We start from the raw sequence: 114,528 nt of genomic DNA, 5'->3' as shown, positions 1-114,528 counted from the left end.
GGTCATCGCGGACCAGTCCGACGAGCAGCACCTGAACTTCGGGGTCGGCGCCGAAGTGCTCGCCGAGCGCGGCGGCGATGCGGGCACGAATCGCCGGGTCCTGGTCGGAGAGGCGGCGCATCAGTCGCAGTGTCACCGCCATGGAGGCGCTTCCCTGCTCGGTCAGGCAGCAGACCGCGGCGTCGAACACGGTCGAGTCGGTGTCCGACTCGACGCATTCCAGCAGCACGTCGGTCACCACGTCGGGGCTGCCGTACCGGCAGAGCGTCCGCACGGCGGCCAACCGGATGCCGACGTAGCTGTCGCGGCGGGCCCGTCGGCACAGTGTCTCCACCAGGCCCTCGACCTCGCCATGCTCGGCGAGGGCGTCGGCGGCCGCGCGCAGTACGTTCGGGTCGGGATCTCGGCTGACCTGTTCGGCCAGGCACTCCCGCACGGCGGGGTCGGGCGGTTCGGCGAGACGGGCCAGGCTGCGGGTGACCCGTAGCCGCACGAGGGCGTCCCGTTCTTCGAAGGCTCGGTTGATGAGCAGGTCGCGGGTGGTGTGCCCGAACAGTTGTCGGCCGGTGAGCAGGTCAACGGCGGTGAGCCGGACGCTCGCGGTAGGGTCGCGTCGGGCGCTGTCCAGCAGTAGTTCTCCGGTGCGGTGGTCCGAGTGGGCCTCGGCCAGGGCGCGTACCGCGGCCAGGCGGACCGTGGCGTCCTCGTCGGTGCGAGCCGCGTGCGCCACCACCGTCCAGCAGGTGTCGTCGGTGCAGTCCCGGTCGATCAGCGCGGTCACGGCGGCAGCCCGCACGGAGGCGTCCTTGTCCTGTTCGATCCGGTCGATCAGCCGGGTTCGACAGCGTCCGTCCGGGTCCGGCACGAGCGTCAGCCGCTGTACTGCGGTGGCGCGGAGCCGAGCGGACTCGTCCGAGTTGGCCAGCTTGAGCAGCAGATCGGTTTCCTCCGGGCCAGCCCGCCCGGACAGCAGTCTGATCACCAGGCAGCGCCGTACCTCGTCCGGGGACTTGCCGGTGATGCGCTGAAGCGCGCGGCTTCGCGCGGTGTCGGCGTGCTCGGGCAGGCCCAGCAGGGCTGTCAGCGCTTCCTGTACGACTGCGGGATCGGGGTCGGTGGCAAGTAGTCGCTGGAGGGTGCCGGGTGCGTCCGGCAGGTCGGTGCAGCGCGCGGTGAGCACGGCCACGGCGGCTCGTCGTACCGTGGTGGCGCTGTCCTCGGTGGCGTGGAACAGGACGTGGCGGAGGTCGTCGCTGAGTTCCGGGCGACCGTCGAGGGACTGTACGGCCAGTGCGCGGACCGCGGGATCGGGCGAGTCGGCGAGGTCGCACAGCTCGCCGGTGAGGTCGGGATCGGCGCCGAAGTGAGTGATCAGGGCCCGTACGGCGGCCTGCCGGACGGCGGTGGAGACCTTCGCTCGGGCCTGGGTGATCAGGATGTCCCGGTAGCGACGACGGTCCCCGGCGGTGACGTCCAGCCGGCCGGCGGCTTCGGCTAGCCCGGCGACCAGGGTGAGGTGGGCTAGCCGCTCGCGGCCCTGCTGGAGTTCCCGGACCAGCAGTTCCTCCAGGTGTTCCTCCGTGCTGGACAGCGCTGCGGCGATCCGGGTGGCGAAGGTGGAGCCGGAGCGCCAGCTGGTGCGTACTCCGCGGCGGCGGTACCAGTTCAGAAAGGTGTGCCGGCCGGGCCAGCTCGGCCCGAGGGCCCGGATCGAGGAGAGCAGTTCCTGTTCGGTGAGTTCCACCAGGTTGGGGTCGTCGGCGGAGATGCCGTGTTCGACCAGCAGCACCATCTGACGCAGCACGGCGTCGCCCGCAGCGGTCAGTTCGGCGGGTTGTGGGGTTTCGGCCACGCACTGCGCGGCCAGCACGAGGTTCCAGGGCGGGGCGGTCAGGTTCAGCGGCGGCCAGGGTTGGGTGGTCTCGGTGGCGAGTCGGGTGATCAGGTCGTTGGCGATCCGGGCGGGCAGGGCACCGGCGACGAGGCGGAGCACCTCTCGCCAGGACGGGTCGGCCCAGCGTTCGCGAAAGAGCGCACGGAGCCGGTCGAGGTCCCAGGCATCGGGGTCGTTGTCGATCCTGTCCACGATCTCCTCGGCGCAGAAGAATTCCAGGAACGCGCGGTGCACGAACCCGAACAGCCGCAGTCCGTATCGTTCCAGGATGAAGCTTCGGTGGCGCAGTTTGTCGATCATCGAGTAGGCCATACCGAGTGCCCGCTCGTTCTCGAAGCCGTAGAACGCAACGAGATGGTCGCGGAAGATGCGTGCCAGCTCGTCGGAGTCGATGTAGTTGCCGGCCGGCCCCGATTCCCGGAATTGCATGCGGAACGCCAGGTGGCGCAGTAGTCGGCGCTTCGCATCCAGGTCCAGCGAGGGCACGTCGCCGTGGCTCTCCCGCAGTTGTTTGGTCACGTCCCACTCGGAGATGAGGACGTCGGTGACGTGCGCGTACAGTCGGCGTCGGTTGCGGGGCAGGGGGTGGCTGCGACCGACGATGGTCATGAGCATCAGCAGCAGTGGGTTTCCGGCGATCTCGTGCATCGCTCGGGAGTCGCCCAGCATGTCGAGGAGCTGTCGTCGTTGCCGTTGTGCTTCGACAGCCGGAGTGGGCATCACGTAGCGGTACCAGTTGTCGATGAACTGGGTGATCTGTTCGTCGTCGAGGTCTTCGAGGGTGAAGTGGTCGAAGCCGGCGTTGGCGAAGGTCTGCCGCTGGTAGCCGGCCGTCCGTGAGGTGACCACGGACAGCACTCCCGGGTACTCGTTGGCGAAGGTGGCGATCTGCGCGGCCACCTCTTCGCGTTGGACCGGGTCGAACACCTCGTCGAGGCCGTCGAAGAGAAAGAGGGCCTGGCCGCCCTGGCGTAGATATGACCCCAGCACCTCCTGGTTGATTCCGGTCAGTCCCTGTTGGTGGCGATGGCCGATGTAGTCGAGCAAGCCGTCGCAGCGCCCGTCTCCGCGGTGCACGGCGTAGGACCGCAGTTCGATCAGCACGGGCAGGTGCTGGTTCAGCGCCGCGAGTCGGGGTTCGTCGCAGGCTCCGGCCAGTGCCAGTGCCAGGTACCGCGCGGCCGCGGACTTGCCGGAGCCGGGGTCTCCGAGTAGGACGATCGTCCGGCGGCTGGAATCGCAGACCACGTCGAACAGCGAGAGCGCATCCTTGGCCGCGTACTCCTCCCAGAGTCGTTCGAGTTCCTCCGGGTTCACCGCGCCGGGCAGTCCACTGGTGTCACCGTCCGATGTGGCGCTTGCCCACCGCCACCAGGCCAGTGGCATTTCCGGACGAGCCTCCTCGTGTACCCGAGGCTCGACGAACAGTTTCGGCAGCCCGACGGTGAGGTATCCGATGGTGGGACGTGGCGAGACAGCGTCGACCGAGACAACGCGGTATCTGTGCGCCAGTTGCTCGTGGTAGCGGTTGCGTACGGCTTCGGGTAAGTGAGTGTCCGGATCGGCGGGTCCGCGTGCCGGAAACCGTCCACTGCGTACGTCGGCCAGCGCTGCGGTGACCTTGGCGGTGAGGTCGTCGACGCTGGTGAAGAAGGCGCACAGGTGTCGTTCCTTGAGTTCCCGGCGAAGTTCGATGATCCGATCCCCGTCGTCGCCTCGGGCGACCCGGTCGACCGGCCAGGGAGCCTCATCGGCGAGGAGGAAGATCAGGCAGGGTTTTCCGGCCGCGAGTGCCTCGCGATACTCCAGCTCGGTGATGGAGGAATCCTGACCGGGCGGGCGAAATCCGTATCGCCAGGCAAACAGTCCGATGTAGAGGTCGCAACGGCGCACGTCAGCCAGGCAGCGGTCGAGCGGTGGTCGGACGTCGGCGTTGTACGCTTCCATGGCGACGTCCTCGATCTCCAGACGACGTGCCACTGCGTGTACGGCAGCGCGATATTCCCACAGGTCTTCTTGAGTGGCCGAAATGTAGACCTTCATAAACGGCAACTCCAGGGGTAGCTGGCGTCCGCACTATCGAAAATATCATTCGTTGTCACCTTCGTGCGGCCGGCGGCGCTTCACCGCCATGGGATTCCCGCCGATGTCGGGCCTATGATGCCCCCAGGGCAGATGCCGCCCCAGTGGGTCGATTCCCGTTGTCTCGGGGATCCGTGGCCTCACCAGGGTCGGTATCGGCGCGGGTGATTCAGCGGGGGTCGCATTCCGCAGGATGATTGCGGGCGGGCGGCGATGCGGAGGAAGCCATGATCACGTTCGGCGAGGTGCACACCAACCTGCTGCAACACAGCACGGCGCTGGCACAGGAGCAGAGTTCGGAGGTGCTCAGCCTGGTCGAAGGCGAGGCGGTGCTGACCTCCCGCCGTCCGTCGCTCTATGCGGTCTCGCCCGATGTGCGCACCGGCGTGGACTGCTGGCTGCCCAGCGCCAAACGGAAGAGGTTACGGGCAGTGGGCGCGGTGGTCAGCCGGGCCATCATCACCGGTGGCCGAATCGTGCAGGCGTCGTCGGTCATCCAGGTCGTCAGCGGTGACCGTCGTCAACCCTGGTCGCACTACCTGGCCCAGCCGGGCATCCTGGAGACGGTCGGCAAGCTGAACAGCGCCGACCTGACCGCCGGTTTTCTGCACAGCAACGATGCGGACGTACTGAACCTGGAGGCGATCACCGGACGGGTGCTCGACGGGGTACAGATGTCCGACCTGCTGGACCGGCGTCCGCCGCTGCGGGCGGCGCGTACCCGGCTGCGTTGGGCAGCGCAGGTGGGTCCGCAGTCGGACCGGGAGGTCTCGGCCGTCGTCACCGTGGACTCCCCCACCCTGCGTACGGTCGAACTGGTTCTTCCCCCGCAGGACGTGCCGGCCGCCGTGGCCGGTCTCTGCGAGGATCTCGCGTTGCACGACTGGCTGCTGACCATGCTCTCCTCACTGATGGAGGCCGTCGTCACCCGGTCCGGCACCGGGCAGGAACACGTCGAGCGCTTGCGTCCCGTCTTGGAGCACCTGCTGCACCTCTGGTTGCCGGGCGCGCGTGTCGACCCACGGCTGCGGCCGATCTGGGACCGGTTGGAGCAGGTGCCCGGATTCAGCCGGCAGTGGAACTCGTCGGTGACCTGGATCCGGGATCAGGTCAGTGTGGGCAACCTGGCGCTGCTGCGTGACCTGGCGGGGCGGATGTCGATCGACCAACCGTGCGGGCGCAAGCACACTCATCCGCCGATGAACACGTAACTCAGCCGGTCGATGAGCTCGCTGGGCAGATGTAGGCCTTCACCACCCGCGCGCCGGGCGACCTGCTGCGCGACCGCCGTCGGTACCGCCACCTGACCGAGAATGGTCCGTACCGCCAGCTCGACCGGCAGGTACTGGGTGTCCATGAGGGTCAGGGTGCGGTACGCGCAGAACGGCGCGGCGGTCGGGTTGAGCTGGACTACCGCCGGCAGCTCGTCCCAGTCGGCCGGTAGCTCACCGGTTATGCGGGTCGGTTGCATCAGGGTCTGCCCGCGGTGTCGCAACACGCCCAGCCGGGCCATCTGCCAGACCGACGCGAGCAGTGCGCACGCCCACACCCGGGTCTTCGGTTCGTCGGACCACAGCTCTATGTCGACGAAAATGGAGTGCCGGGGATCGCCGGACTGCACCGGCGGAGACCAGGGGCGAGGCAGAGTCATCGCCGGCGCGTCCACGTACCCGGGCGAGCGCATCCCGTTGGACAGCCACCCGGATGCATTGAGCGGGGGCCGACTTCCGGTGGTGTTCCGGGGTGGTTCCATCACGAGGGTGTCGACCACCATCTGGGCGAGTTCGACGCCACCGTGACGGGCGAAGCTGGATTCCCGAGCCACGTAGTCCAGCACCAGGCCCAGCTCTGCTGCGGCACTCTGCACCTGCGGGATCACCTCGCGGGGTGAGCCGAATCGGTGGAAGTAGTCGTCCACCATGAAGCAGGTGCTGATCCGCGGCTGACGGAGGGCCGGCAGCCCGTGGCGGGCCAGGGCCGGAATCGCCGTCGACCAGTCGGCGATCCGCGCGAACTTGCGGCGCAGATCCTGGCAGCCGACGCCGAAGTCCTCCGCGTAGAAGTGCCCCAACTCGACCGACAGATGGGAGTACGCCACGCTCTCTGTCCGACGCACCGCAGCTGCCTCCTGGAACCTGACATCCACGTCGATCACACGGTTTCCCATGCGGTCTCGTCGAAGAGCTTTTCGGTAAGCGTCACGATGGCATCCACCGTCTTCACATTCGCGATTTTGGCTTGTACGTCATGATCGGAGATGAGCTGTTCCCGCCACTGCAACAGCGGGTCCAGCGGCACCACGCCGAGCCGCGTCGTACGCCCGACTCCTCGGCGGCGGGCCAGTTCCGACAGTTCTGTGTCGCACTTGCGCAGGAATGCCTGCTGCGCGAGGTCGAGGTGGCCGACCTCGGGGCCGCGGGAGTCGATCACCGCCGTGCGGATGAAGCGCAGCGACTCCCGCAGCCGCTCCGGCTCGTGACCGTACTCCTTGCCTATGGCGAGGATGCCGCCCGCCTCGAAGGCGAGATCCGCCGCCGCGGTGACGTGCTGGGGAGTCCAGCGATGAAAGACCAACCAGCGCGCGACCACCTTGCGTAGCGCGGGGGTGGCCGTGGCGGCCAGCGCGATATGACTGGCGTACGACCGACCGGCGCTGAGGTCCACGAGAATCAGGTCGAACTCCTCCTCCAGCCGGAGAAAGAGCTCGGCGCAGCGTTTGGCGATGTCGTTGGTGAAAGGGAACTCGCTGCCGTTGCGCTGGCCGGGTAGCAGCACCAGCGGACCTGAGCCGATGGGTCGCTGGCGCAGGCTGGCCCGTTCCGAGGTGCCCCACACATCCAACTGCTTGGGGAATGGGATCTCTCCGCGTAGGTAGCGGTGCAGACCACCCTCGTTCGGCCCTTCGCCCTCCACCCCGTTGACGGCGTCCGGAATCTGGAACGTGATGCCAGCGGTGGGCGAGCCGAAGTCGTAGTCCAGGTAGCAGGTGGGGCGGCCGGCCAGGGCGCTGCGGTAGGCGATGTTCGCGGCGGTCACCGAGCGACCGGTGCCACCCTTGTGCGACGTGACGAAGACCAGCATCAGATCCCCTCGCTGGCCTTCTGTTGCCCGGTGGTGATGTCGTTGAGCAGGAGCAGCAGCGTGTCCGCCAAGGCTGCCGCCGTGCCCGGCCGTTCGTCCACCAGCAGTTGCGCCCGGCGCAGGCTCACCCGGATGCTGCGCATGCTGCGTTGCATCGCCTCTCCGGCGAACGTGCCGCGCATCAGCTCACGGTCGAACAGGTATTCCGCTTCGTCGATGAGGTCCTGCGCATAGGCGACGAGCCGGCCGGCGCGCGGGAAGGGCCGATCCCAGAGCAGCTGACCGGCGTTGACCAGCGCATGCACCACACGCTCGGTGAGGTACCAGCTGGGCGCGTCCGGTTTGGGGGCCAGCCCGGGGAAGGCACCGCCGGCATGGTCCCACAATCCTCGGTGCCGGCCGTCGGGAATCCGGCGCAGCAGCAGGTGATCCCACACCTCGTCGGCCAACTCGAGCAGTTCGCTGCGCCGCCGGGCGTTGCTCAGCAGGCCGGCGACGTGAATCGCCCGCTGTAGCAGCACCGTGGAGAACTCGTTCACGACCCAGGTCATCATCGGCGTGGAATCGGCGTCGTTGAGAGTGACCCGCTTGCCGGGGGTGTGCACGAGCAGCGCCGACTCCCCGGGCGTTGCGCGTCGGGTGACGCGGCCCCGCTGTGCCAGTTCCACCAGCACCGCGGCGATGCGGCCGAGTTCCTCGTCGCCGCCGCGTCCGACCGCGAGCAGTCCCTTGACCGCCAGCGACGTCGCTTGGAGGGTGTAGTAGTCGGTGCGGTCGCCATCGGTCGTGCGCCACGGGATGTCCTCGATGGGCCATCGCCGCCGGTTGCCGAAGGTCGCCACCGTGGCCCAGTAGGTCCGGGTCAGCTCCCAGCGCAGCTGCAGAGCCCGGGACAGCCGCTGTTGTTCCTCGTTGAGCAGGCCGAGCAGGCGGGTACGTTCCGAGTTCAGGTCTTCGATGGCGTCCATCGCGATGACCGTGAAGTAGAGGTAGGGGGCGTTCTCGGCCGAGCCTTCGCGTTGCCGGCCGATCGGCTCGCTGGTGGAGACTTCCTCGGCGCCGGCGATGATGCCCCACGACCAGCCGCATTCGAAAAGCATGTCGCTGTTGTCGAGGTCTTCGGTGACCCGGCCGGACCCGAGGACCACGCTGCGCAGACTGGCCATGGTTTCCCGCAACTGCTCGCGCAGCGCCGCGACGAGTTCCCGGCGCGGTAGCTCGTCCTGGTTGACCATCTCACACAGCCGTTGACCGTTGGAGCTGGTGGAGGTGAAGACAAAGGTGCTGAAGCTGCGCAGCAGGCCCACCATGGCGGCGGTGAGTCGAATGCCGGCCATCGCCTCCAGTTCGTCCAGTTGCACGAGCAGTTCTCGTCGCTGGGTGGCACTGCGGTAGACCTTGACGAAACCGATCGTCGCCAACGTGAGAGTGATGGAGACGGCGAACGAGTCGACGATGTCGAAGGACCGTTGTTCCTCGGTCAGCTCCGGGCCGCCATCGACCGGGGTGAGGTAGCCGCCGCCGCCGAAGATGGGTGTGCCGTCCTCGGCGGTGTACCGCCTGAAGTAGTCGATCATGACGCTGACCAACCGTCGGGGAATCTCGATCGCACCGCCGAGCGAACTGAGGGCCTCGACCACCTCGTCGTCGGCGCGGTCAGGGTCGTCGAGCGACAGCACGGGGATCTTCGCCGCAGGAAGAAGCAGGATCAGCAGCTGCTCGGCATCACTGACGGAATTGCTGCCGCTTCGGCCGCCCCAGTGCCATTCACCTTTTTCCCAACAGCTCCGCACCGTGGCACGCCAGATGTCGAGGATCTCCTGGCGCGGCTGTATCCGCATGATCCACCGCCGTCTGCATGTAGTCGCCGACTCGGAACCGCTGGTGTTGCCGTGCGCACGATGATCCACGATGACCGGCACCGATGTGCAGTGTCATCGTAACGGGCTGGTCGAGTGCCATCGGAACCGCTCTGCTCGCGCGAGTCGGCGAGCCGCAGAACGTGAAGCAGGGTGCCCGCCCACCAGGCGGCGTGCCCATTCGGTGGCACCCCTGATCCGCCTCGGCACTATCCGCGAGCGCGGCCGGTGACCAGCAGCATGCTCAGATATCCGTCACGCAACCGTGGCCGGGGACGCTCCTCGTAGACGGTCACTTCATACGCGCCGGCGGCGATGCCAGCCACCACCTCGGCGCGGTGCAGCGCCACGGCCGGGAAGAAGCGCGGGCCGACGCGGTAGCCGGCGGACCCGAGCATGACGGCCACCGCGAAGGGTGCGCCAGGGCGCAGTGCCCCCAGAAACCGGGCGACGGCGTGATCGGCCTCCGCCCGGTCGGCCGAGATGGAGCAGGCGACGAAGAACATCGTGCCCGCGTCCCAGGTGTGCTGCGGCAGATCGAAGACGCTGGTCCGGCTGACTCTGCCGACCTGCGCCAGGCGCTGTCGTGGATCCGACAGCGCCGCATACGCCGGATGCTCGAGGCAGACCTGCCAGTACGGATCCCAGAGCTTGTCGTAACCGTCGACCTGGGTACGCAGCCAGCGCAGATTCGAGGTGGACCACTCGCACAGCTCGATGGCGCGCGCGAACGGCAGGAGCGTCAGCGCCGGATAGAGGTTGGCACCCGATCCGACGTCGACGCAGCGCGCCTCGGCCAGCCTCGCTCCGGCGAAGAAGTCTCGGGTTCGGCGGAGCAGCTCCCGGTCGTCGGAGCGCAGGTCCGCGTAGTTGTGCGAGACATAGGCGTGCGGGTCGAACCCGTCCCACTCGACCTCGGTGTTCACCGGCCTCGCAGACTCGATCGGCACGGATGACGCGGGTAAATCACCACAACCGCCGGCCTCCGGGGTCAACGCCATGGACGTTCCTCCATCGGTCTCAGCGGATCACACTCAGTTGTCACTCTGGGGCGCTCAGTGCGCCGACCATTGTGTATCGAACTGGTAGCTTGCCCGCAAGTGACAGCACGCCACTCCAGACAAGGAAATGCCAGCCTGACGACGGCCCTGCTCTCTCTATTGGACGGTCCAGACCAGCGAGGGTGGCCCTCTGCTTTGTGCGCGAATCACATCTGCTTCGAGCTGATCTACTTGAGTACGGGCTGCGGACCTACCGCAGTGATCAGTGCCGGCTCTCCTGGCTCAGAAAACCCGACAACAGGTGCCTGAACTCGTGCGGGTGTTCGATCGCCGGGACGTGCCCGCATCGGCTGAACACCTGCAGCCGGACATCGGCGAGGTGTTCGAGCAGGGGCTGAGTTGCCGCCGCCAGCGGGACGACTCGGTCCTCGGCGCCGTGCACGAGCAGCACCGGCGCGCGGATCGCTGCCAGGGTCTGCGGCGAGAGGGTGAGGTCCTCGACCCATCGGGCCCTGGGTGGCGGGAACAGCGACGGGTATGCGGCCGCCCCCGCTCGCATCGCAGCCGCCCGGGCCGCGACGGCCGCATCGGTCACGAGCCTCTGGTCGTAAACCAGGCGGCTCAGCATGTCTCGGGCTCCGGGCGGACCGGCGGGGGCGGCCCAGATCGCCTCGAGATCGGCGGACAGCGGGGCCCCGGGGGCGCCCATGGTCGAGACCGCCACGACCCGGGTGACCTGCTGGGGACGCGCGGCCGCCAACGCCAGCGCCACGGCACCGCCCATGGAGTGACCCACCACGGCGTAGTGCTCGATGCCGAGAGCATCCATGAGGCCGGCGGCCTGCTCCGTCCACAGTCGGAGCCCACCTCTGGCGCCCGCCGGGACAGGGGTACGGCCGAACCCCGCGTGGTCGGGAGCGATCAGGTGCCAGGAGGTGCCCAGCGCCTGCGCCGTCGCTGCCCAGGCTCCGGACCCGGTCGTGCCGGGTCCGGAACCGTGCAGCATCAGCACCGCGGGGCCGGTGCCGCTCTCCATCAGGTGTACGGGAGAGCCCTCGACGGTGATGGTCCGAAGTTCTGTCACCGGGGCAGGCCAGGTGCGTTCACGCCGATGCGGGGTCGACGGACTTCGAGAAGACCTCCATCATCGCCCTGCCGAACTGCGGCATGTCGGGCCAGCCCCGGCAGGAGACGAGGTTGCCGTCCACGACGTCCGGAGCGTCGATGACGGTCGCGCCCGCGTTCTCCATGTCACCGGTGATGGGTGGGAAGCAGGCCGTCTTTCGGCCCTTCAGCAGCCCGTACACCGCCGGCACCTGGGCGCCGTGGCAGACCAGGGCTATGGGGAGGTTGCGGGCGAAGAAGTGCTCGGTGATGCGCCGGACGTCGGCGTCGACCCGGATCCACTCGGGGGCTCGTCCCCCGGGGATGATGAGGGCGTCGTAGCGCTCGACGTCGACCTCGGCCCAGGGCACGTCGACCGGCAGCTTCCGGCCGTTCTTCTCCACGTAGGCGTCGGAGTTGGGGTCGAACTCGTGGATGACCAGTTGCACGTCACGCATCGTCCGGGACGAGACGTCGACGTCCCAACCGCCTTCCTGTACGCGGTAGTAGGGGTACATGGTGTCGAGTTCCTCGGCGGCGTCGCCGGTCAGGAGCAGCGCTCTGGGCACCTGCTTCTCCTCGCATCTGGGGACGGGCGAGATAGATCCAATACGATCCGATCGGTTCAGCATTCCCCGGCCCTGTCCGCCCGTCAAGCCTCTGCCGCGACCGGCTCCGTTTCCTTGAGTTCGTCGAAGAATCGGCGGAATCGCTCGCCGGAGCGCAGGATGTGCCGACGCATCGCGTAGGCGGCGGCGTCGGCGTCCCGCGCGGCGATCGCGGCCACGACGTCCTCGTGCTCGGCCATGGCCAGGTGGGTGACCTGGGCGTCGCGGTGCAGCCGGAACAGGTGTACGTGGCTGTGCAGGCGGGCAAGCGTTTCCCGGATGACCTGGTTCTCCGCGCTGGAGGCGACGAGATCGTGGAAGGCGGCGTCGCGCAGGCCGAAGGCACCGTAGGCCGCCGGCCCGTGGCCCCCCTCCAGCTCGGCCATCTCCCCCAGCATCCGGCGCAGGCCGGCGACCTGCTCCGGAGACGCGCGTTCGGCGGATCTGCGTGCCGCGGCCGGTTCCAGGAGCAGGCGGATCTCGAGCATGTCCTCGAATCGGCTGCGGGTGATCTGGGGCGGGATGCGGTAGCCGGCGTGGGGCACCCGTACGACCAGGCCCTCGGCCTCCATCCGGTTCAGTGCGTCCCGGATCGGTGTCTGCGAGACCCCCAGCTCTCGGGCCAGAACGTCGATCGTGACGCGGGAGCCCGGCTCTATCCGTAACGACATCAGCTGTCCCAGCAGGGTGTCGTACACCTCGTCGGCGAGCCGGCCGCCGGCTCGTCCCGACGGCCCTGCGCCCGTCACGACCCTGCGGGCCGGGGCGATCGTCGCTTCATCGTCCATCGTGACCTGAGGTCCTTCCTCGCGCCCTTCGGGAACCCATTGACATCAGTCACAACGCTGCGGCATGCTGACGCCCCAACCGGATCGTATAGGAAATGTGGCGGATGATCGTCATCCTGCGCCACAGCATCGAACCACCCACCACCGTTCCACTCGATCACCTGAAGCTCCCACGAGCATGCGCGAGGTCCTGCTCGGTTCGGTCACCGGGCTGTGGTTGGACCGAAGGACTTCTCGACGGCGTGCCGGCCCGGGCATCGCGGCGCAGTCGTGACGCCGGGCTGCGGATAGTCCTGCGCGGCAGCCCGGCAGCCCCGCATGAACCATCCGGCAACTGCTCGACGAAGCACCTGGCGAGGTTCTAGAAGTCCGAACCCAGAAAGCAGGCAGGCATATGCGGCATTCACGGCGAACGACACGATTGTCCGCTCCCCGGCGGAAGGTGCAGCTGGCGACGGTGGCCATGCTGCTGGTGGCCACGACCGTGGCGGCCTGTGGCGATGGCGGGGACGACGACGCGACGGCGAGCGCCCCCAAGGCGCCGGCGACCATCCCGGAACTCACCACGGACCCGCTGACCCTCAGCTTCATCTGGTTCGACTGGCCGCCGGCCCAGGCACTGGAGGCCTTCGCGAACGCGGAGTACAAGAAGGAGCGGCCGAACGCCACCATCAAGGTGAACACCGTGCCGAACGCCAATTGGCACGACGCGATGTTCACCCAGTTCGCCGCCCGCAAGACCGACTTCGACATCGCGATCCTGGATTCGCAACACATCGGCGAGGCCGTGACGAACGGCAACATCCTGGACATCACCGACTTCGTCAAGAACAACATCGACGTCGAGGCGTACAACCCGTACCTCCTGGCGGCGTACGGCCAGTTCCCGCAGGCGGAGACCGGCCAGCGGGACGAGAACGCCAGCCTGTACGGGCTGCCGCTGCTCGGCGACACCTGGACGATGATCTACCGCAAGGACCTGATCGGCGACCAGCCGCCGCAGACCTGGGACGAGATGATCTCGGTCGCCGAGAAGTGTCAGGCGGACAACCCTGGCGTCAGCGGGCTGGCTTTCCACCAGGCCAACGGCTCCGACGCCGCGGCCGTCACCTACAACACGGTCAACGGCGTGTACGGCGGCAACCTCTGGGACCCCAAGACCCGCAAGATCGACGGCATTCTCAACGATGCCGCAGGCCATGAGGCGATGGATGTCCTGGTCAACAAGATGAAGCCGCTGACCGCCAGGGGCTCCGGCAACTGGTTCATCGACGAGGTGAACGCGGCGGTCGCCCAGGGCAAGGCCTGCATCGCGTTCAACTGGATCGCCGCGAGCGGCGGCCTGCTCGATCCCAAGGAGTCGACCCTGGGCTCCACCCGGGAGCAGATCCTCGACAAGCTGGGATTCGCCACCCTGCCCAGCCAGAAGACCAACCTGGTCCCCCTCGGCGGGATGGGGATGCACGTGTCGGCCTACTCCGCCGAGGCGAACCAGGTCGAGGCCCTGAACTTCATGAAGTGGTTCCAGCGGGCCGACATCCAGAAGAAGTGGGCGGCCGCCGGTGGGGTGCCATCGCGTACGGACGCCCTGGCCTCGCCCGAGTTCCTCAATGCCGGGCCGTTCAACCAGGTGTATGCCGACTCGGTGCCCCGGATGCGGGACATGTGGAACGTGCCGGAGTACGCACGCCTGGTCGACATCGAGAACACCAACGTCAACGCGGCCCTCAACGGCGCCAAGAGCCCGAAGGCTGCGCTCGACGACATCGCCAAGGAGCAGCAGAGCGTGCTCGACTCCAGCAGCCGCAGGGGCGGCGGCGGACTGTGAGTGACCCCGTACTGACGACCGATGCCGGGCAGGTGGCGGCTGGGCCGCCACCTGCACCGGGTCGGTTCCGCCGGCTGAGCGACCGGGGACTGGCCGTGGCCTTCATCTCCCCCGCGCTGCTGCTGTTGCTAGCGATGTCGGTGTTCCCGCTGCTGTGGGCGCTGTACCTGTCCTTCACGGACTACTCGGCCACCCGTGGGGGGCGCGCCTACTTCGTCGGGTTCGGCAACTACACCGCCATCCTGACCTCGGCGCAGGTCCACCAGCGGGCCCTGACGACGTTGATCTACGTGGTCGGTGCGGTCACCCTGCAGACAGTGCTCGGTTTCACCATCGCGTACCTGATCTCCCGGCGTACCCATGGGCGGGGGTTGCTGACCACGTTGTTCCTGGTCCCGATGATGCTGTCGCCGGTCGTGGTCGGGCTGTTCTGGCGGTTCATGCTCGACGCCCAGTTCGGCGTGATCAACAGCATGCTCGGCTCGCTCGGCCTGGGGCAGGTGGAGTGGCTGACCCGGCAGCGGACGGCGTTGATCTCCCTGATCGTGGTCGACACCTGGCAGTGGACCCCGTTCATCATGCTCATCGCCCTGGCGGGGCTCACCGCGGTGCCCAAGTACCTGTACGAGGCCGCCTCGATCGACCGGGCGTCGGAGTGGTTCCGGTTCCGCACCATCACTCTTCCGCTGGTGTGGCCGCTGCTGCTGATCGCGGTGTTGTTCCGGGCCATCGAGGCCTTCCGGCTGTTCGACCTCGTCTACATCCTGACCAACGGAGGTCCGGGTGTCTCCACCGAGACCCTGTCGTTCCATGTCTACAAGGTCGCCTTCCTGGGCTTCAACACCGGAACCGCCTCGGCGTACGGGATCCTCATGGTCCTCGTCGTCATCGTCCTCTCGCAGATCTACCTGCGTTACCTGAACAGACTCAAGGAGGGCTGATGGCCGTCTCCGTCGACGAGGCCGTGGCCACAGGTCCTACCCCGGATCGCGCGCTCCCCGCGCGTCGCCGAGGCGGCCGGGGCCGCTCCGTGCTGGAGGTCGCGGCGCTGACCGTACTGGCCGTGGTGATGCTCTTCCCGGTGCTGTGGATGATCGAGACCTCCATCAAGGAGAACCGGGACGTCTACGCCGTACCGGCCGAGTTCTTCGGCTTCACGGTCACGATGGACCATTTCAAGGACGTGTTCATCGGCCCCGACGGCGGTCGTTCCGACCTCTCCGTGGCCTTCCTCAACTCCGTGCTGGTCGCCGGGGCCTCCACCGCCCTGGCCACCCTGCTGGGGGTGCCGGCGGCCTGGGCCTACTCCCGCTTCGCGGTGAAGGCCAAGAAGGACCAGTTGTTCTTCATCCTGTCCACCCGCTTCATGCCGCCCGTGGTGGTCGTGATCCCGATCTTCCTCATGTACCGGCAGGTCGGACTCATCGACACCAAGCTCGGCCTGATCCTCATCTATGCCGCGTACAACCTGCCGTTCACGATCTGGATGATGAAGGGGTTCGTCGACGAGGTGCCCTCGGAGTACGAGGATGCCGCCATGCTCGACGGGTACACCCGGCTGCAGGCGTTCCGGCGGTACACCCTTCCCCTGCTCGTGCCCGGCATCGCCGCGACGGCGGTCTTCGCCCTCATCTTCTCGTGGAACGAGTTCGTGTTCGCCATCTTCCTGACCTCCAGCGACAGCGTGCGTACCGCGCCACCCGCCATCGCGGGCCTGATCGGCGGCACCACCGTGGACTGGGGTCTGGTGGCCGCCGCCTCCGTGGTGTTCGCCCTGCCGGTGCTTCTCTTCGCCTACCTGGTCCGCAAGCACCTCATCGCCGGGGTGACCCTCGGGGCGGTGCGACGCTGATGGCCGGCATCGAGGTGACCGCCCTGCACAAGCGCTACCCGGACGGCACGGTAGCGGTCGAGCAGGTGGACCTGTCCATCGGCCACGGCGAGCTGTTCGTGATGCTCGGCCCGTCGGGTTGCGGCAAGACGACCACGCTGCGGGCCATCGCCGGCCTGGAGCGGCAGACGACCGGCGACATCCGCATCGGCGACACCCTGGTCAACGACCTGCCACCGGCCGAGCGGGACATCGCCATGGTGTTCCAGTTCTACGCCCTCTACCCGCATCTGAAGACCCGCGACAACCTGGCGTTCCCGCTGCGGGCCGAGGGGCTGCCCAAGTCGGAGGTGCATCAGCGGGTCGACGAGGCCGCCCGGCTGATGCGGCTGGGTCCACTCATGGACCGGCGACCCCGCCAGCTGTCCGGCGGGGAGCAGCAGCGCGTGGCGCTCGCCCGCGCCCTGGTGCGCCGACCTCGCGCATTCCTGATGGACGAGCCCCTCACCAACCTGGACGCGGAGCTGAGGGCGGACATGCGTACGGAGATCAAGCACCTGCAGGGAGAGTTGGGGGCGACGATGGTCTACGTCACCCACGACCAGGTCGAGGCGATGTCGCTAGGTCACCGGATCGCCATCCTCAACAAGGGCCGCGTCGAGCAGATCGGCACCCCGCTCGAGGTGTACGACCGTCCGGCGAGTCTCTTCTGCGCCGCCTTCATCGGCTCCCCGCCGATGAACCTGATCGAGGTGGAGGTGGCCGACGGGAAGCTGCGCAGCCGAGGCGGGCTGGCCCTCAACCCACCGCCCGGCCTGCCCCGTGACCGTCGCCTGATCGCGGGTGTCCGGCCGGAGGCCCTGGAGGTCACCGCACCGGGGGCGGAGCGTTCGGTCCCGGCCCGGGTGGTCTCGGTGGAGTGGCTGGGCGACGAGATCATCTACGTCGTCGACCACAACAGCCAGCACGAGGTACGGGTGCGGATGCCACCGACCGTCCGCTTCGCCGCTGACGCACCGGTAGGGCTCCGGCACACCGGCGCCACCCCGGCGGTCTACGACCCGCGTACGGAAGAGCTGGTGGCCTGATGGGAACCGTGGCAGCACAGGGGCTGTGCAAGTCCTTCGGCAAGGTCCAGGCCCTGGACGGGGTGACCCTGGACGTGCCGGACGGCGCCTTCTTCGTCGTACTCGGCCCCTCCGGGGCGGGCAAGACGACCACCCTGCGAGCGATCGCCGGCCTGGAGAAGCTCGACGCCGGGTCGGTGCACCTGGACGGCAGGGACGCGACCGGTGACACCCCGGCCGCGCGCGACCTGGCCATGGTCTTCCAGAGCTACGCCCTCTACCCACGACACACCGTGTACGAGAACATCGCCTCGCCGCTGCGGGCCCGCCGCTGTTCCTCCAGCGAGATCGCCGCCGCCGTCGAGCGGATGTCGCGCCTGCTGCACATCGAACGGCTGCTGCAACGTCGTCCCGCGCAGTTGTCCGGCGGTGAGATGCAGCGGGTCGCCCTGGCCCGGGCGCTGGTCCGTAGCCCGCGCGCCTTTCTCATGGACGAGCCGCTGACGAACCTCGACCTCAAACTCCGCGTCGAGATGCGTACCGAGCTAACCCGCATCCACCGCAGCCTCGGGGCGACCTTCGTCTACGTGACCAACGACCAGGTGGAGGCCCTGTCCATGGCCGACCAGGTGGCGGTGCTCAAGGAGGGCAAGGTGCAACAGGTCGGCACACCGACCGAGGTGTACGAGCGTCCCGCCAACCAGTGGGTCGCCGGGTTCGTCGGGAGCCCGCCGATCAGCCTGCTCCCCTGCCACGCCGAGGGAGACCGTCTGGTCGGTGCGGAAGGGTGGACGCTGCCGAGACCCCGGTGGAGCACCGCTAAGGACGGTCAGGCGCTGCTGCTGGGCCTGCGCGCGGAGGACCTGTCCGTCGAGCAACGGGGGGACGCGTCGTTGCCGGGAGAGCTCTACGGGCTTGAGCCGCTCGGTGACCGAACGGTGGTCGACGTCCAGGTGGGGACGACGATCCTCAAGGTCAAGGCACGACCAACCGTCACCGGTACGCCGGGCGAACGACTGTTGGTCACCGTCGACCTGGACCGTGCGCACCTGTTCGACGCGGACACTGGCCTGTCGCTGTCCGAGGCCGGGCGGTAAGCCCGCCGGGCGCGACGGCAACCTGCGCCCACCTCGTCTTTTTTGCCTGCGCCCAGGTGCGGCCCAAGCGTTGATGATCACAGGAGCGACGCGATGAGTGACCCGATGAAGGTTCTGGCCCCCGAGTACCGGCGGCTGCGGATCGGCGACGTCTGGCGCGACGCCGCAAGCGGAGCCACCTTCGCCGTCGAGGACCCGGCCACCGGCAAGACCATCGCCGAGGTGGCGGACGCCGACGTCGCCGACGGACTAGCCGCTCTGGAGGCGGCGAGCAAGGCGGCGGCGCAGTGGGCGGCGACCCCGCCGCGGAAACGGTCGGAGTTGTTGACCGCTACCTACCGGGCCCTGACCGAGCGATCCGAGGAGGTCGCCCGGCTGATAACCCTGGAGATGGGCAAGCCGCTCGCCGAGGCCAGGGCGGAGGTGGGGTACGGCGCCGAGTTCTTCCGATGGTTCGCCGAGGAGGCGGTACGCGTCGAGGGCCGCTACAGCACCGCTCCCGCCGGTGGTTATCGCATCCTCACCGTGCCGAAGCCGGTCGGCCCCTGCGTCTTCGTGACGCCCTGGAACTTTCCGTTGGCCATGGGGGCCCGCAAGATCGCTCCCGCGCTGGCCGCCGGCTGCACGACCATCACCAAGCCGGCAGCCCAGACCCCACTGACCATGCTGTTGCTGGCCCGCATCATGCAGGAGGTAGGCGTTCCGCCGGGGGTCGTCAACGTGGTCACCACCAGGCGTTCCGGCGAGGTGGTCTCCGCACTGCTGGCCGACGCTCGGACCCGCAAGCTGTCGTTCACCGGGTCGACCGAGGTGGGGCGGGTGCTGCTGCGACAGGCGGCGGACAACGTACTGCGTACCTCCATGGAACTGGGCGGCAACGCCGCCCTGATCGTGTGTGCCGACGCTGACCTGGAGGTAGCCCTCGACGGGGCCATGGTGGCCAAGATGCGCAACATCGGGCAGTCCTGCGTCGCCGCCAACCGGATCTACGTCGAGGAGCCGGTACGCGAGGAGTTCACGGCGCGTTTCGCCGAGCGGATGGGCGCGCTGTCGATGGGCCATGGTCTCGACGACGGGGTGGAGGTCGGGGCATTGATCGACGCCCCCTCGGTCACCACGATCGACGAGCTTGTGGCCGACGCCGTCGACCGCGGCGCCCGGGTCCTGGTGGGCGGCGAGCGTCCGGACGGGCCGGGCCATTTCTACCCGCCCACCGTCCTGGTCGACGTGCCCGACGATGCGCGGATGCTGGCGGCCGAGATCTTCGGCCCGGTTGCGCCGATCATCCCCTTCACCTCCGACGAGGAGGTGATAGCCAAGGCCAACGACACCGAGTACGGCCTGGTCGGCTACGTCTTCACCCGCGACCTGCAACGGGCCCTGCGGTTCACCGAAGGGCTGGACACCGGGATGCTCGGCATCAACCGTGGCCTGATCTCGGACCCCTCAGCGCCGTTCGGCGGCGTCAAGCAGTCCGGAATCGGCCGGGAAGGGTCACACGAGGGCATCCTCGAATACCTCGACCTCACCTACGCCGCGATCGACCTGCGGTGACCGACCTCGCCGACGCCGTCCCGGTCTCGCAGGTGGCCTGGAGGTCCGTCCCGCCTATCGCCGCTGACGTTCCGGAGAGGCACTGACATGCTTGAGACCGTCCGCGGACCACGCCAACTGATCGTGGGCGAAGGGGTCGCACAGAACATCCCCCGAGTGGTGGCCGAGAGCGGCTCGCGGGTCCTCGTCGTGACCGACCGGGTGCTGCTGGCGCAGCCGCGCGTGTCCGAGATCGTGGCCGCCGTACGGGAGAGGGTCGAGGTCGTGGAGGTGTTCTCCGACGCCACCGCGGAGGTGCCCCTCGCCGATGTCGCCCTGGCCGGCTCGGTAGCCGCCGAGGTGGAGGCCGAGGTGATCCTCGCCATCGGGGGCGGTTCGGTGATCGACCTGGCCAAGATCGTCGGTGTCATCCGGCGCCACGGTGGGACACCGCGCGACTTCTACGGCGAGTCGAGGGTGCCGGGGCCGACCCTTCCCCTCGTCGCGGTCCCGACGACCTCCGGCACCGGCTCCGAACTCACCCCGGTCTCGGTGTTGACCGACCCGGACCGCGCACTGAAGGTGGGGGTCTCCAGCGTCCACATCGTGCCCGACTTCGCCATCGTCGACCCCGAACTCACCTACACCTGCCCGGCGACGGTCACCGCCCACTCCGGCATCGACGCCTTCTGTCACGCGGTGGAGAGCTACACCGCGCGACCCCGAGCCCACGGACCCCGTGACCTGGTGGAGCAGGTGTTCCTCGGCCGCAACCCGATCACCGACCACTACGCGCTCCTGGCCGCCGAGCGGATCGCCCGTAGCCTGCGGCGGGCGGTCGGCAACGGTGCCGACACCCAGGCCCGCGCGGACATGTCCTACGGGTCCGTGCTGGCCGGGCTGGCCTTCTCCCACGCGGGCAACGCCGCCCCGCACGCCCTCCAGTACCCCATCGGCGCCGCCACGCACACGCCACACGGCCTGGGCGTCGGGCTGCTGCTGCCGTACGCGCTGGACGCGGCCAGGGAAGCCATCGGCGACCGGCTGGCCGTCCTCGCCGGGGTGTGCGGGCTCGACGTGACCGACGCCTCGGATGCCGAGGCCACAGACACGTTCCTCACCTGGCTCGACGGGCTCCTCGCCGACATCGGCATCCCGCCCACCCTGGCGGACATCGGTGTGGCCCGCGCCGACCTCCCCCGCTTCGCGGAGCTGGCCGGCGGGGTCACCCGCCTGATCCAGAACCATCCCGGCCCCACCGACACCGCCAGCCTGACCGCGATCCTCGAAGCAGCCTGGACCGGGGATCGAACCAGACGGTCCTGACCCAGGCACACACATTCGATCGGGCGATAGCACCCCGATAATGAGACCTTTGTCTCCTCGCAGGTGACGGTGCGCCCCCGCAGCAAAGAGCGGCATCCTGGCGTCCGCTCCGCTCCCCGATACACAGAGGCTGATCAAAAGGGTGCCCGATCCCTCGACCTACGACCGCAAGCGCGACCCATACCGCCCTCACTAGAGCAGTGAAGCTGTGACCTGGCTGCGGGGCAATTGCCTAGTCGGCCCGCGGTTGTCTGACCAGGAGGCTCGAATTGCTTTCGACCCTATGTGGAGGCTAGGAAATAAGTGGGGATGCATCGGTGATCATGGAGTAGCGGCGATCCATGACTCCGAAGACAGACCCACCGTCAAACGGCATCTACTCTCATCCCTGAACTGACTGTCGCAGCGTCCGCCTCGACGATGAAGACTCACTGGCCCTCAGAACCGCCCTTTGTTGATGCTCTTCCCCAGACAAGAAGACATCAACAAGGGGGTGTACCTGTAATTCGTCGAACTCTCTCAGGCCCTCAAGAGATTGAAGGTCAACTTGGTGGCGGTGCACACGACGGTGTCCGGGGACACCTGAAATCCCTCTTCTTCGCAGGGAGGGGCGCCCATAGTTCAGGTGAGGTTGGCCATCAGGAGAGCTAGCAGGGCGGCGATCGTCACGACGATCACGGCAGCGTTGAAGACCATCACTGTCGAGAGCCCGGTCGACTTCTGCCCCGGACTGCCTAACGACCCCCGAGCGAAGGTCACCGCCGGCGCCATGTAGGCGACTACGGCAACTTCGCCAGCATTCACCGCGACGTCCGCCTGCGCTCGTCCGGCCTTTCGAGGCAGCAAATACGGCACCCATACCTGCACCCGGTGTCGACCAGCCGTGACTGGCACTCGGTGTTCGCCCCACCGCGCCACTCCGACGTCGACACCATCGACCAACAGGCGCGGCTTCGTGGCCCGGTAAATGATTGCCGTTGGCGGATAGGCAAGGCTGATCGTCAACTTGGCCGTCCTAGCAGAATCACCGACGCCCGATATTGCCTTACCTTGACGATGATTGCCACGCTTCGACAACTGCGATCACCTCCCACGTGGTCCTGCCCGCTCTTGAGGCCAACACTTTCGCTAGCGCCTGACAACATTACACGCTGGATCCGGGGGGTCGACGTTTACCACCGCCGACCCACGCCCGCCCAATCTCGAGCATTTCATCGCCGATTCGATGACCGCCGCCTGCGTCCGTTCTTTATGAGCGCGACGAAAATGCCGACGCACACGACCGAAGACACAGCCATGGCAGCCGCCGCGAACCCACTTTTCCCGTCTACGAGAATCCTGATCGAGGTAATTCCGAAGCCGACGGCAAGAACAGGCAACATAATTTGTGCCACACCGCGATGGTGACGCCGGTTATGTGCGGCATTAATACGAAGCTGCTCGTCACTGAGACCCTTTTCCCCGGGCGTACCGAAGGGCCAGTTGGCCATCCAGATCAATGCGGACAGCCCTGCGACAACGAACAACACTGTGACGATCAACATGTTATTTCCCCAAGAAGCCGGTCAGTCCATGACAGCGCCGACAGCGTTCGTAAATGGGTCGTGATTGGCGGTAATCCATCCACCCACGGTGTACATTGCCTTTTGCGGAACCCAACGCGTCCCCGCTTCGAATCGACCAATTCCGTAATTGATCGCTGTGGCTCCAGTCAACGCTTTCCCCACACGGCCCAGCGGAATCCTACCGACCGACGACGATCCCAGCCGACCGTTTCCGAAGTTGATCGACTTCGCCCCGGTCAACGCTTCTCCCACGCGGCCCAACGGAACTCTAATCGAGTTCTGCGCTAAGAACTTGGTGGTGCCGGAGGCGACACGGGCCCCTGGGATGAACGCCGATCCGAGATCTGTAGCCAGACCGACACCGAGCTTTGCGATGTCTGCCTTGGTCATGTCGCTCCTCGCGAAATCATTCATCCGGTACAAGGCACTGGCGCTGGCTGCTCCGGCGGCCGCAGCGAAGCAGACACCTGCGGTAGCCACGATGCAGACGCCAGCGGCCACGATTGCGGCGCCTGTCAGGATCGCACTTTTGTGCTCGACAAGCCAGTTACCCGCAGCGCTGAGCCCAGACTTGAGCCCTTCCCCGTTGCGGCACCAGAAGCTGGCGCGACATTCGCGTTGTTTGCGTTCTGCTTCGGCGCGTTCGTTGCTGGCTTTTCGGTACGCCTCACGTTGTTGCTGGCAGCTTGACCCACAGGCCGGTGGGACGTGCTTCTTGACGATCCTGGTGACCGTCTCGCCGGAGGGGGTGGTGTCGACGTAGGCGCGGTCACCGGTGTCGTCGTTGTTCTCAGTGAAGTACATTCCGGTGGGGTCGGCGTTGTCGATCGGGTTGTTTCCGCCGTACTGGTACGCGTTGTACTGGGCCGGGCTGTCGGCGACGAGGACCGGGTCGACGGAGATGAACCGGCCCAGCGTCGGGTCGTACTGCCGGGCGCCGATGTTGGTCAGCCCGGTGGGGTCGATGTCCCCGCCGACGAAGCCCTTGTTGTTCACCCAGACCGGGTTCGTACCGCGCGGCGCCCCGTACGGGGTCTGACGGCGAATCGAAACAGCCTGGGTGCCGGCGTTGACCCCGATCTGTTGAGTGCCCTGGTGGTCGTCGAACAGCCAGGTCAGATTCGTGGTCGCCGAGCCTGCCGTGCGGGATGCGCAGACGGTGCCGGCGAAGCTGTAGTAGCGGGTGCCGGTGTTGACGCCACCTTCGCGGCGGATCTCCTGCCCGGGGAGGTAGAGGGTGGTGCCGCTGCTGTCGCGACGGATGATCCTGACGCCGTCGGCGTCGTAGATGTTGGTTTCGATGGTCTGGCCGCCGGCCGCGACGGTGGCGAGCTTGCCTTCGGCGTTCCAACCCAGGGTCTGGCTGTTGGTACCGGTGCCGCAGTTGTTGGCGGCGGTGCCGGTCGGCCGGCAGATCGTGTTCCCGGCGCCGTCGTAGGCGTAGTTGCTGGCCACGGCGCTTTGGCCTGGCGCTTGGGTGGTCATGGCGGTGACGGCGTGCGGTCGCACGACGTTCGGGCCGCCGGTCGGCACCGTGTAGCTGCGGGTGGTGTCGCCGCCGGCGGTGTGGCTGGTTTCGGTCAGTCGGGAACCGGAGGTGTCGAAGGTCCAGTCGTGCCAGTACGGTGCCGGACCGCCCAGGTTCGCCACCGCCGGGTCGGCCTGGCAGTTCACTCCGGCCTTTGGGGTCCAGGCGCTGGTGAGCCGGCCCAGCAGGTCCTGCCGGAAGCACTGGGTGTCGGCCTGACCGATCTGCGGCTTCTCTTCTATGGAGGTGATGTTGCCGCTGTGGTCGTAGGTGTAGTTGCGGTCGGAGACGGTGCCGACGGTGGTTTCCCGCTGCACGGTGGTGCGGTCGATGCGGCGGGTGGCCTCGTCACGGTAGACGGTGTCCTGGGTCCAGACGCCGCCGGGCATTTTGTAGATGGAGCCGCTGCGTTCGCCGTAGGCCGTGTAGGTGGCGGTGGCCATCGTGCCGGCCGCGCCGGTGAGGCTGGTGTCCAACCGGACCGGCATGCCGGTGGTGGCGTCGTAGTCGGTCGTGACTTCCTCGGTGACCAGGCCCCCAGCGGCCGGGTAGGAGACCGATGTCGGTGCGCCGGTCGCCGCCGAGTAGTTGTAGGCGTAGATGTAGGTGCCGTTCAGGCCGGTTTCGCTGGTGGGGATGACGTAGTTGACGCCCTTGGGCTGGTAACGGTCGTCGAAGCTGCGCACCTGCCACCGGTAGGCGTTGCTGCTGCCGGCGGGTTCATAGCGGACCGCCTGGGTGAGTTGGCCCCTGAAGCCGCTCTGACCGGTGTAGAGGGTGTCGTATTTCCATTCCGCGCGCAGCGCTCCGGTGGCGGAATCGTCGCGCAGTTCCTTCCTCCGACCCAACGCGTCATAGACGTACCAGAGCACCTCACCGCGGGCGTCGGTCGTTTTTTCCAACTCGTTGTTGTCGGTGAAGAAGCTGGTCGTCTCGCCCTTGTCGGGGTCGGTCGTGCGCCACAGACGGCCCTTGGCGTCGTACTCGTTGACCCAGCGGTTTCCTGCCGGGTCGACGGTCCTGATCAGCTGGCCCTTGCGGTTGTAGACGTACTGGGTCTCCTGGTAGGCCCCGCCGACGCCGGATGCGGTGGTGTGCTGGCGCAGTTTGACGACGCGGCCTTCGATGTCGGTCACGGTGGTGGTCGCGGTGCCGCCCTGGGGCGGTGTCACCTTGGTGAGGTCGCCCTCGTGGGCGGTGATGGTGCGCCACTTCTCGACCAGGTTGGTGACCCCGTCACCGGCCAGGAAGATCGTGTTCGTGGGGCGGGATGCCCGGTCGAACATGGTCTTGGAGACGGCGGGGAGAGACCACTCCGGTTCCCACCACAACGTGCCGGAGGGGGCCCCGGGTTCGGCATGCGCGCCGTAGGAGACGGACGGCCGGCCGAGGCTGTCGTAGAGCGTGTCGGTGACCACCCGGTTTCCGGTGCCGTCCGCCGCCAGGCTCTGGGTCTGCCGGGTACGCAGCAACCCGTCGAGGATCTCGTACGAGGTGGTGTAGTTGCCGTCCGCGTTCAGTACCTGTGCTCTGACGTACGGATAGGCGTTGCGGCCTGCGGCGAAGGTGTACGTGTACTGCGCGGACGGGGTGCTCGGATTGGCCGCCTTGGTCCAGCCGAGCCCCCACACCTTGCTGACGCGGCCGAGCGCGTCGTGCTCGACCTCCGAGAGCACCCTGTTGTTGGGGTCGGTGGCCTTGACGGTGGCACCCCAGTAGGGGTTCGTTTCCACCGACGAGGTCCAGTTGAACGGCGCCGGACCGGTCGTGGTCACCTTCGTGACCGGGCCTCCGACGGCCGGCGTGTACGCGGTCGTCGTGACGTTGCCCTTGATGTCGGTAGCACTCACCGGCCGACCCGTCGGGTCGTAGCTGCCCTGCGACACGACCTGCCAGACCGTGCCGGTGCCGGCTGCCCAGTCCTTGAGCTGCTCGGTCTTCGTGACCAGACCGAAGGTCGGTGCGGTGTCGACGCTGGTGGCCCCGTCGTAGTAGCTCCGCGCGTCGGAGATCACGTCGTCGATGGTGGTGGGGTTCGTGCCGCAGGCCAGCGCGGTGGTGGTGGTCTGCTTCACCGTCGTGGTGAGGTTCTTGCCGGTGTTGCGGTTGTAGTGGTAGGTGATGCACTTCTCGTCGCCGGTGACGGCGATGTCGCCGTCGTCCTGGGACCAGTTGACCGTGCCGTAGGTGTGGTCCAGGTGCTTGGTGCCGCGTGAGGTGCGCCAGCCCCGGCTGCCGTCGACGCCGAGGGCGGTCGCGGTGTAGGTGGTCTGTGTGTCGACGAAGCGGGCCTCGACGATGTCACCGTTGATCGTCCGGCTCGCGGTCGGGTTGGACCGCCACGGCACGTTCACCGTCTTGGACACCGGCTTGGATTCCACCCCGTTGTAGACGACCTGCTCCCGCACCTGGCCGGCGAACTGGTCATGGTCGTAGACCGTCTCCGAGCCCAGCGAGGCGGGGACTGTCACGCTGCGGGTGCCTCCGCTGGGGCTGGCCTTGTCGCCGTGCATGCCCCGCATGAAGGTCGTCACCGCGAGGGTCCGGGTCGCCGAGTCGTCACCGACGCGGGTCTTGACCTGGGCGTAGCCACGCCACTGCGACCACGTCTTGCGTTCCGGCCTGCTCAGACTGTCGTCGTCGGCGTAGTGCCACGCCGGCGATCCCACGTACTCGTACCAGGTGTGCTTCGACGGCGCCTGGTGGCCGTTGGCCAACTGCACGTCATCCTCGGCCACATGCTCGACCCGGTGCTTGTGCCACCATTCGGTGATCAGTCGCTGACCGGTCGGGTCGGTCGGGTCCGGCACCCGTACCGGGTAGCACCGCTTGGTGTTGGTATGCGGCTGCAACCCTTCCACCATCGCCTCGGTGCACTCCGGCTGCGCGTAGTCGACCTTGATTCGGGACCCGGTCTCCGTGACGATGCTGGATATCCGCAACCAGTTGTCGGTCGTGCCGTGTTCGGTCAGCACCCGGTTCGGCAACGACTCCGCCTCGAAGGTCACCGGCGGTAGGCTGACGGTGCCGCCGACATGCCCCGCGTGGTCGATCCGGTTCAGCCACAGCCCGGTGTGAGTGGAGTCCGCCGTCGCCGCGAAGGTGTGCGACAGGGTCCACGACTCGACGTCCTGCCATGCCGGGGTGGTCTTCGTGGTGTCCCACACCCAGGTGGTGACCTTCTTCAACCGCTTGGTCGTCCAGAAGGTCGGCGAGTACTGCTGCGCACATGACGTCGCCGACGCCTTGCACTCCTGGTCCCAGGGGGTGTCCTTCCACGACGCCTTCACCGGGTTGGACTCGGTGCCGCAGTTCGAGAAGCACCGCATGTCGGTATCGAAGACGATCTTCGCGTACGGAGTGACTTTCCGTTCGGTCACTCCGTGGATGGCCGACGTGCGGTCATAGGTGCCGTAGTCGATCCGCTCCAGATACCCTGCCCGGTCGTAGGACACGTCGTCGGAGTCGGTGTCGTTGCGGGCGTACTTGTTGGTCTCCTTGCCGTACCAGAGCGACATCGTGTTGCCGCGCACGTCGACGACGTAGTCCAGATTCCACCGCCATGCCTGCTGGCAGTCGGAGTTGGCGAAAGCCGTCTGGTGGCACGGTTCTCCGGAGTGGTTGCCGAACACCGGTACGGCCAGGGTCGAGTTGGTCTTCGACGTATGGCCCGGCAGTGAGTGCAGACCGAAGAAGTACTGCGTGCCGTCGGTGGTGGTGACCTTCCAGTGCTCACCGTTGTTGTCACCGTTGCCTGACGCACCGGTCAGCTTCTCGATCTTCGAGCCGTCCTCGGTACGCGCGTGCCAGCCTTTGCCGGTTTCGAAGACCAGCTCGGTGCTGCGGCCGTTCAGGTTCATCGTCGCGTTGTCCGACCGCCAGCACAGGTCGCCGGTGTCCGTCGTGTTGTTCGCGCCGCTCTTCTTCCGGTCCTCCGCACAGGACACGTACCGCCGCTCGATGAACCCCGGCGAATAGTCGAAACCCTCACCGATCCACGACGGCTGGTTGTTGGTCACCTCCGACCGACCATCGACGGAGGCGGACGAGTAGGCCAACCCGACCGACGGTTCCGGTCCAGTCGCCGGAGGCGTACGCAGGGGGTAGTTCCATGAGAAGTCCCCGGAGGACGACCCGGCCGACCACGTCGACGAGGGGGCGAGGCTGGTGGCGGTGAAGTCGCCGTCGGCGCCCGCGCCTGCCGCCGCAAGGGCGAGGAAGGAGCCACTCGCCTGGGTCGTCATCTCCCCCGACAACCGCGCCATTTCCCTAGATGCCGCCGCGGTGGAAACGGCGGTCACCTCCGCGGTCGCCACGCCCTCACCGAGATCGTTCGTGGTGGGAAGCGGTACCGATCGGCAACCCGGTGCATCGGGTGTCGACAGGGCACAGGCCGGTACCTGCCACAGCCGCAGCCGTGACGCCCATGATCCACCCACCGCGTACCGGAAGGAGCTGTAGTCCACCGAAACCTTGGCCGTGCCGGCAGCAGCCCCGATCGGTGCCGTCACCTTGAGCACCAGGCCGTCACGCCAGTTGGCCGACAGTAACTCCCGGTCCACGATCTGCACGTCCACGCTGGTGACGCGCGCGCCGGCTGGGCCGCCACTGCGAGCGACCCATACTGGCAGCGTGCCTGCCCGAACGCCCCGGCCAGGCGTGCTCGGTGCGGCGAGCGTCGCCCGAGCGGTACTTGCTGCCGGCCATACCGGCTTCGGGACGAGAGTCTCCTGCATCAGCTTCTGCGTCCATGCCCGTCCCGACACCGGACCGCCGTGTGGATCGAGTTCCTCAACCGGCGGTCGCACGGGCTCTGCCCTCGCAACGGCGGCCTCCGCCGGCAAAGCGACCAGCAGCGACGCTGTTACGGGGATGACGGTGAGGCCGGCGATCCAACGACGCAGTCGGTGCGCTCGATGAATGCTCCGTGGTGGCCGCGGCGAATCGTGGACGGATCGTGCAGACAACATGCATTTCTCCCCGGTAAGAACAGCCGCACGGAGCAAGGGTGCAGATGGGTCATATCGGCACGAGCAATGGAAGAAAGGGGTCCGACGTGTCCGGTCCGGCCACGCCAAAGCTGGAGGGTGAGCGACTGCTGGGCTGGGTCAGCAGCGTCGAGCACCGGCCGCGGTGCCGACCCAGCCCAGCCGAGGCTACGAGTCGTAGAGCAGGTACACCGCCGCGTCCGTCAGCGCACCCTGGAACACTGCGACATCGTCGATGCCGCCGGTCCACTGGTCCATGAGTTCGCCTCTCCACAGGGTGCGACCCACCAGCAGCGGGCCGGTCGACGCCATCGGGGTGAACCCGATGCTCGTAACCCCTTCGAGCTCACCATTGACATAGAGGCGAAGCTGCTTGCGCCCGGCGTCGTACACCCCGGTCAGGTGGGTCCACACGCCCTCCTCGGCAACCGATGTCGAGGTGACGCTGGCCGTGGACGTGGTGTTGGCATCGGCGGCGCTGACGAGGAACTGCCACTTGCCCAGGGTGGAGTTGAACTTGAGCCAGGTAGCGCTCTCGTGCACTCCTCGCTGGGATACCGCCGTCCGCATGCCGTCGAGCCGATCGAGCATCACCCAGGCCGATATCGTGAACGACTGGTCAGTGCGCAGAACTGGCTTGTCCTGCCACTGGGTGAACTCCAGACCGTCGGCATCCGGTGGCGTGGTGCCCGTCTTCACCGCGCTCCGTGCGTACTCTCCGGTGCTCTCGACGTATCCCTCCTCCGGGAAGTATTCGTAATCGAGCCACAAGCCGGAGCCGTTGTTGGAATAGCCGGCACCCACGCTTGATCCCCGCGTCAATGCCAGCCATCGACCCCAGGCAGTCACCGTGTCGGGTGCCTCGCAGGTGTCCCTCAAGTCGGCCAGGTAGCACGGAGTCGCAGCCTCGAAGTTCCAGTTGCCAACCTGCACCGGCGTCAGCATCCCTGGCTCGTGGAACCAGCTGGCCGTCGGGTCGTGTGCCGGTTTACCGGTGAAGTCGTCTGGCACGATCACCCGGTCGTAGGCTTGGACATCGGCGACGTTGCCGTGGAACCAGTTGTCAGCCACGCCAGAGCTCCACCCTCGGCCCACCGCGAACGTGCCCGTGGCAGTCCACGGTGGCACGCTCCGATCGACCTCGGCGGCCAGTGCCCCGTCGACGTAGAGCCGCACTTTGCCAGCGGGTTTGTCATACACGCCGGTGATATGCGTCCATAGTCCGACATCGGCTGCGGTCAAGGCGATGCTGCTGTATGCCGCGCGGGTGGTACTTGACTGGTTGTCACTGTCCTTCATCAGAAAGGACCAGCGTGGCGTGGCCGGCGAGCCGATCACCCGGGTGCCGAGATGGAAGCCGGCGGTGTTGACCCCCGCTTGGGATGCGACGACGTTGTCGCCGGTCGTCGGCAGCGAGTTGAGCCGAACCCACGCGGCGACGCTGAAGGAATCGCTCGTATCGAGGACACTGCCTGACGTGGTCAGCGCCGAGGAGGCACCGTTCAAACCGACGGTCTTGCCACCGTTCATCCTCACGTCGTCGGTCCAGTTGACGTTCGATGCGATCAGGTCGGTCTGACCGCCCCGGGCCGGCTGCTGGTCGGCGAGCGCCACAGTCTGGTTGATGCCCGGATACTCCTCCAGGCCCCATTTCGCGATCGCCGGTGAGGTGGGCAGAGCATTGAACGTGAGGGACCCGATGTTGCCGAGATTGCCAGTCGCATCGATGCCGCGAACCCAGAAGGTGTTCTGTCCGAAGCTTGGCACGGTGACGCGGGCCGTAGCCGTCTTAAAAATTGTGGTGCCGCTGGCGGCTATCTCGGTCGTCGGCGGGTTGGACCATCCGTAGCGGAACTTGGTCACGTCCGATGAAGCAGTGAAGCTGATCGATACGGCCTCGCCAGGACGACCCATCGGGGGAAACAGGCTGAACCGGGGCGCTTCTGGCACGGTGGTGTCCGCGGCGAATCGGCACCACGACGACCAGGGCCCGGTGATCGAATACGGGGCCTTGTCGGTACCCTTGGCGCGGAATGCGTACGTGGGCCCCTTTGCGATGGTTACTGGGTTGCTCTCCGCCTCGGTGTTGGGAGTGATTCCCGTCTTCGCCGGTGGTGCGCTCTTGCGGGTCGGGTAGGTGTCCGTCACCGCGCCCATGCCCCCGGCTGGGACCTCGATCCATTCGAACCTACCGGTCAAGGAATCGCTGGGGTCGGCGTCGGGAAAGACTGCAGAGAACGTCGGGGTCAGCGTGCCGACCGTCAGCACCCCGGAATTACAGGCCACTCCGGCGACCTGCAGGCTGTGCGGAGCACCGGGCTTGCTGTCGTAGTCGACGATCAGTTTGGCGTCGTTGGGGTAGAACTTCTTCCACCGGCTCTGCGTCGACTCACCCGACCCGTCTGACGCTCGTCCGGTGAACCCCACCGTGATCGAGTTCCACTTTCCGTTTGCGGCTGCCTTTACGTGGTCGGTGGTGTTGTTTCCTTGGAAGTTCATGATCATGTCGGGTTGGATCGAGGAACACCCACCCGCCTCGTTCGCATTCCCGGTGGCCGTGTTCAGGAACGACTTCAGCTTCATCGTCGTCCAACCCGCCTTCGGCGTCGCGTTGATCGACGGGGTCGCGTACATCGACGTGACCGTCTCGTCGCAGGACCAGGAATGGTCCAGCTTCATCTGCACGTAGGCCGACTCGATGTGCTTACCCTTGAGGGACACCCCGTTGGCCGTTGTCGAGAACTCGAAGTACGACCGATACAGAGCGCCGGTGTCCGGGTTCAACCCCACTCGCGCTCTGCTCGTGTCCGAGTTCGATGAGCCGTTGTTCGTTCCGTACGCCCACTTGCTCTTGAAGACCGACCAGGCAGGGTCGACGAAGAGCGGGAACACCGCGTCCGGATCATCAAGGAGCGCCACATCCGGACGCAGCACCAGATCGCCGTCGGAAACCTCGACGCCGACCGCGCCGACCCGCGCCGCGTCTCCGGCCGCCGTCGGCGTCGACGGGTCGCTTTGCTGCGACGCACCTCGCGACGCGACTCCCTCGGGGGCTTGCAGCCGAGAATCCCACATGACCGCCGGTTCCGCCGAGGCGACGACAGCAGTACCTGCCATGGCTCGCAAGCTGCCGCCCGGACCTGGGACGATCTCGGAGTTCCCACCGACCCGGAACCGCGGCGCGCGTACTCCTGGGAGGGCTGCCGCCGCCGGCGTCTTGACCACCAGAACGTGCGTGAAGCCGGTCCGCGTCGCCCGCACCACCAGGTCCACATCGGAAAGCACGTTCGGGTAGATCAACGAGTCACCCGAAGCCGTCGGGGCCGGCAGGGCCTCCGGCCACGAGAGCGTGACCGCGCGCCCGGCTCGCGTCAACGTCACCAGCGCGGCTTGCCCGCCGTCCGAGAACGCCACATCCGCGACGGACGCCCGGGGTCGCCACAAGCCATCCCCGCCTCGGGCCAGGTTGAGGTCGATCTCCTCCCACCGGCCGTCCTTGCGGGTGCGCTGCGGCACCACCGACGACGCGAATTGCAGCCGTCCGTCCGGCAGCGCGGTGACCTCGGCGAATTCCGTTCGCGACCCGTCCACCACGACGGGCTGCCCGCATGACGTAGCCAGCGCGCTCGCCTCGGCCTCGGAAGCGGCTGTATCCACGCACTGCCGTTCTCCCGCAGCAACCCGCTCCGGCGCTGGAACACCGATCACTCCAACAGCCAACACGGCTGTGACTCCAGCCGACAGCCCACGCCGCCACCGAACGCCCAACACACACCCCCGTAAGAGCAAGTAGTGGCAGCGACAGTAGAGGTGCAACCTCCCCGAGGTTGCACCGCCCCAGGGTGGCGGATCCATCACTCACCGCCACTGATCGCTACATGTCGATCAATTGATGGGATGGACCACTCTTGATCACTCAGAGCGATCTCAATCTATTCGATAGTCTTCAATGTTGTGATACAGGTCACTCTCACGCACCGCTCCCGCGTCCGTGGATGCGGTCCGTAATCGCGGATCGTGCTTTCAGCGTGGTCGTCGGGCGAGGACTAGCCGGCACCGTGGGTTGCCGTCACGGCGCTGTCCCAGGGCGGTCAGGGCGACGGTGGTGACGGTGAAGCCGGCCGCTGTCAGGTCGTCGCGCACTGCGGGCAGCGGGTTGGTCCGGTAGTACATGACGAAGGGGGGTCGCCACACGGTGTTGCGTACCCGCATGGCCAGGTCGAAGCCGAGCGCGGCCCAGTGCGCGGTCGAGGTCAGTGGCGGCGGTGCACCGATCGGGAGGGCGAAGATCCCGCCGGGCCGCAGCGCGCGGTGGACGCCCGCGAAGAGGGCCGGTCGCTCGGTGGGCAGGAAGTGCCCGAGCGCTCCGAAGCTGACGGCCAGGCTGAAGCCTCCGGTGAACGGCAGGGCACGCGCATCGGCCTGAACCCAGGTGGCGTCCGGGTGGGCGCTGCGTGCCTGGGCGAGCATGCCGGCGCTGAAGTCCACGCCGGTGATGCCGGCTCGGCACACGGACCTGAGCACCGCCATGCCCGCCCCGGTGCCGCAGCACACGTCCAGGCCCTGGTCGAAGGGGCCGAGTTCGGACAACGCGTCGGCTGTCGCGCGGAGATAGCTGTCCGGCGTACGGAAAGGCGTGTGGTCGAACTTCGGGGCCAGCAGGTCATAGCCGCGCTCGACCGAAGAGAACGCCTGGACGCAGAGTTCCCGCAGAGACGGACCGTGGGGCGAGAACACCGGCCAAGGGTACCTGCCGGAGCCCCTGCACGATGTCGGCTCGCGGTGGCGCAGAACGCGGAGGTCCTCGTTCTGCGCCATGATCCAGCGGCTGCGCCATACCGCCTGCCGGTGGCTGGTCAGGCGCGGGTGCGCTGCCGCAGCCGAGTCGAGACGACCGCGACGACCACCATGCAAACCGCGAGGGCCAGGGACGGCAGGGCGTCGGGCCGGCGCAGCAGTTCCCCCGTTCCGGTGTTACCCAGTTGGTGCAGCGTGCCCAGCAGGAGGGTCGGGGCGACGGCGATCAGCAGTCGCTGGTCGGCTGTCGCCACCCACAGGAAGGCGGCTACGGCGACGATCACCATGGCGGCGGAAATGATCTGCGAACTCATCGCGGCGGGGCGGAAGGCTTCCACCGGGATCAGATGCAGGGCGAGTATGCCGGCGATGACCAGCAGCGCGTTGGCCCGGGGCGCAGGCGGCACGTCCGCCGGTCGCCACAGGCCCGCGATGACCAGTGGCGCGGCGACAACCGGCGCCCAAACCTGCGGCAGGCCGTTGAGGAACAGGTACGGAGAGATCACGATCGGCACCACCGCCGCGGTCACCACCAGGACGGCGGCGGTACGGTCGTGGCCCGCGACGACCGCCACCAGCGCCGTGCTAGCCATGACAATCTGGATGCCCTCGTTCCGCAGGGCGTGCAGGGGGTCTGCGGATCCGCCGAACTGGAACGTCGCGACGATGTCGTTCACGCCGATGAGCACACCCAGCGCCAGCACCGCCATGGCGCCCAGGTGAAGCCCCTGCCAGAGCAGCACGGCGGTGGGCCGGGCCGCAGTGCTGCCGCCGTGCACCCGTAGGCCGCCCCGGATCAGTGCGGCCGCCTGCCGGATGCTGGGCCAGCGGCGGGTGGTCGGTTCGTCGCCGATCAACGTGTCGATCAGTTCGTCGGCACGCTCCCGGCGGTAACCGGCCGGATAGGCCCGCAGCAGCATTCGGTACCGCTTCTCCAGAACATCAGAACTCATGCTGGCCTGGTCCTCACGATAGAAGGTTGATCGGCACTTCCCAGCGGGAAGCCCCGGTGCGGCAGCCGATCCATGACCACCCGGGCGGCCCGGGCGAGCCGGTCGGCCTCCTCGGCGAGTACGCGGTAGCCCTCGTCGGTGAGCCGGTAGTAGCGACGGGCACGCCCGTTGACGATCTCTTCGCCGTCGGCGGTGATGAGTCCCTCGCCGAGCAGCCGGTCGATCACCGAGTACAGCGAACCGGCGGCGAGGGTCACCCGCTCGTCGGACAGCTCGGTCACCCGCTTGATCACGGCATGCCCGTGAAGCGGGCCACCGAGCAGAGCCGCAAGGACGAAGTACGACGGTTCCCGCAGCGCGGGACGCGAGGTCGATCGCATAACCTGAAATACAAGCAAGATGAGTATCTAGCCAAGGTGACCATCCAGCGTGGTCACCTCACCTGATCGTCCTCAGCAGACGGCGTCACGAACGGCTGAGCACCTAGCGAGCCGGCGAAGCGCTGCGCCGAGGGCTCGTGGAGCAGTCCCGCGATGCCCGGCGCGACGCGGACGAAGACACCGAACGGCACCTGGATGACCGGCCCGGACATCACCTCACCGACCCGGTCCGCGAACGTGACCATCGGATCGTCCTGCAACGCCTTCAGCGAAAGCTGTACCTGTCCACGGGTGACGTCGAAGTCGAGCACCTCGCAGGTGACCTGCTGCCCGGCGTGCACCACGTCGCCAGGGTCGAAGAAGTACTCCCAGGTCAGCTCCGGAATCCGAATGAACCCAGTGCCGGGCGAGCCGGCCGGTCCCCCTCGAGAGGCACGAAGACGCCGAAGTTGTGGATCTCGGAGATGATTCCACGCACCACTGTGCCGCGCTGTGGTCGCTCCTCAGACGCGGCAGAACTGTCCTGCCCACTCGAAGATTACGGGATGTCGGCACGCTGACCAGCGGTCCGACCGGTCAGTTTGACGAACGGAGGGGCCTCAGGGATTTCGGTCAAGGACGCTCCGTCGTGCCATGCCTGCGCAGCTCGCACCACCTGGGCGAGTACCACCGTGTCGCCTTCGATCAAGGCCAGACGCTCAGATGAACCACCGTCGCTCCACGCGGCCGGCGGACACCTTCAACGCCTCACGATGCTCGACGATGGTCGGAACGCCGGCGCCATACAACGAATTCGACGCCGTAACCGGCGGCCACCGGTTCGGCGACAGCGGGCCGGCACGCCAGCGGTGTGTCACGATTCTGCCGTGGCAATCATCGAGGTTGTAATGGGTGACATCACGCGAGAGGACGTGGACGCCATCGTCACGGCGGCCAACGAGTCCCTGCTCGGCGGTGGTGGTGTCGACGGCGCGATCCACCGCGCTGCCGGGCCCCGTCTGGCCCGAGCCGGGGGTGCGATCGGCCCCTGCGATCCGGGCGATGCGATGGCTACCCCGGCCTTCGACCTCGACCCACCGGTGCGGCACGTCATCCATGCGGTTGGGCCGATCTGGGAGGGCGGCGGCCACGGTGAGGCCGACGTCCTGGCCTCCTGTTACCGCAGGAGCCTGCAGGTCGCCGACGAACTCGGCGCCCGCAGCGTCGCCTTCCCCGCAATCGCCACCGGCGTGTACGGCTTTCCTGCCGACCAGGCCGCCCGCATCGCCGTAGCAACGATCAGATCAACAGCGACAAACGTCCAACGGGTACGACTCGTCGCGTTCGACGAGGACGCCTGCGAGCATCTGCAAGCCGCGCTGACAGCCACGGGTTGATCCGTCCGGAACTGCCACGGGCAGCGTGACCTGTGCTGTGCTGCAAAGGCTCGCGTAGCCAGCGATCTGGTGTGGGCTCAGATGCCGATTCGGATGCTCAGCTGGGTGCCGAGTTGGCGGAATCCCAGCGACCGTGCCACTCGGCGCGATGGCTCCGGGCGAGCCCGCCACTGCGGTAACAGGCGGTTCGCCAAGCCGTCCGCGGCTGCCGCGGAGGCGACGGCACGCGCCAGTCCGCGCTCGCGATGATCCGGCCTGGTGAGGACGCACAGGTGAGCCGCCATACCCGGCCAGTGCCGGTAACCTGCCGCCGCGACGACGTGGTCGCCGCGGCGCACCACGAACGCCGCAGAGGTGATGTCAGCCAACCCGCACTCGTCGGCGTCGTCCACGGGAACGGAGGCCAGGAGCCTGACAAGATCGTCATGTGCACGAGGAACCACGTCCACGGTGTCGAGCCCGACCGGCTGGAAGTCACCGTCGTCGAGGTAGGCCAGGCTCGCCGGACCCAGCACCTCGGCGACCGGCAGTACGGCGCGGAGCCGGTCCGGGTCGGTCAGTTCCTCGACGGGCACGCTGCGCAGCACCCCACGTACGGTCTCGGCCCGATTGTCTGCCGGCAGGGTGACGATCGCGGCGTCGCCCAAGGCGACGATTCCGACCCAGCCCGGCGGAGACAGCCGCGATTCAGCCGAGACGGCTACGTCGACGCCGCCGTCAGCGGGTAAGGCCATCGGAACACCGGCCAACTCACGCCACACCACCCGAGCCCGAGCGAGCAACACATCAGCGGCCACGAACGCATCCTCACGCCTGGTCCACCGCTCACGCCACCGAGTTCGCAGCTGTCAGCATCTACGATGCTCCACGATGATCCCGGGCGGGTACCTGCGTTGGCTTCCGGTCGTGGCGACTGCGGTGGCTCTCGTCATGGCCGGCCTGGTCGGTACGCGTCACCTCGTGACCTGTTACCGGAGGCGCGGTGTCCCCGCAGGGCTGGCGGTCCGGCGGGCATTGGCCACGACGGTCATGGTGGTCTGGACGCTGCCATGGCTGGTGGTGGTCCTCACCCCACTCGACGCGCCCCGAGAAGTGCGGCTGGTGCCGCTGCGCGACCTGGTGGAGATCCTCGCCGACCATCCGCTGACCGCGTTCTTCCAGATCGTCGGCAATCTGCTGGTGTTCGCGGCGGTGGGGTTCGGTCTGGGTCTGGGGTGGCAGGTCCGGCTCACACATGTGGTCATCGTGGCCGCAGGCATGTCGACCGCAGTGGAAGCACTGCAGTACGCCCTGGCACTCGGACGTGTCTCGTCGATCGACGACGTGCTGTTGAACACGACCGGTGCAGGCCTGGCCGTTCTCGCGGCGTGTCGGCTGCCCACTCCCGATCGCCTGCTGCCCGTACCGCCATCGGAGTAGGCCCCTCCCGGTCACCGGGCCGGTCACCGTACAGCGATCCGCGCGCTGGCGAGCTCACCTGATCGTCCGCGCTTGCGGTGCGGTGCTGAGTTCGTCTCGCGCTTCGATACGGAAGACGGCGCTCACTTATGGTCGAGTGCCTGCCATCCGGGCCACCGCCACCGGTCGACCTCAGGCCAGGTCGCCACGAGAGCGTACCGCGGGGCGACGATCTCGACATCCAGCAGGTAGTCGGCCCCATACTCGCCCAACTCGACTACCCGCGGTCGGCCCAACTCTCGCAGTACTCGGCGAACCTGATCAACGCCGTCGCCCTCCCACATCGACTCCTCAGCCAGCACCAGCACGTCGTGTGGAACCGAACTACCGAGCATCGGGTGCCACCAGCCGTTCTGCACCCCCCATCGCTGCTGCAGTGACGTCCGCCAGGCCGATGACTCCTCGCGCGTGAGCACGCGCCGATACGGGACCGGGTCGGTGCGGAATTCGGGCTGCGCCGCCCAATGCTGCACCTTCGCAGCGAACAGCCGGCGCTCATCGGTCACGGCCTGTGCTTCGACCTCGTCGTAGGGCGGCTCAGTGAGCGGGAAGTCCCCACCGTCGGCAGCCGCCAGCATCATGCTGACCAGTACGTCGACGGCGGGAACCCGATCCGGGTCAATTCGCTCAACCGCCATGAGCATGGCTTCCACGACGTTGTAGCGGGGGAAGATCCGCTTCGCTTCGGTGGTGTAGTGGTACCCATCAGCGCGGCGGCCCCCGTCGGGCAGCCGACCGTACTCGCTCTGAAGTTCCTCGTATCGCGTCATCAGATACCGGCGTGACGCCCAGTGCAAGTTCGTGGGATCCACCCATACATTCTCTCCGGTCACTCCACGTCGCCGACCCTGCCAGCCTTGCTGCGTCGTGGTGCATTGCGATTCGTACGCGATCAACTCGTGTGGTGTCGATGGCCCGCGATGCTGGTCGGCGTGGAGGAGGTCGCGGTCGTCGTCGCCCAAGGCCAGGCACTCGGACACGAGGAATATCTCGACGACCTACTCACCGACTACGGCACCGAGGTCGACCGGGGCGTCCCCTGATGCCGCCGGCAATGCGCGGTTTCCGACGACGCGGCAGTCGGTGCGTGTGTGACGAGTGGTGTGGTCTTCGAGGCGTCGGTCAGCGGGACTTCTTCGTTGCTCGTTTGCGGGGCGGGGTCAACAGGTCGGCGACTGTGGCGATGGCGGACGGCACGAGACGGTAGTACGCCCAGACGCCGCGCTTGTCACGCTCGAGCAGGCCGGCCTCGGTGAGGATCCGCAGGTGATGACTGACGGTCGGCTGGGAGAGCCCGAGAGGCTCGGTGAGGTCACTGACCGAGGCCTCTCCCTCTGGAGCCGACTGGATCAGGCTGAGCAGTCGCAGCCGGGCCGGGTCGGCGAACGCCTTCAGCACCCCCGCGAGGCGTTCGGCATCGGCACGGTCGATCGGCTCGCCGGCGAGGGGCGAGATGGCAGGCGGCGTAGTCTTCACAGTTCCCACGTCTCGCATCGTTGCAGCAAACCCCCCAATCAGCTGATGAACGAGGGCAGGATCACCCGGAGGTCGCGAGGCGGTTGTGCCACCGAAACGGGTCGTCCTCCAGCGCGGAGCGGTCCCAGTGTCCCCGGTCCGCTGCTGCCTTGTAGGTGGTGTGGAGGAACTCGGCGACCGCACGGTCCGGATCCGGTGCGGCGCGGGCGACCTCGTACGGCAGCAGGAACTGCTTGAACTCCGTACTGAAGTACGCGCCGTCGGGACCGATCGGCTGCTCGGAGAACCCGTCGGGTTCGGGATAGGCGTAGGAGTAGAAGGCACCTTCCTCGCCGCCTCCGGGCCAGAATCCGCAGCTGGATAGCTCGCGGGAGTACCCCTCGGCCATGACCCAGTCCGCGCAGTTGGGCATGCCCCCGGGATGCGGCGGGGCCGACCGGCCGGAAAAGCGGGTGCAGGCGAGGTCCATCCCGCCCCAGAAGAAGTGCACCGGGCTGACCTTGCCCACGAAGTAGGACCGGAATTCGCCGATCACTCGGTTCGCCTGGAGCAGTTGTCGCCAGAACAGGGTGACCGCCTCGCCGTCGTAGGAGGCGTGCTCGCAGTCCTCGGCGAAGGGGATCGCCGGGTCGACCTCGTTGGGGCGCGGCCGGATCGGCGCCTCGATCCCGAGCTGATCGAGCAGGTCCAGGAGCTGGGCGTAGAACTCGGCGACCGGCATCGGCCGAAGCGGGAGGCTCCGCGCGTCGCCGCTGCTGGTCCGCACGTCGAGCTGGTGACCGAGGAAATCGAACTCGATCTCGAAGGCACCCGTGCGGTACGGGATGGTCGAGGTCGTCAGCCCGCGCGGGCTGACGTAAAGGGTGACCTGCCACCAGTGGTTGAGCATCGGAGCGTGTGCCATGCGGATCTTGCCCACGATCTGGGTCCACATGTGCAGGGTGTCGCGGGTGTCGGTCCAGTCCGAGACCCGCAGGCTCGGCCAGCTCGTCGGTGCCGGGCTTGTCATCGCTACTCACATCCTTGGCGCTGTAACGCGAGGGTGGCTGGTCGTCGTAATCGTGCCCTGCGGGCCGGCACCTACATAGCACCGTCGATTCACTGACCGGCCGTGTTGCTCCTTCCAGGCCAGACCCCGGGTAGCGGGACTGCAGCCCGGCGCGTCATGCTCGTCCGGTGATCGTCATCGACGCAGCCTCACCGACGCCGCCGTACGAGCAGCTCCGGGCCCAGCTCGCCCGGCAGATCCAGGACCGCTCGCTGGCCGTCGGCACGAAACTGCCGACGATCCGCAGGCTCGCGGCCGATCTGGGCCTGGCCGCGAACACGGTCGCTCGGGCGTACCGGGAACTGGAGGAGGCCGGGTTGATCGAGACCCACGGGCGGGCCGGCTCGTTCGTCTCGGCCGCCGGCGAACAGGCCCTCGACCGGGCCCGCAGCGCCGCCCGCGACTACGCGGCGGTCATCACCAGTGTCGGTATCGACCCCGCCGAGGCCGTCCGGATCGTCGAGGCGGCACTGGGCGTGGGACCGTCTCGTTCCTCGTCACCCCACTAGTTCTTCAGCAGCGAAACCCTCGGTCTCCCGCAGAGCCAGCCCCACTCAGCGGCAGGAGATCACGGGCTTGCATTGCCACAGGTACCTTGTTGTGACAAGGTACCCACATGCAGACCGATCCGAAGCTCGTGGCGTTGCGGCGCGGCCTGCTCGAGCCACTCGTACTAGCTACCGTCGAGTCCCAGCAGCGGTACGCGGCGGAGATCCTCGCCGCGCTACAGGAGGCGGACTTCCCAGCCCAGGAGGGCACGCTCTATCCGCTGCTGAGCAAGCTCCGGCGAGACGGACTCGTACACCACGAGTGGCGTGAGTCGCCGACGGGACCACCCCGGAAGTACTTCTCCCTCACCGACGCCGGCAGAACCCAGCTCACCGCATTCCGGGAGTACTGGAACGAGCTGACCCGCGCGATCAACACCATTGGACGGTGACCCCATGAGCGATCCGGTATCCATCCGCCTCACCGGGCATGCAATGGCCTTTCCCGCCACCGCCGGAGCACGCGACACCCTGCGGCAGTACCTCGATGATGCGCGGCACGCGCTGCGCTCCGACCCGGACGCCGACGAGATCGTCCGAGATCTCGAGTCCGCGATCGGCGACCGGTTGAGCACCCTCGCGGAATCAGGCGACAACCCGGTGACCGGTACGCAGATGGCCGCGATCCTGGCCGACCTCGGGCCGGTCAGCCCGGTACGCCCCGCCCCGCCTCCCGCCGAGGGAGGATCACGCGGGCGGTTCTGGTGCCGGATCCACGAGGGCAAATGGTTCGGCGGTATCTGCGTCGGCGTCGCGGCGTACGGCGAATTCCGCGTCGACTGGGTACGAACGGTCGTGCTGCTGCTGAGCATGGTCACCGGTGGTCTACTCGCCGTGGTGTACCTGGTCCTGCTGCTCGTGCTCCCCGTCGTCCCCACGGTCGCCGACTACGAACGCCAACGGGATACGCCCCGCAATGACGTGCGGCTACGCCGATGAGTCGATGGCGACGGTCGCGAGCGATGTGGGATCTCACCGGCCGTTGCGCAGTGCCTGGGCGATGTCCTGGCGCAGGCGTACCGTCTCCTCGTCCCGGTCACACAGCAGCAGGGTCGTGAACGGGACGACCTTGCCCTCCGGCTGACCGAGCGGACTGACCCAGTGGTGAACTGCCCGGGCGAGGACACGGAAGAGCGTGTGCCGGTCCTGGGTACGGTCCGCCATCAGTCGGGGTGCGTTGTCGACGATCAGCAGGTAGCCGTCCGCGGGCAGCCAGTGCAGGTCCCTGAGGCAGTCGGACAGGGCGTCCCAGTTCCAGCCGAAGTAGCGGGGAAAGCGCAGGGCGTCCGAGAAGTCGTAGAGAACCTGATCGGCGTCTGTCATCCTCGTGCCGTCAAGGCGGGCGACGACGAATCTGCCGGACGACGGCAGCACTGCGGCCAACTCCACCAGAGACCCGCGCGAGCAGACCACGAGCGGATCAGGGGCAGGTCGCCACGCTTCGTCAGTCATCCTGCCCACCTCAATCGACATTCTCCTACCGGCAGCCTTTCCCCTGCCATCCGGCCCGGTGCCGGGTGGCGTCAGTGCGAGGACGGCTCCAGGCAGCCGAACTCGGCAGCCGAGCCGGTGACCTCGACCATCACCCGGTCAGGCCGTACGTCCCCGATCACACAGCCCACGGTTCCGAACCGAACCGCGTACACCGCTCCCTGTGGTGGGGTTTCCTGCCCGATCGGCGGTCGCATGGCGGTGACCTCGATCGCGTCTGCCTGAAGACCCAGATCTAGCAGCGCCTGCCGGGTGGAGGTCGGCGCGAAGTCCCCGGCGGCGCGTAGCGCCTCAAGCGAAGGTCGGATCCGCGCGGCGAGGTCCCGCCCGGCGCGCTCATCCGCAGCGGACAGTTCATGGCGCTGCTTCCAGCCGTTGTTGTCGGCATGGTTCGGAGATGCGTCTGGCTGCCGACCGGTCGGCTCCGCCACCGCTGCGGACGACGACGACACTGCCGGCGACGACGCATCCGTGGGCATTGCCTGCCCGTCGCCGTCCCGGGTGCCCGGGGCCGCGCAGCCGAGCGCCAGCACGGCGAGCGAGACGGCAGCCGCCGACCAGGTGACCATTCCTGCCCGCATACCCGACCCCCGTCGTATTCCGGTATCGAGAAGATTCGATGGTACGAGGTGCGGTCGCTCTCCCGTTGTCACGTGTCACGGTGCGGCCTAGGATCGCCCCACGGTGGGCAGCCGTTTCTTCCTTGCTCAGCGATCGCCGATCATGCCGGTCAGGAGGGTCAGGATGTCGTCGGCGTCGGTGTGCCACTTGTCGGCGGTGAGTTGACCGCTGGCCTCCATCCCGATTATCCCGTGCACGCTGGTGAGTAGCAGCGCCCCGTAGCGATGGGCCTGGTCCTCACCGACCAGCTCGCTCAGGACGGCCACGAACGGGCCTTGGCTTCGCGATGCCGCGCGCAGCACCTCGTCACTGGCGGGCGCCTGGTGCATCAGTCGATACAGATGTGGCTGCTCGCGGCCGACGGCAAGGAGCCCGGTGAGCATTTTCTGTAGCTTCTCCTCCGCCGGGGTCAGCGGATCGGCGGCCCATTCCACGGCCCGATCCGCCAACCGGTCCCATGCCTCGGCCGCGACCGCGGTCAGCAGGTCGCCCTTGTCGGCGAAGTGGCGGTAGGGCGCTCCGCGACTCACGCCGGCCCGCGCACCCACCGCCCGCAGCGTCACCGCCTCCGGTCCACCCTCGTCCAGCAGGCCGGCGGCCACGTCGAGCAGGGAACGACGGGTGGCGGCAGCGGACTCCACGCGACTGATCACCACGCCATGCTATCTAGTTGACAATGTCAACTGTTCGGTTGACATTGTCAGCTCAGCCATCCACACTTCTCTCAGATGACAGCGTCAACAAGATGTGTCTCGATGGTGGAGGGATCTCATGGACGTATTTCTCACAGGTGGCTCCGGTTCTGCCGGCGGTGTGCTCATTCGCAGGCTCGTGGCCGACGGGCACACCGTGCACGCGCTCGCGAGGTCCGCCACTGCGGAGAAGGCGGTCGCGGCCGCCGGTGCGCGACCGGTACGCGGTGACCTGACAGGGGCCCTCCGAAGCCACGCCGGCGCGCCGGCGTGGCTGGACACCCTCCACGGAGTCGACGCGGTGGTCCACGCGGCGGCCTTCATGGAGTTCTGGGGGCCCGACGAACTGTTCGTCGAGCGCAACCTGCTGCCCACCCGCGCCCTGTACCAGGCTGCGGTAGCCGCAGGGGTGAAACGCTTCGTCCTGCTCTCGGCCGCCAGCGTCTCCACCGGCACCAGACACCTGAACATCGTTAACGAAACCTCCGACACCGGCCGGGCGAACATCGCTTACAGCCGAGTCAAGCTGCGCACCGAGCAGGAACTTCTCGCACTCCCCCACGCAGAGACCACGCTGGTGATCCTCCGACCGCCCTTCCTCTGGGGCCACGGCACGGCCGGCAACCTGCAAGGATTCGTCGACTCTGTCGAGGCCGGCCGGTTCGCCTGGATCGACGGCGGGCAGCACACGGTCGACTTCTGCCACTTCGACAACCTTGCCCACGCCGTCGCCTTGGCCATGACACGGGGAAACCACGGCCTCGTCTGCTATGTCACCGACGGCAACCCCCGGCCGGCCCGCACCTTCTTCACCCCGCTGCTCGCCACCCAGGGCCACGACGTGAGCAGCAGCCGCAGCTACCCCCGGGCAATCGCGTCGGCCATCGCCACGATCATGGAGACCGTCGCCAAGGCCCGCCGCAGTACCACGCCGCCACCGCTCACCCAATGGATCGTCACCTTCATGGGCCGCGACCGCGCCTACGACATCACGCGCGCCCGGACCCACCTGGAATACCAGCCGACGATCACCGTCGACGAGGGCCTTCGCCGGATGGCGACTTTTGGACGGTAGCGGGACCGTCATGCCCGCAGAGCTGGGGTGGCCGACCGGCCCTGCCTGGTATTCAGGCAACGCGTGGGGCTGGTCCGGGCATCAGCCGCTCGTTGAAGGCGCCACGTCGCCCTCCCGCCGTCGGCAGCCGATCAGCGCAACCCGGGGCAGTGGATCGGTGGCCTCCCGCAGGAGATCGAACATGAGCCGGGCGGGTGGCTTCAACACGCCCCAGTTCGAGTAGTCCACCTCGCGGAGCAGCAGTTGTCGTTGGCCGGTGCCGATCTCCCGGTCGAGCATCCGCCGCAGCGACCGCTCGACCCGAGCCGTGAGATTGTCTTCCGGCCGGTCGACCAGCAGCGCAAGCGCACGATGCAGAGCGTCCTCGGCGTCTTCAAGGTATAAGTAGTCTGCACCGGTCGGCAGGCGCTGCCTGGTCAGGTCGATGCCGTAGCGGAAGTCCACACCAACCAGGTCGACCCCGGAGAAGTCGTTGCCGTGGAACTTGTTGGACTCTCGCAGGGCAAGCGCGCGATATCCCGGCGGCTCCGCCCGTCCCTGCTTGGCAAGGAACGCCAAGTTGCTCGTAAACCGCTCGGCGGAGCCGGGCGGTGGGGCGCCCCAGAAGGTCGTCGACTGAATCCGCCCTGTAAACACGCATTCAACAAGCTCCAGGTAATCCGCCGTCAAATCGCGGATCTCCGCGTTCCGGAAGGTGCAGCCGATAAACCGCGAATATCCGGCCGTGCCGGTGAGCACCGCGCCGTCGAAGGAGCACTCGACGTACTGCGACAGCTCCATGCCGGAGCCCAGCGCCACATACTGAAACCAGAGCCCGTCGAAGCGGCACCGCACGAAGCGGGCACCAACACCGACCAATCCAGTTAATCCATCGGCGGAATAGTCGACTCCGATGACCTCCTCGTGCTCAATGATCAACCGGTTGCCCTGCTCACCTGCCACGATTCATCCATGCCACTTCATCGGTACGTCGCCGGGGCACGGCGCGGCCGGTCTCGCGTAGGCGCTCGTCGGTCAAGACTCCACCTCGGTTTCGTCCGTGTCAGGGCCGTCGGGGCGTCGCGGTGTGGGTCGCAGGCGTATTCGGGTGATGGCCTGGCCTGTCACCTCGACCACCTCGGCGGTCAGGCCCGGCAGCTCGACCACTTCGCCGGGCGCCTTGGGAATGTGACCGAGGTGTGCCAGGACAAGTCCCGCCACCGTCGTGTAGTCGCCGGACTCGATAGTGTCCTCGTCCAGGTCGACACCCACGTCCGGTAGGTCGTGCAGCGGGAAACCACCCGTCAACAGCAGCGCCCCGTCCACCTCCCGTACGACCGCCTGCACATCCCGGTCGGTTTCGTCGTAGATCTCCCCGACGATCTCCTCGACCAGGTCCTCCATCGTCACGATGCCGTCGATGGCACCACGCTCGTCCACCACAAGGGCGAACTGCTGCCGCTGCGATCGCATCTCCCGAATCGCCTCGGTGACCCGCAACGTCTCCGGCAGATACAGCGGCGCGCTGACGTAGTCGGCGACCGAGCCCTCCTGGTCGAGCAGGTCACGCATGTGCACCACACCGACGGTCTCGTCCAGGCCGGCGCGGCCCACGACCGGCGCGCGGGTCTGCCCCGACCGGCCCAACTCCCGCAACGCCTGCGGCGCGGTCAGTGACTCGGACAGGGTGACCACCTCGCGGCGCGGGACGAGGATCTCCCGCAGGATCCGCTCAGCCACCTCGAACGCCCCAGAGATGATCATGCGGTGTTCCGGGGTGAGGTTACGCTGCGAGGCCACGATGTCCCGCAGTTCCTCGGTGGTGACCTCCTGACGGCGGGCCCGTGGGTCCCCGCCGGTCAACCGCACCACCGCATCGCTGGCCTTACTCAACAGCCACACCGCCGGACGGGAGAACGCCGACAACGCGTCCAACGGACGGGCGACAAACAGAGCCCACCCCTCCGCCCGCTGCATCGCGATCCGCTTAGGCGCCAGCTCACCCAGCACCAAGGTGACGAAGGTCAGCACGATGGTGACCAGCACGATCGCTACCGGCTCCGCCGCCGATCCCAGGAACCCCAGCGGCCCCACCAGCGGCGCCGCCAGTGACACCGCCGCAGCCGCCGAGGCCAGAAACCCGGCCAGGGTGATGCCGATCTGAATGGTGGCCAGAAATCGGTTGGGATCCCGCGCCAGCCTCGCCAACACCCGCCCCGCCCGGGAGGTGCGCTCCAGACGCTGCAGCTGGCTCTCCCGCAGCGACACCAACGCCATCTCGCTACCCGCGAACACCGCGTTCACCAAGACCAACACCAACACCAACACGACCCGTACGCCATAGCCATCCACGGCCCGTTCGACGCCTCCTTGACCGACACCGTCCGGAGCCTCGACCGCGGCGGCGGGTCGATACACGGTGCCGACTCCCCCATGTTGCGGGTTCAGCGGGCAGACTTGCGCCCGTTCTCCCTACGCCACTGCCTCCGGATTGCTATGTCACGGAGAGGACACCTTGCAAGCCGTCCTAGGACAATAGGTCATGACGTGGGGCGACTTCCCTCGGCAGGGAGAGCAATATGCTTCGCCGGCTCGATAAGGCTGCCCAGCTCGCGCAGCAGCTCCACGCCTAGAGGGGGCAGCCGAAAGCCGCTTCGGCCCCGCGTGGACATCGGCCGGACGGCCGCATCGCCGGCGCTACCCTAAGCTGCCGTCCAGGCAAGAATTCCCCCTGGCGGAGGCGCTCACCGCTCTCCGCTGCCGAATGCGCCGGCCTTGATGCCTTCAATAAATCCGATCCACTGACCGGCGCTGAACATGAGCACCGATCCCTGCTGGTCTTTGCTGTCGCGGACCTGCGCAGCGTGGTCTGCGTACCGGGCCTCAACGCATGCGCCGTTGCCACCGCTGCGACTGCTGGTTCGCCACTGGTTGTCGAGCGCCTTCATGGCGTCCCCTCGTCCCGAATCCCCTTGATCATCGCGGTCGAGGCCGTAGGCGACAGGGCTGCTGCTCGAAGACTGCCGAACACCCGCGCACACCTGTCAACGTCCTCACCTTCAGCGTAGAGGTCGCCGGTCAAGCCCTCGATGTACACCACCGCTGGCCCCTCGTCGAAACTGAGGATGTGGAAGCTCGACACCATTGAGGCGTAAGCCCCTTCTCGGAAGGGGATGACCTGGATGCTCACATTCCATCGCTTCTGCGCGTCGAGCAGCGCCGAGAGTTGATCTCGCATCACGTTGGGTCCACCGATCTGCCGACGCAGCACCGCCTCATCGATCACCGCAACCAGACGCAGCTTCTCCTCGGTGAGCAGCTTCTGCCTTTCCACACGCACCGTCACCCGCTCCTCTGTTGCCTGCGGTGTGGGCTGAGATGCGTCAGCGCTGATGATCGCTCGGGCGTAGTCAACCGTCTGCAACAGGCCCGGCACGACCAGAGTTTCAAAGTTCTCGACCACGGACGCTGCGGACTCAAGACCGATGTACTGCCGATAGGAGTTGGGCAGGTCGCCGTACTTCGCCCACCAGCCGCGCTGCTTGCCCGCTTGAGCCATCGATCGCAACGTCTCGCGCAGCTCGTCATCGGCCACCCCGTACCGGTCGAGTAGCGCGTTCAACGCTGGGCCCTTCAAGCCGACCCTGCCCTGCTCGATCCTCCGCAGGGTGCTCGGCGATACCTCGATGAGTGCGGCTGCCTGCTCGGTGGTCACGCCAGCCTTCTCGCGCGCCTGCTTGAGCTGCGCACCGAGCTGGAACCGAACGAAAGTTGGGCTCTCCACGCTCGCGATTCTCCATCTTCCCGTGAGGTTGGCACCGACCATACGCGCCGACGCTTCCTGGCACCATGTCATTGACTCGGTAAATCTGCGCGCGCAAAATGGGTGCGCATACGCTCGATGCCAGCGCGCAGAGCATGGAAAAGCCCTCACATCGGTCATCCGACCAAAGACGCTCCGATGTGAGGGCTTGCCAGAACCCGAAGGGATCTGAGATGCACCGTACTTCCCCCTGCACCGCGTTAAACGACCGGTGCTGGCGGTTACTGCGACACACCGCACGCCCCGCTGTGTCACTGCTGGTCGTCACCCGCCCGCCCGCCGACTCCGCATGGTCACGAGTCCCCGCGGACTCAGACCCGGCTTCGGCCCCAATGGAAGGTGAGCGGCCGTGACTGTGGAGGTGATGATGATGGTGTTCAGCGGAATACTGCTGGGCTTCCTGGCGGGGTTGTTCGCGTTCAAGGTGAAGTCGCGGTGGTGTCCGCGTTGTGGGGAGCACACCCACACCATGCCGCCCGCCGGGGGCAGCCGATGACCTACCGGCGGGATCACAACTCCGTACCCCTCGGGCGACGGGTGGCCGAGTTACGGACGCATCGGGGTATGACCCAGCAGGCCTTCGCCGATCGGCTCGGCAAGTCGAAAAGCTGGGTCGACAAGGTCGAACGCGGCGTACGCCGACTCGACCGGTACTCCGTCATCCGCGACATCGCCGAGGTGCTGCGCCTCGACCCGGAGATGCTGCTCGGCCCTCGCCAGCCGGCAGCCGTCACCCCCACCCAGAACGGCATCGACACGGTACGCGCCGCCCTCGCCCGCTACCACCGGCCCCGATGCACCGTCACCGCGCAGCAGGCCGGCGACCAGGTCGCGTACGCCTGGATGGCTTATCAGCACGCCGCTACCCGCAACTGCTCGGTGCCCTGCCCGACCTGCTGGACGCCGCCAGCGGCACCCCAACCCTGCTCGCCTCCGCCTACCGGCTCACCGCAAACGTGCTGATCAAGCTCGACCACCCCGACCTTGCCTGGCTCGCCGCCGACCGGGCCGTCGCCGCCGACGACGATCCCACCCGTACCGCCGCCGCGACCATCGCGGTCGCCCAGGCGCTGCGTGCTCTCGGCCATCACCATCTGGCGCTCACCGCCGCCCTGGCAACGGCGGACCCCGCAGACGACGACACCGTACGCGGCACTCTCCACCTCCAGGCCGGACTGGCCGCCGCCGAACACGGCGACCGTCGCAACGCCCACGATCTGCTCGACCATGCCGCTGCTCTCGCCGATCGTCACACCGGCGACACCGACCCGCACCACACCGGCTTCGGGGCGGCTGCCGTCCAGACGGCCAGATCCCTGGCCGCCCACCGCCTCGGCGACACCGCCGAGGCGATCCTGCGCCACGAACACGTCATCCGCAGCGACGGCTGGCGACGCCTGCCGCCCGAGCACCGGGCCGCCCACCTGGTCGACGCCACCCGCGCCTACCTCGATACCGGCCGACCCAGTCGGGCCGGGCGTGCGCTGCTCGACGCCGACCGCACCGCGCCCGCCGAGGTCCGCAGCCGCCCGGTCGGTCGTACCCTGCTCACCGAGATCATTCGGGGCGGACCGGCGGCAGCGGACGTGGCCCGACTGGCCACGGTCGTCGGCCTGACCCGCTGATCCGACGCGTCAAGCCTCGGGGTGTCCGGTCAGCGAGGGTGTCGGGAGCGGGCCAGGGCCAGCCCACCGAGGGTCAGGCTGGTCAGCCCCACCACCAGGGCTACGACGCCCCCGACAATTCCGTAGCCGGTGCCGGGCCCGCCCTCGGCGGCGGCCACCACGTATCCACCGAGGATCACGCCGATCAGCCCTGCCACCAGGGCGATGGTGGCCCCGGTACGGCCGGTGCCGGTGCCGATGGGATTGCGGGGGCGGGCCAGGGTCAGCCCACCGACGACGACACCGGCCAGCGCCGCCAGTGCTCCCACGAGGCCCACGAGCCGCCCGGTGGTCAGGCCGTACGCATCGAGTGCGGCCCCTGGTCCGTCGGCGGCTGCCGGTCCGCCGAGCCCGGTCCCGCCCAGCAGTACGACAAGGGCGATGCCTCCGACCAGGACGGCAGCACCGACCGTCAGCACCTGTCGGATTCCTGAAGACTTCATTTCTTCTCCCCTCTTCGCCGACCCTGATGGCGATGATCGTCGCGTCGGTGCCTCGGTGATCGCCTCCGGCGGCGGACGGCAGCGTCTACGCAGTCGGGCGTAGCCGAGCCCGGTGTCGCCACGCCTGTCGTCGTAGGCGGTCGCGCACCTGGACGGAGCGTTGTCGATGCCTCGGAGCGGTAGGTTCACGGAATGGAACGCCGAGCCGGGTCGTGGCCCCTGCGCGTGGTGACCTACGACGTGGTGCTCGCGCTCTTCGTCACCGTGATGCAGGTGCAGGGCACGGTCGCCAAGGTCGCCGTCGAGGGCGCCCTGCGGCCGCTCTCCGACTTCGGGAACCTCGGGTACGCGCTGCTGGTGGTCAGTGGCCTGGTCCTGGTCGTCCGCCGCCGGTGGCCGGTCGCCGTGTTCGTGACCGCCGCGCTCGCCAGCTTGGTGTACTACGGTCTCGACTTCCCGGACGCGCCAGGTTGGCTGGGGTTGTTCGTCGCCCTGTACACCCTCGCCGCCTACGGTGACGGGCGTCGGTCACTGGTGATCGCTGGTGTGGGTATCACGGTGCTCGCCGTGGGGTGGTTGGTCGCGGCGGCGGACATCGAGCCGCGGGCGGCCATCGGTTGGGTGTTCTTCCGCATCGGCGCGTCGGTGATGAGCGCGGCCCTGGGCGAATCCGTCCGGTCCCGACGCGTCATCGCCGCCGATGCTCAGGAGCGGGCAGAGCTGGCCGAACGCAGCCGTGAGGAGGCAGCGCGGGCGCGGGTCGACGCCGAACGGCTCCGGATCGCCCGGGAGGTGCACGACACCGTCGCGCACGCCATCGCCATCATCAACGTCCAGTCCGGAGTGACCGCGCACGTGTTGGACCGGAGACCGGAGCAGGCGCGCGAAGCGTTGCGGGCCATCGAGCTGACAAGTGCCCGGGCGCTGCGGGAGATGCGGACCATTCTCGGCGTGCTCCGGGATGACAACGACGGCCGAGTACCGCAGGCGGGCCTGGCACAGCTCGACGAACTCACCGCCAAGGCCCGTGACACCGGACTGGACGTCACGGTCGAGGCGATGTCGCCCGCTTCGCCGCTGCCGAGCGCGGTGGACACTGCCGCATACCGCATCGTTCAGGAGGCGATCACCAATGTGGTCCGTCACGTCGGTTCGACCCGGGTGACGGTCGCGCTGACCCCGGGGGTCGACGTACTGGAGATCCGGGTGACCGACGACGGCCCCCGCAGCCGGTCCGGCGTCGCGGATCGACCGGCCGGCGACGCCACGGACACCCCCGCCGGACCTGGCTGCGGAATCGTGGGCATGCGCGAACGCTGTCAGCTGCTCGGCGGAGAACTCCGCGCCGGGCCGACCCCGCGCGGAGGTTTCGAGGTCCGGGCCCGGCTGCCCCTAGCGCCGGACGGGGCACGCCGGTGAACCCGGCCGCTGCCGCACCGCCGATCAGGGTGCTGCTCGCCGACGACGAGAAGCTGGTGCGCTCCGGGTTCAGGCTGTTGCTCGACCTGGAAGAGGACATCACCGTGGTCGGTGAGGCATCCGACGGGGCCGAAGCGGTGGAGGGTGCTCGCCGTGCTCGCCCGGACGTCGTCGTCATGGACATCCGGATGCCGAAGGTGGACGGCATCCAGGCCACCACCCAGATCACCCGGATGCGCGGGCTGGAGCGGGTGCGGATCCTCATTCTCACCACCTACGACACCGACGCCAACGTCTTCGACGCGTTGCAGGCCGGTGCCAGTGGCTTTCTGCTCAAGGACGCCGGACCGGCCGAACTCCTGCACGCCATCCGGGTGGTCGCCGCAGGGGAGGCGCTGCTCGCCCCGCGGATCACCCGACGTCTCATCGGCCAGTTCACGGCACAGCGAACGGCCGCCGACGCCGCTCAGGAACGACTCGCGGTGCTCACCGACCGGGAGCGGGAGGTGCTGGCGCTGGTGGGGCGGGGTCTGAACAATGACGAGATCGGCGGCGAGTTGTTCCTCAGCCCGGCGACCGCACGTACCCATGTCAGCCGTGCGATGGCGAAGCTGGGCGCCCGTGACCGGGCACAACTGGTCGTCATCGCCTATCAGACCGGGCTGGTCAGCCCCCACATGTAACCGCGGATCAGCGGCCGGGTGGGGGGCGGACAGCCAGTCGCCGGTCAGGGTGAGCGGGGACGGCTCTTGACAGCTATAGAAGCATCTCAGTACGGCCTGAAATCGGACAGCCAGCATGTCGCAGCGGGTGGTCTTGGCGGTACGGTTCGGGCGCGGATCGGAGGATGCGGTGAGCTGGGTCGCCAACGTGATGCTGTCGGTGAGCCTGGAGGACCGCCTCAACGCGGAGGCGTTCAGCGACTGGCTCAACGACAGGTGTCCCTGTCGTGAACCAGGCCTGGGACCGGGTGGCTGCGGCAGCCTGCGCCGCATCACCGGTGTGGACAATCAGTGGGGCGGACACAAAAACCCCGAATGTCAGGTGTACGCCGGCGCCCTCAACCACGCCGACCTCACTGCTGTTGTGGAGCATTTCGGTTCCGTGGCCTGGCGCAACCCGAATGCCGTGCAGCTGTTCGTGATGGACCAGGAGGAGTTCTTCTTCCGCGTCTGGATGATCCGCGAGGGCTTTCTGCGCCAGTACGCCCCTTCGTCGCCGAACGAGGAGGACGACGAGTTCTGGCCGCCCCTAGCGTAGGCCGATTCGGCAGCGTAGCCGCAGCAGAGCGGTCCTGAACCGTGCGGCTCCACCGCTGTTGATCGGTGTCTGCGTCGTGGGGAGGCGTACCGTGAAGCGGGCTCCCCGGCCCGGATGGCCCTCGGCCTCGATTCCGCCGTGGTGGCTGGTGACGACCTCCTGGAGCAGGGCCAGTCCCAGGCCGAAGCGGCGGTCTCCGGAGCCCGGGCCGCGGTGGAAGCGGTCGAAGATCCGTCGGGCGTCCGCCTGGTCGAACCCTTCCCCGGTGTCGGCGATCACGATCTCGGCGCAGTTCTCGGCGGCCCGCAGGGTCACGTCGATGCGGCCTCCGGCGGGGGTGTGGGCCAGGGCGTTGGCCAGCAGTTCGCTGACGACCCGACGCAGGGCCGACTCGACACCGGGCACCGGCAGTGGGCCGTCGGGGGTGTCCAGGGTGAGGGTGAGCTGGCGTTCGGCGGCGCGTTCGGTCTCGGCGGCGACCGTGGTGGCGACCAGCGAGGTGAGATCGACCGGCGGATCTGGTGCCCGGTTGGTGGGAGCGGCGGCCAGCCGGGCGGAGAGCAGTAGGTCGTCGACGATCTCGCCGAGTCGCCGGGTGGTGCCGATGAGTCGTTCCAGATCCTCCAGGTTGGTGGCGGTGCCGTCGTAGCGGGCCCGTTGGGCGATCAACTGGGCTCGGGTGTGCACCTGGGCGATCGGGGTTCGCAGTTCGTGGCTGGCGTCCGCGACGAAGCGGCGTTGGCGGGTCAGGGCTTCCGCCAGTGGTGCGACGGCTCTACGGCTGACGAGCACACCGGTCAGCACGGCGGCGAGCAGCCCGACCGTGGCCGCCAGGCTGAAGGCGAGCAGCAGGTGCCAGCGGTCGGACAGTTGGAACCGGGCGTCGAAGACCGCCTGGACCACTGTGTCGCCTCGGGCCTCGGTGCGTACGTGGTAGGTCGTGTCGTTGCGCGTCACCGTGGTGACCTCGGTGGTGCGGGTGGCCGCCACGGTTTTCAGCGCGCCGCTGAGGGGGAAGCCCGGGGGCGGCGGGTTGGTGCCGGTGCGCACGGTGGTGCCGTCGTACTGGAAGATCCAACTACAGGCGGGTGGGCCGGCGATCGTGCCGTGTTCCGTGCCCCACTCAAGCTCACGTTGGATCTGCGCCTCCTGGCTACGGACCAGGACGGCGTACGAGATGCCGCCGGCCAGCAGCAGCAGGGCACCGATGACCAGGCCGATGAGCAGGCCGATGCGTAATCGGGCCCGTCGGACGATCGTCTGTTCGGCCGCCTCCATCACAGGGTTCCCAGGCGGTAGCCGAAGCCGTGCACGGTGCGGACCACCGCCCGGCCGAGTTTGCGTCGGAGGTAGTAGACGTAGGTGTCCACGATCGACGCCGAGGCGGTCTCGGCGAAGACCCGGCGGCGTAGCGTGGCCCGTGGATGTACGGTGTTCGGCCGGGCCGCCAGTACCCGCAGCAGCTCGAACTCGCGGGCGGACAACGCCACCCGGGTACGGTCGGCCAGTACGACCTCGCGCGACACCAGGTCGAGTAGCCCGGCGCCGATGCGGAGCACCTCGGTCGACTCGGGGGTACGCCGACACAGGGCCCGGACCCGGGCGCTCAGTTCGTCGAGGTCGAAGGGTTTGACCAGGTAGTCGTCGGCGCCCGCGTCCAGTCCGGTGATCCGGTCGTCGACCGTGCCGAGCGCGGTGAGCATCAGGGTCCGGGCCGGGATCGCCCGGGCCCGTAGCCGGGCGATCAGGTCGAGACCGTCGAGGGCGGGCAGCATCCGGTCGATGAGCATCACGTCGTAGGTACGGGTCAGCCCGAGATGCAGCCCGCGCTGGCCGTCGGAGGCCCGGTCGACGTGGTGGCCTTCGTGGCCCAGTGTCTCGGTGAGTAACTCCGCGAGTTCCTCGTCGTCCTCGACCAGCAGCAGCCGGTTCGACTCTATGCCCTGCATTCGTTCACGATTGCATAGATCTACGTCGATGCGGTGAACGATACTTGTCTTATCAACTATTTGAATTTATCAGGGCAGGCGTACGTGCGGTACCGGGTCGTCGCGCCTCCCGGCGTTCGATCCAGCTCAGGGTCGGGGTCGTCATCAGGGTGGTGACCAGCGCGACTAGGACCAGCACGGTGAACAGGGCCGGGTTCACGATGCCCGCCTCCAGCCCGACGTTCAGCGCAATGAGCTGCATCAGGCCGCGGGCGTTCATCAGCGCGCCGACCCGCAGCGCGACACCCGAGGGCTCCCGGCGGAGCCGGGCCGCCGCCCAGCAGGCACCGAACTTGCCGACGATCGCCGCCGTCACGCAGGCCACCGTGAAGAGCAGCACCGGCAGGGAGGAGAGCAGCCCGAACTCCGTACGCAAACCGGAGTAGGTGAAGAACAGCGGCAGGAACAGGGTCGCCGCGACCGGGGTCAGGGTGTCCACCACCCTGTCGGTGTTCTCGGTGCGGGGCATCACCACGCCGACCGCGAAGGCGCCGAAGACCGCGTACAGCCCGATCTCATCGGTGTACCAGGCGACCAGGAAGAGCAGGGCGACCGTGCCGAGCAGCCGGGCCCGGTCGTTGAGGCCGCGGTGGGTCATCAGCGCGGTGGCGACCCCACGCCCGCCTAGCCAGAGCAGCAGTCCGAAGATCAGCGCTCCGCCGGCGGTGACGATCGCGGGACCGGCCCGGCCGGAGGCGAAGGCCAGCACGACGGCCAGCATGATCCAGGCGACCATGTCGTCGATCGCGCCACTGGCCAGGGAGAGGGTGCCGTGCCGGGTGCCGGCGTCCCCGCGTTCGGTGATGATCCGGGCCAGCATCGGGAAGGCGGTGATGGCCAGGGCGACCCCGACGAACGCGGCCGAGACCCCGAGGGAGGTGCCGTCGGCCCGGATCGGCACGGCGTCGGCTGTCACCAGGACCAGCAGCACCCCCAGCAGCAGCGGCGCGGTGACCCCGGCCAGTGAGATCACCCCGGCGGTGCCGGCGAGCCCGGTGACCCGGTGGGTGCTGAACGCGTACCCGGCCTGGAACATGAACAGCACCAGGCCGACCTGGCCCACGACATAGAGGATCGGCAGCAGGGGGGCCGGGAACAGGGCGTTCTGCACCTCCGGCAGGACCAGCCCGAGCAGCGACGGGCCGAGTAGTACCCCGGCCAGCATCTCGCTGACCACGGCGGGTTGGCCCGCCTTGCCGAGCAGCCAGGCGACCCCTTTGCAGAAGATCAGGATCACGGTGACCGCGATGAAGAACCGTGGCGCCAGCTCCGTTGGGGTCATCGGACCGCCTCCTCGAAGTAGGTGGTGCACAACCGCTTCCGTCGGGCGTCGACGACCATCCAGGTGCCGAACGCCAGTTGCCGGACACTGCGACCCACGTCGGCCCACCGGTCCCGCTGCCGCATGGCGGCCAGCCGAAGCCACCCCGGCCCGGGGAATCCGACCGGGGTCAGATAAGCCGGACCCCGGCTGGGCAGCGACCGGGTGTGTGCGGCCGAGGAGGCCAGGACGTGCCGGCGCAGCACCTCGCGGGTCGCGGCGCGCATCATCACCGGCGCGACACCACGGGCCGGACAGGCCCGGTTGGCGGTGACCCCGTACGGGATGAAATGCACCTCGCCGCGCTTGAGCGTCAGCCACCGGTCGGGGTCGAATCGGTCGTCGCCGGCGGCTCCGCCCCGGTGGAACGCCAGGTAGTTGAAGAGCAGTACCGTTCCGGCGGGCAGCGACACCCCGGTGGGCAGGGTGATCGGTGCCGAGGTGATCCGGTGCGCGATGCCGAAGAGCGGATGCACCCGCAGGGTCTCGTCGATCACCCGGTCCAGGGCGTCGTCATCGTCGAGTCCCCGCTGGATCTCGGGATGGGTGGCCAGGGCCAGCAGCACATGGGCCATCGCCTCGGACATCTGCACGACCGCCGTGGTGAAGAAGGCACCGTGCAGGTACCAGGCCGTTTCCTGGGCGGTGAACGGCGGCGGCAGGGTCACCGGGCAGGTGCCGGCCTGGATCCGGTCGTGCAGATACCTGGTCAGCCGGTCGCGTCGCCGCATGTGCCGCAGGCTGGTGCACTTCAGTGCACTGGCCACATCGGCGGCGTTGGCCACGATCAACGCCCGGGCGTGCGGGGGACATCTCTCGCCGAAGACGAGTTCGTAGTAGACCTCGGCCCAGACCGGCATCATCAGATCACGCAGCCGTACGTGGCTGATCCGGTCGGTCGGTAACCGGTCGAGCACCCGCCGGGTGGCGGCGGTCGCCAGGTCGTCGCAGCGCTGACGGCGTACGGCTAGCACCCGCCGGGTGGTGGCGGCCACGGTGCGGTAGCGCTCGCCCGGCTCCAGATGCTCCTGGTGCATGTGGGGTCCGGGGGCCAGCCAGTACCAGAACAGGTCCGACAACCCGGCCCCCCGGCTGCGGCCGTCCGCCGCCGGATCCGAGTACACCCGCTCGAAATGCTCCATGCCGACGGTAGGGCCCGGCACGGCAACGCCTTCGCCGCCGTTGACTGTGACGAACACCCACTCCCGCAGCCGGACCACCGTGGGGGGCAGCCAGTACGGGATCGTCCAGGCCCCACCGATCCCGGCCAGGAGAGTCAGGGCGGTCCGGACGCTCATCGGCATGCCACCGTGGCGACCAGGTCACTGCTCAGGTCGGCCGGCCCGCTGGCACCGACCAGCGCCAACGCCCGGTCCAGGTCGGCGTGGAGCAGGTCCAGCACGTGGCGTACCCCGGCGGCGCCGCCCACCGCCAGCCCCCAGAGCACCGGGCGGCCGATCAGTACGGCGGTCGCGCCGAGCGCCAGCGCCACCAGGATGTCGGTGCCCCGACGGATGCCGCCGTCGAGCAGCACCGGCAGCCGCCCCGCCACGGCCTCGACGACTGCGGGCAAGGCGTCCAGGGTGGCCAGGGTCCCGTCGAGTTGCCGGCCCCCGTGGTTGGAGACCAGCACACCGTCGACGCCGTGCGAGACGGCCAGGGCCGCATCCGCGGGATGCAGCACTCCCTTCAGCAGGATCGGCAGCGCGGTGACCTCGCGCAGCCAGCCGATCCGTGCCCAGTCCAGCCCGGCGTCCATCTCGATGTCGCGCACCCGGCCGCTGGCGTCGCGCATGTTCTCGCAGGTCAACCCGGGCGGCAGGTCGAGGAAACGGTGCCGCAGGTCGCGATCCCGCCGACCGAACACGGGCGAGTCGACCGTGACGACCAGGGCGGTGCAGCCGGCGGCCTCCGCCCGCCGCACCACGGCGGCGGTGAAGTCGAGGTCCGGCTGCGGGTAGAGCTGGAACCACAGCGGCCCGCCGGCGGCGGCGATCTCCTCGACCGGCCGGGTGGCCGCCATGCTGACCACCATGATCGTGCCGGCCTCGGCGGCGGCGTGTGCGGTGGCCACCTCGCCTGCGGGGTGGGCCAGCCGGTGGAAGGCGGTCGGCGCGATCAGCACCGGCATGGAGATCCGACTGCCGAGCAGCGAGATCCGCAGGTCCCGGCGGCCCACCCCGCGCAGGACGCGGGGCACCACACAGCGCCGGGCGAAGGCCGCCTCGTTGGCGCGGACCGTACGCTCCTGCTCGGCCCCACCGGCGAAGAAGTCCCAGTGCACCGGGTCCAGGCGACGCCGCGCGTCATCGGCCAACTCGGCCAGGTTCAGCGCTGCGCCCTCCAGCAGCGGCATCTCAACCCTCGACACTGCTCAGGCAGCGGTCGAGGAAGGCGACCAGCGGCGCGACGTGAACCTCCGGCCGGTCCCACCGGTTCTCCAGGTTCTCCGCCAGGTGGTGGGTGGCGACGACCTGACCCGCCCGGTGGTGGCGGACGACCGGATGCAGGTACGCGGCGTCGTGGGCCTGGCCGACGACATCCTGCGCGACCCGGCTGACGGTGACGTCGAACGGATCCACCTGGTCATGCTCTGGGCCGTACTCCAGCGTGACGACGAAGGCGTGCGGGTAGTCGTGGTCGGCGGTGCGCAGGCCGGTGTGGGTGACGTATTCGACCGGCACCTCCTCGTGGTAGCGCGCGTCGGATCCGGCCACGGTCACCACATCGGCGAGGAAGCCGAACTGCTGCCACAGGGCGGAGGTGCGGTTGACCCGCCCGATGATGGCGTCCGCGATCAGCTCAGGGGTGGCGTCCAGCTTCTCCGCCGGCCACGGGGTGTCATGGTGGCGGGCGTGGAGAACCCGGTGCAGGGCCCGCACGGCGTACCGGAAACCGTGGATGAACCCGCTGGTGGAGCGTTTGAAGTCCCGCTCCTGGGTGATGGTGCCGGCGAAATAGAGGCCGGGCACGTTCACCGATTCCCACTGCGGGGTCTGCGCCGGAAAGCGGTCCCTGATCGCTAGTGCCGGGCGGCAGGTGTCGTCGAAGATCGAGGCGTCGAAGGCGAACCCGGTGCAGGCCAGCACCCGGTCGTACCACAGCTCCTTGACCACCTCGTCCGCGCGGGAGAACGAGAAGGTCACCTTGAAGCCGGCGCCGTCGCGCTCGATGCGTTTGATGTCGCCGTCCAGGATCGCGTTGGCCGACTTCAGCTGGTACGTGTCCAGGAAGTTGTTGTTCACCGCCCGCAGGTGCCCCACGTAGTGGGTCCGCCAGGCCATCCGGATCGAACTGGGTCCCGCGATGTGGATCAGGGTGGTGGTCTCCATCAGGTTGTCCGCGGTCTCGAAGGCGGAGTTCCCCTTGCCGATGATCAGCACCTTCTGGTCCAGATAGTCGCGCGGGTCCACGGACATCTCCGCGTACTGTTCGGCCAGTTCCAGCCCGGGAATCGGCGGCCGGTACGGCTGGGAGACCCCGGTGGCGACGATGAGCCGGCGCGCCCGGAAGACCTCCTCCCCCGCCCGGACCTCGAACACTGCGTCGGTCTTGCGGACCGAGGTCACCCGGGAGTTGTACCTAACCCGCACCCCCGTCTTCGCGGCGAAGTCCGCCAGATAGCGGACCATCACCTCGGCGTCCGGGAAGTACCGTTCGGTGTAGCTGGTGAACCGCAGCGCCGGGTCGTCGCTGAGCAGCGAGTTCCAGTCCAGCCGCAGGTTGAGCTCGGGGTCCTCCGAGCCGGTGTGCGGCTTGTTGATGGAGATCAGTTGCCGGTGGCGGGGAAAGGTGACGAAGAAGGCCCCGGGGATCTCCGCCTGTTCCAGGACCAGATAGTCACCCCTGCCATCGGCCTCCAGCAGAGCGGCCAGTTGCAGGCCGGCCGGCCCGGCCCCGACGATCAGGTAGTCGAGCGTCATTGCACCCACCCCTCAGGAAAGACGATCGGAGAAATCCGCGACGACCTCGGCGGCGCGCCGCACGTCATCGCTCAACGGCCGGTCCGGATCGATCACCGGTACGGCCGTAGCCAGCGCGGCCAGGATCTCGGCGCAACCGGACGCGGTCGGCGTACGCGCACCGACGTGTGCGGCCTGGCGCAGCCCCACCGCCAGCGACCCGACGATGAGGTGCAGCAGCCGGGCCTGGTCCAGCGCCCGTAACGCGGCCTGGGTGCCGAGCGGAATGACATCCTGGTTGTGCAGGTTGGTCGGCAGGCTCTGCATGCTCGCGGGCATGACGTCCCGGCGGATCTCGGCGATCAGAGCGGTCGCCGCCAGTTGCACGCCCTGAAGCCCGTGCTGCTGGCCCGGACCGGCGGCCAGCATCGGCGGCAGACCACCGTTGCGGTTCGGGTCGACCAGCAGATCCAGTTGCCGTTCGGCCAGGTTGCCCACCTGGGCCACGACCATCGACAGCAGGTCGGCGGCGAACGCCGCCGGCTGTCCGAAGAAGTTCCCGCCGTGTACGACGAGGTCCTCGTCGGGAAAGAACAAGGGATTGTCGGTGACCCCGACTAGGTCGGCCGCGATGACCGAGTCGACGTAGCGCAGGGCGTCCTCGGCCGCGCCGAGCAGCTGCGGTGAACAGCGGATGCTGTACGGCTCCTGAAGTGGGCGTCTGCCGGACGGCACCAGCCCCGCACTGACCCGCCGCATGTGGACGCCCACCCCGATCGCCCCCGGATGGCCGTACGCCTGCAGCAGCCGGGCATCGAGAAACTGCGGGTCACTGCCCAGCAGGTCGGCCAGCAGGCAGGTGAGCACCTGGACACTGCGGTGCGCGGAGCGGACCTCCTCCAGCGCGAGTGCCGTCGCCGCCGTGGTCAGGGAGGTGCCGTTGACCAGGGCCAAGGCGTCCCTGCCGTCCAGCGGCAGCGGTTCCAGACCGGCCCGGGCGAGCGCCTCGGCCGCGGGCAGCCGTACCCCGTCCAGATAGGCGTGACCCCGACCCCGTAACGCCTGGGCGGCCGCCCCGAGCGGGATCAGGTCACCGCTGGCCCCGACCGAACCCAGCCGGGGCACCGCAGGCACGAAGGTGGTCGCCAGCATCGCCGCCAGCGCGTCGATGACGTGCGGGGACACCCCCGACGCGCCCCGGGCCAGCGACCCGGCCCGCAGCAGCAGGGTCGCCCGGACCACCTCGGCATCCAGTTCCGGGCCCTGACCGGCACCGAGGTGGGCGAGGGTGTTGTCGGCCTGGTCCCGCAGGTCGGCGCGGCCCGCGTACCCCACCAGGGCACCGAAACCGGTCGTGGCGCCGTACACCGCGCGGTCGTCGCCGAGCACCTCGGACAGGAAGGTACGGCCGGCCGCGACCCGGTCCCGAAGGTGCGGCCCGACCACGATGGTGATGGGGTCGCGGGCGGCGCGCAGATCGGCGATCCGCAGCGGGACCGCGAGGTCCACCTTTGTCGTCATGCGAACGCACCCTAGAGACGAATTCTCAGAACCCTCTGAAATCGGATCGCTAAATTGCGCCGCATGACGCTCGATTACCTGATCATTGGAGCCGGACCGGCCGGGCTACAGCTCGCTCACCTGCTCGAGCGCGACGGCCGTGACCATCTGGTCCTGGAGGCCGGCCCGGCACCGGGCACCTTCTTCACCACCTATCCCCGGCACCGACAACTCATCTCCATCAACAAGGTCTGGACCGGTTCCGACGATCCGGAGTTCAACCTGCGCGCCGACTGGAACTCCCTCCTCAGCGACGACCCGGCACTGCTGTTCAAGAACTACAGCGGGCGGTACTTCCCGGACGCCGCGGACCTGGTGCGCTACCTGGCCGACTTCGCCCGCGACCTGCCGGTCAGGTACGACACCCGGGTCACCCGGATCGCGCGCGACGGCGACCTGTTCACCGTCGATGCCGGGGACGACACCCTCACCGCCCGCCGGGTGGTCGTCGCCACCGGCGTGTCCCAGCTGTACGTCCCGCCGATCGAGGGCGCCGAGCTCGCCGAACGGTACGACACCGTCAGCGTCGACCCGGAGGACTTCACCAACCAGCGGGTCCTCATCATCGGCAAGGGCAACTCGGCCTTCGAGACCGCCGACGCCCTCATCGAGACGGCCGCGGTCATCCATGTCGCCGGTCCACACTCGATCAAGCTGGCGTGGCAGTCGCACTACGTCGGGCACCTGCGGGCGGTCAACAACAACTTCCTCGACACGTACCAGCTCAAGTCGCAGAACGCGGTCCTCGACGGCACCGTCGAGCGGATCGCCCGACGCGACGACGGCGGCTACCGGATCGACTTCCGGTACGCCCGCAGCGTCGAGGCGATCCGGCAGATCGACTACGACCGGGTCATTCTCTGCACCGGATTCCGCTTCGACGCCAGCATCTTCGACCCCTCCGCCCGGCCACGGCTGGTCATCAACGACCGCTTCCCCGAGCAGACCTCGGCGTACGAGGCGGTCAACGTACCCGGCCTGTACTTCGCCGGCACCCTAACCCAGCAACGCGACTTCAAGCGCTCCACCAGCGGATTCATCCACGGCTTCCGGTACGGGGTGCGGGCCCTGCACCGGATTCTCCACGCCCGCCACCACGACACCCCCTGGCCGGCCGCGACCCTGGAGGCCACCCCGGAGGCGATCGCCGACGCGGTCATCGCCCGGATCAACCGCACCTCCGCGCTGTGGCAGCAGTTCGCCGTCCTCGGCGATGTCGTCGTCATCTCCGACGAGGACACCGCGCGCTATCACGAGGAGGTACCGGTCGGGTACCTGCACGACGGCGGCCTGGGTCCGCAACCCTTCGCGTTCGTGATCACCCTGGAGTACGGACCGGACCATGACCAGGTCGACCCCTTCGACATCACCGTGCCCCGGATCGCCGAGAACGACGCCGCGCACGCCCACGACGCCAGCTACCTGCACCCGGTCGTACGGGTCCACCGCGACGGCAAGATCGTCGCAGTGCACCACCTGGCGGAGAACCTCGAGAACCACTGGAACCTGCCGGAGGTGCACCACCAGCCGCTGGTGCTCTTCATCAAAGGCGTACTCTCCGATGCCGGTTGACCTCTGGCCGCAGCCGGTGTTGGACCTGCTCGCCGTCGGTGACGACCGGCCGGTCTTCGAAGACGGCGACCGGACCGTCACCGCGGCCCAGATGCACCGTCTGGTCCGTCGCATCGCCGCCGGGCTGCGCGCCGCCGGGGCCGGCCCCGGCGTCGGGGTGGCCCTGCGGCTCGGCGTCACCGCGGAGGCCTTCGCGGCGACCATCGCGGCCTTCGCGGTCGGCGCCCGGGTCTCCGGGATCCGCCCCGACCTGACACCGGCCCACCACGCCTGGCACCTCGGCGAGAACACCCTGCTGGTCGACGACGCCCGGGTCGCCACCCTGGCCCGCGCCCCCGACGACGGAACCCCGCTGATCGCCGCCGGACACCCCCACGAGATCGCCCGGATCGTCTGGACCAGCGGCAGCACCGGCAACCCCAAGGGCTGCGCCCAGACGTACGCGGCGATGAGCGCGGCCTGGGCACCGTACCCGGACCGGTGGCCCCCGCCGATCGCCGACCTGGCCCCCCGCCTGGCGCGGTATCTGGTCTTCGGTTCGCTCAGCAGCCAGGTGATGCTGGAGTACGCCATCCTCACCCTGGCCGCGGGCGGCACCCTGGTCGCGGCCCGGCCCCCCGGTTTCCCCGGCATGATCGCCCGACATCGGGCGACCGCGAGCGTGATCACCGTGGGCAAGCTGTATCAACTCGTGCACGACCAGCGCACCGATCCGGTCGACCTGAGCAGCCTGCGGGCCCTGGTGGTCTCCGGCTCCCCACTGGCACCGGGCCGACTCGCCGAGGCCCTCGAGGTACTCGGCCCGGTGATCTTCCACGGCTACGGCCAGACCGAAACCGGCATGATCACGATGGTGACGCCGACCGAGATGCTGGCCTCCCCCGCCGCACTCGCCTCGGTCGGCCGCCCACCCCCGGTCACCGAACTGTCCATCCGGGACCCCGACGGCCAACCCGCCGCCGAGGGAGAACTCTTCGTGCGGACACCCGCCCAGGCCACCGCCTACTGGACGGACCCGGTCGAAACCGCCGAGGTCTTCGTCGACGGCTGGGTGCGCACCCGTGACCTGGCCCGACTGGACAGCGACGGCTACCTGCACCTGCTCGGCCGGACCCGGGAGGTCATCATCGTGCACGCCAACCTGGTGTACGCCGGCCCCATCGAACGAGTGCTCGCCGCTGACCCCACGGTCGCCGAGGCCTACGTCGTCGGCCGTCCCGATGACGCCACCGGAGAAGCGGTACACGCCTACGTGGTGCCGGCCGCCGGTCACACACCGGACGCCGGACGGCTGCGCGCCCTGGTGGCGGCGGCCCTGGGAGAGCCGTCGGCTCCGCAGACGATCCAGTCGATCGATCGAGTCCCGTTGGGACCCAGCGGTAAGCCGGACAAGCGCGCCCTGGCACGCATGACGCTCAGGTGACCGTTCTCCGACTGTCGCCTCGACCTGCTCACGTCCGGTCAGACGAAAGTGAACAAGCGTGCCTGCGACAGCCGCCGCGCGGGCACCGGCGCGGCGACGAGCCGGTGCATGGCCACCCGGAACCCGGCATCGGCGGGCCCGGTGAAAGCCACCGGCAACACGTCACGCCTGTCACCAAGCCATTCCCTCTCCACCCGGCCATCGTGGCGCACCCCCGGCAACACCGTCGACCACGATCTCGGTGGCGCCCGAACAACATCTGCCGTCTCCAGATCCTTGCCAGTGGCCGCCAGACTGGGTGAATGCGCCGCGGCCATGAACCCGAGGAATTTCCGCTCCGCCAGGCTGCACTGGACCTGGTCGAGGACAGCCCCGAGGGGCGCTCTCTCAGAAGGAAACTCGACGCCTTCGACGAACTCGATGAACCGGCGAAGAAGAAGGCTGCCCAGGACATCCGCGAAGACATCGCCGACATCGTCGCCCGTGCGATCACGGAAGAGCACCACCGCACTCTGATGCTGGATGCCCTCGTCACCTTCCGGAACGACCCCAACCTCTCCCCCTCCGATCCTGCGGAGATAGCGGACCGGCACCCAGTTGTGGCCCAGACCCTGGACATCGCGCAGGACATCCTCGTGGAACTGGGGAAGGAGATGTTGATCGAGGCGTTGTTCCCCGGCGCGCATCTGCTCCTCCCACCCCACGACTTCGTCGAAAGCCTCTTCACGGCCGTGGAGATGCTCGAGGTCGCGGAAGACCCGGCGGAGTCGCTGTGGTGGTGAGGTGGCCGCACACGCTAAATCGGTTGCCACCGATGGCGCGTTTTGCGAGGTTGAGGGCGTGATCGCCGACGCCGTACCCGTGCCGGTTCGCCGCCTCGTTGACGCGGCGCTGGTACGGCGGCTGGTGGCGAGCCAGTTCCCGCAGTGGGCCGATCTGCCCGTTCGGCCAGTGCCGCGCGGCTGGGACAACCAGACCTTCCGGTTGGGTGAGCGACTGTCGGTACGACTGCCCACCGCCCAGGAGTACGCCCTGGCGGTCGACAAGGAACACCGATGGCTGCCGGTGCTCGCGCCGCAACTGCCGCTGCCGGTGCCCAGGCCGGTGACGCGCGGAGTCCCCGCCCACGGGTACCGCTTCGACTGGTCGGTCTACGAGTGGATCGACGGGGAACCCGCCAACCTCGACAGCATCGGCGACCTGACCGGGTTCGCGAAAGATCTGGCCGCGTTCCTCGTCGCGCTGCGCCGCGTCGATCCGACCAGGGGGCCGCAGCCCGGACTTCACAACTGGTTTCGTGGCGGGCCGCTGCGCGTCTACGACCCTCAGGTCCGCCGGGCGGTCGAGAAACTGGACCACCGGATACCCCGCGACATCATCACCGAGATCTGGCAGTCGGCACTCACGGCGACCTGGGACGGCCGACCGGTGTGGTTCCACGGCGACGTGGCCCCGGGCAACCTTTTGATCCTCAACGGCGCGCTCGCCGCCGTCATCGACTTCGGCACCTGCGGGGTGGGCGACCCGGCCTGCGATGCGGCGATCGCCTGGACCCTGCTGTCCGGTCCGAGCCGCGAGGCCTTCCGCGCCCGGCTCGATGTCGATGCGGCGACCTGGGCCCGCGGACGGGCCTGGGCCCTGTGGAAGACCCTGATCGCGTACGCCGGCGCACTGCACGACGACCGGGCCGTGACCGCAGCGGCCCACCGCGTCATCGACGACATCGTCTCCGAGTACGCGACGCCAGGGCGCTGACCCGAGCGCCGGTGCAGGTTCTCCCCACCCCACCGGAGGTGCAGACCGCGCACACAGCACCCCCGCAGCGCCGGCGGCTACGGCCCTGGCTGCGGATCCGAACAGTCAGATGAGTCCCTGAACGAGCATGGCTTCGGCGACCCGGAGGAAGCCGTTGATGTTCGCCCCGGCCATGTAGTTGCCGGGCATCCCGTACTCCTCCGCGGTCTCAAAGCAGCGGGCGTGGATGTCCTGCATGATCTGCTGGAGCCGCTGCTCGGAGTAGCTGAACGTCCAGGAGTCGCGGCTGGCATTCTGCTGCATCTCCAAGGCGCTGGCGGCCACGCCGCCGGCATTGGCGGCCTTGCCCGGGGCGAAACGTACTCCGGCCTCGGTGAAGACCCGGATGCCGTCGGGCGTCGTCGGCATGTTCGCGCCCTCCACCACCGCGATGCAGCCGTTAGCGACAAGGGCGGCGGCGTCCGCGCCACTTACCTCGTTCTGCGTGGCGCAGGGTAGGGCGACCTCGCAGGGCACCTCCCACACCCTGCGCCCGGGGACGAAGGTCGCGTGTTGTCGAACCTCGGCGTAGTCGCTGATCCGGCCGCGCTGCACCTCCTTGATCTGCTTGAGCACCTCGACGTCGATGCCCTTCTCGTCCACCACGTAACCGGAGGAGTCCGCGCACGCCACCGCCACACCACCGAGCTGCTGGACCTTCTCGATGGCGTAGATCGCCACATTGCCGGAGCCGGAGACCACCACCCGCTTGCCGTCGAGCCCGCCTCCGGCGGCCCGCAACATCTCCTCGGCGAAGAACACGCAGCCGTACCCGGTGGCCTCCCGACGCACCTGGGCGCCGCCGTACGCGAGCCCCTTGCCGGTCAGCACCCCGGACTCGTACCGGTTGGTGACGCGCTTGTACTGGCCGAACAGGTAACCGATCTCGCGTGCGCCCACCCCGATGTCACCGGCCGGCACGTCGGTGTACTCGCCGATGTGCCGGTACAGCTCGGTCATGAAGCTCTGGCAGAAGCGCATCACCTCGCGATCCGAGCGACCCTTGGGATCGAAGTCCGCGCCGCCCTTGCCCCCACCGATCGGCATACCGGTCAAAGCATTCTTGAAGATCTGCTCGAAGCCGAGGAACTTCACGATGCCCAGATACACCGACGGATGGAACCGCAGGCCACCCTTGTACGGGCCCAGGGCACTGTTGTACTCCACCCGGAACCCGCGGTTGACGTGCACCTCGCCACGGTCGTCCTCCCACGGCACCCGGAAGATCACCTGCCGCTCCGGTTCGCAGATCCGCTCGATGATCTTCGCCTTGGCGTACTCCGGGTGCCGGACGAGCGCTGGACGAATGCTGTCCAGCACCTCGCGGACCGCTTGGTGGAACTCCTCCTCGCCGGGGTTGCGTCGGATCACACCGGTCAGAACGGCCTCGAACTTCTCATGCGTCCACAAATAGCCCTCCAGGCATGCTTCATATACGAATTTCGCGCCAAAGACATCGAACGGGCCAGCGCGGCAGTCGTCCACACGTCGTAGGCCCTGGTCTCGGTGACAGCATATGGGCGTCGAGATCCACAGCGACGCGCATGCCCCTGCATCCTGGCATGTAGAACAGCACCCGACCAGCAGGTCCGCCGGACGATCGAGACACTGGACCACCGAATACCCCGCGACATCATGTGCGGGAAGCGCCCGGCACGACGCAGCAGCAGGCTGACACCGCGGCCGACCCGAGCATGATCACCTCGATCATCAGGACGTCATCGCGGTGTGACGCCGGGGCGTGACCATTGCGCGGTGGGGCGGCCGTTGAGACGCCAGGGGTGCCCGGTGACCCGCGGCCAGTCTTCAGGGGAGTTTTCCCAGTTCTCCTGCCGGCCGTACACCGTGAGGTCCAGGGCGTGGTAGGTGGTCATCAACGCCTCGACGCCCCGCCCGGTGGTCCAGTAGGTCTCGTAGACCTTGTCGCCGTCGCGCAGGTAGCACGCGATGAACCCGGAGCCACGACCGTCGGCCAGTGCCGGGTCGGAGTCTTTCGCCGAATACCAGGGGAACCGGTAGCCCATGAACTCCGCGAACGGGGCACTCTCGTCGTAGGGACCCTCGCAGAACACGGCGTAGGTGACGTCCCGAGCGTGCAGATAGTCCAGCGTCTGCATGTGACAGGTCGAGAAGGTGCACCCCTCACACTGCTGCTCGTACGGTTTGCCGTCGTGCCACATGTGGAAGTAGGCGATGAGCATCCGGCGGCCCTCGAACACCTCCACCAGCGGGGTGTCCCCGCCAGGGCCCCGCACCGTCACCGTCGGCATCAAGGTCATCGGCAGTTGACGACGAGCGGCTGCGATCGCGTCTCCTTCGCGGGTATGGGCCTTCTCCCGGGCCAGCAGTTCGTCGCGCTCGCGCAGCCAGGTCTCCCGGTCGACGACCCGGGGCGCGGCGGCGCTGGACGCGGGGGTTGCCGTCATGGCTGTCTCCCTCGTGCAGTGGGAATCGGTCACAGGTACAGACGACCGAGTCGGCGATCGTCATCGGTGACCGATGACGGATGGGCCCGCGGTCGTCAGTACGGTCGTGCGGACCACTCAGCCCCGGGGAAATCACATGTCCGACTCGCCTGATGAGCAGGCGGTCTGGCTTCAGCGCGCCTTCGACGAGCACCGGCGTGAGCTACATGTGCACTGCTACCGCCTCGCCGGGAACGTCCCCGACGCGGACGACCTGGTGCAGGAGACCTTCCTGCGTGCCTGGCGGGCTCGCGACCGCTTCGAGGGCCGGGCGTCGGCGCGCACCTGGTTCTACCGGATCGCCACGAACGTCTTCCTCGACAGCCGCAAGGCGGCCGGTCACCGGACGGTACCGTACGGTGATCCGCTGGAGTGGTCCACCGAGCTCGGTCCCTATCCCGACGCCCTGCTGGCCGACGATCCGCAGACCGGTCTCGCCGCCCGGGAGACCGTCGAGCTGGCCGTGATCGCAGCGCTCATGTACCTGCCGCCGCGGCAGCGGGCGGCCTTCGTGCTGCGCGACGTCCACGGCTGGACGCCGCAGGAGATCGCCGCCGCGCTCGACACCGCCGTAGCGGCCGTCAACAGCCTCCTCCAGCGGGCCCGCCACACCCTCCGGCGGCACGCTCCGTCGGACCCGAAGGACTGGCGCCGCCCGCAGCTCACCAGTGAGGACGAGGAGATCCTGCGCCGCTACGCCAACGCGAAGGACCCGGAGACGTTCCGGGCACTGCTCGCCGAGGACGTACGGATCACGATGCCGCCCGAGCCGCCGGTCGTCGGGATCGACGCGGCCGCGGAGTTCCTCGCCCGACCGCTCGACTGGCGTACGTTCCCCACCTCGGCCAACGGGCGCCCGGCACTGATCAACTACCTCCGCCGACCCGGCAGCCCACACTACGAGGCGCTGGTCGTCGACGTACTCCGGATCGAGAACGGGAAGATCGTAGCGAGCAACGCCTTCATCGGTGCCCGTCACGTCGCCGCCTTCGGCATGCCCGCCACGCTCGAGCCCTAGACGAGTAGGTCTCAAGCTGAGTGGCCGAGTCTGCGCTGGTAGTGGAATCGTCGGGCGCAGGCTTGGAATGTTCGTCGCCAGATTGACCAGCGCAGGGTGTGCTCTGGCGGTAGCGCCACGGCCGATCTCTGGCCTCTGCCGGTCTGGAACAGCTCCTCGATGCTCCAGGGGGAGCCGGCCACGGTCACGAGGATGTGTAGCGGCCGCCGGTACCCACCGGCGATCACGGCTGGGCATTCAACGTTCGGCTCACTGCCTCGGCCACCGCTTCGCCGTATGTCAGGGCGAGGTCGCGGCACAGGGTAGAGGCCGTCAGGGCGTACTCTTGGCCGCCCGGTTCGGTGATCGCGTACGCCGCGAGCTGGCACCCCAACGCCGCGGCCGTCTGGCTTGGCAGTCCACGCACGACGCCCGCGGCAAATCCGGCCCGGAACGCGTCCCCGCCACCGGTCGGGTCAACCACCCCCGCCACCGAGGCGGCCGGAACGTGTGCCTGAGCGCCGGCTGCCCGTATCAGCACACCGTCAGCGCCGCGGGTCGTCACCACCACGCCGCCCATCCCGTCGAGGTCGGCCTCCTCGATGTCCAGCTTGGTTCTCAGGAGTTCGTATTCGTACTCATTGGTGATCAGGTAGGCCGCCCCGGTCAGGAACTCGGCGATGTCCGTGCCGCTCATGGTGGCGAGTTGCTGCGAGGGATCGGCGATGAACGGGACGCCCCGGTCGCGGCAGGCACTGGCGTGGCGGCGCATGGCGACTGGGTCGTCCGGGCCGACGAGGACTAGGGCGACCGGGGCAGCGCCGAGCACCGCGCGGAGATCGATCGCGGCCGCCTCGGTCATCGCGCCAGGGTAGAAGGAGGCGATCTGGCACAGATCATCGTCGGTGGTACAGACGAACCGGGCTGTGTACGCGCTCTCACTGACCAGCACTGAGCCGCAGTCCACGCCGTGCCGTTCCAGCCACTGGCGGTAGTCGGCGAAGTCCGGGCCAACCGCGCCGACCAGTTCGGGGCGCAGGCCGAGCAGGCCCAATCCGTACGCGATATTGGCGGCCACCCCGCCGCGCCGTACGGTCAGCTCGTCGACGAGGAAGGAGAGTGACACCGTGTGGAGTTGGTCCGCGATGAGCTGGTCGGCGAAGCGACCCGGGAAGCTCATCAGGTGATCGGTGGCGATGGAGCCGGTCACGACGACGCGGGACACGGCGGTCATCCGGCCGCGTTCTTGAGGTCCTGGGCGCGGTCGGTGTTCTCCCACAGCAGCTCCGGCAGTTCGCGGCCGAAGTGGCCGTACGCCGCGGTCTGCTGATAGATCGGACGCAGCAGGTCCAGATCCCGGATGATCGCCGCCGGACGCAGATCGAACACCTCGTGGATGGCCTTCTCGATCCGCTCCACCGGTACGTGCTCCGTACCGAACGTCTCCACGAACAACGACACCGGGTGCGCCTTACCGATCGCATACGCAACCTGCGTTTCACACCGCTCCGCCAACCCCGCCGCGACCACGTTCTTCGCCACCCAACGCATCGCGTACGCCGCTGAGCGGTCGACCTTCGAGGGGTCCTTGCCGGAGAAGGCGCCACCGCCGTGCCGGGCGTACCCGCCGTAGGTGTCGACGATGATCTTCCGACCGGTCAGGCCGGCATCACCCATCGGGCCACCGATCTCGAAACGACCGGTCGGGTTGACCAGCAGCCGGTAGTCCGCAGTGTCGAGATTCAGACCTTCCAGCACCGGATGGATCACGTAGTCGCGCACGTCGGGAGTCAGCAGCGCCTCAAGTGAGACACCAGCGGCGTGCTGCGAGGACACCACCACCGTGTCGAGCCGCACGGGCCGCAGCCCGTCGTACTCGATGGTGACCTGGGTCTTGCCGTCCGGCCGCAGGTACGGAATCGTGCCGTCCTTACGCGCGGTCGACAGCCTCCAGGCCAGCCGGTGCGCCAGCGCGATCGGCAACGGCATCAGCTCCGGGGTCTCCGAGCAGGCGAAGCCGAACATCATGCCCTGGTCGCCGGCACCCTGGGCGTCGAGCGCATGCTCGGAGTTGCCCTCGCGCAGCTCGACCGCATTGTCCACGCCCTGGGCGATGTCGGGCGACTGCGAGCCGATCGAGACGCTGACGCCGCACGAGACGCCGTCGAAGCCCTTCTTGGACGAGTCGTAACCGATGGCCAGGATCGTCTCGCGCACGATGCTCGGAATGTCCGCGTACGCCTTGGTGGTCACCTCACCGGCCACGTGAACCTGGCCGGTCGTGATCAGGGTCTCCACCGCGACGCGGCTACGGGGGTCCTGCGCCAGCAGGGCGTCGAGAATGCCATCGCTGATCTGGTCGGCGATCTTGTCCGGGTGGCCTTCCGTGACCGACTCGGAGGTGAACAGACGTCCCATGGCTTCTCCTCGCTTCAGTCCTGCAGGCATCATCACTCGCACCGCTCGAGCAACGATGGAGCCCCAGGGGCGCCCGGTAGCGGACGTCGAGCGGTCTTCTAGGACCGCTCTTTAGCGTTCGGGACGATCCGCGACGTCGTTACCGAGACGGCCGTGTGCCGGTGCCTGCTGGCCGCGACCACCACCGCAGGGGGCCTGGCATGGAGATTCTGTACACCGCCGAAGCCACCGCGACCGGGGCCGGCAGGGAAGGCGAGGTCCGCACCTCGGACGGCGTCCTGCACGAGCGGCTGGAACTCCCGGTGAGGATGGGCGGCTCTGGTGGGCTGGCCGTCAATCCCGAGCAGCTCTTCGCCGCGGGATACGCGGCCTGCTTCCACAACGCGGTGCTCTGGTCCGCTCGCTCGGAGCGTATAGAGCCGTACGGCTCCTCGGTGACCGCCCGGGTCGGCATCGGCCGTCAGGGGCCAGGCTTCGGCCTGACCGTCGCCCTCCGAGTCGATCTGCCGGGCGTAGCCCGTGCCGTGGCGGAACGGATCGTCGCCGCCGCGCACCGTGGTTGCCCCTACTCCCGCGCGATCCAGGGCAACGTCGACGTCGACCTCGTCCTCATCGAGCACGACCACCAATCACTGTGACAGTCAAGAATCGGGTACGCCTGTGAACGAAGTGACACGCCGCGGGTTCCTCAGCGCCTCAGCGGCGGCCGGTGGGATGGCTGTCGGTGGGTTATGGCAGCCCGGGTCGGCTGCGGCCGGCGGGTGCGCGCCGTCGTTCGGGCCGGTGACGGTCCGGACCCGGGACCCGCGATACCAGGAGCTGACGACCCGTGCGTACAACGGACGCTTCGTGGGCCGCCCGGACGAGGTTCGCCTGGTCGGCTCGGCCGATCAGATCGTGCGGGCCGTCACCGACGCCGTACGGACCGGGAAACGTCTGGCGGTCCGCAGTGGCGGGCACTGCTTCGAGAACATCCCGGACGCCCCGGACGTTCGGATGGTCATCGATCTGTCGGAGATGAACGAGGTCTCGTTCGACCCCGTGCGGCGGGCGTTCGTCGTCGAAGCGGGCGCGACCCTGGGCCAGATCTACCGGAAGCTGTTCCTCGGCTGGGGGGTGACTCTGCCCGGGGGGACCTGCCCGACCGTGGGCGCGGGAGGCCACGTTGTCGGCGGCGGTTACGGCGCCCTGTCACACCGGTACGGCTCCGTCGTAGACCACCTCTACGCCGTCGAGGTGGTCGTGGTCGACCGCTCGGGCCAGGCGCGGAAAGTGGTGGCGACGCGCGAACCGGACGACCCGCACCGCGATCTGTGGTGGGCTCACACCGGTGGCGGTGGCGGTAACTTCGGCATCGTCAGCCGCTACTGGTTCCGTTCACCGCAGGCGCGGGGCAGTGATCCCGCACGCCTGCTGCCGAAGCCTCCGGTGACCCTGCGCCAGGCCAGCGTCTCGTGGCAGTGGGCGGACATCGACGAGGCGGCGTTCGCCCGGCTCATTCACAACTACACGACCTGGCATCGCGAGCATCCCGGCGCGGACCTGCACGCCGGGCTGAGCCTCCTGCACAGGGCAGCGGGCGAGATCCGGCTGGATGTCCAGCTCGATGAGGAGCAGCCGGGCGCCGAGCAGCTGATGGCCGGGTACATCGCCGCCATCGGCGCGGGGGTGCCCGCGACCCCGGCCACACAGGTCTTCACGTGGCCTTGGCTGCGGGCCACCACCTCGCTTTATCCGGGGCTCAGCGGGTACCGGATCAAGTCGAAGTCGGCGCTGCTGCGCCGGCCCTGGACAGACCAGCAGATCGCTGTGGTGCACCGGTACCTGCAGCAGGGCGGCGCCGAGCACTACCCTTCCGGCGCCTACCTCAGCACCTTCGGAGGGCAGATCAACGCGGTGCCGGCGAACGCCACCGCGATGGTCCATCGCGACGCGGCGTTCAGCTCGTTCTTCGAGACTGCCTGGTCGCTGCCGGAGGAGGACGAGCACCACCTCTCCTGGATCCGCGGCCTCTACCGCGACGTACACGCCGACACGGGTGGGGTGCCGGTCCCGGGCCCGGCCTACAGCGGAACGTTCGTCAACTACCTGGACGCGGACCTCGCGGATCCGGTCTGGAACACCTCCGGCACTCCTTGGCACGCGCTCTACTACCGCGAAAACTACCCGCGCCTGCAGCAGGTGAAGGCACGGTGGGATCCCCGCGGCGTCTTCCGGCACCTGCTGTCCGTCCGGCCGGCATGACGCGGCCTCAATCACTCAGCGAGGGACCTTCCATGGCCAGTGACACCACGCTCTATCTCGATCTCTTGAAGAAGGTCCTGACCAACGTCATCTACCGAGACGCCGCGCAGGAGGCCTCCTGGTTCTACCAGGGCCCCGGGTACCACGAGCACAGTCGGGTCAACGGCGAGGACTGGCCGTCCGTGGCGCACACCATGATCGGGCTCAAGCGGCTGGACAACCTCCAGTCCTGCATCGAACGGGTGCTGGCCGACGGCGTCGCCGGCGACCTGATCGAGACCGGGGTGTGGCGCGGCGGCGCCTCCATCTTCGCGCGTGCGGTGCTGCACGCTCACGAGGTCAAGGATCGCCGGGTGTGGGTGGCCGACTCCTTCGAGGGCATGCCGGTCACCGATGAGAGCAGCCATCCCGACGACCGCGACCTGGCGCTGCATCAGTACAACAGCCAGCTCGCCGTCTCGCTCGACGAGGTGAAGCGCAACTTCGAGAGTTACGGGCTGCTCGACGAGCAGGTCGTGTTCCTGAAGGGCTGGTTCCGCGACACCCTGCCGACGGCGCCGATCGACCAACTCGCGGTGCTGAGGCTCGACGGCGACCTGTACGAGTCCACCCGGGACGCCCTGGTGAACCTATACCCGAAGCTGTCGCCCGGCGGCTTCGTCATCATCGACGACTACGTCATCCCCGCCTGCCGGCTCGCGACGACGGAGTTCCGCGACCAGCACGGCATCACCGCCGAGCTGGTGACCATCGACGACAGCAGCGTGTACTGGCGCCGGGAAAGCTGAGACACCGGCGGCTCCGGCCGTGGTCGTCCGGATCGAAGAGCCGCACGTGCACGGCGCCGTTGCCCATCGACGCCTTCAGCCCGCCCGGCGTCCCCTCAACACTCCTCCGCATCGGGGCCACCATCACCCATCCGGCCTGTGGCTTCGCGGTCAGCGTCACGACAGCATGGCGGTACGTCCGAGAAGCCATCGACCTGCTCGCCGCGCACGCCGACGACCTGAACTCAGCGATGCGACGCATCAGCCGACTCGCGTACGCGATCCTCGACGGCACCCTGATCCCAATCGACCGGGTCGCAGACCAACGCCCGCGCTACTCCGGTAAGCACAAGCGCCACGGGGTGAACGTGCAGATCATCACGGGCTGCGAAGGGCGCCTGGTCTGGACTTCGCCTGCCCTACCCGGCGCGGTTCACAACGCGCCGTCGCCCACCCTCAAGGACTGGAAAGCCCTAGCCGAGCTCCGCTGCTGCCCCCGACGCGCCGCCGCGATCCTCCAGGCCATCCTCGTCCTGCACCACGTTCAGAGCGACTGAAGCCCACGATGAAAAGGGGCTCATTCTTCGCCAGCGGAACGTGCATGGAAAATTGGTCCTCTCCGACGCTTGACAGAACGCAAGGAATGCTGTCAAGCGTTCGATCACTCCGCAGGTCAGACGAGGAGCGAGCAACTGCCTTCGCTATTGACGCAGACATACCGTGAATAGCGAGAGATCATGAAGACCGGGACAGGTCGCGACGCTACCGACCCGGTTCCGACGCGAGCGTTGCCGGACGTCCGCCACACGATCGGCCGCCCACCGAGCGAACGTGCGTCCGGGTCGACCGGTTACCGCGCGTACCGCCGCGAATAAGGTCCGCGGTGATCTCCGGCCACCCTCGCGCAACATGTTCGCCCGCAGCTGTGCCGGGCAGTTCCTCGATCCGGTCTGCCTGCCGATGGCGTCACCGATCGCCCGGACCTGGTTCCGCTGGACCGCCTTCTCCACCGTGACGTACGGCCGGCCCGACAACGACAGCACCCCGGCCCTCTTCGCCAGGTCGGCGACCTCCTCGGTGACGGCGCACAACTCGGGCTGCGGATCGGCCACGGGTGTGCGGATCGCAGGCGTCGAGGAGGTGGCCCCGCGCATGGCTTCAGCGACGCGAAAGCGTGCCACGAACTTAAGAACCGGACACGACCACCGCATTTGACAAATCAGCGTTCATGCTGTCAGCGATTTGCACCCCAGAAGCAGTCAGCCGACCTACATGAACGCGATATCCACTCCGCATTAGAAGAACGGGTATCATTGCCACGACTCCCGTATATTTGGTAGCGTTTCTCCGCATCGACACCAACCCTGATGGGGATGCTTGCTGTGTTTCGCCTGGAGGGAGCGCCCGAGCGGACTGAACCATCGACATCGGCACCAGCGGCGGTGATCAGGGCGGCAGGTTGATCGGGACGGGCACTTCGGAGCAGATCACGACCGGCCGAAGCCACACGGCCACTACCTACGTACCGCGCTCACCCGCTGATGCGGGCGGCGAGCACATTATTCCGAGATCCTGGGAGGAATTGTGACGATTCTAGTGACCGGCGCCACCGGCAACGTCGGCAAGGAGGTGGTCAAGCACCTCCTTGCGGCCGGGGCTCAGGTCCGCGCGCTGACCCGCGATCCGGACAAGGCTTCGTTCCCGCCGGAAGTCGAAGTCGTACAAGGTGATCTGTTGGAGCCGGAAACCATCCGGCCGGCGTTGGCCGGTGTCACGGCAATGCACCTGTTCTCCGTGCCGGAGACTGCGGCACAGGTCGTCGAGTTGGCGAAACAAGCCGGTGTCCGGCGGATCGTGGTGCTGTCCTCGGACGCTGTGACCGACAAGCACGATGACGGGTACCACCTGGTCGTCGAGAAGGCGGTGGAGAACTCCGGCCTGGAATGGACTCACGTGCGGCCTGGCGAGTTCGCGTTGAACAAGCGTGACAGCTGGTCGGAGCCGATCCGCCAGGGCCACGTCCGGCTGGCCTTCCCGGACGCCAAGGGCATGCCGGTACACGAGACCGACATCGGCGCGGTGGCCGCGGCGGCGCTGGTAAACGACGGTCACGCCGGCAAGATCTACCGGCCGACCGCGCCCGAGGCCACCACCCAACGCGAGCAGGTCATGGCGATCGCCAACGCCGTCGGCAAAGAAGTCACGATCGAGGTGATCACCCCCGAGCAGGAGAAGGAGGAGATGCTGCAGGTCGGCTGGCCGGTCGAGGTGATCGACTACCTTCACTCGTACTTCAAGACGTGGACGGATCACCCGCCTGAGGCGCGGCCGGACGTGGCCGAGGCGACCGGCAAGCGGGCGCACACACTCGCCGAGTGGGCTGCTGACCACGCCGACGACTTCAGGTAGGACAGCCTCGGTTATCGGGCCAGGTCCTCGAGTGTGTTGACCAGTTCCGCCATGGACGGCCGCTGCCGGCTCTCGGTCCGCAGTACGGCGGCACTCTCCCGGTAGCCGGCCACGTTCACCAGTCCCTCGACCATTGTCAGGAGGACGTCCCGCTCGGCCTCGTCGCCGGGCAGGTGGACGGCCGCTCCCGTGGCAGCCAGCCGGGATCCGGTCGTCGCCTGCTCGGTGGCGAAGGTGACCGCCAGTTGCGGCACGCCGGCCGCGACGGCTGTCATCGCGCTGCCAGATCCGCCATGGTGCACGACTGCGGCACAGCTCGGCAGCAGGGCGTGCAGCGGAAGGCGTTGGGCCACCCGCACATTGGATGGCGTCGCGCCGACCGTGGCCGCGTCCTGGGCGGTGGCCGTGACGACGACGTCGAAGCCGGTGCCGGCGAGCGCGTCGACCAGGTTCGGCAGCAGGTGGGTCGCCGGGCCGCAGACCGTGGACAACGCGGTCGACCACGTGATGCACACTCGAGGAGCGGGCGGCGGCTCCAGCAACCACGCCGGGGCCATCGCACTCCCGTTGTAGGGCACGAACCGTACGGGCAGGCGCTTGGCCCGAGTCGGCGGTTCGAGCGATGACGGGCACGGGTCGATAACGTACTCGATCATATCCGGCCCGAAGTCGACACCGTAACGCTCGAACGAGCCACTGAAGTCGGCCGGCAGCGGACGGACGTGCGCGGGCTCCTCGGTGCCGATCGGCCCCCACAGGCAGACGGCTGCGGGAATGTCGAGCACCCGGCCGATGAGTAGGGCCTCCAGGCTGGCGGGGTCCTGCAGCACGACGTCGGGACGCCACCGGCGTGCGTAGTCGACAGCAGCGTCGAAGCTGAGTGCCGTCCGCCTCGCCAACTCCGGCTCGACACGCCGCCGGTAGTCCGCGACGTCGAAGCCGGCGAGGCTGTCCAGCGGCTCGCCGGTGAGTGGGTGCAGCGGCAACCACGGATAGCGCCACGGTCCGTCGACCGCCTCCTGGTAGTGCTGGAGCCGATTGCGTACCTCGACGGTCATTCCGTCGAGAACAGGGACCGGGGTGAGCCCTGCTCTGCACAGCGGATCCACCTGGGACTGTGCGCACAAGACTCGAACGTCGTGCCCGAGCGCCTGCAGGGCCCAGCCGATCGGAACCATCGCTGCGTACTGAGTGGGCCACGACGATACCGCAAAAAGCACGCGCATCGATTGCTCACATTCCTGGTAGGTCAGTACGTCCTTTTACCCCAAGGCTCTTCGCTGCGTCGGCCAGTGCGGACCGGTCGAGATCACCCGGCCCCGGGCGGCCCGGCAACAGCGACACCACCGTGCTGCGGCCGGCCCGTACCGCCGGATGACGTCTGGCCAGCTGAGCCAGTCCCTGGCCGGGTCCGGTCTCCACGAGGACGACGTCGCGTTCGGCCAGCATCGCGTTCAGCGCGGGCCAGAACCAGATCGCTGCGGCCGGTTGGCGGGCCCAGTAGTTCGGGTCGGCCACGTCCTCATGCGTCAACGGAACCGCTGTGTAACAGGAATAGAGGGTGATCCGCGGCGGGGAGACCGGCAACTTGGCGATCGCTTCGGCCGCTCCCGCGGTGGCCGGCTCGAGCACCGGACTGTGGAACGGACTGAGCGAAGGAACCCGTCGACACGTGAAGTTCTGCGCCACCAGGGACTTCTCCACCAACGCGAGTGCCGGGTCCGGGCCGGCGAGCACGATCTGCCTCGGCGCGTTGACAGCACCGATGACGACGTCGCCGTCGAGGAAGGCCGTGACGTCCTCCCGCCGCGCAGCGACAGCGAGCATGCCGCCCGGCGGGCCGTCGGCCAGCCGGTGTATCCGGTCGAGCACGAGCCGGACCGCGTCACTCAGGCTGAACACGCCGGCCAGCGTGGCCCCGGCCACTTCACCGATGCTGTGCCCCAACAACGCTTCCGGCCGTAGACCCCAGTCGAGTACGACCTGCCCCAACGCGTAGTCGATAGCGAACAACAGGGGCTGTGAGCGGGTGACGTGGTCGAGGTCGACGAGTGGGTGCGGCGCGAGCCAGTCGGCCAGCAGGCGGGCGCCTTCCTCTCCCATCTCGGCGAACACCTCGTCCATAGCCGCGGTGAACACCGGGTCAGTCCGATACAGGCCGGTGGCCATGCCGGCGTGCTGGGATCCCTGGCCCGGCAACAACAACGCGATCGGTCGGCCCATCGGCCTCCTTCCCTTCCTCACCCGGCCCACGCCGGGCGGTCGAGTACCTCGACCACTGCGCACGAGAAGCTGTACCCGGCACCGACGCTCACCAGCATGCACGTGTGGCCCGTATCGAGCACGCCGCTGGTCACCAGATGGTCGAGGCCGGCGATAGGGTCGCCCGCGCCGAGGTGGCCGACAGCACGACTCCACGGCCAGGTGGTCCTCGCTGGGTCGATGCCGAAACTGCTGAAGAACGCTACCTTCAGCCGCCTGCGACCCACGTGCGGCAACACGATCCGGTCGATGTCGCCGAGTTCGAGATCTGCGGCGGCCAGGGCTTGCTTGATCACGCGTTCCTGAGCGGAACTCACCAACGAGACCGCGTAGGACACGCTGGTCCTGGCGAGAAAGGCACGCTTGCACACCTCGTAGTCGACCTGTGGCCGGTGCTCGAACGGCGTTCGCCCGAAGGGGTCGTCACCGCGGTTCATACCTTCCAGCTCCGGCACGGACAGGGTGACCAGGCTGCGTAGCCGCGCGAACCCGCCACGGCGGGACAGCACCAACGCCGTTCCGCCATCGGCGTACACGGTGCCGGGATCGCTGTGCCAGCGGTCGAAACCGGGCTGGCAGAACTTGTCTCCCGTGGTGATCAGGGCCGAGGAGCGCCCAGGATCGACGGCGAGGTAGGCGGAAGCCAGCTCCATCGCGGCCATCCCGCCGTTGGACATTTGGCGGACCTCCATGGCCGGGCAGTTGTTCCCCACCGCCTCCCGTTGCACGTAGGATGCTGGCGCCCACAGATCGTGGCCCTGGTAGAAAAAGCTGGCGTGCAATACCAGGTCGATGTCGGCGGCCGTTGAGCGGGCACGGGCCAACGCCGTCCTAGCCGCGCGGACGGCCATCTCCGGCGCGGACTCCTCGCCGGCCACCGCGACCGAGACCACGTCGGTGACCCGAGCCAGCGCTGCATCGAACCTGCCGGCGGCGACCACCTGCCCGGTGGGCACCCTCGGCGGCAACCACGTCCCCGTGCTGTCGATGTAGGGGAGTTCCACCGTCAGCTGCGGCCGACTTGCTGAACCGCGGCCACGAACTGGTTGAGCGTGCGCACCTCGGACAGTGCGTCGTCGGACAGTTCGACGCGGTACGTGCGCTTCACGATTGCGGCGGCCTCCATCAGTGCCAGGGAGTCGTACCCGAGGAGTTGGAGGTCCACATCCCCGATGTCGTCGCCGACGTCGACCGACGCCTCCTCGCCAGCGCATTCACGCATGATTTCGATCATTTCGGACAACGTGAGCTCGCTCATCCGTCTTCCCTTCTCCGGTTGCTGACGACCAGTGCGCTATTGAACCCCCCGTGCCCCCTGGCGAGTACTAGTGCGGCCGAGCCGGCGAACGGCCTCGGTCTTTCCCCGAGGACGACGTCGATGTCGTAGCAAGGTGTGACTCTCGTGGTCGGCGGGATGACTCCGTCACGCAGCGCCAGCAACGCCAGCACGACGTCGAGTGGGGCACCGCCGGAGTAGAGGCGACCGATCATGGTCTTGGGCGCGGTCACCGGCACGCCGTGTGGACCGAACATCTCGACGAGCACCTCCGCCTCGACACGGTCGAGCGGGGCGACGCCAGCCGCGTCGGCGAAAACCACCGCGATGTCGGCGGTGTCCAGCCCAGCGTCATCGAGCGCGACCTCGATCGCACGCCGGAGGTTGGGCGGCCGCCCAGAACCCGGCCGAGGGTCGAAGGTTGAGCCGTAGCCGGCTATCTCACCGTATATCCGCGCGTCACGCGCCCGTGCCCGCCGCTCGTCCTCGACCACGAGGATCGCTCCACCCTCACCCGGCACCTGTCCGTTGGCGTCCTTGTCGAACGGGAGGTACACACGGGCCGGCTCCTCCCGCGTGGACAGCTGGCCGCCGGCAACCTGAGCGGTCAGGCCGTACGGGCACAGCGTGGAGTCCATGCCACCGGTGAGCACCAGCGGGGTCCCGCTGCGGACCACCCGCCTGGCGTGGGCGATGGCGACGAGGCCACCCGCCTGTTCCGCCACGAACACCCCGGTGGGACCACGCATGTCGTGCCGGATAGAGATCTGACCGGTGTTGACCGCGTAGAACCACGCGAAGGACAAGTAGGCACTCACGTGGTCCGGCCCGTCACGCCACAGGTTCTGCAGCTCGCGCTGGCCGAGTTCGAGGCCGCCTGCCGCGCTGGCCGTGATCACCCCCATCTCCAGCGGGGACAACCGTGTGGTGTCGACGGCGGAGTCGGCGATCGCCCAGTCGGCGGCGGCGAGGGCGAACTGAGTCATCCGGTCGGTCTGCGGGATCAGCCTGCTCGGAATGTGCTTGCTCACGTCGAAGTCGAGTACCTCACCAGCCAGCTTGCTGGGATACGAGCCGGGGTCGAAGCGCCTGAACGGCCGGATCGCGTCCTCGCCACGCAGGGTCGCCGACCAGAAGGCTTCCGTGCCGAGCCCGTTGGGTGCCACGACCCCCAAACCGGTGACCACCGCTGCGGTCATCGAACTCTCGCATCCGTCAGCACCATCGCGCTCTGGAACCCGCCGAACCCGCTGGCCACCGTCAGCACGGTGGCCAGGTCCTGTTCGCGGCTGACCAACGGCACGTAGTCCAGGTCCAGCTCGGGGTCGGGATGGTGCAGGTTGGCGGTCGGCGGCACCACGCCGTGCTCGATCGCCAGCGCGCACGCGGCCACCTCGATCGCACCGACGGCGCCGAGCGAGTGGCCGATCACCGACTTGATCGAGCTCACCGGCACGGCATAAGCGTGCTCGCCGAGGCTGCGTTTGAAGGCAGCGGTTTCGTGCACGTCGTTCTGCCGGGTGGCCGTACCGTGCGCGTTGACGTAGTCGACGGCGGTCGGGTCGAGTTTGGCTCTGTCCAGCGCCGAGGTGATCGCGGCCGCCATCTCTCGCCCGTCCGGGCGCAGGCCGGTCATGTGGTGAGCGTTCCCGTGACAGGCGTAACCGCTGACCTCGCCGTAGACGTGTGCGCCACGTGCGCGCGCGTGCTCGAGCTCCTCCAGCACGAGGACGGCAGCCCCTTCGCCGAGCACGAACCCGTTGCGGGTCCGGTCGAATGGACGCGAGGCACTCCCCGCGTCGTCGTTGCGTGGCGACGTCGCCTTGATCGCGTCGAAACAGGCGACTGTGATGGGGGTGATCGGCGCCTCCGCACCGCCGGTGACCATGACGTCGACCGTGCCCTCCCGGATCAGCTGCCAGGCGTAACCGACGGCGTCGACTCCGGACGTGCACCCCGCCGAGACGATCGAGTTGGGTCCTTCCGCACCGACCAGCCACGCGACCTCGGCCGCCAGCGAGCTGGGGACGTAGTAGTCGTAGAGGTTGGGTGACGCGCGGCGGTGGTCGACCAACCACTGCCTTCCTTCGTCGCTGACCGCGCGATACTCCTGCTCGAGGCGCTGCGAACAGCCCACCGCGTTGCCGATGCTTACCCCGACCCGGTGCGCGTTGTCTGGCACGCACTCGAAGTTGCTGTCCGCCAGTGCCTCCCTGGTCGCGACGACAGCCAACTGGCCCACTCGGTCCAGCCGCTCGATGTCGTCCTCGGTGAGGCCTTCCTTACGCGGGTCGAAGTCACACTCTGCCGCGACCCTCGAGCGGAACGGCGTGGAGTCGAACGCCGTGATCAGCCTGGTCGCAGGCACACCGGACACGATGCGCTCCCACATCGCCTTTGTCCCGACATCGCCGGGGGCGACAACACCTATCCCGGTGATGGCGACACGACGTTCTCCCATGGCTGGCTCCCAGATCGTGCGCATCGATTGCTGAACTCACGATGGGCCGTCGCTCTAGAAATGGGCTAGAGGGATAACCGGACATCTGGTCGCCCTTGACCGTGGTCTGCGGTGATCGTGTCCGGCACGGTCCGGAAACCGTTGAAGTGCCGCTGTCAGAGCGTCTCTGGAGCGGACCCCGGTTGCTTTCCGAGCACGCCGGCCGACCATCTGGAAAGCCGATACTCACCGGCTAACGGAGGTAGCTGTGACCCGGGTGGCAGATCTCTCTGCATGTGGTGTCCCCGGAGGCGCTCTCCCCCGCGCTTCTACTCCACTGGTACCGCATCCGCATGACCGTCAGTAGGAACGGTTCGCGACCGGTCTGGGCCATGTCGACCGGTCCATGACCTGTGCTACCTCATCGGGCCCATCCCGGGCGAAATCGCTGGAGGGAAACATGCTAAGACGAATGCTCGTTGCCACAGCCGTAGCGCTCGGGGCCGCGCTGGTTGTGCCGGCGCCGGCAGTCGCCGCCGCTGAACAAGACAACAAGACGCCGCTCTCACTGTACGAGATCGTCGAAAAGCGCTCCGCTGACGCCCGCGCGATGCGCGCCTCAGTGGCTGTCAGCGAGAACACCCTGTACGCGTTGACGCCCAAACGTGACGCGATCTGGATGTTCGACGGTCAGAGCTGGTCGCAGATCGGCGGCCCAGCGGCCGAAATCCACGCCGGCGGCGGTTACGTCTACGCGACGAGCCCGACGACCGGCAAACTCTCCTGGTACGACCACGCGACGGCCACGTGGCTCGAGATCGGGGGCCCCTACGATCAGTACGCCGTGGACGACGTCGGAATCATCCAGGGGCTCGACAGCACCGGCATCTTCGAGTGGTGGGGCGGCGACGACTGGCGCAAGATCGGTGGCCCGGCGTCCTCGATCAGGTCCGGCGGCGTCGGCCTGCTCATCGCAACGAGCCTCACGACCAATGAACCCTACATCTACACGGGCCTGCCCTTCCTACCCTGGAACAGGATCGGTGGCCCCGGCGACGACTTCGTCATCACCAACGTCGGTTACGTCTACGGACAGAACAAGAGCGGGATCTACGCGTGGCGCGGCAACCTCGACTGGATCAAGGTGGGCGGCCCCGCCAAGAAGATGTACACCGGTGGGTACATGGTCGCCACGAGTCCGCACAACGGTGACGTCTACCGCTTCTTCGACGCCGAACTCCACTGGGAATACGCGGGAGGCCCTGGCGATCTGTTCTCCGTCGCCAACGACGGCACCCTGTACGGCCTGAACAAGAGCGGCATCTGGCGCAAGGTCCCTGGAGGCAGCGGCTGGACCAAGGTGGGCGGCCCTGCCGCCACCTTCGCCGTATAAGTCTCCGGCGATCCGAAGCCCCGGTGGTAGCCAACCGCCGGGGCTTCCCCATCAGCCCTACTCGATGAAATGCCCGATCACGAGGCAGCGAGACGGTGCCGGCGGCCCCGGGAAGACGGGCATCGGCAGCACACCGAGCGAGCCCCGGTCCATCACGTGGACGCTGCCGCCGGTACAGCCGCCGCACGAGAAGCTGCACACCGAACCGAACTCGTAGCGACCGCCGGACGGTCAGGAGCGCGAACTCTCGATCGGCACGGAGGCGGCGCCCTCGCGCCGCAACGCCTCGATCCGCGCCGTGGAGTAGCCCAGCTCACGCAACACAGCTTCCGTGTGCTCCCCCAGCTCGGGCACCGGGCCCATAGGCAGCTCAACTCCCGCGACCGTGAACGGCGGGAGCAACCCGCGCACGGCCCCTGAGGGCGTGTCCACCTGCCGCCAGCGGTCCCGCGCGGCCAGCTGCGGATGCGCCAGCACGTCCCCGATGTCGTTGACCCGACCGGTCGCGACTCCGACGGCGTCAAGGCACGCGACGAGCCGGTCGGCGGGCAGCCGCACGGTGTGCGCGGCGACCAGGGCGTCCACCGTCTCGCGGTGGTGCACACGCGCGACGTTCGTCGCCCACTCCGGATCGGTTGCCAGGTCGGGCCTGCCGAGAAAGTCCTCGGCGAACCGCGCCCACTCCCGGTCGTTCTGAACCCCGATCACGACGTCGACACCGTCCTGAGCGGGAAACGCGCCGTAGGGCACCACGCTGGGATGGGCAAGGCCCATCCTGGGCGGGGACTGCCCGGTCCCCTGGGTGTGGTAGAGCTGGTAGCCCATCCACTCGACGGTCGCCTCAAGCATCGAGATCTCGATGCCGGCGCCCTGCCCACTCACCGCCCGGCCCACCAGCGCGGCCAGGGTCGCGGTGAGTGCGTACATGCCCGCCGCGATGTCGGAGGCCGGCAGCCCCGCCTTCGTCCTGCTGTTCTCGGCGCCGGTGGCGGAGACCAGCCCGGCCTCGCACTGGATGAGCATGTCGTAGGCGCGCCGGGTGCGGTAGGGGCCGCTGACGCCGTACCCGGACATGTCGACCGTCACCAGTCGGGAGTGCCTGGCCCGCAGGTCGGCGGCGCCGAGGCCGAGCCGGCTGGCCGAACCCGGCGCGAGGTTCTGCAGGAACACGTCGGCCGTGGCGACGAGATCTGCGACGACCTGGCGGCCGCCGGGTGACTTCAGGTCCAGCGCCACCGACTCCTTGCCCCGGTTGAGCCAGACGAAGTGACTCGCCATTCCGTTGACGCTGGTGTCGTAGCCACGCGCGAAGTCACCGCCGTCCGGCCGCTCCACCTTGAGCACGCGGGCACCGAGGTCGGCGAGATGGCGCGTTGCGAGCGGCGCGGCCACCGCCTGTTCCAGCGCAACGACCGTGACGCCGGACAGTGGCAGGTCCACGCTGCCGGGTCGTTCGCTCTTCGGCACGGCAGGTCACCTCGTCTCTGGATCGAGCGCGACCGGGAGCGTGCTCATCCCGTACTTGTTGGGGTGGCGGTCCACGGTGAACCGGTCCGAGTCGGCTGAGACGGCCGGATCGCGGTTGCCGTCCACCTCGACGTCCTCGGTCGCTATCCGGCTTCCGTGCGGCGACGGGTCGGTCCAGCGCAGCGCCTCGTCGGCCGCGGTCGGCGGATCAGTCTCGCCCGCCTTGAGCGCCCGCCCAGGCACGGGGTGCTCGATCAACGTGGGAAGGCCACTGGCGATCGCGTGCCTGCCCGTCTCGTCGCCGCCGATGATCAGGCCGCAGCAGTTGGCCGGTACGTCGCGGTCGGTGAGCGGCGCGCCGCCGACCTGGCAGTTGGTGAAGCGGTCCTTGTCGCGGTAGACAACCATCGCCTCGGCATTGCGTGTGATCAGCCAGGACCCGGGCTGGTCTGTACGCTCCGGTCGCCGATGCAGTGCGGGCCGCGCACGCAGGTGGGGCCACAACGGTGCCGAGTCCCGCTTGGCGTGCAGCCGGGGGTCGGCGGGGTCTGACGAGTCGAGCTCTTCGGAGCTGACGGCGGTGCGGGTCATGGTCCGGGCCTTTCGCGACGGTAAGTGGGACAGCGCGGTGTAGATGTCGCCCGGCGGTCGCGGCCAGCACGGGTTCCCGAGCGGTGCCCACGCGGTCAACCCGATCTCGGTCGCGCGCCGCGGGCCGCGTTCGGCCAGGGCGGCAGCACCGGCGTGTTCCCCGACGACAATCACGACCTCCGCACCGACCACACCCTCTCTCTCCCGAGCATCGTGATCGCCAGGCTGGCCCACCGATTACCCATCCCCCAAGCTCTGGGCTCGAGCCGCCGTTTCAATCTCGTGAGGCCGCCGCCAGGCCATGTAACGGGCAGCGGTGGTGCGGGCATCCCCACCTTGACAGTCGCACCCCTTGCCCGAAAGAGAGATCGTTACGAGTGGCGAGCGCGATCCTGGCGGCCGCACCGAGCCGTAGGGACACCGATCCAATGGTCAGGACTTGCGCTGCGCGACCCAGAGGCCGTCCCGGACCGGCACGATCACACCGGCGAAGTCGGGGTCGTGGGCCAGTACGTCGTTCATGCGCCGCACGCCTGCCAGCTCGTTGGAGGGCTCGTCGACGTCGCCCGCGACGACACCGCCACCGCAGAAGGCGTTGTCGATCATGAGAATGCCGTTCACCTCGAGGTGCGACTTGGTGAGCCGCAGCAGCTCGGTCGCGAGCTTGGGGTCATTGCCAAAGTACCGGTGCTTCATGACGTCCTGGAAGATCAGGTCGTAGACGCCGAGGCTCGGCAGCAGCTCGAACAGGTCGCCGACGATGATCTCGACCCGGTCGGCGAACCCGGCGCGGTCGATGAATTCCGCCGCGCGTGCCGCACGCTCCGGGTCCAGCTCAATGCTGGTGACCTTGCCGCCTTCAGGCAGTGCGTGCGCGAGCCACAGTGCCGAGTAGCCGATCGCCGTGCCCAACTCGAGCACCCTCATAGCCCGCTCGCCGCACAGCGTGGCGAGCATCTGGACGATCGTGCCCTCCAGCCGGCCGATGATCGGGATGCCCTCACTCTCCGCAATTGTCTCGATTTCCGTCATGACGGCCTCGAGGCGTGGGGGCAGCTTCGCCGCACGCACCAGAGTGGTGGCGAAGACCTCCCTTGGGTCGGTGCTGTCCTGCGGGACGATGGGCAGCGAAGTGTCAATCATGGGCTCATCTCTTCCTACTAGTGCGTGTCGTCGTCTTTGGAATCAGTGGAAACGTACGAGTCAGTGATTCGGCCCCGCGCTCTCCGGGAGTTGGCGCACCTGGAGCTTGTCCAGCACGGCAGGCAAGGCCTCGGGAACCAGGGACGCGGTCCGCCAGGCGACGATCCCGTCAGGCCGGATGAGGCTGGCCCCGGACTCACCGATCCCGTAGCGGGTAACGAGATGCCTGTCAGGGTCGGTTTCCTCGAAGTCGGTGCCGACCACGACGGTGTCGACCCGGGCGTCCGCCCCCCGCCATCTCTCGTCCGCGGCGATCAACATCCACTCACCGAACATGTCTACTGTGGACATTCGGGATCCAGCGCGGGTGATCCAGACGTGGGGCGCCCGGAATCCCGGACGCCCACTGGGGCGCAACGGATCCTCGACGGTGGCTGGATCCGTGTCGTCGATCAGGACGGCTCCCGACCGGTACCGGAACCCGAGAAGCACCTCGGAGTAACCGACCCCGGCTGGAGTCTTGTCGATCAGGTGCGGCGCCATCCGGTTCGCGTAAACAGACATCGACTCGTCAACCACCAGGTGCGCCACCAACTTGCGTTCCGGTTCGTAGCTGTCCAACAACCCGGGGTCCGCCGTGCCCTTCACCACCGCGGCCAGCTTCCAGGCGATGTCGTAGCCGTCGCCGATCGCGGTGTTGCCGCCGAGCCCGCCGGTCGGAGGCGTGACCTTCGCGGCGTCCCCGACGAGGAAGACGCGGCCGTCCCGCCAGCGGTCAGCGATGTAGGCGGCCATCTCCCACTGCTGGATGTTCAGCAGCTTCGGCTCAAGGTCCGGCATGTTGACCGCGAGCCGGATCAGCTCGACACAGCGGGCCGGCGGGAAGTCCTCGGGCGACTCGCTCCGGTCGGGCGAGTACTCGACAAAAAACGTGTGCCGGTTCGGTTTGTCAGTCGGACCGAAGGTCCCGGTGAACGCCGGGTTCTGCAGGTAGTACCACCCGACCGAGCCCGGCGGCAGCACGGCGGACAGATCGGCCTCGAAAATGACCCCGACGAAGTGCGACAACACCCCCTGCCCATACCGGGAGATGCCGAGTCGCTCACGAACGGGGCTGTCCGGACCGTCCGCGGCAACCAGGTAATCCGCGTGCACGACGGACTCCTTGCCGGTCGTCACGTCACACACCACAGCGTTGACACCCGACGGGCCCTGCTCGAACGACACCAGCTCCGTGCGGTACCGGGCGACAGCGCCGTACTTCTCCGCCTGGGCCAGCAGAATCGGCTCCAGCTGGTCCTGTGCGAGAAAACCCCAGCCCTGCGGTGTACACGGCGCGGTCGCGGCAATCATGTCGTCGACGCTCTCGGCAAAGGTGTGCAACACCTTGCCGCCGACGCTTTCTGCGACCCTGATAGTGAAGTCGCCGTGCTGGCCGCGAAGGTCATTGGCCTGCTTGACCTGGTCGAGCACACCGCCGATTCGCAGCAGCTCCATGGTGCGCGGGTTCTGTCCGGCCGCCTTCGGATAGATCGAGGTGCCCGGGTGCTTCTCTACGATCAGGGTGCGAACCCCTCGCTTCGCGAGGAACATCGCCGCCGACAGCCCACCGAGTCCCGCACCGACGACGAGAACCTCCGCCGTGTCCGTCATGTCTCCTCCTGGCTAGTCAGTACGCCGACGAACAGTCCGCGGCCCGCGTGAAGTCCCTCGATGTAGTCGACAGTGAAACCAGCGGCGGCGAAGGCGGTCTCGTACTGCTGGCGGGTGAACAGGGTGATCCGGTGGTTCTCGACGAAGTGCCGGGCACCTGCCGCCGCGTCCGCCACGACGTAGTGCACGTTCATCCGGGACGCGCTGCCTTCCAACTTCGAGTGCGACACCCGGGAGATCGTCGTGCCGTCCACCTCGATCACCGTGCCGGAGACGTAGCCGTCGACGTAGTTCTCCAAGAACCACCATGGATCGACGGCGACGACGCCGCCAGGGGCCAGGTGCTTGGCGAACTGGGTCAGCGTGGTGCTCAGCTCCCCGGTGTCGGCCAGGTAGCCGATCGATCCGAACATGCAGCTGATCGCATCGAAAGTCCTGCCGAGCGCGAACTCACGCATGTCGCCGAGGTGCAGCACCGCCTGCGGCACGGCGGCCTTGGCGATTCGCAAGAACGGCTCGGAGATCTCCAATCCCTCGACATGGTCGAAGAGGGTGGCGAACGCCCGCAGATGTGACCCGGTGCCACAGGCGATGTCCAGTAGCGACGAGGCGGCCGGTTTGCGAGCCCTTACCTGCCTCGCCACCTCCTCCGCCTCCGCGAGGTAATTCTTGCCTCGGCCACGGTGGATGAGTTCGAACACCTCGGCGAGCTCGGCTCCGTACATAGGAAATCCTCCTACCGGAAGTACGATGCGTGGTCGGCCACCCACTCGGCGAAGGTGCGCGCGGGTACGCCGGTGACCTGTTGGACCGCCGTGGTGACGGGATCGGGGTTGGTGACGGCGATGGCGAAGTAGCCGAGGATCATCCGCACCGAGTCCTCCGGCAGGTACTGGATCATCTCTGCGTGCTTTTCCTCCGGCGTCATCTCCTCGAACCGGATGTCGCGACCGATCTGGTCCGCGATGGTGCGTACCTGCTCGACCTGGGTGATCGCCTCCGGCCCGGTGATGGTGTACCGGCCGCCGGCGTGCCCGTCCTCCAGCAGGGCGGTGACGGCGACGGCGGCGATGTCCGCTTCGTGGACAAGGGCCTGCGCCGCATTCGGATACGCGGCCCTGACCACCCCCTCGGTCGTGATGGAATGCGCCCAGAACAACGTGTTACTCGCGAACGCGACGGGTCGCAGGAACGTCCATTCGACGTCGCTCTCCGCCACGGCGTTCTCCACCGCCAGGTGGTCGTCGATGCTGTCTCCGGCGATCTCGTACCGCGTGTTGACCGCGTCGGAAGACAGCACGACGATCCTCCGTACCCCGGCACGCACCGCGATGTCGACGCACTCCTTGGCAGTGTCGGGCACCGGGAACAGATACATCCGGTCCACGCCGGTCAGTGCGGGCCGCAGCGAGTCCGGCCTCAGCAGATCACCGTTGACCACCTCGACGTCGGCCGGAAGACTGGCTGCGGGATTCCGGGACAGCGCCCGGACATTCGCGCCTCTGGCCAGCAACTGGTCGACGACGTGCCGGCCAACCGTTCCGGTCGCCCCGGTCACCAGGATCGTCACTTCATGCCCTCCTCGGAAGTGGCCGGCGGGTACATCCATGTCATCGGATGGATGTCACGGGGAATCCAGGCTGCAGAGGCCTGCTCGGCGTTCACGCTCTTCTCGACGAAGGCGATGTTGTGGTAGAAGTGCAGGCCGCCGATCATCCTGTCCTTTGCGGATGAGGTGCCGCCGGTGTACTCCTGGTGATGCAGCGAGTCCACCAGCGTCTTGAGGAATCCCAGCGACGTGCCGGGATCGTCGAGGTCGGTGGTGCCGCCGTTCCAGCCCGGCCAGTACGAGGTCTGCAGGTCTTCGATCACGTACAGGCCCCCGGGACGCAACAGCGGGAACAGGGTCTGAAAGGAGAGGATCACGTCGGCGCTGAGGTGGCTGCCGTCGTCGATGACGATGTCGAGTGGGCCGATCCGGCCGGCGAGCTCGGTGAGGAACCCCGCGTCCGCCTGGGATCCCTTGATCGTCCGTAATCGCGGCTCGTCAAGGCTCGACTTGTCGAAGAGGTCGAGGCCGTGGATCAGGCCACGGCGGAAGTAGTACTTCCACATCCGCAGCGACTCGCCGCCCTGGTCCGGGGCGTCGTACCCGCCGACACCGATTTCAAGCAGCCGTACCCTGCGGTTTCGGTACTGCTCGAAATGCCGGCCGTAGTGCGGGGTGTACCAGTGATCGGCCCACTTGTCCGACCCAAAGCGCAGGGCCAACGTGTCCAGGTCTAGCCGTTCCGGCGAGCACGCCTTGAGCACTTGGTGCAGGGCCACGGCCGCTGCCCGCCGCTCCGCCAGCACGGCACCCGGGTCGATGGTCTGCGGCGCTGGGCCGTCCATCAGCTCGACCTCACGGGTGGCGTGTTCACCGCCGTCCGGTCCGAACACGGCCCTGACGAGCTCGCTGAGTTCCTGACGTACCGTGGCGGGAGGGTCCGGTAACCACCCTGGTTCCACTGTGGGAATGCCGGGGCCGAGGGTGACCAGGTAGCCGAGCCGCTCGTCCGCCATTCCGAGGTCGAACTGGACGGTGACCCGGGAGTCCGGACCGTCGAACAGCGCAGCTCGCGACACCACCTCGGTCAGCACGGACAGGGCGTCCGCGGCGCTGACCGCAGCCCTCGTGTCCTCCTCGACCCCGTCCGCGAACCTCAGCAGCTTCTCCACCGTTCTCCCCTCCGAGGTCGTACGGCCGATGTTTGCCGGGTTGACTCGGAAACCATTTGAGAACCGGTAGGTGCGGCTGTTGCGAGCGGGATTCGATCCGGGCGGAGAAGGGTGGGGTGCCGACGGTGTTCGACCAGTGGCAAGCAATCAGGAGGAAAAATGACGATCTTGGTGACCGGTGCGACCGGGAGCGTCGGCCGCAAGGTAATCGACCAGCTGATGGCGGCGAACGAACACGTGCGGGCTTCCAGCCGTAACCCCGCCACCGCGGGACTGCCTGCCGGCGTCGAGGTGGTTGCGGGTGATCTCGGCCGGCTGGAGACGTTGCCCGCCCTGTTCGACGGCGTCGAGAAGATGTACCTGATCTCGATCAACGGTGACCGCGTGCTGGACGCTCCCGATGAGGTGATCGACCTCGCCAAGCAGGCAGGGGTGCGGCGGGTCGTGTCGCTGTCGTCCTCCGGCCGGCCGTACTTTTCGGTGGAGCAGGCGATCGAGGCATCCGGTCTGGAGTGGACCCATGTGCGGCCCGGTGAGTTCGCCACGACAAAGATCGACGTGTGGGCGCCGACCATTCGTGCGGAAGGCGTTGCGCGCAGTGCCTACCTCGACGTGCCCACCGTCCCCATCCACGAGGCGGACATCGCCAGCGTGGTGGTCACCTCGCTGATCGAGGACGGCCACGCCGGCCGGATCTACGAGCTGACGGGCCCGGTGCAGATCACGCAGCGCGAACAGATCCAGGCCATCGGCGAGGCGATTGGCAAGCGGATTGTCATCGAGGAGCTCAGCCCGGCCGAGGCCCGAGCGAACATGATCCGGGAAGGCTGGCCGGAGATTATCGCTGACCACATCCTCGGCTACTTCGTCGAGTGGGAGCTGGAGCCACCGGTGGCCACCACGACCGTCCTCGACGTCACCGGCAGGCCGGGCCGCACGTTCGCCGAGTGGGCGGTCGACCACGCGGACGACTTCCGCTGATCTTGTTTTTTCGTCAGCAGTCGATCACGGGACGGCGTGTCTTTGATCGTCCGGGTGATGGTTTCGGGTGGCGAGCACGATGATGTCCCGACGCGTTGGTCGGGGTCCACAGCAGCCCGGCGACGCCCCAACCATCAGCAGTGGTATCGATCTTCGGACGTGACCCGGTGGCCTTCACCCTGAAAAGTGCCCTCCGTGACGGGATGGAACAGGACCCTCGACAAGTCCTACCTTCCCAGACCAGAGGGCACATTCACGTTCTCGGCGCGCCGCCTCCAGTCACCCTTCAAGAAGGCGCGAGGCCAACAAGCTCGGCAAGGACCTCTTCGGGACGCCGGCAAACGGTCCTACAATCGAATTCGACCGGGCAAGGCGAATGTCGCTGTCGCTGACATTCGATGCAGCGATCCCAGTTCCGACCTCGTACGCAGACCATTCGACCGGGTTTACCGGCATACGCACAGGATGCCTCTGACCTGCACGTATACCGAGGTCCTGATAGTATTTTTCCGGCGTTGTCAAGCCCATCCCCACATAAATTTCTATGTGCGAGCCGCTAAGGTTCCGGTGTACGGTGTAGGCACTTTGAGCCCTTGCCGAATATTCGGATCCCGGGCCAGGGAGACCCGCTGGTAGCCGCCACGCTGGCAGCTGCCCGGATATTCGAGTTGACGACCACCTTTATGAGGAGTGAACGTGGAATCGCAGTCAGCTTTGGCAATAGAGACCGAAGAGCTGACCAAGCTCTTCGGCAAGGTCCGCGCGGTGGACGGGGTGAACCTGGCCGTGCCGCCCGGCATGGTCTACGGCTTCCTCGGCCCCAACGGCGCCGGCAAGACCACCACGATCCGCACCCTCGCCACCCTGCTCAAGCCGGACGGCGGTAGGGCACGGGTGTTCGGGCGCGACGTGATGAAGGAGGCCGAGGAAGTTCGTAAGCTGATCAGCCTGACCGGCCAGTTCGCCTCGGTCGACGACGCACTTACCGGCGCCGAGAACCTCGTGATGGTGGCCCGCCTACTCGGCCACTCATGGTCGGGGTCCCGCAAGCGGGCAGCCGAGCTACTCGAGGCATTCGGGATCGAGTACGCCGCCGACCGGCTGGTGAAGACATATTCAGGCGGCATGCGGCGCCGGCTGGACATCGCGGCGAGCATCATCGTCTCACCCAAGCTGCTGTTCCTCGACGAACCGAGCGCAGGGCTCGATCCCCACGCACGCAACCAGGTCTGGGAGGCCGTCCGGGCGCTGGTGACGGTCGGCACCACGGTCCTGCTGACCACGCAGCAGCTGGATGAGGCCGACTCGCTAGCCGACCGGATCGCGGTCATCGACCACGGCAAGATCATCGCTGAGGGCAGCCCGAGCGAGCTGAAGGCCTCGGTCGGCAACGGCGCGGTGCACGTGCGGTTGTTCGACGCCGAAGAACGGACCCGCGCCGGCGAACTGCTCGGCAAGGCGTTCGACGCGCCGGTCGAGTTCGACCGCGACCCGGTGGTTCTTTCGGTCCGGGCGAACGACCCGGAGCAGGTCGCACATGCGCTGATCGGTCTGTCGAGGGCCGGCATCCGGATCACCGAGTACTCACTCGGCCAGCCGAGCCTCGACGAGGTTTTCCTGGCCCTCACCGGCCACAAGGTCGACGCCGACCACAGCCCGGCCGCTGACCCAACCTCGTACGAGGACGGCAAGGAGAAGGAGCACGTCGGATGAGTGCTCCCGCCAAGCACAGCGCAGCCAGCACGTTCAGCCCGTCCGAGGACGGCAGAAAGAAAGGGTACCTAGCATGAGCGCCGCCACGGACGAAACCATCACCGAGCCCCGGCCCATCGCCGAGAATGTTCTGCGTGGGGCACTGGCGGTCCAGCGCAGGCCGTCGCGTCCCGGCCCGCTGTCCGCCTCTCTCACCTTCCTGTGGCGGGCTGCCGCCACCTTCCGGCACCATCCGGCGCAGCTGGTCGACATGATCCTGTTCCCGTTCATCTTCCTGCTGGTGTTCACCAACCTGTTCGGCGGCGCGATCGGCGGCTCGACCAGGGACTACCTGCAGTTCTTCCTGCCGGGCATCCTGGTCCAGACCGTGGTGATGATGTCGGTGTACACGGGGACCGCCCTGAACACCGACATCACCAAGGGAATCTTCGACCGGTTCCGCACCCTGCCGTTCTGGCAGCCGGCCACCATCGTCGGCAGCCTGCTGGCGGACATGGGGCGCTACCTCGTCGCGCTGACCCTGACGATCACGTGCGGCGTCCTGCTGGGCTTCCGGCCGGAGAGCGTGCTCGGCTCGATTGCGGCGGTGGGGATGCTGATCGTCTTCGCCTTCGGCGTAAGCTGGATCTTCACTACCATCGGCGTGGTTGCCAAGGCGCCGGAAACGGTCGCCTCGACCAGCATGATCGTGGTGTACCCCTTGGTCTTCGCCAGCAACATCTTCGTGCCGACCGAGTCGATGCCGGGCTGGATGCAGGCGGTCGCGAATGCCAACCCGATGAGCCACGCGGCCACCGCCGCCCGCGGCCTGATGCACGGCACCGTCACCGCTGAGCAGCTCGCCTGGGCATTCGGGCTCTCCGCGGCGCTGATCGCGATCTTCGCTCCACTGACCATGCTGGCCTACCGCAAGCGCAAGGACCGCTAAAACACGGCTTCGCCGCATCGATGTGGGCATCGGTACGGCGAGAGTCCGTTCAGCCCCCTACCGGGCGCTGTCCTTGTAGATGACGTTGGTCAAAACCTTCTTCAACAGGTCCCAGATACGGGTTGACGTGCTTGAAAGCCAGCATGCCCTGAGAGGCGCGCTTGGGTCACTGGATGTCCCAAGCGCGCCTTTTCAGCGGAACGCGGGCAAGCCGGTGACCGCGTGGCCGATGCTGAGCGTGTGAACCTCCTCGGTGCCCTCGACGGTGGTAACAGCCTCCAGGTTGGCCATGTGCCGCATCACCGGGTAGTCGAGGGTGATCCCGTTGGCGCCAAGCATGCCGCGTGCGATGCGGGCGACCTCGATCGCCGACCGCGCGTTGGCGAGCTTGCCGAGGCTGATCTGCACAGGCGTCAGTCGTCCCGCCTGCTTGAGGCTGGTCAGCCGCAGCGCCGTCATCCCGGCGTGGGTGACCGCGACCGCCATGTCCGCGAGCTTGCGCTGGGAGAGCTGGTAGGAGGCCAGCGGCCGGCCGAACTGCTCGCGACCACCCACGTAGTCGAGCGCGCTGGCGTAGCAGGAGCGGGCGGCGCCGACCACGCCCCACACGATGCCGAAGCGGGCCTCGTTCAGGCACGACAGCACACTTTTCAGTCCGCGTGCTCCGGGAAGCAGCGCGGAGGACGGCACCCGGACGTCGTCGAGCACGATGGTAGCCGTGTTCGAGGCACGCAACGACAGCTTGCCGGTGATCTCGCGTGCGGTGAACCCCGGCGCGTCGGTGGGCACCAGGAACCCGAGGATGCCCTCCTCCGCACGCGCCCAGATCACCGCGACGTCGGCGATGGCACCGTTGTTGATCCACGTCTTGGTGCCGGACAGCACCCAGTCGACGCCGTCGCGGCGGGCGGACGTGCGCATCGACCCCGGGTCGGAGCCGGCTTCCGGCTCGGTGAGGCCGAAACACCCGAGCACCTCGCCCGTGGCCATCGCCGGCAGCCATGCCTGCCGCTGCTCTTCGCTACCGTAGCGGTGGATCGCGAACATGGCGAGGCAGCCCTGGACCGACACGAAGCTGCGCAGCCCCGAGTCCACCGCCTCGAGCTCGCGGCAGGCGACGCCGTAGGCGCCTGCCGAGAGCCCGGGGCACCCGTACCCGTTCAGTTGCATGCCGAACAGGCCGAGCGCGCCGAGCCCCTTCGCCACGTCGCGGGGCAGCGTCCCGCGTTCGTACCAGTCGGCGATCCGCGGTCCCAGTTCGGTCGTGGCATAGGCGCGCACGGTGTCACGCGTGTTCCGTGCCTCGTCGCCCAACTCGTCGTCGAGATCGAGCAGATCGTGCTTTTCGAACCTCGCCCCTGTGTTCGCCATTGAAGTCATCTCACGATCACCACTCCATGCATGGGTTCTCTCGGTCGGCCGTCGGCCAGGTCCCGTGCTCGTGTGCCCCGGCAGCCTCCGCCCACCGGCTCGCCAACTGCACGTGGTCCGGCGCCCCGCACTCGTCGTGCATCGCCCGCCTGGCGGTCTCGAGTCCGGACAGACGGGTTCCCCCGATGACTTGGCCTAGCACCGCGTCACGCCGCGGTGCTGGGCCGTCAGGTGTTCCAGCTTCTCGACGGTCTCAACCGGGCTTGGGGTACTCGCCATCGCATCTCGCAGGTTGGCCGCTCCCGTGGCGAACGACGGCTCGGTCAGGACGCGCACGAGTTTCTCCCGCAAGCCTGCCACCGTCAGCTGGAACGACGGGATGTGCAGTCCCGCGCCCAGTTCCTCGAGCCGCTGGGCGCGGTAGATGGCGTCCCACATCCAACCCATCGCGACCTGGGGGACGCCGTAGGCCGCCGCTGTCGCCCACGTTCCCGCGCCGCCGTGGTGGACGATCGCCGAGCAGCTCGGCATGAGCGCGGCCAGGGGGACCCGGTCCACGACCCTGGTGTTGTCCGGGATCTTCCGGACGCCGTCGAGTTCCTTCTCGCCGAGCAGGGCCACCACCTCGATGTCGAGGTCCTCGATTGCGTCGAACAGGTCAGCCACCTTCACCGCGTTGGGGAACTCCGTCTGGCGAATCGTCTCTCCCAGGGTGAAGCACACCCTGGGTCGGTCAGGTGCCTGCCACAGCCATTCGGGGACCACTGCTGGTGTCGGACCGTTGTAGGGCAGATAACGCATCTCGACCGTGGGCAGGCCGAGGGGCAGCCGCACGCCGGCGGGCATCTGGTCGATGGTCCACTGGCCGGTCACGACCTCCTCGTCGAACTCGCAGCCGTGCTGCTCCAGCACGAGCGTCAGCCATTCCGCGAGCGAGTCGTCGTGGCGCTCTGGTGACTTCGTCAGATGTTCCAGGAACACCTTGCGCACGCCGTAAAAAATGTCCGGAAAGGACAGGATACGGGCGTGTGCGGCACCGGTCACCCTGGCCGCGACCGCGCCAGCGAAGGTGAACAGCTCCCAGATGACCAGGTCCGGCTTCCAGTGCCTGGCGTATTCCACCAGGTCGTCCATCATGGACTCGTTGTTGATCTGCATGTAGTAGGTCGCGTTCAGCATCGAGTTGGACGCGATGTGGAAGTCGAGGTTCAGCAGCTCCGGTCGGTGTTCGAGGAAGTCGGGGTTGGAATGGAGTGCGTACATGGCGGGGCCCACGTTCTGCAGGACCTCGCGCATCATGGGGTTCGTACCGACCGGTACCGCGGTCAGGCCAGCCGAGGTGATGCTGTTGGTCAAGGCCGGCTGACTCGCCACCCGCACGTCGTGCCCGGCAGTCCGCAGTGCCCAGGCAAGTGGCACCACACCATTGAAATGTGCGTCCATCGCGAAGCATGTGACCAGGACTCGCATTGCCTTCCCCCTCTACCGGTTCGCGACCGGGAACCGCAGGACCCCACGCGTGACCGGGGAACGCATCCGGCGCAGCATTCGTTCGCGTTGCCGCAGGGCCGGCAGGCGGGACGCCAGCGCCTCCACCGCGACCCGGGCCTGCGCCACGGCCATCGGTGCCACGAACGTGTCATAGAGACCACCGGACAGGGCGAGTTGGTCTGCGTCGGACTTCCGCGTGATGTCGAAACGATCCGGGTCCGGGAAGGCCGAGGGATCCCGGTTCGCCGCACCGACGGCCACGACCAGTTGGGTGTCCGCGGGGATCTGGTGCCCGGCAATCTCGACGTCCGTCGTGGCGATCCGGTTCTCCAACTGGATCGGCGGGTCGAACCGGAGAGTCTCCTCGATCGCGCCGCCGGCGAGCCCCGCTTCCCCACGCAACGCCTGCCACTGGTCCGGATGCGCCAGCAGTGCCGCCACCGCGTTGCACGTCAAGGTCACCGCCACCTCGACCCCGGCGACCGCGATCAGCACGGCGGCCGCGAGAACGTCATCCGGGCCGGCGGCCGGCCGGCGGTCGCCGAAGAGCCCTGGTGTACCAAGCAGTTCGCGGACCTCGGCCACTCCGGTCAGCAACGCACGAGCCGTTTTGTACTGCGGCGGGCACAACCCCGCGTCCAGCGCAACCCCAAGACCGGCAACCACACCGGCAAACCGGTCGCGGGTGGCCTCCGCGAGGCCGAGGAGATCGGCGGCCACCGCCACCGCGACTGGCCGGGCGAAGTCCGCCACCAGGTCGAACTCGTCGGGCAGACCGGAGATGACCCGGTGGACAGTCCCCTCTACGGCCAGGTCGCCCAGCACCGGCTGGAACAGGGTGCCGAGCCGCTCATAGTCCGCACGCGGCAGGTTGAGAAAGGCGCCGTCGAGCGGGACGATATGGCATATCTTCGGGTTGTCCCAGATGTCCTGGAACATGTGCTGCTGCGAGGACTCGTCGCCGTTGTGGCGCAACGAGAGTCGCGGGTCGCGGAGGATCTCCCCTGCGAGCGCGTGATGCCCAGTCACCCACGCGCCGGCTTCGCTTCTGTACAGCGGGCCACGGTCGCGCACCTGGGCGCCCAGCACCGCGGGGTCGTCGGTGCCCGCTCGCAGAAGCATCGCGTATGGGTCGCCCTGCGCGCCGAAGACGAACTGGAAACCCCGAACGGTCAGCAGGTGGCGGCCAAAATCACTGTTGGAGACGGTTTTCGCCCCGTTCCCGGGCGCGCCTGCGGTCAGCGTGTACACGGTGTCGGTCGTCGCGGCGGCGTCTGTCCTCGTGGACATTGGTTTCCCTCCCCCTCAGGCGGTGAGTGTGTGCGCGATGATCAGTTCAGCAAGTGGCCCATGCACAGAGGAGGGCAGCGCGTGGCCCATGCCGGGAATCTCCGCGAGCCGGGCACCCGGGATCAGGTCCGCGAGATGCCTGCCGTGCGGCGGTGGTGCGGCCGGGTCGTACGGCGCCTGGATCACCAGGGTCGGCACCTTGACGTCACGCAGTTCCGCGCCGCGACTCAGCGGCGGCAGCCCGACCTGGTAGTGCGTGACCGGTTCCTCCCACGTCCCGGCGTGGTCCATAGCGCGCTCCTCCCAGCGCCGGTACTCCTGCTCGTCGAAGGGAATCCCGTCGCCATTGAGCAGGCGCCACTTGCCGACCTGCTTGGCCAGCATCGACTCCCGGTCCTTTGCTGGTTGCTGCACTGCGGCCAGCATCTCCAGGAAACGTGGCGTCGGCACAGGCAGGCCGTTCACGAGCGGCTCGCCACGGAACGCGGCCTCGATTGCGGCGTCGAAGTCGGTGTCCAGTGCTCCGCCCAGCATCAACGTCAGGCTGCGGACACGGTCGGGGTGGTTGAGCACCATCACCTGCGCCAGCGACATGCCCATCGACATACCGACGACATGCGCGGCCGCGATATCCCAGCCGTCGAGCACCGCGATCGCGTCGGCGGCCATGTCGTCGTAGGTGTAGGGATACTTCTGATAGTCCCGGCAGGTGGACCGACCGGTGTCCCGGTGGTCGTACCGGATCACGAACAGACCAGCTGCGGCCAACCGCTGAACGAACTCGTCCGGCCAGCCGTACGCGGACAGGTTGCCGCCCGCGATCATCAACAGTGCGGGGTCGGCCGGGTCACCGAAGCCCTGGCTCCACAGCTTCACATCGCCTGCGGAAATGACGCGTTCGGTCATGACTGTTCCGCCTCTGGGGTGCGGTTGAGGAACCCGTGGCTTGACTTCGATCCCGAGGTCGACGCAGGGAATGTCATGTCGTTGCTCCGGTGGGCACGAGAACCAGCAGGGACAGGTCGAACGGAACCGAAGGCGAGGCCACCTTCAGGGCCGACTCGACGGTAAAGCCGGCGGAAGCGGCGAACGTCGCCCACTCCTCCCTGGTGCGCAACCGGCCGCCGAGGAAGACGAGCATTCGCAGGTCCAGCAAGGTGAACTGCTCGTTGGACGCGTCCTGCGCCAGGTCGTCCCGCTCGAGCACAACGACCCGTCCACCGGGTGTCAAGGCTTCGGCGCAGCGAGCCAGAATCCGCCGTGCGTCGTCGTCCGACCAGTTGAGCAGCACGAACGACAGCGTGATCACATCCGCCTTGACCGGCAGCGGCTGGAAGAAGTCACCGGCCACCGCGTCCAGCCGGTCGTCGAGCCCGGCCGTCTTGAACTGCGCGCGTCCCCGTTCTGCGGGGAGCGGAAGCTCCAGCAGCGTCCCTCGAACGTGTGGCGCGGCCTTAGCGATGGCGGTGAGGAACCCGCCGATGCCACCGCCGACGTCCATCACATGCCTGGCGCGGCTCCAGTCGTACGCTGCGGCCGGGGCCTCGTAGACCACGTCCTGGTCGCAGGCCATCAACGCGTCGAACGACTCGGCGAGCCGAGGGTTCGCGGTCAGGTCATCGTAGAAGGGCTTGCCGTACACCGACTCGTAGGACGGCCGGCCCGTCCGGACGGCCTCCAGCAACTGGAAGAACGCGAGATCCGCGCGGGAGACGGCGTTGTTCAGGTCGAACCAGGCACGCTGCTGGGCCGGATGATCGTCGGCCAGCAGCATGCCGGTCGCGGTTGGCGTCAACCGGTTCGGCTCGGTCTCGGCCAGTACGCCGACCGCCACGAGGTGCCGGATCACACGCAGCAGTGCGTTCGCGTTCGTGCCGGTCACCTTCGCCAGCTCCGCCGGGTTGGTCGTCCCCCCGATGATGTGGTCGACAAGTCTCAGCGTGGCGGCCACTCGCACCGCCATCGGGGTGTGCAGGCTGCCGAGCCGCAGCAGGACGTTCAGTTCGCGCATTTCCTGCTCGGCAGGATCCTCACTTTCCATCGACGAAGCTCCTTCAACGTAGTGACGGGAAATATCAGGGACGCCAGCCTTCGCCCTGCGGCCACGGCTCGGCGAGCTGCCGGTAGGTGCCGATGAAGTCGGGCCAGTCCCGGTGGTCGCGAATTTTGCCGTCAACGATCCGGATAAGGTGGATCTGCTCGCCGGAGAATCGCCGGCCGGTCGCGGGCATACTCAGCATGTCGCCCACCTGGCGGCCGTAGAGAACCAACTTGGCACGCACCCAGTCGCCATTCTCCTCGTAGCCGATCTCCTCGAGGTAAACCTCCTCGGAGAACGTCGCCTTCAGCCATTTCACGGCCATGACGAAGGTCTGCGGCCCGATCTGGTCCTTGAAATGTTCCATGGCACCCGGATTGAGGTACTCCGGATGGATGAATTCCTCGACGTCGTCGGTGTTCCCCGTGTTGTAGGCATTCACCATACGCTTGACGAGGTCGATGTTCTTGCTCATGAGAACTCCCCTGTTGACTCGGCCGACTGCGGCGGACCCCGCAAGTATTGGCCGATCCCCGGCACGGGAACAAGTGGCCAACAGCCCGCTCCGATTATTTTCCTAGTCAGCTCAGAGCGCCAGATTCGCCGTATAGCGAAATGCGAGGTCACTGGTGAAAACTCGGTACCACCATTCGTGGGAAGAGGGGAAAGAACGTGGACCCGGCGGCTTACAAGGCAACTGTGACCGCGGCCTTCGACCGTGCCGCGGCTTCATATGACCAGCTCGGCGTCGAGTTCTTCACACCGATGGGCAGGCGGCTGGTCGAACATGCCGCCCCCCGAGAAGGACACCGCGTGCTCGACATCGGGTGCGGCCGGGGAGCCAGCCTTTTCCCATCCGCGGAACTCGTCGGTCCGACCGGTCATGTACTGGGAATCGACATCGCACCGGCGATGGTCGACGCGGCCCGCGCGGAGGCCGAGCGGCAGGGTGCCAAGAACGTCGAGATCCGTGTGCTGGACGGGGAGAACCCCGACCTGCCGGCCCGGTCGTTCGACCTCATCACCGGCAGCTACAGCGTGATCTTCATTCCGGACGCCCCATCGGCGATGGCCCGGTACGCGCGACTGCTCACCGAGCACGGGCGAATCGCCTTCACCAGCCCCGTGTTCACCGACGACACCTTCCCGTTCCTGCCACCGATGTTCACCGAACTGATCCCGAGGTCCCTGCTGCGCAACCTGCCGGCCGAATGGCAGCCGGAAGCGTTGCAGCACCGGTTCAACAGCTGGCTCGGTAGGGTGGATGACCTTGAGAAAACCATGCGGACGGCCGGTTTCCAGGATGTGGTGGTGGTCGACGAGCCGGTGCACGTGGTCGTCCAGTCCGGGGAGGCCTGGGTTGACTGGTCGCACACTCAGGGTATGCGCCTGCTGTGGCAGCACCTTACCGCGGCCGACTCACAACAGTTGCGCACCCGCCTGATCACCGCACTGGACGACCTGCGTGACGGCGACGGTCCGCTGTTCCTCGATGTCCCGGTCCGCTATGTCACCGCGACCGTCGCAGGGCGGTAACAGCTCGCGGGTCCGCAGTGAGGCTCTGCGCAACAGCACCGCCACCGTGCAGTGCGCCAAGGCGTACGCGAAACCCGCTGCGGTGTGCGCGGGCCACCCGGGGTGAACCTGGAGGCCCGCACGGCACTCAGGTGATGGACAGTGCGCCGTCCACCGCGAGCACGGTGCCGTTGACGTACCTAGCCTCCGGCCGTGCGAGCTGCACGATCCACCACGCTACGTCCTCGGGTGTACCGACACGACGCGGATGCCCCGTGGCGCGAGCTCAACGGCCCAGGATCGTGTCAGGAAGTCGAGTGCCGCCTTGCTGGCACCGTAGATGGCGTTGTCGGCCCACGGCCGCAATCCCAGCGAACCCGCCGTGCCGACGTTCACCACCGTCCCGCTGCTCTCCGCCAGGGCGTCCAGCGCGCGTTGGGTGAGGAAGACCGGTGCCAGCAGGTTGGTGTCGATCTGCGCGCCGACCATCGCGGGTCCGACATCGGCCAGCCCACCGAACTCGCCCACCGCGGCGTTGTTGACCAGGACGTCCACCCGGCCGAACGCACCGAGCGCAGTGTCGACTACAGAATTCGGTGCGTTCGGTCTGGTGATGTCGACGGCCAGGGTCACGATGGTGTCGTGGCCGGCCGCGGTCTGGGCAAGGGTCTCCTCGGACCGGCCGACCACCAGCACCCCGGCCCCGTGCTCGCGAACGCGTGCGCGGCCGCCCGGCCGGTCCCGGTCCCGCCACCGGTGATGATCACCGCCTGTGCTGTGCTCATGGGAAGAGCTCCCATCGGGCCGGGCGTCATGGTCGGTCGTCGCGGGTGACCCGGCGCTCCCGGACCCTGAGCTCACCGTCCTGCCGCACCAGGATGTCCACACACACGCACATCATGTGCAGCCGTGGCTGGCCGTCGCGCGGAGTGGCGATCACCTGCGTGTAGCTCCGCGCGTAGATCGTGCCGTCGTCGCGACGTCTGAGGTAGGTCATGAGCATGCAGTGCCGGTGCACCTCGCCGGCTTCGGCCAGTGCCGCCGCGGCCCTGCGCACTCCGGCGACGATGACGTCCCGGCCACGAGCCGGCTCCGGCATCGACGGTGAGAAGAAGGATCCGTCCTCGGTGAACGTGTCCGCCCACCCCTCCGCGTTGCCCGCGTCGAGAAGCTGCATGTGGCGGGCATAGAAATTTTGGACCTCCGGGTACAACAGATCCAGGTCCGCTTCGGTCCCCACTGTCACGGCGTTCTCCTTGTCGATCGGCGGTTTCTCATCACTCATCCTTCAGTGGCGACTTTGATGCGTCCTCGAGCGAGGCTCCAGGAATCCTCGGAAAGCATCGGAAGCCCCGAACCCGGAGACCCGACGTACGGCCCCGCGCCGGCGGAGGTCTACGAGACCGCAACCGCAGCCGAGGCAGGGACTGGGCCGCGGACGCGCGCGGCACAGCAGCTGCCCGGTGTGCCCGTGCACGACGGCGACATGCGCAGGTTCGATCTCGGCCGCACCTGTGTCAGCTCCGGTGCGCGGCCGTGAGCTTCTCGAGTATGGGCACGACCTCGTTGGGACTCGGCATGGCGATCATTTCCTGCCGCAGCCGGTTGGCGTTCGCCGAGTAGGACAGGTCCGTCAGCAGCAGCTCCAGGTTGGCGCGCAACGACGTCACGGTCGACTCCGGCATGCATATACCGGCACCACGGCTCGCCAGCCGCCGGGCCTTGTCGGCCGAGTCCCAGATCTTCGACGGCAGGATCAGCTGTGGCACACCGTGTACCAGTGCGGTGGCCATCGTGCCGGATCCGCCGTGGCTGATGATCGCTGAGCAGGTCGGCAGCAACGCGTTGAGCGGCACGAAGTCCACCACGCGTACGTTGTCCGGGACGGAGGGCAGCGCCTTGATCTGGCTGGCATCCAGGGTCGCGATCACCTCGATGTCCAGGTCCGCCACCGACTCCAGCACGTCCCCGATCGACACCTCGTCGCCCCCCTGCACCTCCCGATGCGAAAGACCGAGTGTCAGGCACACCCGCTTGCGCTTCGGCGGTTCACGCAACCACTCGGGCATCTTCGCCGGCCCGTTGTAGGGGATGTACCGCATCGGCACGTACGGCAGGTCCAGGGGAAAACGCATCCAGGCGGGCGTCGGGTCGACGGTCCACTGCCCGAGCATCATCTCCTCGGTGAACCCCCCAGGGCAGTCGTACCGTTCCAGCAGCCTGCTCAGCCAGTCCTCAAGCGGGTCGTCGCGCAACTCGGGTGGCAGCTGGGACAGCTGGTCCACGAGGACACCACGCATTCTGGCCACGTGGTCCATGCCGAACAGCAAACGGGCATGTGCCGCACCGCAGGCACGCGCGGCCACCGGGCCCGCAAACGTCATGGTGTCCCACACCACCAGGTCCGGCCGCCACGAACGAGCAAACGCCACCAGGTCATCGGTCATCGACTCGGGACACTGGTTTTGGAACACGAAGGACGTCATTGCGGTGAACATGCCCAGCATGTACTCCGGCGTCAGACGATCCGTACGGGTCTCGGTGATATCCATGCCGCCGTCATCCGAGTCCGGTGCTTCCTCGTCTCCCGCGAGGTTCTCCTCGGTTTCCCTGATGCCCTCCTCGAGGTTGAGCGCCTCGCCGACCGCGACCGCGGGCAGACCGGTCTTGGTGACCTCGTCGACCAGGTCGGGCTGGGTGGCGATCCGGACCTCGTGTCCGCCGGTGTGCAGTGCCCACGCCAACGGCACCTGAGAGTACATGTGCACCTTCGCGGCAAAAGTGGTGAACAGGATCTTCATCGGACCCTCCGGTACTCGGCGGCCAGTTTCTCCAGCACCGGGACGAGATCGTTCGGACCAGGCGTGCCGACCATCTCCCGTCGCAGCCTGGCAGCGTTGTGCCGGACGGACGGTTCGGTCAGCAGCCGAACCAGCCGAGTGCGCAGTTCGTCGCCGGAGAGCCGCTCGATGTCCCGGACGTAGTCCCCCGCCCCGTAGTCCGCGAGGCGACGGGCTGTGTTGATCGAGTCCCAGACCATGTGCGGCACGATCAACTGGGGGACACCGTGCAGCATGGCCGTGGTCAGCGTGCCGGAGCCACCATGGTGGATGACCGCGTCACAGGTGGGCAGCAACACGTTGAGCGGCACGAATTCCACCACCCGCACGTTGCCAGGCAGCGACGGCAGTGACTCGGTCTGGCGGGCGTTCAGGGTGGCCACCACCTCGACGTCCAGGTCCGCGAGCGACGCCAGGATGTCGCCGATCGAAGCCCGGTCGCCGCCTCGCTCGTCTCGGTGTGACAACCCAAGCGTGAGACAGACCCGTTTCGGCTTTGGCCGGTCGTGGAGCCAGTCGGGCACCAGGGCAGGACCGTTGTAGGGCGTGTACCGCACGGGCACGGTGGGCACGTCGAGAGGAAACCGCATCGACTGGGGGAACTGGTCGATACTGAAGTCGCCGACCACCATGTCCTCGCCGAACCCGGTGTCGCAGCCGTACCGCTCTAGGGAGAAGCCCAGCCACTCGGCCATCGGGTCGTCACGTAACTCAACCGGCAGTCCGGCGAGGTGCCGGTTGAACGCGGCACGGGTGTTGCCGACGAGGTCGAGGCCGTACAGCAGGCGGGCATGCGCCGCGCCGCAGGCGCGCGCGGCCACCGCACCGGCAAAGGTCATGGTGTCCCACACCACCAGGTCCGGCTGCCACGAACGAGCAAACGCCACCAGGTCGTCCATCATGGGCTCTGAGCTTGCGTTCTGGAAGACCATCGAGGTCATCGCCGTGAAGATCGTCAGGGTGCGATCCCAGGTGAGCTTCGCCGGATCCTCCTCGCTCATGTCCAGGCCGACGTCCGACTCCTCCACGGTTCTGTTCGCGTCGTCACCGACGTTTTCGTTGACCACCTCGAACTGCGCTTCCAGGTTCAGCGGATCCCCGACGGGCACAGCGGTCAACCCGGTGCGCGAGATCAGGTCGGCCAGGTCCGGTTGGCTGGCGAGATAGACCTCGTGCCCCGCGGTGTGCAGTGCCCACGCCATCGGCACCTGCGCGAACATGTGGGTCTTCGCGGCGAACGTGGTGAACAGGACACGCATCAGCTTCTCCCCCGGTGCTCGGCGGTCAGCCTCTCCAGTACGGGGACCGCGTCGTTTGGGCTCGGCATGCCGAGCATCTCGCGGCGGACTCGCGTGGCTCCGGCCGTGAACGATGGCTCGTCGAGCAGCCGGGCCAGTTGGCTACGCAGCTCCCCGCCGGACAACCGGTCAACGTCACGGATGTAGAGCCCGGCTCCGCTCGCCTCCAGCGCCTGTGCCTTGTCCATGCTGTCCCACATCAGGTTCGGCACGATCAGCTGTGGGACACCGTGCGCGAGCGCGGTCGCGAACGTCCCGGACCCGCTGTGGTGCACCACGGCGGAGCACGTGGGAAGCAACGAGTTCAGCGGCACGAAATCCACTACCCGGACGTTGTCGGGCACGACCGGCAGTGACTTCAGCTGACCTTCGTCGAGCGTGGCGACGATCTCGACGTCGAGATCGGCCACCGCGTCGAGCATGTCACCGATCGACGCCTGGTCGCCGAGCGCCACCTCCCGGAATGACGCGCCGAGCGTGAGGCAGACCCGTTTGCGTCCCGGTGGTTCACGCAGCCAGTCCGGGACCACAGCCGGGCCGTTGTAGGGCACGTAACGGACCGGGACGTACTGCGCGTCAACGGCGAGGCGCATGGAGGGCGGCAGCTGGTCGATCGTCCACTGGCCGAGCACCATGTCCTCGGTGAATCCCGTCGCGCACCCCAGCCGATCGAGTGTCCACCCCAGCCACTCGGCGAGCGGGTCGTCACGCAGCTCCGCCGGCAGCCGGCCGGCCAGGTCGAGAAAGGTGGCCCGCATCCGGCCGACGAGATCGGGTCCGAACAGCATGCGGGCGTGCGCAGCACCGCACGCTCTGGCCACAGCCGGCCCGGCGAACGTCAGTGGGTCCCACAGGACCAAATCCGGCCGCCAGTCCATGGCGAACGCGGCCAGGTCGTCGACCATGTCGGCCGGGCAGTGGTTCTGGAAGGTCACCGGCGTCATCGCGCTGAATACGTGGAGCACGTACTCCCAGGTCAGCTTCTCCGGCCTCGCCTCGCTCATGTCCAGGCCGACCTGCGCTCCGGTCAACCGTCCGCTCGCGACGTCGCCGAGAATCCCGTCCAGCGTCTGCATCCCGGTCTCGAGGTCGAACACCTCACCGACGGGCACCGCGGTCAGGCCGGTACTGGTGATGTCGGCAACGAGATCCGGCTGGCTGGCGACCACGACGTCGTGCCCTGCTGTGCGCAACGCCCACGCCATCGGCACCTGGGTGTAGAGATGAGCCTTCGCGGCAAAAGTGGTCAACAGGACTCGCATCAGACCCTCCCGCGATGCTCGGCGGTCAACTGCTCGATGAGCGGTACGACCGCGTTCGGCGGCGGCTGGGCGAGCACCTCATCGCGCAACCGGGCGGCCGCCATGGCGAATGACGGCTCGGTCAGTACTCGAACGAGTCTTTCCCGCAACGCGGCACTGGTGAGCTCTTCGATCGGCATCCACAGGCCCGCGCCAAACTCCTCGATTCCCTCGCCCATCACTGCGGTGTCCATTCCGAACGCGAGGATCACCTGCGGCACGCCGTGCAGCTCCGCGTTGGCCTTGGTGCCGATGCCGCCGTGGTGGACCACAGCGGCGCACGTCGGCATGAGATCGTTGAGCGGGACGAACTCCATCAGCCTCACGTTCGCCGGGACGTCGGTGACCGACGCGCGTTGGGCTTCGGTCAGCGTCGCGACGATCTCGATGTCGAGGTCCGCCAAGGTACGCAAAAGATCGGTGAGCACGGTGCCGCTGAGAAACTCGGCGACCCACTCCGACAGGCCGAAAGTCAGGCACACTCTCGGCCGGCTGACCGGTACCCGCAGCCAGTCGGGCACCACGGCAGGCCCGTTGTGCGGCACGTGCCGCACACTGACTGCTTCCCCATCAGGGTCCAGTCGGGTACTCGCGGCTGTCGAGTCGATCGTCCACTGGCCGGTCACCATGTCCTCGGTGAAGCCGCCGTCTACGCTCAGCCTCTCGAGTGTCCACTCCAGCCACTCGGCAGTTGGGTCTTCCTGGTGCTCCGGCGGCTGTTTCTCCTTCAGTCGCAGGAACTCCTTGCGGACCCGCATCCCGACGTCGGGTCCCGCGACGAACCGGGCGTGGGCGGCGCCGACCGCTCGGGCGACGATCGCCCCCGCGATCGTGTACGTCTCCCACACCACGAGATCGGGCCGCCAGTCGCGGGCGAAGGTGACCAGTCGGTCGATCATCCGATCGTTGTTCATCACCGAGTCGTGCGACGGCACGAGGATGTTCTGCAGACCGAGCAGGTGCTCCCAGGTCCACTTGGCATGGTCGTGTCCGGCGAAGTCGAAGTCACGCAGGTAGACGAACCCGTCCTCGTGGAACTGTTTGAGCAACTGGAGATCCGTAGGGTCGTCGATGGACCACTCCGGCGCGTCCACCGGGACCGAGGTCAGGCCGGTCTGGGTGATGTCGCGGGTCAACGCCGGCTCGCTGGCCACCCTGACCTCGTGCCCAGCGCCACGCAGTGCCCACGCCAGTGGGACGAGCGGGTAGAAGTGCGTGCGGTGAGCAAGTGTGGTGAACAGAACCTTCATCGCGCCTCATCTCGGACGTCGGTGCTCGCCGGGAGTCGTAGCAGTGCTCTGGTGACCGGCGCCCTGCGCTTGCGCAGCGCGGGCCTCGTGCGACGGAGCGAGGAGAACCTCTCGGTCAGCACGGACAGCGCGGTCTCGGTGACCACACGAGCGAACGGGAACACCGCGGCGTAAGGCGGGCCAAGCAGCAGCGGCATCCCTGCCCCGTCCCGGTTGACAGCGCCGACGAGAACAACGACCTGATCACCGGCCCTCACCCTGGTGCCGCCGAAGTCGAGATCGGATCGTGCGATCAGGGGGTGCAGGTGCACCGGCGGCTGGAGACTCAGGGTTTCATCGACCACCCGCGGCGCCCGGGACGGCTCCTCGAGCAACACGTCGAGCGCGTTCCCGAGCAGGGTGGTGGCCAGTTGGGCGCCCACGACGGTGAGCAGAACCGCCCCTGGGTCGCCGAGCCGGTCGCGCAGGTCGTCGAGAGCGGAGAGCATCCGGCGTGTGACCGCGAGAGGCTGCGGGCACAGGGCGGCGTCGACGGCGACACCGGTACTCGCGATCCGCTCGGCGAGCCAGGGCAGCGGCACGTCGAAGGTCTCTGCCAGCGCCTCGGCGCAGATCCGGGCGACGAACCCGCTGACAAGGTCGACCTCACCGGTCAGGCTCTCGACGACCCTGTTAACCGGCTCGACCAGGGCAGCGGTCGGGTGAGGTGCGGCGTGGACGATGTCCTCGTCGAGCGGCACGACGTTGTACGGCGCGTACGGACTGCTCGCAGTCATCGGACCGAATCCTGGGTGGGCCATGACCTCGGTCGCCAGCCCTCGGCTGGCGGTGACCCAGACGCCGGCCCTGCTCGACACCATGGGGCCGGCGCGACCGAGCCGTTCGTACAACGGATACGGGTCGTCGTCGAATCCGCGAAGGACCCGGGCGTAGGGATCATCGTTGATCGCGGAAAGCCACTGCGTGCCCTGAATGAGCTGGAGTCGCCTACCGAGCTCTGCTGGCGCACGTTGACTCCAGTAGCGTTGCGTAATCACGGCATCGATGCTATCGATCTCGCCCCGTATTTCCTTCGAAGACCGCTAGGAGGAAATCCCGGCCACCTGTTTTCGACGGAGTTCGCGTCATATACGGCACGTCAGTAGGGTCTAGCATTTCCCCACACGGACGTACGCACGATATCGCCGAGCGGCCGATCGATACGTAAATGCTCTTGGACGTTGTCCTCGGCGTTCAGAATCGCCTGATGCAACCGCTGGACCGGTGGCCCCGGCTCCAGCCCCAGCTCACGGACCAGACTGGTCCGCAACCCGTGGAACACCTCGAGCGCCTGCGCGCGACGACCGCTGAGGTACAACGCACGCATATACTGTCCCTGCATACCTTCGTGCAGCGGGTTTTCCACGGTGAGCGCGGCCAGCTCGGTGAGCACCTCGCGGTACATCCCCAGCCGCAGCTTCGCGTCGACGAGATAGTCCAGCACCACGAGCCTGGATTCCTCGTACTGCCTGCGCTTCGACTCCAACACCGGCCCGACCTGCACGTCCACAAGTGCTGGTCCACGCCACAGCCGGAGCGCGTCGGTCATCCGGCGGACCCCGATCCCGTCATGGCCGTCCGAGAGCGCCTCCCGGCCACTGCCGACCAGCGCGTGGTACCGGCGCACGTCAAGCGCGTCGACACCGGTGTGTAGGACGTAACCACCCGACTTGGTCACCAGCACTTCCCTCGACACCTCGGCTGGTGTCAGGCCAGTGACCTCACTCAGCAGCTTGCGCACGTTCAGCACGTAGGTCTGCAATGTCGGCAATCCGCTGATCGGCAGATCTTCGTTCCACAACTCCCGCATCATGGCCGACACAGGAACGACCTGACCGGAACACACCATCAAAATAGCGAGAATGCTCCGTAGTTTTGGCGCACTTGGCGCTCCGTTGATCCCCTTCGTAGTCGTGATTGACAGCGGCCCCAATACACCAAGTTCCACCAGTCCAAGCCCCCAATCTCCGTCGGCTCATCACGACGGCCCGGGTCACGGTTCACCGCGAGGTCTGCCGGCAGGTGTATAGATTCGGCTCGCTCGTGCTCACGGCCCGCAACGCCTCGGCGTGCGGTTTGAAGTCCGGGTGGGAGACCGCCCGGCGGAACGAAGCGGCGTCGCGCCAGTGTGCGACGTTGACGTAGCTGTTTCGGTCCTCGACATGACCGAGCAGGGTGAACTGCACAAAGCCGGGCTGCTTCGCCACGAATGCGCTCGTCTCGGCGAAGACCTTTTCGAAGACCTCAGGCGGGCAGCGCAGGGTGAACCTGTTGACAAACACGACCGGGCCGTCATTGGCGGTTTCGGCTTCGTCAGCCGTCATGTCGATCATCTCCTTGCCACGGCGTTCTGACCGCTCCTGGTTCAACTGCCCCTGAGCGTGGCGGCAACGTCTCGCAGGTGGCTCAACAAGCGCTTGACGCGCCAGGGGGTCGAGCAAGCTTCTAGCAGTCACTGACACCGTCGACTCTGGTCACATGGACGGAGGGGTTTGCATGACGGAAGAGGACCGGCGGGTCGCTGTGGTCACCGGCGCCACCAGCGGCATCGGCCTTGCCATCGCCGACTTGCTGGCCAGGCGGGGCATGCGGGTATTCATCTGCGCACGTGACGCCGGGCAGGTCGCGTTGACCGCGAAGCGGATGCGCGACGAGTCGCTGGACGTCGACGGCAGACAATGTGATGTCACCGATCCGGAGCAGATCAACACCTTGGTGGCGTCCGCTGTGAGCCGCTTCGGTCCGGTGGACGTCCTGGTGAACAACGCCGGCCGCAGCGGCGGCGGAGTGACCGCTCAGATCACCGACGAGCTGTGGCTGGACGTCGTCAACACGAATCTCACCAGCGTCTTCCGGGTAACCCGGGAGGTGCTCACCACTGGCGGAATGCTCGAACGCGGGACCGGTCGGGTGATCAATGTGGCATCGACGGCCGGCAAGCAGGGCGTGATGTACGGAGCGCCGTACTCCGCCACCAAGCACGG

Annotated in this window: 101 protein-coding genes and 3 pseudogenes (2 of these 104 only partly in view); 36 read left to right on the top strand and 68 right to left on the bottom strand. The window is 67.8% G+C overall.

Features of this window, described 5'->3' with window-relative positions:
* Positions 1-3,937: the 5' portion of a HEAT repeat domain-containing protein gene (locus ACGFIK_RS14700; RefSeq protein ID WP_327026504.1), read on the bottom strand. It extends 278 nt beyond the left edge of the window; only the first 3,937 of its 4,215 coding nucleotides appear in the window; it begins with the start codon at positions 3,935-3,937; the stop codon falls past the left edge of the window.
* Positions 3,938-4,203: 266 nt separating this feature from the next.
* Between ACGFIK_RS14700 and ACGFIK_RS14695 the strand changes: the two genes are divergently transcribed.
* A complete protein-coding gene (locus ACGFIK_RS14695) occupies positions 4,204-5,187 on the top strand; it encodes an SCO2521 family protein (RefSeq protein WP_327026505.1) in 984 nt (327 codons plus the stop codon).
* On the opposite strand, the gene ACGFIK_RS14690 is transcribed toward ACGFIK_RS14695, so the two are convergent.
* The 7 genes from ACGFIK_RS14690 to ACGFIK_RS14660 all read right to left on the bottom strand — a co-directional run bounded on the left by ACGFIK_RS14690 (position 5,166) and on the right by ACGFIK_RS14660 (position 12,417).
* Complete coding sequence (locus tag ACGFIK_RS14690; RefSeq protein WP_357530200.1) at positions 5,166-6,092, bottom strand: SCO2522 family protein; 927 nt, start codon at positions 6,090-6,092, stop codon at positions 5,166-5,168. The genes ACGFIK_RS14695 and ACGFIK_RS14690 overlap by 22 nt on opposite strands.
* Positions 6,093-6,127: 35 nt before the next feature.
* Entirely contained in the window at positions 6,128-7,057 is a 930-nt protein-coding gene (locus ACGFIK_RS14685; RefSeq protein ID WP_327026507.1) for an SCO2523 family variant P-loop protein, read from the bottom strand.
* Positions 7,057-8,898: an SCO2524 family protein gene (locus ACGFIK_RS14680; protein WP_393339671.1), complete on the bottom strand. Its 1,842-nt coding sequence runs from the start codon at positions 8,896-8,898 to the stop codon at positions 7,057-7,059. The genes ACGFIK_RS14685 and ACGFIK_RS14680 overlap by 1 nt, the downstream gene beginning before the upstream one ends.
* Before the next feature lie 227 nt (positions 8,899-9,125).
* Positions 9,126-9,917 (bottom strand): SCO2525 family SAM-dependent methyltransferase, encoded by a 792-nt coding sequence (locus ACGFIK_RS14675; RefSeq protein WP_327026509.1) that lies wholly within the window; start codon positions 9,915-9,917, stop codon positions 9,126-9,128.
* A 262-nt stretch (positions 9,918-10,179) separates the two neighbouring features.
* Positions 10,180-11,001, bottom strand: coding sequence for an alpha/beta hydrolase (locus ACGFIK_RS14670; RefSeq protein WP_327026510.1), 822 nt, complete (start codon positions 10,999-11,001; stop codon positions 10,180-10,182).
* A gap of 19 nt (positions 11,002-11,020) precedes the next feature.
* Positions 11,021-11,590, bottom strand: coding sequence for a DJ-1/PfpI family protein (locus ACGFIK_RS14665; RefSeq protein WP_327026511.1), 570 nt, complete (start codon positions 11,588-11,590; stop codon positions 11,021-11,023).
* An 83-nt stretch (positions 11,591-11,673) separates the two neighbouring features.
* Complete coding sequence (locus ACGFIK_RS14660; protein WP_327026512.1) at positions 11,674-12,417, bottom strand: GntR family transcriptional regulator; 744 nt, start codon at positions 12,415-12,417, stop codon at positions 11,674-11,676.
* A gap of 442 nt (positions 12,418-12,859) precedes the next feature.
* Between ACGFIK_RS14660 and ACGFIK_RS14655 the strand changes: the two genes are divergently transcribed.
* The 7 genes from ACGFIK_RS14655 to ACGFIK_RS14625 all read left to right on the top strand — a co-directional run bounded on the left by ACGFIK_RS14655 (position 12,860) and on the right by ACGFIK_RS14625 (position 21,099).
* Complete coding sequence (locus ACGFIK_RS14655) at positions 12,860-14,245, top strand: extracellular solute-binding protein (protein WP_327026513.1); 1,386 nt, start codon at positions 12,860-12,862, stop codon at positions 14,243-14,245.
* Positions 14,242-15,186 carry a sugar ABC transporter permease gene (locus tag ACGFIK_RS14650; RefSeq protein WP_327026514.1) on the top strand — a complete coding sequence of 315 codons (945 nt, stop codon included), beginning with the start codon at positions 14,242-14,244 and terminating at the stop codon, positions 15,184-15,186. The genes ACGFIK_RS14655 and ACGFIK_RS14650 overlap by 4 nt, the downstream gene beginning before the upstream one ends.
* Positions 15,186-16,097, top strand: coding sequence for a carbohydrate ABC transporter permease (locus tag ACGFIK_RS14645; RefSeq protein WP_327026515.1), 912 nt, complete (start codon positions 15,186-15,188; stop codon positions 16,095-16,097). Before ACGFIK_RS14650 ends, ACGFIK_RS14645 begins: the two co-directional genes overlap by 1 nt.
* Complete coding sequence (locus ACGFIK_RS14640; protein WP_327026516.1) at positions 16,097-17,164, top strand: ATP-binding cassette domain-containing protein; 1,068 nt, start codon at positions 16,097-16,099, stop codon at positions 17,162-17,164. Before ACGFIK_RS14645 ends, ACGFIK_RS14640 begins: the two co-directional genes overlap by 1 nt.
* Positions 17,164-18,240: an ABC transporter ATP-binding protein gene (locus tag ACGFIK_RS14635; RefSeq protein WP_327026517.1), complete on the top strand. Its 1,077-nt coding sequence runs from the start codon at positions 17,164-17,166 to the stop codon at positions 18,238-18,240. The genes ACGFIK_RS14640 and ACGFIK_RS14635 overlap by 1 nt, the downstream gene beginning before the upstream one ends.
* Positions 18,241-18,333: 93 nt before the next feature.
* Positions 18,334-19,794 carry an NAD-dependent succinate-semialdehyde dehydrogenase gene (locus ACGFIK_RS14630; protein ID WP_327026518.1) on the top strand — a complete coding sequence of 487 codons (1,461 nt, stop codon included), beginning with the start codon at positions 18,334-18,336 and terminating at the stop codon, positions 19,792-19,794.
* Positions 19,795-19,881: 87 nt separating this feature from the next.
* Positions 19,882-21,099, top strand: a complete 1,218-nt coding sequence (locus ACGFIK_RS14625; RefSeq protein WP_327026519.1) for an iron-containing alcohol dehydrogenase — start codon at positions 19,882-19,884, stop codon at positions 21,097-21,099.
* A gap of 621 nt (positions 21,100-21,720) precedes the next feature.
* Here the strand turns inward: ACGFIK_RS14625 and ACGFIK_RS14620 are convergent.
* From ACGFIK_RS14620 to ACGFIK_RS14585, 8 genes and pseudogenes are all read right to left on the bottom strand, one after another.
* Positions 21,721-22,104, bottom strand: a complete 384-nt coding sequence (locus tag ACGFIK_RS14620; RefSeq protein WP_327026520.1) for a hypothetical protein — start codon at positions 22,102-22,104, stop codon at positions 21,721-21,723.
* Between the two features lie 206 nt (positions 22,105-22,310).
* Complete coding sequence (locus ACGFIK_RS14615) at positions 22,311-22,643, bottom strand: hypothetical protein (protein ID WP_327026521.1); 333 nt, start codon at positions 22,641-22,643, stop codon at positions 22,311-22,313.
* Positions 22,644-22,664: 21 nt separating this feature from the next.
* Entirely contained in the window at positions 22,665-29,096 is a 6,432-nt protein-coding gene (locus ACGFIK_RS14610; RefSeq protein WP_327027153.1) for an RHS repeat-associated core domain-containing protein, read from the bottom strand.
* 252 nt (positions 29,097-29,348) lie between these two features.
* Complete coding sequence (locus ACGFIK_RS14605) at positions 29,349-32,948, bottom strand: LamG domain-containing protein (protein WP_393339659.1); 3,600 nt, start codon at positions 32,946-32,948, stop codon at positions 29,349-29,351.
* A gap of 255 nt (positions 32,949-33,203) precedes the next feature.
* Positions 33,204-33,917, bottom strand: a complete 714-nt coding sequence (locus ACGFIK_RS14600; RefSeq protein WP_327026523.1) for a methyltransferase domain-containing protein — start codon at positions 33,915-33,917, stop codon at positions 33,204-33,206.
* A 119-nt stretch (positions 33,918-34,036) separates the two neighbouring features.
* A complete protein-coding gene (locus ACGFIK_RS14595; RefSeq protein ID WP_327026524.1) occupies positions 34,037-34,930 on the bottom strand; it encodes a hypothetical protein in 894 nt (297 codons plus the stop codon).
* Entirely contained in the window at positions 34,927-35,310 is a 384-nt protein-coding gene (locus ACGFIK_RS14590) for a helix-turn-helix transcriptional regulator (RefSeq protein ID WP_327026525.1), read from the bottom strand. The genes ACGFIK_RS14595 and ACGFIK_RS14590 overlap by 4 nt, the downstream gene beginning before the upstream one ends.
* 53 nt (positions 35,311-35,363) lie before the next feature.
* Positions 35,364-35,708, bottom strand: a pseudogene (locus ACGFIK_RS14585) (S1 RNA-binding domain-containing protein); the annotation flags it as partial.
* A gap of 468 nt (positions 35,709-36,176) precedes the next feature.
* Between ACGFIK_RS14585 and ACGFIK_RS14580 the strand changes: the two are divergent.
* Positions 36,177-36,686, top strand: a complete 510-nt coding sequence (locus ACGFIK_RS14580) for an O-acetyl-ADP-ribose deacetylase (protein ID WP_327026526.1) — start codon at positions 36,177-36,179, stop codon at positions 36,684-36,686.
* A gap of 77 nt (positions 36,687-36,763) precedes the next feature.
* Here the strand turns inward: ACGFIK_RS14580 and ACGFIK_RS14575 are convergent, their stop codons facing one another.
* Positions 36,764-37,483 (bottom strand): GNAT family N-acetyltransferase, encoded by a 720-nt coding sequence (locus ACGFIK_RS14575; protein WP_327026527.1) that lies wholly within the window; start codon positions 37,481-37,483, stop codon positions 36,764-36,766.
* Between the two features lie 133 nt (positions 37,484-37,616).
* Between ACGFIK_RS14575 and ACGFIK_RS14570 the strand changes: the two genes are divergently transcribed.
* Positions 37,617-38,105, top strand: a complete 489-nt coding sequence (locus ACGFIK_RS14570) for a VanZ family protein (protein ID WP_327026528.1) — start codon at positions 37,617-37,619, stop codon at positions 38,103-38,105.
* A gap of 122 nt (positions 38,106-38,227) precedes the next feature.
* On the opposite strand, the gene ACGFIK_RS14565 is transcribed toward ACGFIK_RS14570, so the two are convergent.
* The 3 genes from ACGFIK_RS14565 to ACGFIK_RS14555 all read right to left on the bottom strand — a co-directional run bounded on the left by ACGFIK_RS14565 (position 38,228) and on the right by ACGFIK_RS14555 (position 40,629).
* Positions 38,228-38,956 carry a hypothetical protein gene (locus tag ACGFIK_RS14565; protein WP_327026529.1) on the bottom strand — a complete coding sequence of 243 codons (729 nt, stop codon included), beginning with the start codon at positions 38,954-38,956 and terminating at the stop codon, positions 38,228-38,230.
* A 310-nt stretch (positions 38,957-39,266) separates the two neighbouring features.
* Positions 39,267-39,638, bottom strand: coding sequence for a metalloregulator ArsR/SmtB family transcription factor (locus ACGFIK_RS14560; RefSeq protein WP_327026530.1), 372 nt, complete (start codon positions 39,636-39,638; stop codon positions 39,267-39,269).
* Between the two features lie 43 nt (positions 39,639-39,681).
* The gene (locus tag ACGFIK_RS14555; protein ID WP_327026531.1) at positions 39,682-40,629 is read right to left on the bottom strand and encodes a DUF5996 family protein; all 948 of its coding nucleotides are present in this window, start codon (positions 40,627-40,629) and stop codon (positions 39,682-39,684) included.
* A gap of 167 nt (positions 40,630-40,796) precedes the next feature.
* Here ACGFIK_RS14555 and ACGFIK_RS14550 point away from each other — a divergent pair, with 167 nt between their 5' ends.
* From ACGFIK_RS14550 to ACGFIK_RS14540, 3 genes are all read left to right on the top strand, one after another.
* Positions 40,797-41,177, top strand: a complete 381-nt coding sequence (locus tag ACGFIK_RS14550; protein WP_327026532.1) for a GntR family transcriptional regulator — start codon at positions 40,797-40,799, stop codon at positions 41,175-41,177.
* 107 nt (positions 41,178-41,284) lie between these two features.
* Positions 41,285-41,608 carry a PadR family transcriptional regulator gene (locus tag ACGFIK_RS14545; RefSeq protein ID WP_327026533.1) on the top strand — a complete coding sequence of 108 codons (324 nt, stop codon included), beginning with the start codon at positions 41,285-41,287 and terminating at the stop codon, positions 41,606-41,608.
* A gap of 4 nt (positions 41,609-41,612) precedes the next feature.
* Entirely contained in the window at positions 41,613-42,155 is a 543-nt protein-coding gene (locus tag ACGFIK_RS14540; RefSeq protein WP_327026534.1) for a PspC domain-containing protein, read from the top strand.
* Between the two features lie 33 nt (positions 42,156-42,188).
* On the opposite strand, the gene ACGFIK_RS14535 is transcribed toward ACGFIK_RS14540, so the two are convergent.
* The 3 genes from ACGFIK_RS14535 to ACGFIK_RS14525 all read right to left on the bottom strand — a co-directional run bounded on the left by ACGFIK_RS14535 (position 42,189) and on the right by ACGFIK_RS14525 (position 43,981).
* Complete coding sequence (locus tag ACGFIK_RS14535) at positions 42,189-42,668, bottom strand: barstar family protein (protein WP_393339651.1); 480 nt, start codon at positions 42,666-42,668, stop codon at positions 42,189-42,191.
* A gap of 71 nt (positions 42,669-42,739) precedes the next feature.
* Complete coding sequence (locus ACGFIK_RS14530; RefSeq protein ID WP_393339648.1) at positions 42,740-43,288, bottom strand: DUF6993 domain-containing protein; 549 nt, start codon at positions 43,286-43,288, stop codon at positions 42,740-42,742.
* A gap of 126 nt (positions 43,289-43,414) precedes the next feature.
* Positions 43,415-43,981: a TetR/AcrR family transcriptional regulator gene (locus tag ACGFIK_RS14525; RefSeq protein ID WP_393339646.1), complete on the bottom strand. Its 567-nt coding sequence runs from the start codon at positions 43,979-43,981 to the stop codon at positions 43,415-43,417.
* A gap of 118 nt (positions 43,982-44,099) precedes the next feature.
* Between ACGFIK_RS14525 and ACGFIK_RS14520 the strand changes: the two genes are divergently transcribed.
* Positions 44,100-45,095 carry an NAD-dependent epimerase/dehydratase family protein gene (locus ACGFIK_RS14520; protein ID WP_393339832.1) on the top strand — a complete coding sequence of 332 codons (996 nt, stop codon included), beginning with the start codon at positions 44,100-44,102 and terminating at the stop codon, positions 45,093-45,095.
* Positions 45,096-45,176: 81 nt separating this feature from the next.
* Here the strand turns inward: ACGFIK_RS14520 and ACGFIK_RS14515 are convergent, their stop codons facing one another.
* The 4 genes from ACGFIK_RS14515 to ACGFIK_RS14500 all read right to left on the bottom strand — a co-directional run bounded on the left by ACGFIK_RS14515 (position 45,177) and on the right by ACGFIK_RS14500 (position 48,858).
* The gene (locus ACGFIK_RS14515; RefSeq protein ID WP_393339644.1) at positions 45,177-46,037 is read right to left on the bottom strand and encodes a hypothetical protein; all 861 of its coding nucleotides are present in this window, start codon (positions 46,035-46,037) and stop codon (positions 45,177-45,179) included.
* Between the two features lie 72 nt (positions 46,038-46,109).
* Positions 46,110-47,426: a hemolysin family protein gene (locus ACGFIK_RS14510; protein WP_393339641.1), complete on the bottom strand. Its 1,317-nt coding sequence runs from the start codon at positions 47,424-47,426 to the stop codon at positions 46,110-46,112.
* A gap of 392 nt (positions 47,427-47,818) precedes the next feature.
* On the bottom strand, positions 47,819-48,022 hold the full coding sequence (locus tag ACGFIK_RS14505; RefSeq protein ID WP_327026540.1) for a DUF397 domain-containing protein: 204 nt from the start codon (positions 48,020-48,022) through the stop codon (positions 47,819-47,821).
* Positions 48,019-48,858: a helix-turn-helix domain-containing protein gene (locus ACGFIK_RS14500; RefSeq protein WP_393339637.1), complete on the bottom strand. Its 840-nt coding sequence runs from the start codon at positions 48,856-48,858 to the stop codon at positions 48,019-48,021. Before ACGFIK_RS14500 ends, ACGFIK_RS14505 begins: the two co-directional genes overlap by 4 nt.
* A 388-nt stretch (positions 48,859-49,246) precedes the next feature.
* Between ACGFIK_RS14500 and ACGFIK_RS14495 the strand changes: the two genes are divergently transcribed.
* Together ACGFIK_RS14495 and ACGFIK_RS14490 are read left to right on the top strand one after the other, a co-directional pair.
* Positions 49,247-49,393: a hypothetical protein gene (locus tag ACGFIK_RS14495; RefSeq protein ID WP_357531770.1), complete on the top strand. Its 147-nt coding sequence runs from the start codon at positions 49,247-49,249 to the stop codon at positions 49,391-49,393.
* Positions 49,394-49,461: 68 nt separating this feature from the next.
* Positions 49,462-49,860, top strand: coding sequence for a helix-turn-helix domain-containing protein (locus tag ACGFIK_RS14490; RefSeq protein WP_393339635.1), 399 nt, complete (start codon positions 49,462-49,464; stop codon positions 49,858-49,860).
* A gap of 691 nt (positions 49,861-50,551) precedes the next feature.
* On the opposite strand, the gene ACGFIK_RS14485 is transcribed toward ACGFIK_RS14490, so the two are convergent.
* Positions 50,552-51,004: a DUF6223 family protein gene (locus tag ACGFIK_RS14485; protein ID WP_393339632.1), complete on the bottom strand. Its 453-nt coding sequence runs from the start codon at positions 51,002-51,004 to the stop codon at positions 50,552-50,554.
* A gap of 192 nt (positions 51,005-51,196) precedes the next feature.
* On the opposite strand from ACGFIK_RS14485, the gene ACGFIK_RS14480 reads away from it, so the two are divergent.
* The 3 genes from ACGFIK_RS14480 to ACGFIK_RS14470 all read left to right on the top strand — a co-directional run bounded on the left by ACGFIK_RS14480 (position 51,197) and on the right by ACGFIK_RS14470 (position 53,683).
* Positions 51,197-52,423 (top strand): sensor histidine kinase, encoded by a 1,227-nt coding sequence (locus tag ACGFIK_RS14480; RefSeq protein WP_393339629.1) that lies wholly within the window; start codon positions 51,197-51,199, stop codon positions 52,421-52,423.
* Positions 52,420-53,106, top strand: a complete 687-nt coding sequence (locus tag ACGFIK_RS14475; protein ID WP_393339626.1) for a response regulator — start codon at positions 52,420-52,422, stop codon at positions 53,104-53,106. Before ACGFIK_RS14480 ends, ACGFIK_RS14475 begins: the two co-directional genes overlap by 4 nt.
* A gap of 115 nt (positions 53,107-53,221) precedes the next feature.
* Entirely contained in the window at positions 53,222-53,683 is a 462-nt protein-coding gene (locus ACGFIK_RS14470; RefSeq protein ID WP_393339623.1) for a squamosa promoter-binding protein 15, read from the top strand.
* Here ACGFIK_RS14470 and ACGFIK_RS14465 read toward each other — a convergent pair.
* Genes ACGFIK_RS14465 through hutH form a run of 7 tightly spaced genes read right to left on the bottom strand, consistent with a single transcriptional unit; the run spans position 53,675 to position 62,415 of the window.
* Positions 53,675-54,961, bottom strand: a complete 1,287-nt coding sequence (locus tag ACGFIK_RS14465) for a sensor histidine kinase (protein WP_393339620.1) — start codon at positions 54,959-54,961, stop codon at positions 53,675-53,677. The two genes, ACGFIK_RS14470 and ACGFIK_RS14465, sit on opposite strands and share 9 nt — an antisense overlap.
* A complete protein-coding gene (locus ACGFIK_RS14460) occupies positions 54,961-55,632 on the bottom strand; it encodes a response regulator transcription factor (protein WP_357531776.1) in 672 nt (223 codons plus the stop codon). Before ACGFIK_RS14460 ends, ACGFIK_RS14465 begins: the two co-directional genes overlap by 1 nt.
* A gap of 52 nt (positions 55,633-55,684) precedes the next feature.
* Positions 55,685-56,953, bottom strand: a complete 1,269-nt coding sequence (locus tag ACGFIK_RS14455; RefSeq protein ID WP_327026549.1) for a cation:proton antiporter — start codon at positions 56,951-56,953, stop codon at positions 55,685-55,687.
* On the bottom strand, positions 56,950-58,290 hold the full coding sequence (locus ACGFIK_RS14450) for a cytochrome P450 (protein ID WP_393339616.1): 1,341 nt from the start codon (positions 58,288-58,290) through the stop codon (positions 56,950-56,952). The genes ACGFIK_RS14455 and ACGFIK_RS14450 overlap by 4 nt, the downstream gene beginning before the upstream one ends.
* On the bottom strand, positions 58,287-59,348 hold the full coding sequence (locus tag ACGFIK_RS14445; protein ID WP_327026551.1) for an alpha-hydroxy acid oxidase: 1,062 nt from the start codon (positions 59,346-59,348) through the stop codon (positions 58,287-58,289). The genes ACGFIK_RS14450 and ACGFIK_RS14445 overlap by 4 nt, the downstream gene beginning before the upstream one ends.
* A gap of 1 nt (position 59,349) precedes the next feature.
* Positions 59,350-60,915 carry an NAD(P)-binding domain-containing protein gene (locus ACGFIK_RS14440; protein WP_393339612.1) on the bottom strand — a complete coding sequence of 522 codons (1,566 nt, stop codon included), beginning with the start codon at positions 60,913-60,915 and terminating at the stop codon, positions 59,350-59,352.
* A gap of 12 nt (positions 60,916-60,927) precedes the next feature.
* Positions 60,928-62,415: a histidine ammonia-lyase gene (gene hutH / locus ACGFIK_RS14435; RefSeq protein ID WP_393339610.1), complete on the bottom strand. Its 1,488-nt coding sequence runs from the start codon at positions 62,413-62,415 to the stop codon at positions 60,928-60,930.
* Positions 62,416-62,478: 63 nt separating this feature from the next.
* Between hutH and ACGFIK_RS14430 the strand changes: the two genes are divergently transcribed.
* On the top strand, positions 62,479-64,026 hold the full coding sequence (locus tag ACGFIK_RS14430) for an NAD(P)-binding domain-containing protein (RefSeq protein WP_393339608.1): 1,548 nt from the start codon (positions 62,479-62,481) through the stop codon (positions 64,024-64,026).
* Positions 64,016-65,449 carry a class I adenylate-forming enzyme family protein gene (locus ACGFIK_RS14425; RefSeq protein WP_393339605.1) on the top strand — a complete coding sequence of 478 codons (1,434 nt, stop codon included), beginning with the start codon at positions 64,016-64,018 and terminating at the stop codon, positions 65,447-65,449. Before ACGFIK_RS14430 ends, ACGFIK_RS14425 begins: the two co-directional genes overlap by 11 nt.
* Before the next feature lie 38 nt (positions 65,450-65,487).
* On the opposite strand, the gene ACGFIK_RS14420 is transcribed toward ACGFIK_RS14425, so the two are convergent.
* Positions 65,488-65,643, bottom strand: coding sequence for a hypothetical protein (locus ACGFIK_RS14420; protein ID WP_327026556.1), 156 nt, complete (start codon positions 65,641-65,643; stop codon positions 65,488-65,490).
* Positions 65,644-65,751: 108 nt separating this feature from the next.
* Here ACGFIK_RS14420 and ACGFIK_RS14415 point away from each other — a divergent pair, with 108 nt between their 5' ends.
* Both ACGFIK_RS14415 and ACGFIK_RS14410 read left to right on the top strand, forming a co-directional pair.
* Positions 65,752-66,231 carry a hypothetical protein gene (locus tag ACGFIK_RS14415; RefSeq protein WP_327026557.1) on the top strand — a complete coding sequence of 160 codons (480 nt, stop codon included), beginning with the start codon at positions 65,752-65,754 and terminating at the stop codon, positions 66,229-66,231.
* Between the two features lie 58 nt (positions 66,232-66,289).
* The gene (locus ACGFIK_RS14410) at positions 66,290-67,204 is read left to right on the top strand and encodes an aminoglycoside phosphotransferase family protein (protein ID WP_327026558.1); all 915 of its coding nucleotides are present in this window, start codon (positions 66,290-66,292) and stop codon (positions 67,202-67,204) included.
* 105 nt (positions 67,205-67,309) lie between these two features.
* Here ACGFIK_RS14410 and gdhA read toward each other — a convergent pair whose 3' ends face one another.
* Complete coding sequence (gdhA, locus tag ACGFIK_RS14405) at positions 67,310-68,653, bottom strand: NADP-specific glutamate dehydrogenase (RefSeq protein ID WP_327026559.1); 1,344 nt, start codon at positions 68,651-68,653, stop codon at positions 67,310-67,312.
* A gap of 308 nt (positions 68,654-68,961) precedes the next feature.
* A complete protein-coding gene (locus ACGFIK_RS14400; protein WP_327026560.1) occupies positions 68,962-69,669 on the bottom strand; it encodes a DUF899 family protein in 708 nt (235 codons plus the stop codon).
* 136 nt (positions 69,670-69,805) lie between these two features.
* Here ACGFIK_RS14400 and ACGFIK_RS14395 point away from each other — a divergent pair, with 136 nt between their 5' ends.
* Entirely contained in the window at positions 69,806-70,726 is a 921-nt protein-coding gene (locus ACGFIK_RS14395) for an RNA polymerase subunit sigma-70 (protein WP_327026561.1), read from the top strand.
* 223 nt (positions 70,727-70,949) lie between these two features.
* On the opposite strand, the gene ACGFIK_RS14390 is transcribed toward ACGFIK_RS14395, so the two are convergent.
* Positions 70,950-71,939, bottom strand: a complete 990-nt coding sequence (locus tag ACGFIK_RS14390; protein ID WP_327026562.1) for a carbohydrate kinase family protein — start codon at positions 71,937-71,939, stop codon at positions 70,950-70,952.
* Positions 71,936-73,123 (bottom strand): methionine adenosyltransferase, encoded by a 1,188-nt coding sequence (metK, locus tag ACGFIK_RS14385; protein WP_327026563.1) that lies wholly within the window; start codon positions 73,121-73,123, stop codon positions 71,936-71,938. The genes ACGFIK_RS14390 and metK overlap by 4 nt, the downstream gene beginning before the upstream one ends.
* Positions 73,124-73,323: 200 nt before the next feature.
* Between metK and ACGFIK_RS14380 the strand changes: the two genes are divergently transcribed.
* The 6 genes and pseudogenes from ACGFIK_RS14380 (at position 73,324) to ACGFIK_RS14355 (ending at position 78,543) form a co-directional block, all read left to right on the top strand.
* On the top strand, positions 73,324-73,761 hold the full coding sequence (locus tag ACGFIK_RS14380; RefSeq protein ID WP_327026564.1) for an organic hydroperoxide resistance protein: 438 nt from the start codon (positions 73,324-73,326) through the stop codon (positions 73,759-73,761).
* Entirely contained in the window at positions 73,643-75,367 is a 1,725-nt protein-coding gene (locus tag ACGFIK_RS14375; protein WP_393339594.1) for an FAD-binding oxidoreductase, read from the top strand. Before ACGFIK_RS14380 ends, ACGFIK_RS14375 begins: the two co-directional genes overlap by 119 nt.
* A 32-nt stretch (positions 75,368-75,399) precedes the next feature.
* Positions 75,400-76,155, top strand: coding sequence for a TylF/MycF family methyltransferase (locus tag ACGFIK_RS14370; RefSeq protein WP_327026565.1), 756 nt, complete (start codon positions 75,400-75,402; stop codon positions 76,153-76,155).
* A 104-nt stretch (positions 76,156-76,259) separates the two neighbouring features.
* Positions 76,260-76,691: pseudogene (locus ACGFIK_RS14365) on the top strand (transposase family protein); the annotation flags it as partial.
* A 352-nt stretch (positions 76,692-77,043) separates the two neighbouring features.
* A complete protein-coding gene (locus tag ACGFIK_RS14360) occupies positions 77,044-77,349 on the top strand; it encodes a hypothetical protein (RefSeq protein ID WP_327026566.1) in 306 nt (101 codons plus the stop codon).
* Between the two features lie 381 nt (positions 77,350-77,730).
* Positions 77,731-78,543 (top strand): SDR family oxidoreductase, encoded by an 813-nt coding sequence (locus tag ACGFIK_RS14355; RefSeq protein WP_393339590.1) that lies wholly within the window; start codon positions 77,731-77,733, stop codon positions 78,541-78,543.
* A gap of 11 nt (positions 78,544-78,554) precedes the next feature.
* On the opposite strand, the gene ACGFIK_RS14350 is transcribed toward ACGFIK_RS14355, so the two are convergent.
* The 6 genes from ACGFIK_RS14350 to ACGFIK_RS14325 form a co-directional block, all read right to left on the bottom strand.
* A complete protein-coding gene (locus ACGFIK_RS14350) occupies positions 78,555-79,601 on the bottom strand; it encodes a nucleotide disphospho-sugar-binding domain-containing protein (protein ID WP_327026568.1) in 1,047 nt (348 codons plus the stop codon).
* A 175-nt stretch (positions 79,602-79,776) separates the two neighbouring features.
* Complete coding sequence (locus tag ACGFIK_RS14345; RefSeq protein ID WP_327026569.1) at positions 79,777-80,766, bottom strand: acyltransferase domain-containing protein; 990 nt, start codon at positions 80,764-80,766, stop codon at positions 79,777-79,779.
* Positions 80,767-80,783: 17 nt separating this feature from the next.
* Positions 80,784-81,809 (bottom strand): ketoacyl-ACP synthase III family protein, encoded by a 1,026-nt coding sequence (locus ACGFIK_RS14340; RefSeq protein ID WP_327026570.1) that lies wholly within the window; start codon positions 81,807-81,809, stop codon positions 80,784-80,786.
* Positions 81,810-81,811: 2 nt separating this feature from the next.
* Positions 81,812-82,063 carry a phosphopantetheine-binding protein gene (locus ACGFIK_RS14335; protein WP_327026571.1) on the bottom strand — a complete coding sequence of 84 codons (252 nt, stop codon included), beginning with the start codon at positions 82,061-82,063 and terminating at the stop codon, positions 81,812-81,814.
* Positions 82,060-83,280, bottom strand: a complete 1,221-nt coding sequence (locus ACGFIK_RS14330; RefSeq protein WP_327026572.1) for a ketosynthase chain-length factor — start codon at positions 83,278-83,280, stop codon at positions 82,060-82,062. Before ACGFIK_RS14330 ends, ACGFIK_RS14335 begins: the two co-directional genes overlap by 4 nt.
* Positions 83,277-84,542 (bottom strand): beta-ketoacyl-[acyl-carrier-protein] synthase family protein, encoded by a 1,266-nt coding sequence (locus ACGFIK_RS14325; protein ID WP_327026573.1) that lies wholly within the window; start codon positions 84,540-84,542, stop codon positions 83,277-83,279. Before ACGFIK_RS14325 ends, ACGFIK_RS14330 begins: the two co-directional genes overlap by 4 nt.
* A 451-nt stretch (positions 84,543-84,993) precedes the next feature.
* On the opposite strand from ACGFIK_RS14325, the gene ACGFIK_RS14320 reads away from it, so the two are divergent.
* Positions 84,994-85,914, top strand: coding sequence for a hypothetical protein (locus tag ACGFIK_RS14320; RefSeq protein ID WP_327026574.1), 921 nt, complete (start codon positions 84,994-84,996; stop codon positions 85,912-85,914).
* Positions 85,915-86,145: 231 nt separating this feature from the next.
* On the opposite strand, the gene ACGFIK_RS14315 is transcribed toward ACGFIK_RS14320, so the two are convergent.
* The 7 genes from ACGFIK_RS14315 to ACGFIK_RS14285 form a co-directional block, all read right to left on the bottom strand.
* On the bottom strand, positions 86,146-87,381 hold the full coding sequence (locus tag ACGFIK_RS14315) for a CaiB/BaiF CoA-transferase family protein (RefSeq protein ID WP_327026575.1): 1,236 nt from the start codon (positions 87,379-87,381) through the stop codon (positions 86,146-86,148).
* A 6-nt stretch (positions 87,382-87,387) separates the two neighbouring features.
* The gene (locus tag ACGFIK_RS14310; protein WP_327026576.1) at positions 87,388-88,164 is read right to left on the bottom strand and encodes a hypothetical protein; all 777 of its coding nucleotides are present in this window, start codon (positions 88,162-88,164) and stop codon (positions 87,388-87,390) included.
* A 240-nt stretch (positions 88,165-88,404) separates the two neighbouring features.
* Positions 88,405-89,115: an O-methyltransferase gene (locus ACGFIK_RS14305; RefSeq protein ID WP_327026577.1), complete on the bottom strand. Its 711-nt coding sequence runs from the start codon at positions 89,113-89,115 to the stop codon at positions 88,405-88,407.
* 60 nt (positions 89,116-89,175) lie between these two features.
* Positions 89,176-90,768, bottom strand: coding sequence for an aklavinone 12-hydroxylase RdmE (gene rdmE / locus ACGFIK_RS14300; protein WP_327026578.1), 1,593 nt, complete (start codon positions 90,766-90,768; stop codon positions 89,176-89,178).
* Positions 90,765-91,493 carry a class I SAM-dependent methyltransferase gene (locus tag ACGFIK_RS14295; protein WP_327026579.1) on the bottom strand — a complete coding sequence of 243 codons (729 nt, stop codon included), beginning with the start codon at positions 91,491-91,493 and terminating at the stop codon, positions 90,765-90,767. The genes rdmE and ACGFIK_RS14295 overlap by 4 nt, the downstream gene beginning before the upstream one ends.
* 11 nt (positions 91,494-91,504) lie before the next feature.
* Positions 91,505-92,338: an NAD(P)H-binding protein gene (locus tag ACGFIK_RS14290; protein ID WP_327026580.1), complete on the bottom strand. Its 834-nt coding sequence runs from the start codon at positions 92,336-92,338 to the stop codon at positions 91,505-91,507.
* Positions 92,335-93,489, bottom strand: a complete 1,155-nt coding sequence (locus ACGFIK_RS14285; RefSeq protein ID WP_327026581.1) for a class I SAM-dependent methyltransferase — start codon at positions 93,487-93,489, stop codon at positions 92,335-92,337. Before ACGFIK_RS14285 ends, ACGFIK_RS14290 begins: the two co-directional genes overlap by 4 nt.
* A 159-nt stretch (positions 93,490-93,648) precedes the next feature.
* Here ACGFIK_RS14285 and ACGFIK_RS14280 point away from each other — a divergent pair, with 159 nt between their 5' ends.
* The 3 genes from ACGFIK_RS14280 to ACGFIK_RS14270 all read left to right on the top strand — a co-directional run bounded on the left by ACGFIK_RS14280 (position 93,649) and on the right by ACGFIK_RS14270 (position 97,111).
* On the top strand, positions 93,649-94,470 hold the full coding sequence (locus ACGFIK_RS14280) for an NAD(P)H-binding protein (protein ID WP_327026582.1): 822 nt from the start codon (positions 93,649-93,651) through the stop codon (positions 94,468-94,470).
* Positions 94,471-95,160: 690 nt separating this feature from the next.
* On the top strand, positions 95,161-96,183 hold the full coding sequence (locus ACGFIK_RS14275; protein WP_327026583.1) for an ATP-binding cassette domain-containing protein: 1,023 nt from the start codon (positions 95,161-95,163) through the stop codon (positions 96,181-96,183).
* Positions 96,184-96,256: 73 nt separating this feature from the next.
* Positions 96,257-97,111, top strand: a complete 855-nt coding sequence (locus ACGFIK_RS14270; RefSeq protein WP_327026584.1) for an ABC transporter permease — start codon at positions 96,257-96,259, stop codon at positions 97,109-97,111.
* A gap of 192 nt (positions 97,112-97,303) precedes the next feature.
* Here ACGFIK_RS14270 and ACGFIK_RS14265 read toward each other — a convergent pair whose 3' ends face one another.
* From ACGFIK_RS14265 to ACGFIK_RS14240, 6 genes are all read right to left on the bottom strand, one after another.
* On the bottom strand, positions 97,304-98,491 hold the full coding sequence (locus ACGFIK_RS14265) for an acyl-CoA dehydrogenase family protein (RefSeq protein WP_327026585.1): 1,188 nt from the start codon (positions 98,489-98,491) through the stop codon (positions 97,304-97,306).
* A gap of 186 nt (positions 98,492-98,677) precedes the next feature.
* Entirely contained in the window at positions 98,678-99,952 is a 1,275-nt protein-coding gene (locus tag ACGFIK_RS14260; RefSeq protein WP_327026586.1) for an activator-dependent family glycosyltransferase, read from the bottom strand.
* Positions 99,953-99,964: 12 nt separating this feature from the next.
* Positions 99,965-101,263, bottom strand: coding sequence for a P450-derived glycosyltransferase activator (locus tag ACGFIK_RS14255; RefSeq protein WP_357531799.1), 1,299 nt, complete (start codon positions 101,261-101,263; stop codon positions 99,965-99,967).
* 15 nt (positions 101,264-101,278) lie between these two features.
* Complete coding sequence (locus tag ACGFIK_RS14250) at positions 101,279-102,169, bottom strand: alpha/beta fold hydrolase (RefSeq protein WP_327026588.1); 891 nt, start codon at positions 102,167-102,169, stop codon at positions 101,279-101,281.
* Positions 102,170-102,242: 73 nt separating this feature from the next.
* Positions 102,243-103,304, bottom strand: a complete 1,062-nt coding sequence (locus ACGFIK_RS14245; RefSeq protein ID WP_327026589.1) for a methyltransferase — start codon at positions 103,302-103,304, stop codon at positions 102,243-102,245.
* Between the two features lie 34 nt (positions 103,305-103,338).
* A complete protein-coding gene (locus ACGFIK_RS14240) occupies positions 103,339-103,776 on the bottom strand; it encodes an ester cyclase (protein WP_327026590.1) in 438 nt (145 codons plus the stop codon).
* A 197-nt stretch (positions 103,777-103,973) separates the two neighbouring features.
* Here ACGFIK_RS14240 and ACGFIK_RS14235 point away from each other — a divergent pair, with 197 nt between their 5' ends.
* Entirely contained in the window at positions 103,974-104,837 is an 864-nt protein-coding gene (locus ACGFIK_RS14235) for a class I SAM-dependent methyltransferase (RefSeq protein WP_393339575.1), read from the top strand.
* A gap of 127 nt (positions 104,838-104,964) precedes the next feature.
* On the opposite strand, the pseudogene ACGFIK_RS14230 reads toward ACGFIK_RS14235, so the two are convergent.
* From ACGFIK_RS14230 to ACGFIK_RS14190, 9 genes and pseudogenes are all read right to left on the bottom strand, one after another.
* Positions 104,965-105,506: pseudogene (locus ACGFIK_RS14230) on the bottom strand (SDR family NAD(P)-dependent oxidoreductase).
* A 121-nt stretch (positions 105,507-105,627) separates the two neighbouring features.
* Positions 105,628-106,062, bottom strand: a complete 435-nt coding sequence (locus ACGFIK_RS14225) for a nuclear transport factor 2 family protein (protein ID WP_327026591.1) — start codon at positions 106,060-106,062, stop codon at positions 105,628-105,630.
* Between the two features lie 271 nt (positions 106,063-106,333).
* Positions 106,334-107,617, bottom strand: coding sequence for an activator-dependent family glycosyltransferase (locus ACGFIK_RS14220; protein WP_327026592.1), 1,284 nt, complete (start codon positions 107,615-107,617; stop codon positions 106,334-106,336).
* Entirely contained in the window at positions 107,614-108,915 is a 1,302-nt protein-coding gene (locus ACGFIK_RS14215) for an activator-dependent family glycosyltransferase (protein WP_327026593.1), read from the bottom strand. Before ACGFIK_RS14215 ends, ACGFIK_RS14220 begins: the two co-directional genes overlap by 4 nt.
* Positions 108,915-110,216, bottom strand: coding sequence for an activator-dependent family glycosyltransferase (locus ACGFIK_RS14210; RefSeq protein WP_327026594.1), 1,302 nt, complete (start codon positions 110,214-110,216; stop codon positions 108,915-108,917). The genes ACGFIK_RS14215 and ACGFIK_RS14210 overlap by 1 nt, the downstream gene beginning before the upstream one ends.
* A complete protein-coding gene (locus ACGFIK_RS14205) occupies positions 110,216-111,505 on the bottom strand; it encodes an activator-dependent family glycosyltransferase (RefSeq protein WP_327026595.1) in 1,290 nt (429 codons plus the stop codon). The genes ACGFIK_RS14210 and ACGFIK_RS14205 overlap by 1 nt, the downstream gene beginning before the upstream one ends.
* The gene (locus ACGFIK_RS14200) at positions 111,502-112,245 is read right to left on the bottom strand and encodes a hypothetical protein (protein WP_327026596.1); all 744 of its coding nucleotides are present in this window, start codon (positions 112,243-112,245) and stop codon (positions 111,502-111,504) included. Before ACGFIK_RS14200 ends, ACGFIK_RS14205 begins: the two co-directional genes overlap by 4 nt.
* 398 nt (positions 112,246-112,643) lie before the next feature.
* Positions 112,644-113,357 carry an AfsR/SARP family transcriptional regulator gene (locus ACGFIK_RS14195; protein ID WP_327026597.1) on the bottom strand — a complete coding sequence of 238 codons (714 nt, stop codon included), beginning with the start codon at positions 113,355-113,357 and terminating at the stop codon, positions 112,644-112,646.
* A gap of 187 nt (positions 113,358-113,544) precedes the next feature.
* Positions 113,545-113,877 (bottom strand): antibiotic biosynthesis monooxygenase family protein, encoded by a 333-nt coding sequence (locus ACGFIK_RS14190; RefSeq protein WP_327026598.1) that lies wholly within the window; start codon positions 113,875-113,877, stop codon positions 113,545-113,547.
* Between the two features lie 163 nt (positions 113,878-114,040).
* Here ACGFIK_RS14190 and fabG point away from each other — a divergent pair, with 163 nt between their 5' ends.
* Positions 114,041-114,528 carry the 5' portion of a 3-oxoacyl-ACP reductase FabG gene (gene fabG, locus ACGFIK_RS14185; RefSeq protein ID WP_327026599.1) on the top strand. Its footprint extends 298 nt past the window's final position, so only the first 488 of its 786 coding nucleotides appear in the window; it begins with the start codon at positions 114,041-114,043; its stop codon lies beyond the right edge, outside the window.

The organism is Micromonospora sp. NPDC048871 (genome assembly GCF_043198155.1).
Lineage (GTDB): Bacteria > Actinomycetota > Actinomycetes > Mycobacteriales > Micromonosporaceae > Micromonospora.
Note: the sequence above shows the minus strand (reverse complement) of the source record. Positions and strands in the feature narration are given on the sequence as shown.

Bases quoted from the DNA above. Each gene is read 5' to 3' on its own strand.
- rdmE (WP_327026578.1), bottom strand. From the start codon at position 90,768: ATGACGGACACGGCGGAGGTTCTCGTCGTCGGTGCGGGACTCGGTGGG.
- ACGFIK_RS14195 (WP_327026597.1), bottom strand. From the start codon at position 113,357: ATGATGCGGGAGTTGTGGAACGAAGATCTGCCGATCAGCGGATTGCCG.
- ACGFIK_RS14645 (WP_327026515.1), top strand. From the start codon at position 15,186: ATGGCCGTCTCCGTCGACGAGGCCGTGGCCACAGGTCCTACCCCGGAT.
- ACGFIK_RS14295 (WP_327026579.1), bottom strand. From the start codon at position 91,493: ATGTACGGAGCCGAGCTCGCCGAGGTGTTCGAACTCATCCACCGTGGC.
- ACGFIK_RS14415 (WP_327026557.1), top strand. From the start codon at position 65,752: ATGCGCCGCGGCCATGAACCCGAGGAATTTCCGCTCCGCCAGGCTGCA.
- ACGFIK_RS14640 (WP_327026516.1), top strand. From the start codon at position 16,097: ATGGCCGGCATCGAGGTGACCGCCCTGCACAAGCGCTACCCGGACGGC.
- ACGFIK_RS14590 (WP_327026525.1), bottom strand. From the start codon at position 35,310: ATGCGATCGACCTCGCGTCCCGCGCTGCGGGAACCGTCGTACTTCGTC.
- ACGFIK_RS14240 (WP_327026590.1), bottom strand. From the start codon at position 103,776: ATGAGCAAGAACATCGACCTCGTCAAGCGTATGGTGAATGCCTACAAC.
- ACGFIK_RS14345 (WP_327026569.1), bottom strand. From the start codon at position 80,766: ATGGGCCGACCGATCGCGTTGTTGTTGCCGGGCCAGGGATCCCAGCAC.
- ACGFIK_RS14430 (WP_393339608.1), top strand. From the start codon at position 62,479: ATGACGCTCGATTACCTGATCATTGGAGCCGGACCGGCCGGGCTACAG.
- ACGFIK_RS14555 (WP_327026531.1), bottom strand. From the start codon at position 40,629: ATGACAAGCCCGGCACCGACGAGCTGGCCGAGCCTGCGGGTCTCGGAC.
- ACGFIK_RS14455 (WP_327026549.1), bottom strand. From the start codon at position 56,953: ATGACCCCAACGGAGCTGGCGCCACGGTTCTTCATCGCGGTCACCGTG.
- ACGFIK_RS14530 (WP_393339648.1), bottom strand. From the start codon at position 43,288: ATGCGGGCAGGAATGGTCACCTGGTCGGCGGCTGCCGTCTCGCTCGCC.
- ACGFIK_RS14485 (WP_393339632.1), bottom strand. From the start codon at position 51,004: ATGAAGTCTTCAGGAATCCGACAGGTGCTGACGGTCGGTGCTGCCGTC.
- ACGFIK_RS14680 (WP_393339671.1), bottom strand. From the start codon at position 8,898: ATGCGGATACAGCCGCGCCAGGAGATCCTCGACATCTGGCGTGCCACG.
- ACGFIK_RS14380 (WP_327026564.1), top strand. From the start codon at position 73,324: ATGGAGATTCTGTACACCGCCGAAGCCACCGCGACCGGGGCCGGCAGG.
- ACGFIK_RS14470 (WP_393339623.1), top strand. From the start codon at position 53,222: ATGTCGCAGCGGGTGGTCTTGGCGGTACGGTTCGGGCGCGGATCGGAG.
- ACGFIK_RS14615 (WP_327026521.1), bottom strand. From the start codon at position 22,643: ATGTTGATCGTCACAGTGTTGTTCGTTGTCGCAGGGCTGTCCGCATTG.
- ACGFIK_RS14270 (WP_327026584.1), top strand. From the start codon at position 96,257: ATGAGCGCCGCCACGGACGAAACCATCACCGAGCCCCGGCCCATCGCC.
- ACGFIK_RS14660 (WP_327026512.1), bottom strand. From the start codon at position 12,417: ATGGACGATGAAGCGACGATCGCCCCGGCCCGCAGGGTCGTGACGGGC.
- ACGFIK_RS14250 (WP_327026588.1), bottom strand. From the start codon at position 102,169: ATGACCGAACGCGTCATTTCCGCAGGCGATGTGAAGCTGTGGAGCCAG.
- ACGFIK_RS14215 (WP_327026593.1), bottom strand. From the start codon at position 108,915: ATGCGTGTCCTGTTCACCACGTTCGCCGCGAAGACCCACATGTTCGCG.
- ACGFIK_RS14330 (WP_327026572.1), bottom strand. From the start codon at position 83,280: ATGACCGCAGCGGTGGTCACCGGTTTGGGGGTCGTGGCACCCAACGGG.
- ACGFIK_RS14520 (WP_393339832.1), top strand. From the start codon at position 44,100: ATGGACGTATTTCTCACAGGTGGCTCCGGTTCTGCCGGCGGTGTGCTC.
- ACGFIK_RS14190 (WP_327026598.1), bottom strand. From the start codon at position 113,877: ATGATCGACATGACGGCTGACGAAGCCGAAACCGCCAATGACGGCCCG.
- ACGFIK_RS14425 (WP_393339605.1), top strand. From the start codon at position 64,016: ATGCCGGTTGACCTCTGGCCGCAGCCGGTGTTGGACCTGCTCGCCGTC.
- ACGFIK_RS14480 (WP_393339629.1), top strand. From the start codon at position 51,197: ATGGAACGCCGAGCCGGGTCGTGGCCCCTGCGCGTGGTGACCTACGAC.
- ACGFIK_RS14675 (WP_327026509.1), bottom strand. From the start codon at position 9,917: ATGGCGTTGACCCCGGAGGCCGGCGGTTGTGGTGATTTACCCGCGTCA.
- ACGFIK_RS14595 (WP_327026524.1), bottom strand. From the start codon at position 34,930: ATGAGTTCTGATGTTCTGGAGAAGCGGTACCGAATGCTGCTGCGGGCC.
- ACGFIK_RS14450 (WP_393339616.1), bottom strand. From the start codon at position 58,290: ATGAGCGTCCGGACCGCCCTGACTCTCCTGGCCGGGATCGGTGGGGCC.
- ACGFIK_RS14545 (WP_327026533.1), top strand. From the start codon at position 41,285: ATGCAGACCGATCCGAAGCTCGTGGCGTTGCGGCGCGGCCTGCTCGAG.
- ACGFIK_RS14305 (WP_327026577.1), bottom strand. From the start codon at position 89,115: ATGATTGACACTTCGCTGCCCATCGTCCCGCAGGACAGCACCGACCCA.
- ACGFIK_RS14465 (WP_393339620.1), bottom strand. From the start codon at position 54,961: ATGGAGGCGGCCGAACAGACGATCGTCCGACGGGCCCGATTACGCATC.
- ACGFIK_RS14505 (WP_327026540.1), bottom strand. From the start codon at position 48,022: ATGAAGGCGCTCGACAACCAGTGGCGAACCAGCAGTCGCAGCGGTGGC.
- ACGFIK_RS14625 (WP_327026519.1), top strand. From the start codon at position 19,882: ATGCTTGAGACCGTCCGCGGACCACGCCAACTGATCGTGGGCGAAGGG.
- ACGFIK_RS14325 (WP_327026573.1), bottom strand. From the start codon at position 84,542: ATGGGAGAACGTCGTGTCGCCATCACCGGGATAGGTGTTGTCGCCCCC.
- ACGFIK_RS14685 (WP_327026507.1), bottom strand. From the start codon at position 7,057: ATGCTGGTCTTCGTCACGTCGCACAAGGGTGGCACCGGTCGCTCGGTG.
- ACGFIK_RS14265 (WP_327026585.1), bottom strand. From the start codon at position 98,491: ATGACTTCAATGGCGAACACAGGGGCGAGGTTCGAAAAGCACGATCTG.
- ACGFIK_RS14540 (WP_327026534.1), top strand. From the start codon at position 41,613: ATGAGCGATCCGGTATCCATCCGCCTCACCGGGCATGCAATGGCCTTT.
- metK (WP_327026563.1), bottom strand. From the start codon at position 73,123: ATGGGACGTCTGTTCACCTCCGAGTCGGTCACGGAAGGCCACCCGGAC.
- ACGFIK_RS14320 (WP_327026574.1), top strand. From the start codon at position 84,994: ATGCTCGTTGCCACAGCCGTAGCGCTCGGGGCCGCGCTGGTTGTGCCG.
- ACGFIK_RS14245 (WP_327026589.1), bottom strand. From the start codon at position 103,304: ATGGAAAGTGAGGATCCTGCCGAGCAGGAAATGCGCGAACTGAACGTC.
- ACGFIK_RS14490 (WP_393339635.1), top strand. From the start codon at position 49,462: ATGACCCAGCAGGCCTTCGCCGATCGGCTCGGCAAGTCGAAAAGCTGG.
- ACGFIK_RS14260 (WP_327026586.1), bottom strand. From the start codon at position 99,952: ATGCGAGTCCTGGTCACATGCTTCGCGATGGACGCACATTTCAATGGT.
- hutH (WP_393339610.1), bottom strand. From the start codon at position 62,415: ATGACGACAAAGGTGGACCTCGCGGTCCCGCTGCGGATCGCCGATCTG.
- ACGFIK_RS14695 (WP_327026505.1), top strand. From the start codon at position 4,204: ATGATCACGTTCGGCGAGGTGCACACCAACCTGCTGCAACACAGCACG.
- ACGFIK_RS14370 (WP_327026565.1), top strand. From the start codon at position 75,400: ATGGCCAGTGACACCACGCTCTATCTCGATCTCTTGAAGAAGGTCCTG.
- ACGFIK_RS14460 (WP_357531776.1), bottom strand. From the start codon at position 55,632: ATGCAGGGCATAGAGTCGAACCGGCTGCTGCTGGTCGAGGACGACGAG.
- ACGFIK_RS14535 (WP_393339651.1), bottom strand. From the start codon at position 42,668: ATGACTGACGAAGCGTGGCGACCTGCCCCTGATCCGCTCGTGGTCTGC.
- ACGFIK_RS14630 (WP_327026518.1), top strand. From the start codon at position 18,334: ATGAGTGACCCGATGAAGGTTCTGGCCCCCGAGTACCGGCGGCTGCGG.
- ACGFIK_RS14210 (WP_327026594.1), bottom strand. From the start codon at position 110,216: ATGCGAGTCCTGTTGACCACTTTTGCCGCGAAGGCTCATCTCTACACC.
- ACGFIK_RS14635 (WP_327026517.1), top strand. From the start codon at position 17,164: ATGGGAACCGTGGCAGCACAGGGGCTGTGCAAGTCCTTCGGCAAGGTC.
- ACGFIK_RS14205 (WP_327026595.1), bottom strand. From the start codon at position 111,505: ATGAAGGTTCTGTTCACCACACTTGCTCACCGCACGCACTTCTACCCG.
- ACGFIK_RS14440 (WP_393339612.1), bottom strand. From the start codon at position 60,915: ATGACGCTCGACTACCTGATCGTCGGGGCCGGGCCGGCCGGCCTGCAA.
- ACGFIK_RS14395 (WP_327026561.1), top strand. From the start codon at position 69,806: ATGTCCGACTCGCCTGATGAGCAGGCGGTCTGGCTTCAGCGCGCCTTC.
- ACGFIK_RS14350 (WP_327026568.1), bottom strand. From the start codon at position 79,601: ATGACCGTCGAGGTACGCAATCGGCTCCAGCACTACCAGGAGGCGGTC.
- ACGFIK_RS14360 (WP_327026566.1), top strand. From the start codon at position 77,044: ATGTTCGCCCGCAGCTGTGCCGGGCAGTTCCTCGATCCGGTCTGCCTG.
- ACGFIK_RS14255 (WP_357531799.1), bottom strand. From the start codon at position 101,263: ATGTCCACGAGGACAGACGCCGCCGCGACGACCGACACCGTGTACACG.
- ACGFIK_RS14280 (WP_327026582.1), top strand. From the start codon at position 93,649: ATGACGATCTTGGTGACCGGTGCGACCGGGAGCGTCGGCCGCAAGGTA.
- ACGFIK_RS14445 (WP_327026551.1), bottom strand. From the start codon at position 59,348: ATGCCGCTGCTGGAGGGCGCAGCGCTGAACCTGGCCGAGTTGGCCGAT.
- ACGFIK_RS14220 (WP_327026592.1), bottom strand. From the start codon at position 107,617: ATGAAGATCCTGTTCACCACTTTTGCCGCGAAGGTGCACATGTACTCT.
- ACGFIK_RS14570 (WP_327026528.1), top strand. From the start codon at position 37,617: ATGGCCGGCCTGGTCGGTACGCGTCACCTCGTGACCTGTTACCGGAGG.
- ACGFIK_RS14400 (WP_327026560.1), bottom strand. From the start codon at position 69,669: ATGACGGCAACCCCCGCGTCCAGCGCCGCCGCGCCCCGGGTCGTCGAC.
- ACGFIK_RS14335 (WP_327026571.1), bottom strand. From the start codon at position 82,063: ATGAGCGAGCTCACGTTGTCCGAAATGATCGAAATCATGCGTGAATGC.
- ACGFIK_RS14560 (WP_327026530.1), bottom strand. From the start codon at position 39,638: ATGCGAGACGTGGGAACTGTGAAGACTACGCCGCCTGCCATCTCGCCC.
- ACGFIK_RS14390 (WP_327026562.1), bottom strand. From the start codon at position 71,939: ATGACCGCCGTGTCCCGCGTCGTCGTGACCGGCTCCATCGCCACCGAT.